The organism is Erwinia sp. E602 (genome assembly GCF_018141005.1).
Taxonomy (GTDB): Bacteria; Pseudomonadota; Gammaproteobacteria; order Enterobacterales; family Enterobacteriaceae; genus Erwinia.
Genome location: NZ_CP046581.1, coordinates 1 through 115,343, shown reverse-complemented (window position 1 = coordinate 115,343; position 115,343 = coordinate 1). Strand labels below are relative to the sequence as shown.

General features: G+C 57.8%; 95 protein-coding genes and 5 pseudogenes (1 of these 100 running past the window's edge). 46 read left to right on the top strand and 54 right to left on the bottom strand.

The window, feature by feature from the left end:
- The 7 genes from hpaX to GKQ23_RS00460 form a co-directional block, all read right to left on the bottom strand.
- Positions 1-1,102, bottom strand: partial view of a 4-hydroxyphenylacetate permease gene (hpaX, locus tag GKQ23_RS00490; RefSeq protein ID WP_212408322.1) — the 5' portion only. The gene continues 257 nt to the left of window position 1, outside the view; 1,102 of the gene's 1,359 nt are visible here — the first part of the coding sequence; it begins with the start codon at positions 1,100-1,102; its stop codon lies beyond the left edge, outside the window.
- A 17-nt stretch (positions 1,103-1,119) separates the two neighbouring features.
- Entirely contained in the window at positions 1,120-1,920 is an 801-nt protein-coding gene (gene hpaI / locus GKQ23_RS00485; RefSeq protein ID WP_212408321.1) for a 4-hydroxy-2-oxoheptanedioate aldolase, read from the bottom strand.
- Between the two features lie 9 nt (positions 1,921-1,929).
- Positions 1,930-2,733, bottom strand: coding sequence for a 2-oxo-hept-4-ene-1,7-dioate hydratase (gene hpaH, locus GKQ23_RS00480; RefSeq protein WP_212408320.1), 804 nt, complete (start codon positions 2,731-2,733; stop codon positions 1,930-1,932).
- 10 nt (positions 2,734-2,743) lie between these two features.
- Positions 2,744-3,130 (bottom strand): 5-carboxymethyl-2-hydroxymuconate delta-isomerase, encoded by a 387-nt coding sequence (locus GKQ23_RS00475; protein WP_101505131.1) that lies wholly within the window; start codon positions 3,128-3,130, stop codon positions 2,744-2,746.
- Positions 3,131-3,175: 45 nt separating this feature from the next.
- Positions 3,176-4,249: a 3,4-dihydroxyphenylacetate 2,3-dioxygenase gene (hpaD, locus tag GKQ23_RS00470; protein ID WP_212408319.1), complete on the bottom strand. Its 1,074-nt coding sequence runs from the start codon at positions 4,247-4,249 to the stop codon at positions 3,176-3,178.
- Positions 4,250-4,371: 122 nt separating this feature from the next.
- Positions 4,372-5,826 (bottom strand): 5-carboxymethyl-2-hydroxymuconate semialdehyde dehydrogenase, encoded by a 1,455-nt coding sequence (gene hpaE / locus GKQ23_RS00465; RefSeq protein ID WP_212408318.1) that lies wholly within the window; start codon positions 5,824-5,826, stop codon positions 4,372-4,374.
- Positions 5,823-7,103: a fumarylacetoacetate hydrolase family protein gene (locus GKQ23_RS00460; protein ID WP_212408317.1), complete on the bottom strand. Its 1,281-nt coding sequence runs from the start codon at positions 7,101-7,103 to the stop codon at positions 5,823-5,825. Before GKQ23_RS00460 ends, hpaE begins: the two co-directional genes overlap by 4 nt.
- A 344-nt stretch (positions 7,104-7,447) precedes the next feature.
- Here GKQ23_RS00460 and hpaR point away from each other — a divergent pair, with 344 nt between their 5' ends.
- Entirely contained in the window at positions 7,448-7,900 is a 453-nt protein-coding gene (hpaR, locus tag GKQ23_RS00455; protein WP_212408316.1) for a homoprotocatechuate degradation operon regulator HpaR, read from the top strand.
- Between the two features lie 28 nt (positions 7,901-7,928).
- A complete protein-coding gene (locus GKQ23_RS00450; protein ID WP_212408315.1) occupies positions 7,929-8,627 on the top strand; it encodes an alpha/beta fold hydrolase in 699 nt (232 codons plus the stop codon).
- Positions 8,628-8,786: 159 nt separating this feature from the next.
- Here the strand turns inward: GKQ23_RS00450 and GKQ23_RS00445 are convergent, their stop codons facing one another.
- Positions 8,787-9,686, bottom strand: a complete 900-nt coding sequence (locus tag GKQ23_RS00445; RefSeq protein WP_212408314.1) for a LysR family transcriptional regulator — start codon at positions 9,684-9,686, stop codon at positions 8,787-8,789.
- Between the two features lie 163 nt (positions 9,687-9,849).
- Here GKQ23_RS00445 and GKQ23_RS00440 point away from each other — a divergent pair, with 163 nt between their 5' ends.
- Together GKQ23_RS00440 and GKQ23_RS00435 are read left to right on the top strand one after the other, a co-directional pair.
- Positions 9,850-10,431, top strand: a complete 582-nt coding sequence (locus GKQ23_RS00440) for an isochorismatase family protein (protein WP_212408313.1) — start codon at positions 9,850-9,852, stop codon at positions 10,429-10,431.
- A gap of 83 nt (positions 10,432-10,514) precedes the next feature.
- Positions 10,515-11,267: a pirin family protein gene (locus GKQ23_RS00435; protein ID WP_212408312.1), complete on the top strand. Its 753-nt coding sequence runs from the start codon at positions 10,515-10,517 to the stop codon at positions 11,265-11,267.
- Positions 11,268-11,292: 25 nt separating this feature from the next.
- Here the strand turns inward: GKQ23_RS00435 and GKQ23_RS00430 are convergent.
- Positions 11,293-11,409, bottom strand: a pseudogene (locus tag GKQ23_RS00430) (SDR family NAD(P)-dependent oxidoreductase); the annotation flags it as partial.
- Between the two features lie 73 nt (positions 11,410-11,482).
- Complete coding sequence (locus GKQ23_RS00425; RefSeq protein ID WP_212408311.1) at positions 11,483-12,625, bottom strand: NADH-dependent flavin oxidoreductase; 1,143 nt, start codon at positions 12,623-12,625, stop codon at positions 11,483-11,485.
- A gap of 302 nt (positions 12,626-12,927) precedes the next feature.
- Between GKQ23_RS00425 and GKQ23_RS00420 the strand changes: the two genes are divergently transcribed.
- A complete protein-coding gene (locus GKQ23_RS00420) occupies positions 12,928-13,548 on the top strand; it encodes a TetR/AcrR family transcriptional regulator (protein ID WP_212408310.1) in 621 nt (206 codons plus the stop codon).
- A gap of 224 nt (positions 13,549-13,772) precedes the next feature.
- On the opposite strand, the gene GKQ23_RS00415 is transcribed toward GKQ23_RS00420, so the two are convergent.
- The 6 genes from GKQ23_RS00415 to GKQ23_RS00390 form a co-directional block, all read right to left on the bottom strand.
- Entirely contained in the window at positions 13,773-14,156 is a 384-nt protein-coding gene (locus GKQ23_RS00415; protein ID WP_212408309.1) for a nuclear transport factor 2 family protein, read from the bottom strand.
- Positions 14,157-14,561: 405 nt separating this feature from the next.
- Positions 14,562-15,065 carry a thioredoxin family protein gene (locus GKQ23_RS00410; RefSeq protein ID WP_212408308.1) on the bottom strand — a complete coding sequence of 168 codons (504 nt, stop codon included), beginning with the start codon at positions 15,063-15,065 and terminating at the stop codon, positions 14,562-14,564.
- A 222-nt stretch (positions 15,066-15,287) separates the two neighbouring features.
- Positions 15,288-16,454, bottom strand: a complete 1,167-nt coding sequence (locus GKQ23_RS00405) for a dihydrodipicolinate synthase family protein (RefSeq protein WP_212408307.1) — start codon at positions 16,452-16,454, stop codon at positions 15,288-15,290.
- A 16-nt stretch (positions 16,455-16,470) separates the two neighbouring features.
- Positions 16,471-17,712 (bottom strand): MFS transporter, encoded by a 1,242-nt coding sequence (locus GKQ23_RS00400; protein ID WP_056237771.1) that lies wholly within the window; start codon positions 17,710-17,712, stop codon positions 16,471-16,473.
- Positions 17,713-17,805: 93 nt separating this feature from the next.
- The gene (locus tag GKQ23_RS00395) at positions 17,806-18,639 is read right to left on the bottom strand and encodes a sugar phosphate isomerase/epimerase (RefSeq protein ID WP_212408306.1); all 834 of its coding nucleotides are present in this window, start codon (positions 18,637-18,639) and stop codon (positions 17,806-17,808) included.
- 10 nt (positions 18,640-18,649) lie between these two features.
- Positions 18,650-19,801 (bottom strand): Gfo/Idh/MocA family protein, encoded by a 1,152-nt coding sequence (locus GKQ23_RS00390; protein ID WP_056237779.1) that lies wholly within the window; start codon positions 19,799-19,801, stop codon positions 18,650-18,652.
- A 270-nt stretch (positions 19,802-20,071) separates the two neighbouring features.
- Between GKQ23_RS00390 and GKQ23_RS00385 the strand changes: the two genes are divergently transcribed.
- Complete coding sequence (locus GKQ23_RS00385; RefSeq protein ID WP_212408305.1) at positions 20,072-20,707, top strand: TetR/AcrR family transcriptional regulator; 636 nt, start codon at positions 20,072-20,074, stop codon at positions 20,705-20,707.
- 230 nt (positions 20,708-20,937) lie between these two features.
- Positions 20,938-22,206, top strand: coding sequence for a glycerate kinase (locus GKQ23_RS00380; RefSeq protein WP_212408304.1), 1,269 nt, complete (start codon positions 20,938-20,940; stop codon positions 22,204-22,206).
- A gap of 235 nt (positions 22,207-22,441) precedes the next feature.
- On the opposite strand, the gene GKQ23_RS00375 is transcribed toward GKQ23_RS00380, so the two are convergent.
- The 7 genes and pseudogenes from GKQ23_RS00375 to GKQ23_RS00350 form a co-directional block, all read right to left on the bottom strand.
- On the bottom strand, positions 22,442-23,293 hold the full coding sequence (locus GKQ23_RS00375; RefSeq protein WP_212408303.1) for an aldo/keto reductase: 852 nt from the start codon (positions 23,291-23,293) through the stop codon (positions 22,442-22,444).
- A gap of 245 nt (positions 23,294-23,538) precedes the next feature.
- Positions 23,539-24,603, bottom strand: a complete 1,065-nt coding sequence (locus GKQ23_RS00370) for an alpha/beta fold hydrolase (RefSeq protein ID WP_212408302.1) — start codon at positions 24,601-24,603, stop codon at positions 23,539-23,541.
- 107 nt (positions 24,604-24,710) lie between these two features.
- Positions 24,711-24,863 (bottom strand): annotated as a pseudogene (locus GKQ23_RS23780) (flavodoxin); the annotation flags it as partial.
- 3 nt (positions 24,864-24,866) lie between these two features.
- Positions 24,867-25,621, bottom strand: a pseudogene (locus tag GKQ23_RS00365) (carboxymuconolactone decarboxylase family protein); the annotation flags it as partial.
- The gene (locus tag GKQ23_RS00360; RefSeq protein ID WP_212408301.1) at positions 25,599-26,078 is read right to left on the bottom strand and encodes a cupin domain-containing protein; all 480 of its coding nucleotides are present in this window, start codon (positions 26,076-26,078) and stop codon (positions 25,599-25,601) included. The pseudogene GKQ23_RS00365 and the gene GKQ23_RS00360, both read right to left, overlap by 23 nt.
- Before the next feature lie 65 nt (positions 26,079-26,143).
- The gene (locus GKQ23_RS00355) at positions 26,144-27,601 is read right to left on the bottom strand and encodes a heavy metal sensor histidine kinase (protein ID WP_212408300.1); all 1,458 of its coding nucleotides are present in this window, start codon (positions 27,599-27,601) and stop codon (positions 26,144-26,146) included.
- A 15-nt stretch (positions 27,602-27,616) separates the two neighbouring features.
- Positions 27,617-28,297, bottom strand: a complete 681-nt coding sequence (locus tag GKQ23_RS00350) for a heavy metal response regulator transcription factor (RefSeq protein WP_056237798.1) — start codon at positions 28,295-28,297, stop codon at positions 27,617-27,619.
- Positions 28,298-28,649: 352 nt separating this feature from the next.
- Here GKQ23_RS00350 and GKQ23_RS00345 point away from each other — a divergent pair, with 352 nt between their 5' ends.
- The gene (locus GKQ23_RS00345) at positions 28,650-29,699 is read left to right on the top strand and encodes an alpha/beta hydrolase (protein WP_212408299.1); all 1,050 of its coding nucleotides are present in this window, start codon (positions 28,650-28,652) and stop codon (positions 29,697-29,699) included.
- Between the two features lie 122 nt (positions 29,700-29,821).
- Here GKQ23_RS00345 and GKQ23_RS00340 read toward each other — a convergent pair whose 3' ends face one another.
- Positions 29,822-31,042 carry a multidrug effflux MFS transporter gene (locus tag GKQ23_RS00340; protein WP_212408298.1) on the bottom strand — a complete coding sequence of 407 codons (1,221 nt, stop codon included), beginning with the start codon at positions 31,040-31,042 and terminating at the stop codon, positions 29,822-29,824.
- Positions 31,043-31,518: 476 nt separating this feature from the next.
- Between GKQ23_RS00340 and GKQ23_RS00335 the strand changes: the two genes are divergently transcribed.
- From GKQ23_RS00335 to GKQ23_RS00300, 9 genes and pseudogenes are all read left to right on the top strand, one after another.
- On the top strand, positions 31,519-32,697 hold the full coding sequence (locus tag GKQ23_RS00335) for an FAD-dependent oxidoreductase (protein WP_212408297.1): 1,179 nt from the start codon (positions 31,519-31,521) through the stop codon (positions 32,695-32,697).
- 14 nt (positions 32,698-32,711) lie between these two features.
- On the top strand, positions 32,712-33,518 hold the full coding sequence (locus GKQ23_RS00330) for a transporter substrate-binding domain-containing protein (protein ID WP_212408296.1): 807 nt from the start codon (positions 32,712-32,714) through the stop codon (positions 33,516-33,518).
- 84 nt (positions 33,519-33,602) lie between these two features.
- Positions 33,603-34,535 (top strand): amino acid ABC transporter permease, encoded by a 933-nt coding sequence (locus GKQ23_RS00325; RefSeq protein ID WP_212408295.1) that lies wholly within the window; start codon positions 33,603-33,605, stop codon positions 34,533-34,535.
- 15 nt (positions 34,536-34,550) lie between these two features.
- On the top strand, positions 34,551-35,372 hold the full coding sequence (locus tag GKQ23_RS00320; protein WP_305827321.1) for an amino acid ABC transporter ATP-binding protein: 822 nt from the start codon (positions 34,551-34,553) through the stop codon (positions 35,370-35,372).
- A gap of 44 nt (positions 35,373-35,416) precedes the next feature.
- Positions 35,417-35,683, top strand: a pseudogene (locus tag GKQ23_RS00315) (ABC transporter permease); the annotation flags it as partial.
- Positions 35,684-35,832: 149 nt separating this feature from the next.
- Positions 35,833-36,897: a linear amide C-N hydrolase gene (locus tag GKQ23_RS00310; protein WP_212408354.1), complete on the top strand. Its 1,065-nt coding sequence runs from the start codon at positions 35,833-35,835 to the stop codon at positions 36,895-36,897.
- 239 nt (positions 36,898-37,136) lie between these two features.
- A pseudogene (locus GKQ23_RS24125) lies at positions 37,137-37,226 on the top strand (DUF5431 family protein); the annotation flags it as partial.
- Entirely contained in the window at positions 37,195-37,353 is a 159-nt protein-coding gene (locus GKQ23_RS00305; RefSeq protein ID WP_212408294.1) for a type I toxin-antitoxin system Hok family toxin, read from the top strand. The pseudogene GKQ23_RS24125 and the gene GKQ23_RS00305, both read left to right, overlap by 32 nt.
- 494 nt (positions 37,354-37,847) lie before the next feature.
- Positions 37,848-38,210 carry a hypothetical protein gene (locus GKQ23_RS00300; protein WP_212408293.1) on the top strand — a complete coding sequence of 121 codons (363 nt, stop codon included), beginning with the start codon at positions 37,848-37,850 and terminating at the stop codon, positions 38,208-38,210.
- Positions 38,211-38,348: 138 nt separating this feature from the next.
- On the opposite strand, the gene GKQ23_RS00295 is transcribed toward GKQ23_RS00300, so the two are convergent.
- The gene (locus GKQ23_RS00295; protein ID WP_212408292.1) at positions 38,349-39,374 is read right to left on the bottom strand and encodes a tyrosine-type recombinase/integrase; all 1,026 of its coding nucleotides are present in this window, start codon (positions 39,372-39,374) and stop codon (positions 38,349-38,351) included.
- Between the two features lie 847 nt (positions 39,375-40,221).
- On the opposite strand from GKQ23_RS00295, the gene GKQ23_RS00290 reads away from it, so the two are divergent.
- The 5 genes from GKQ23_RS00290 to GKQ23_RS00270 are packed head-to-tail and all read left to right on the top strand — an operon-like array spanning position 40,222 to position 44,909.
- A complete protein-coding gene (locus GKQ23_RS00290; RefSeq protein ID WP_212408291.1) occupies positions 40,222-41,298 on the top strand; it encodes an ABC transporter ATP-binding protein in 1,077 nt (358 codons plus the stop codon).
- Positions 41,291-41,920, top strand: coding sequence for an ABC transporter permease (locus tag GKQ23_RS00285; RefSeq protein ID WP_056238444.1), 630 nt, complete (start codon positions 41,291-41,293; stop codon positions 41,918-41,920). The genes GKQ23_RS00290 and GKQ23_RS00285 overlap by 8 nt, the downstream gene beginning before the upstream one ends.
- Complete coding sequence (locus GKQ23_RS00280; protein ID WP_212408290.1) at positions 41,920-42,588, top strand: ABC transporter permease; 669 nt, start codon at positions 41,920-41,922, stop codon at positions 42,586-42,588. The genes GKQ23_RS00285 and GKQ23_RS00280 overlap by 1 nt, the downstream gene beginning before the upstream one ends.
- Positions 42,589-42,630: 42 nt before the next feature.
- Positions 42,631-43,530, top strand: coding sequence for an ABC transporter substrate-binding protein (locus tag GKQ23_RS00275; RefSeq protein WP_101505005.1), 900 nt, complete (start codon positions 42,631-42,633; stop codon positions 43,528-43,530).
- A 50-nt stretch (positions 43,531-43,580) separates the two neighbouring features.
- Positions 43,581-44,909, top strand: a complete 1,329-nt coding sequence (locus GKQ23_RS00270) for an NtaA/DmoA family FMN-dependent monooxygenase (protein WP_212408289.1) — start codon at positions 43,581-43,583, stop codon at positions 44,907-44,909.
- Here the strand turns inward: GKQ23_RS00270 and GKQ23_RS00265 are convergent.
- From GKQ23_RS00265 to GKQ23_RS00255, 3 genes are all read right to left on the bottom strand, one after another.
- Positions 44,815-45,651 (bottom strand): phosphate/phosphite/phosphonate ABC transporter substrate-binding protein, encoded by an 837-nt coding sequence (locus GKQ23_RS00265; RefSeq protein ID WP_212408288.1) that lies wholly within the window; start codon positions 45,649-45,651, stop codon positions 44,815-44,817. The genes GKQ23_RS00270 and GKQ23_RS00265 overlap by 95 nt on opposite strands.
- Positions 45,652-45,747: 96 nt before the next feature.
- Positions 45,748-46,806, bottom strand: coding sequence for a fatty acid desaturase (locus GKQ23_RS00260; protein WP_056237885.1), 1,059 nt, complete (start codon positions 46,804-46,806; stop codon positions 45,748-45,750).
- 254 nt (positions 46,807-47,060) lie between these two features.
- Entirely contained in the window at positions 47,061-48,014 is a 954-nt protein-coding gene (locus tag GKQ23_RS00255) for an MBL fold metallo-hydrolase (protein WP_212408353.1), read from the bottom strand.
- Between the two features lie 81 nt (positions 48,015-48,095).
- Between GKQ23_RS00255 and GKQ23_RS00250 the strand changes: the two genes are divergently transcribed.
- Complete coding sequence (locus GKQ23_RS00250) at positions 48,096-49,076, top strand: LysR family transcriptional regulator (protein ID WP_212408352.1); 981 nt, start codon at positions 48,096-48,098, stop codon at positions 49,074-49,076.
- Between the two features lie 15 nt (positions 49,077-49,091).
- On the opposite strand, the gene GKQ23_RS00245 is transcribed toward GKQ23_RS00250, so the two are convergent.
- The 3 genes from GKQ23_RS00245 to GKQ23_RS00235 all read right to left on the bottom strand — a co-directional run bounded on the left by GKQ23_RS00245 (position 49,092) and on the right by GKQ23_RS00235 (position 52,063).
- Entirely contained in the window at positions 49,092-50,354 is a 1,263-nt protein-coding gene (locus tag GKQ23_RS00245) for a type II toxin-antitoxin system HipA family toxin (RefSeq protein WP_212408287.1), read from the bottom strand.
- Positions 50,344-50,676, bottom strand: coding sequence for a helix-turn-helix domain-containing protein (locus GKQ23_RS00240; RefSeq protein ID WP_249168394.1), 333 nt, complete (start codon positions 50,674-50,676; stop codon positions 50,344-50,346). Before GKQ23_RS00240 ends, GKQ23_RS00245 begins: the two co-directional genes overlap by 11 nt.
- A gap of 145 nt (positions 50,677-50,821) precedes the next feature.
- Positions 50,822-52,063 carry an MFS transporter gene (locus tag GKQ23_RS00235; RefSeq protein ID WP_212408285.1) on the bottom strand — a complete coding sequence of 414 codons (1,242 nt, stop codon included), beginning with the start codon at positions 52,061-52,063 and terminating at the stop codon, positions 50,822-50,824.
- Positions 52,064-52,131: 68 nt separating this feature from the next.
- On the opposite strand from GKQ23_RS00235, the gene GKQ23_RS00230 reads away from it, so the two are divergent.
- Positions 52,132-52,572 carry a helix-turn-helix domain-containing protein gene (locus GKQ23_RS00230; protein WP_212408284.1) on the top strand — a complete coding sequence of 147 codons (441 nt, stop codon included), beginning with the start codon at positions 52,132-52,134 and terminating at the stop codon, positions 52,570-52,572.
- Between the two features lie 115 nt (positions 52,573-52,687).
- Here GKQ23_RS00230 and GKQ23_RS00225 read toward each other — a convergent pair whose 3' ends face one another.
- Together GKQ23_RS00225 and GKQ23_RS00220 are read right to left on the bottom strand one after the other, a co-directional pair.
- Entirely contained in the window at positions 52,688-53,044 is a 357-nt protein-coding gene (locus GKQ23_RS00225) for a cupin domain-containing protein (RefSeq protein ID WP_056238459.1), read from the bottom strand.
- Between the two features lie 355 nt (positions 53,045-53,399).
- Positions 53,400-54,236, bottom strand: coding sequence for an alpha/beta fold hydrolase (locus GKQ23_RS00220; protein ID WP_212408351.1), 837 nt, complete (start codon positions 54,234-54,236; stop codon positions 53,400-53,402).
- A gap of 258 nt (positions 54,237-54,494) precedes the next feature.
- On the opposite strand from GKQ23_RS00220, the gene GKQ23_RS00215 reads away from it, so the two are divergent.
- Complete coding sequence (locus tag GKQ23_RS00215) at positions 54,495-55,490, top strand: GlxA family transcriptional regulator (protein WP_101505011.1); 996 nt, start codon at positions 54,495-54,497, stop codon at positions 55,488-55,490.
- A 15-nt stretch (positions 55,491-55,505) separates the two neighbouring features.
- On the opposite strand, the gene GKQ23_RS00210 is transcribed toward GKQ23_RS00215, so the two are convergent.
- Entirely contained in the window at positions 55,506-56,843 is a 1,338-nt protein-coding gene (locus GKQ23_RS00210) for a glycoside hydrolase family 10 protein (protein WP_371819993.1), read from the bottom strand.
- A gap of 330 nt (positions 56,844-57,173) precedes the next feature.
- Here GKQ23_RS00210 and GKQ23_RS00205 point away from each other — a divergent pair, with 330 nt between their 5' ends.
- The 3 genes from GKQ23_RS00205 to GKQ23_RS00195 all read left to right on the top strand — a co-directional run bounded on the left by GKQ23_RS00205 (position 57,174) and on the right by GKQ23_RS00195 (position 68,227).
- Positions 57,174-58,757: a DNA translocase FtsK gene (locus GKQ23_RS00205; RefSeq protein ID WP_212408283.1), complete on the top strand. Its 1,584-nt coding sequence runs from the start codon at positions 57,174-57,176 to the stop codon at positions 58,755-58,757.
- 203 nt (positions 58,758-58,960) lie between these two features.
- Positions 58,961-59,209 (top strand): hypothetical protein, encoded by a 249-nt coding sequence (locus tag GKQ23_RS00200; RefSeq protein ID WP_212408282.1) that lies wholly within the window; start codon positions 58,961-58,963, stop codon positions 59,207-59,209.
- A 435-nt stretch (positions 59,210-59,644) separates the two neighbouring features.
- The gene (locus tag GKQ23_RS00195) at positions 59,645-68,227 is read left to right on the top strand and encodes a glycoside hydrolase family 94 protein (protein ID WP_212408281.1); all 8,583 of its coding nucleotides are present in this window, start codon (positions 59,645-59,647) and stop codon (positions 68,225-68,227) included.
- A 19-nt stretch (positions 68,228-68,246) separates the two neighbouring features.
- On the opposite strand, the gene GKQ23_RS00190 is transcribed toward GKQ23_RS00195, so the two are convergent.
- The 3 genes from GKQ23_RS00190 to GKQ23_RS00180 all read right to left on the bottom strand — a co-directional run bounded on the left by GKQ23_RS00190 (position 68,247) and on the right by GKQ23_RS00180 (position 69,208).
- Positions 68,247-68,480, bottom strand: a complete 234-nt coding sequence (locus tag GKQ23_RS00190) for a hypothetical protein (protein ID WP_056238460.1) — start codon at positions 68,478-68,480, stop codon at positions 68,247-68,249.
- 226 nt (positions 68,481-68,706) lie between these two features.
- Positions 68,707-68,982, bottom strand: coding sequence for a Txe/YoeB family addiction module toxin (locus tag GKQ23_RS00185; protein ID WP_212408280.1), 276 nt, complete (start codon positions 68,980-68,982; stop codon positions 68,707-68,709).
- Positions 68,963-69,208, bottom strand: a complete 246-nt coding sequence (locus tag GKQ23_RS00180) for a type II toxin-antitoxin system Phd/YefM family antitoxin (protein WP_212408279.1) — start codon at positions 69,206-69,208, stop codon at positions 68,963-68,965. The genes GKQ23_RS00185 and GKQ23_RS00180 overlap by 20 nt, the downstream gene beginning before the upstream one ends.
- 311 nt (positions 69,209-69,519) lie before the next feature.
- On the opposite strand from GKQ23_RS00180, the gene GKQ23_RS00175 reads away from it, so the two are divergent.
- The 4 genes from GKQ23_RS00175 (at position 69,520) to GKQ23_RS00160 (ending at position 72,652) form a co-directional block, all read left to right on the top strand.
- Complete coding sequence (locus tag GKQ23_RS00175) at positions 69,520-70,779, top strand: DUF1479 domain-containing protein (RefSeq protein ID WP_212408278.1); 1,260 nt, start codon at positions 69,520-69,522, stop codon at positions 70,777-70,779.
- 103 nt (positions 70,780-70,882) lie between these two features.
- A complete protein-coding gene (locus GKQ23_RS00170; protein ID WP_101505016.1) occupies positions 70,883-71,644 on the top strand; it encodes a DNA-binding transcriptional regulator YciT in 762 nt (253 codons plus the stop codon).
- Between the two features lie 433 nt (positions 71,645-72,077).
- Positions 72,078-72,329, top strand: coding sequence for a type II toxin-antitoxin system Phd/YefM family antitoxin (locus GKQ23_RS00165; protein ID WP_056237204.1), 252 nt, complete (start codon positions 72,078-72,080; stop codon positions 72,327-72,329).
- A complete protein-coding gene (locus tag GKQ23_RS00160) occupies positions 72,329-72,652 on the top strand; it encodes a type II toxin-antitoxin system RelE/ParE family toxin (RefSeq protein ID WP_056237207.1) in 324 nt (107 codons plus the stop codon). The genes GKQ23_RS00165 and GKQ23_RS00160 overlap by 1 nt, the downstream gene beginning before the upstream one ends.
- 178 nt (positions 72,653-72,830) lie before the next feature.
- Here GKQ23_RS00160 and malM read toward each other — a convergent pair whose 3' ends face one another.
- From malM to malK, 3 genes are all read right to left on the bottom strand, one after another.
- Positions 72,831-73,727 (bottom strand): maltose operon protein MalM, encoded by an 897-nt coding sequence (gene malM / locus GKQ23_RS00155; protein WP_212408277.1) that lies wholly within the window; start codon positions 73,725-73,727, stop codon positions 72,831-72,833.
- Positions 73,728-73,811: 84 nt separating this feature from the next.
- Positions 73,812-75,107, bottom strand: a complete 1,296-nt coding sequence (locus GKQ23_RS00150; RefSeq protein ID WP_212408276.1) for a maltoporin — start codon at positions 75,105-75,107, stop codon at positions 73,812-73,814.
- Positions 75,108-75,137: 30 nt separating this feature from the next.
- Positions 75,138-76,247, bottom strand: a complete 1,110-nt coding sequence (malK, locus tag GKQ23_RS00145; protein WP_212408275.1) for a maltose/maltodextrin ABC transporter ATP-binding protein MalK — start codon at positions 76,245-76,247, stop codon at positions 75,138-75,140.
- Between the two features lie 376 nt (positions 76,248-76,623).
- On the opposite strand from malK, the gene malE reads away from it, so the two are divergent.
- From malE to malG, 3 genes are all read left to right on the top strand, one after another.
- Positions 76,624-77,838 carry a maltose/maltodextrin ABC transporter substrate-binding protein MalE gene (gene malE, locus GKQ23_RS00140; RefSeq protein ID WP_212408274.1) on the top strand — a complete coding sequence of 405 codons (1,215 nt, stop codon included), beginning with the start codon at positions 76,624-76,626 and terminating at the stop codon, positions 77,836-77,838.
- Positions 77,839-77,925: 87 nt separating this feature from the next.
- On the top strand, positions 77,926-79,491 hold the full coding sequence (gene malF / locus GKQ23_RS00135) for a maltose ABC transporter permease MalF (RefSeq protein WP_212408273.1): 1,566 nt from the start codon (positions 77,926-77,928) through the stop codon (positions 79,489-79,491).
- A gap of 12 nt (positions 79,492-79,503) precedes the next feature.
- Positions 79,504-80,394 (top strand): maltose ABC transporter permease MalG, encoded by an 891-nt coding sequence (gene malG, locus GKQ23_RS00130; RefSeq protein WP_101505021.1) that lies wholly within the window; start codon positions 79,504-79,506, stop codon positions 80,392-80,394.
- Between the two features lie 168 nt (positions 80,395-80,562).
- Here the strand turns inward: malG and malQ are convergent, their stop codons facing one another.
- The gene (malQ, locus tag GKQ23_RS00125; protein ID WP_212408272.1) at positions 80,563-82,650 is read right to left on the bottom strand and encodes a 4-alpha-glucanotransferase; all 2,088 of its coding nucleotides are present in this window, start codon (positions 82,648-82,650) and stop codon (positions 80,563-80,565) included.
- A 9-nt stretch (positions 82,651-82,659) separates the two neighbouring features.
- Positions 82,660-85,062 carry a maltodextrin phosphorylase gene (gene malP, locus GKQ23_RS00120; RefSeq protein ID WP_212408271.1) on the bottom strand — a complete coding sequence of 801 codons (2,403 nt, stop codon included), beginning with the start codon at positions 85,060-85,062 and terminating at the stop codon, positions 82,660-82,662.
- A gap of 321 nt (positions 85,063-85,383) precedes the next feature.
- On the opposite strand from malP, the gene malT reads away from it, so the two are divergent.
- Positions 85,384-88,110: an HTH-type transcriptional regulator MalT gene (malT, locus tag GKQ23_RS00115; protein WP_212408270.1), complete on the top strand. Its 2,727-nt coding sequence runs from the start codon at positions 85,384-85,386 to the stop codon at positions 88,108-88,110.
- Here the strand turns inward: malT and GKQ23_RS00110 are convergent.
- Positions 88,107-88,370, bottom strand: a complete 264-nt coding sequence (locus tag GKQ23_RS00110) for a DUF2798 domain-containing protein (protein WP_056237230.1) — start codon at positions 88,368-88,370, stop codon at positions 88,107-88,109. The two genes, malT and GKQ23_RS00110, sit on opposite strands and share 4 nt — an antisense overlap.
- Positions 88,371-88,511: 141 nt before the next feature.
- Here GKQ23_RS00110 and GKQ23_RS00105 point away from each other — a divergent pair, with 141 nt between their 5' ends.
- Entirely contained in the window at positions 88,512-89,414 is a 903-nt protein-coding gene (locus tag GKQ23_RS00105; RefSeq protein ID WP_212408269.1) for a LysR family transcriptional regulator, read from the top strand.
- Positions 89,415-89,482: 68 nt separating this feature from the next.
- Here GKQ23_RS00105 and fliB read toward each other — a convergent pair whose 3' ends face one another.
- The gene (gene fliB / locus GKQ23_RS00100; RefSeq protein WP_212408268.1) at positions 89,483-90,691 is read right to left on the bottom strand and encodes a flagellin lysine-N-methylase; all 1,209 of its coding nucleotides are present in this window, start codon (positions 90,689-90,691) and stop codon (positions 89,483-89,485) included.
- A 165-nt stretch (positions 90,692-90,856) separates the two neighbouring features.
- The gene (locus GKQ23_RS00095; protein ID WP_056237239.1) at positions 90,857-91,318 is read right to left on the bottom strand and encodes a helix-turn-helix domain-containing protein; all 462 of its coding nucleotides are present in this window, start codon (positions 91,316-91,318) and stop codon (positions 90,857-90,859) included.
- A gap of 454 nt (positions 91,319-91,772) precedes the next feature.
- Between GKQ23_RS00095 and GKQ23_RS00090 the strand changes: the two genes are divergently transcribed.
- A complete protein-coding gene (locus tag GKQ23_RS00090) occupies positions 91,773-92,411 on the top strand; it encodes a response regulator transcription factor (protein ID WP_212408267.1) in 639 nt (212 codons plus the stop codon).
- Between the two features lie 52 nt (positions 92,412-92,463).
- Here the strand turns inward: GKQ23_RS00090 and GKQ23_RS00085 are convergent, their stop codons facing one another.
- Genes GKQ23_RS00085 through GKQ23_RS00065 form a run of 5 tightly spaced genes read right to left on the bottom strand, consistent with a single transcriptional unit; the run spans position 92,464 to position 99,717 of the window.
- Positions 92,464-98,028, bottom strand: coding sequence for an AAA family ATPase (locus GKQ23_RS00085; RefSeq protein WP_212408266.1), 5,565 nt, complete (start codon positions 98,026-98,028; stop codon positions 92,464-92,466).
- Positions 98,025-98,411 carry a response regulator transcription factor gene (locus GKQ23_RS00080; RefSeq protein ID WP_212408265.1) on the bottom strand — a complete coding sequence of 129 codons (387 nt, stop codon included), beginning with the start codon at positions 98,409-98,411 and terminating at the stop codon, positions 98,025-98,027. Before GKQ23_RS00080 ends, GKQ23_RS00085 begins: the two co-directional genes overlap by 4 nt.
- A gap of 14 nt (positions 98,412-98,425) precedes the next feature.
- On the bottom strand, positions 98,426-98,710 hold the full coding sequence (locus GKQ23_RS00075) for a DUF1427 family protein (protein WP_212408264.1): 285 nt from the start codon (positions 98,708-98,710) through the stop codon (positions 98,426-98,428).
- A 2-nt stretch (positions 98,711-98,712) separates the two neighbouring features.
- Positions 98,713-98,964 carry a DUF1427 family protein gene (locus tag GKQ23_RS00070; RefSeq protein WP_212408263.1) on the bottom strand — a complete coding sequence of 84 codons (252 nt, stop codon included), beginning with the start codon at positions 98,962-98,964 and terminating at the stop codon, positions 98,713-98,715.
- Positions 98,965-99,024: 60 nt separating this feature from the next.
- A complete protein-coding gene (locus GKQ23_RS00065; RefSeq protein WP_056237255.1) occupies positions 99,025-99,717 on the bottom strand; it encodes a hydrolase in 693 nt (230 codons plus the stop codon).
- Positions 99,718-100,050: 333 nt separating this feature from the next.
- Here GKQ23_RS00065 and GKQ23_RS00060 point away from each other — a divergent pair, with 333 nt between their 5' ends.
- From GKQ23_RS00060 to GKQ23_RS00050, 3 genes are read left to right on the top strand one after another with little or no spacing between them, the layout of a single operon-like run.
- The gene (locus tag GKQ23_RS00060; protein ID WP_212408262.1) at positions 100,051-101,928 is read left to right on the top strand and encodes an amidohydrolase; all 1,878 of its coding nucleotides are present in this window, start codon (positions 100,051-100,053) and stop codon (positions 101,926-101,928) included.
- The gene (locus GKQ23_RS00055; protein ID WP_212408261.1) at positions 101,918-102,061 is read left to right on the top strand and encodes a hypothetical protein; all 144 of its coding nucleotides are present in this window, start codon (positions 101,918-101,920) and stop codon (positions 102,059-102,061) included. The genes GKQ23_RS00060 and GKQ23_RS00055 overlap by 11 nt, the downstream gene beginning before the upstream one ends.
- Before the next feature lie 16 nt (positions 102,062-102,077).
- Entirely contained in the window at positions 102,078-103,703 is a 1,626-nt protein-coding gene (locus GKQ23_RS00050) for an MFS transporter (protein WP_056237263.1), read from the top strand.
- A gap of 82 nt (positions 103,704-103,785) precedes the next feature.
- On the opposite strand, the gene GKQ23_RS00045 is transcribed toward GKQ23_RS00050, so the two are convergent.
- Positions 103,786-104,274, bottom strand: a complete 489-nt coding sequence (locus GKQ23_RS00045) for a GNAT family N-acetyltransferase (RefSeq protein ID WP_212408260.1) — start codon at positions 104,272-104,274, stop codon at positions 103,786-103,788.
- A gap of 85 nt (positions 104,275-104,359) precedes the next feature.
- Between GKQ23_RS00045 and GKQ23_RS00040 the strand changes: the two genes are divergently transcribed.
- From GKQ23_RS00040 to GKQ23_RS00025, 4 genes are all read left to right on the top strand, one after another.
- Positions 104,360-105,307, top strand: coding sequence for a LysR family transcriptional regulator (locus tag GKQ23_RS00040; RefSeq protein WP_249168393.1), 948 nt, complete (start codon positions 104,360-104,362; stop codon positions 105,305-105,307).
- A 517-nt stretch (positions 105,308-105,824) separates the two neighbouring features.
- Positions 105,825-106,865, top strand: a complete 1,041-nt coding sequence (locus GKQ23_RS00035; protein WP_056237272.1) for a TIGR04086 family membrane protein — start codon at positions 105,825-105,827, stop codon at positions 106,863-106,865.
- 271 nt (positions 106,866-107,136) lie between these two features.
- Positions 107,137-108,735: a gamma-glutamyltransferase family protein gene (locus GKQ23_RS00030; protein ID WP_212408258.1), complete on the top strand. Its 1,599-nt coding sequence runs from the start codon at positions 107,137-107,139 to the stop codon at positions 108,733-108,735.
- Positions 108,736-109,634: 899 nt separating this feature from the next.
- A complete protein-coding gene (locus tag GKQ23_RS00025; protein WP_212408257.1) occupies positions 109,635-111,047 on the top strand; it encodes an FAD-binding oxidoreductase in 1,413 nt (470 codons plus the stop codon).
- A 51-nt stretch (positions 111,048-111,098) separates the two neighbouring features.
- On the opposite strand, the gene GKQ23_RS00020 is transcribed toward GKQ23_RS00025, so the two are convergent.
- Together GKQ23_RS00020 and vapB are read right to left on the bottom strand one after the other, a co-directional pair.
- Positions 111,099-111,515, bottom strand: coding sequence for a type II toxin-antitoxin system VapC family toxin (locus GKQ23_RS00020; RefSeq protein WP_056237281.1), 417 nt, complete (start codon positions 111,513-111,515; stop codon positions 111,099-111,101).
- Positions 111,512-111,742, bottom strand: a complete 231-nt coding sequence (gene vapB, locus GKQ23_RS00015; protein WP_056237284.1) for a type II toxin-antitoxin system VapB family antitoxin — start codon at positions 111,740-111,742, stop codon at positions 111,512-111,514. Before vapB ends, GKQ23_RS00020 begins: the two co-directional genes overlap by 4 nt.
- 528 nt (positions 111,743-112,270) lie before the next feature.
- Between vapB and GKQ23_RS00010 the strand changes: the two genes are divergently transcribed.
- The gene (locus tag GKQ23_RS00010; protein WP_249168392.1) at positions 112,271-113,845 is read left to right on the top strand and encodes a methyl-accepting chemotaxis protein; all 1,575 of its coding nucleotides are present in this window, start codon (positions 112,271-112,273) and stop codon (positions 113,843-113,845) included.
- A 1,087-nt stretch (positions 113,846-114,932) separates the two neighbouring features.
- On the opposite strand, the gene GKQ23_RS00005 is transcribed toward GKQ23_RS00010, so the two are convergent.
- Positions 114,933-115,343 (bottom strand): cupin domain-containing protein, encoded by a 411-nt coding sequence (locus tag GKQ23_RS00005; RefSeq protein WP_249168391.1) that lies wholly within the window; start codon positions 115,341-115,343, stop codon positions 114,933-114,935.

Genomic DNA, 115,343 nt, shown 5'->3' with positions numbered 1-115,343 from the left:
TCCAGAACATCACCATCGCGGTAAAGGAGCCGGAGGAGGCGATGATAATGCCCAGCAGCTGTACCAGCGGATGGGCGGTGGCGGAGGCCAGCAGCCAACCTGCGGCCGCAAACAGGTAAGGGATCAGCGTATGGCGCTTGCGCTCCTGGCGGCGGTCAGAGCGGCGGCTCCACAGGATCATCGCCACAATGGTTACCAGCTGCGGAATGGCGGCCAGCATGCCAATCACGATATTGCTGCTGCCGGCGTTAACACTTTTAAGGATCTGCGGCGTCCAGATATTGATCGCACTTAAGGTGTTGGCAAGGCAGAAGTAGGCCAGCGTGTAAAGCAGCACCAGCGGCGTCAGCACCTCGCGCCACGGCGGTCTGGCCTCGCCAGCGTCGGCGGGCGGCGCGGTGCGTTCGCGCTCAAGCAGTGCGATCAGCAGCCGTTTCTCGTCCGGCTGCAGCCAGCGCGCCTGCTGCGGCCGATCGTCAAGGAAGAACCAGGTAACAACGCCCAGCAGCACCGAGGGCGCGCCCTCCAGCAGAAACAGCCACTGCCAGCCTTTCAGGTTCCACAGGCCGTCCAGCGCCAGAATATAGCCGGACAGCAGCGAACCGAACATCATGGTCACCGGCATGGCGATCATAAACAGCGCGTTGGCGCGGGCGCGGTATTTTGCCGGGAACCACCAGGTAAGATAGACGAGGATCCCCGGCAGGAAGCCGGCTTCGGCGATGCCCACCAGCATGCGCAGCAGATACAGCGACGTGGCATCAGTGGCAAACAGGGTACAGGTGGAGGCGATGCCCCACAGCACCATAATTCCGGCGATCCAGCGCCGCGCGCCGACAATCCCCAGCATCAGATTACCGGGAATGCCGCACAGCACATAGGTGACGTAGAACAGCGCGGCGGCCAGGCCGAACAGGGTGGAGCTGAGCCCGAGATCCTTGCCCATGGTCAGACCGGCAAAGCCGATATTGATCCGGTCAAGGAAGGAGAAAACAAACAGCACAAACAGAAAGGCGATCAGGCGGCGGAACAGTTTTTTCATCAGCCGCCGTTCGGTGGCGGCCGGACCGTTCTGCTGAGAGTGGTCAGGGGTCACGGACATGTTTTCTCCTCAGGGGATCAGTAAACCGTCGGTTCTGCGGCGGCGCTGCCGCCCGTCGGGGAAATAAAGCGTGCTGCCAGCGCTTCGGCGCCGCGGGCCAGCAGGGTGGTATCGACGCCGACCGCCACAAACAGCGCCCCCAGGTCAAGATAGTGTTGCGCCAGCTTTTCATTGGCCATCAGGATGCCCGGGGCTTTGCCTGCCGCGCGGATCGCGGTAATGCAGCGCGCGATCGCCGCCTGCACCTCGGGATGGCCGGGATTACCGGCAAAGCCCATATCGGCGCTGAGATCGGCCGGGCCGATAAACACGCCGTCGACGCCTTCCACCGCCAGAATCGCCGCCAGGTTATCCACCGCCTCGCGCGTTTCGATCTGCACCAGCAGGCAGATCTGATCGTTGGCGCGGAGCAGATAGTCAGGCTCGCGGTTCCAGCGCGAGGCGCGGGCCAGCGCGCTGCCGACGCCGCGGATGCCCTGCGGCGGGTAGCGACAGGCGCGTACCGCCTGCTGCGCCTGGGCGGCGTTCTGTACCATCGGCACCAGCAGCGTCTGCGCCCCGGTATCCAGCAGTTGTTTAACGATCACCGGGTCATTCACCGGTGGCCGCACCACCGGATGACTGGGATAGGGGGCGATCGCCTGCAGCTGGCAAAGGATCGAGCGCACGTCGTTGGGCGCGTGCTCGCCGTCAATCAGCAGCCAGTGAAAACCGGCCCCGGCCAGCAGCTCGGCGCTGTAGCTGTTTGCCAGCCCCAGCCACAGCCCGATCTGCGGCTGTTTATCGGCCAGCGCCTGCTTAAATGCGTTATGTGGCATGGTGCCTCCTCAGACAAACCGGCAGCTGATGGCCCCCATCGGGCCGTAATCGACGTGGAAGGTGTCGCCCTGGCGCACCGCGACCGGACGGGTGAAGGAGCCGCCGAGGACCACCTGGCCGGCCTCCAGCTGTACGTCGTGCGCGGCCAGCTTATTGGCCAGCCAGGCGACGCCGTTGGCCGGGTGATTCAGCACCGCGGCGGCGACCCCGGACTCCTCAATCACCCCGTTGCGGTAGAGCAGCGCTGAGATCCAGCGCAGGTCCAGCGCGTCGGGTTTGATCGGCCGCCCGCCCATCACCACCCCGGCGCTGGCGGCGTTGTCGGCGATGGTGTCGAACACCCTGCGCGGCCGCTGGGTTTCCGGGTCGATGCCGTGGCAGCGCGCGTCGATAATCTCCAGCGCCGGAATGACGTAACCGGTGGCGTTATACACATCGAACAGCGTGCAGCCGGGGCCGCGCAGCGGTTTTGCCAGCACAAAGGCCAGTTCAACTTCGAGCCTGGGGACGATAAAGCGCTCGACAGGAATGTCGCTGCCGTCGGCGAAAAACATATCGTCGAGCAGCGCGCCGTAGTCCGGCTCGTCAATCTGCGAGCTGGTCTGCATAGCCCGTGAGGTCAGGCCGATTTTATGGCCCTTCAGCGTGCGGCCTTCGGCGATCTTTGCCGCCACCGATGCGCGCTGGATGGCGTAAGCATCTTCAATACTGATATCAGGATGGCGCAGTGACAGCTGTCGAACCTGTTCGCGGCTCTGCTCTGCCTGGCGCAGTTCGCGTGCCAGCTGCTGGCGGACTTGTGGGGTTAACATAACGGGCTCCTTAATCCTTGCGGAACAGTGCGTGAACGTTGTTCTGTTTAAAGTTGAGCACTTCGGGCAGTTCCTCCACCGCCAGCGACAGCGCCAGGTAACGTTCGGCCATCAGCGGGGCAAAATGCGTTTTAATCAGGGCAAACAGGTCGTTCATCACCGGCTGCAGCTGGTCCGGCGTGCGGCCATGGCCGATTTTCAGCGTCATATGCACAAAGGCGTAGTCGTGCCGGCCGTCCGCCATCTGCCAGGTGTCGATCCAGTGGGCGCGGCTGCGGATGCCGCCCAGCGGAAACAGGCCGCTGCCGGCCAGCAGCAGGCTGACCTGCGCAAACAGCGCCGGCAGCTGCGCCTGCTGGCGGATATTGTCGGTACATTCGGTAATAAAATGCGGCATAACAGGCTCCGGGTGAGGCGCTGGCCTGGCGTCAGCGCCTGCTGATTACAGGGTATTGCCGAGCTTAAAGCCCTGCTCGGTATCGCCCTTGCGGGTGTAAGAGAAACCGTCGGCACCAATGGTCACCGCCATCTCGCTGGGATCGCTGCGCTCCACCACCGGCTGCGGCGTGCCGTCCAGCCTCAGCACCCGCGAGCCTTCGCTGTACCAGCTCGGCACCACCGGGTTGCCCCACCAGTCGCGGCGCTGGTTGTCGTGCACGTCCCAGCTCACCAGCGGGTTATCCGGGTCGCCGGTGTAGTAGTCCTGGGTGTAGATCTCAATGCGGTGCCCGTCCGGGTCGCGGATGTAGAGGTAGAAGGCGTTGGAGACGCCGTGCCGGCCTGGGCCGCGTTCGATGGCGTCTGACCGGCGCAGCGCGCCGAGCTTGTCGCAGATCGCCAGGATGTTGTGCTTTTCGTGGGTGGCGAAGGCGATATGGTGCATGCGCGGTCCGGCACCCCCGGTCATCGCGGTGTCGTGCACCGTGGATTTACGCCGCACCCAGGCGGCGTAGACCACGCCGCTGGCATCGCGGATATCTTCGGTGACGCGAAAGCCCAGCCCCTGGATATACGCCACCGCCCGCGGCACGTCCGGGGTGATCTGGTTAAAGTGGTCAAGGCGCACCAGCGCACCGGGGGTATAGAGTTCGTAGCGCCAGGCCAGCCGCTCAACGTGCTCAACCTCACAGAAGAATTCGTACGGGAAGCCGAGCGGGTCCTCCACGCGCACCGCGTCGCCGATGCCCCTGACGAAGCCGCCGGCGCGGCGCTCGGTTTTACAGCCCAGCGCCTGGAAATACGCTTCGGCGCGGTCGACGTCCTGCGGGCTGCGCACCCGGTACGCAAAGGCGGCCACCGCCGCCACCGGCCCTTCGCGCAGCACCAGGTTGTGGTGAATAAACTCCTCCATTGTGCGCAGATAGAGGGTTTTGTCATCTTCGGCGGTAACGTGCAGGCCGAGAACATCGACGTAAAACTCGCGGGATTTTTTCAGGTCGGTGACCTGCATTTCCATATAGGCGCAGCGCAGAATATCCGGCGGCGGCAGGGTGGTGGTCAGGGTTGTTGTCGTCATAGTCGGTTCTCTTCAGGGTCAGATCGGGCCGCCCGGTCAGGGGCGGCAGTGATGCGTGACGTGCTCTGTTTCAGGGGACAGCGACTGCCCGGTGGGCACCGGCGCGTTGCCGCTGGCAAACGTCAGACGCCCCATTTCGGGATGGGGTGATTGCCCATCGAGATGCAGACGTTTTTCATCTCGGCGAACACCTCGAAGCTGTACTCACCGCCTTCGCGGCCGGTGCCGGAGGCTTTAACGCCGCCGAACGGCTGGCGCAGGTCGCGGACGTTCTGCGTGTTGACGAACACCATCCCGGCTTCAATATGGTGGGCGAGGCGCAGTACCTTACTGATGTCCCGGGTCCAGATGTAGGAGGCGAGGCCGTACTCCACGTCGTTGGCCAGCCGCAGGCCTTCGGCCTCGTCTTTAAACGGCAGCAGGCAGGCCACCGGACCGAAGATCTCCTCCTGCGCCACGCGCATGCGGTTATCCACGTCGGCCAGTACGGTAGGGCGCAGAAAGTTGCCATGGGATAACCCGGCCGGGCGGTCCGGGCCACCGGCCACCAGTTTTGCGCCTTCATCAATGCCGAGGCGGATATAGCCGGTGACCTTTTCCCAGTGCTGCTGCGTGATCATCGAACCCACCTGGGTTTGCGGATCGGTCGGGTCGCCGACGCGCAGGCGGTTGGCGCGCTCCGCAAAACGCTTAACAAACTCGGGGTAGATGCTCTGCTGGATAAAGATGCGCGAGCCGGCGGTGCAGCGCTCGCCGTTCAGCGAAAAGATGGTGAACAGCGCGGCGTCCAGCGCGCGCTCGATGTCGGCGTCCTCGAAGATCAGCACCGGCGATTTGCCGCCCAGCTCCATTGAATACTTCTTCAGCCCGGCGCTCTGCATAATCCTGCGCCCGGTGACGGTGCCGCCGGTGAAGGAGATGGCGCGCACGTCGTGGTGGCGCACCAGCGCATCACCGGCGGTGGCCCCGTAACCCTGCACCACGTTCAGCACCCCGGCGGGGATGCCGGCCTCCAGCGCCAGCTCGCCCAGCCGGTCGGCGGTGAGCGGCGACAGTTCGGACATCTTCAGCACCGCGGTGTTACCCAGCGCCAGGCAGGGGGCGGTTTTCCAGGTGGCGGTCATAAAGGGCACGTTCCACGGCGACACCAGCGCGCAGACGCCGACCGGCTGCACCAGCGTGTAGTTGAGCATCTGGTCGTCGACCGGGTAGCTGCGGCCGTTCATCTGCTGGCAGATCCCGGCAAAAAATTCGAAGTTGTGCGAGGCGCGCGGGATCAGCACGTTTTTTGTCTGGTGGATCGGCAGGCCGGTATCGGCGGTTTCCAGCGCGGCAATCTCCGGCACGTTTTCATCGATCAGCTCGCCAAGCCGGCGCATCAGACGCGCACGCTCCTTCATCGGCGTATTGGCCCATTTCGGGAAGGCCCGCTTCGCCGCGTCTACCGCCTGGTGGATCTCCCGCTCGCCGCCGGAGGCGACCTCGGCCAGCACCTCGCCGGTGGCCGGGTTGCTGGTGGTGAAGTACTCCGCGCTGGCCACGCGTTTGCCGTCGATCCAGTGGTCTATCCTGTTCATTGCAGGCTCTCCTCAAACTGTTGTTCGCTGACGATATGATTAACCAGGCGGCCGACGCCTTCGATCTCCACCACCACCTCATCGCCGGGCCGCACGTCGGCCAGCCCTTTCGGCGTGCCGGTGGCGATCATATCCCCCGGCTGCAGGGTCATAATTTCGCTGAGGTACGCCACCAGAAACGGCACGTCGAATACCATGTCGCGGGTGTTGCCCGACTGCCGCAGCTCGCCGTTAACCCAGGTCTTCAGCCACAGATTCTGCGCGTCGGGTACGTCGCGGCGCGGCACCAGGCCGGCGTGCAGCGGGGTCAGCGTGTCGCGGCTTTTCACCCGCAGGTTGGGGCGGTAGTAGTTTTCCAGGTAGTCGCGGATCGCGTAGTCGTTGCACAGCGTGTAGCCCTGTACGTACTCCAGCGCCCGCTCGCGGCTGACGCTGCGCGCGGTTTTGCCGATCACCACCACCAGTTCGGCCTCGTAGTGCATGTAGCCGACGTTGTCCGGGCGCACGCTGACGGCGTTATCACCGGTGATGCTGTTCGGCGCTTTGATAAACACCAGCGGCTCCGCGGGCGGCGTAAAATCCAGCTCGCTGGCGTGATCGGCGTAGTTGAGGCCGAGTGCGAAGAAGGTCGGGTGGCCGTCCGGCTGGGTCGTGGCGTCGGCCGTGCGGGTAAAGGTGTTACGCAGCGGCGGCAGGCCGGCGGCCTTAATCACCACCTCGTCCCCGTCGTTAACGGCCACGCGCTGCTGCGGGGTGCCGAGCAGGATCAGGTCGCCCGGCTGCAGCGTTACGAAATCGCTTAATGCGGCGATCAGCGCTGCGGCCCCGCGCTGCAGCTCAGAGGTGGACCAGCACTGCACTACCACGCCGTTGATCTCGGTAATGATGTCCAGCGCGCTGGCGTCGGCCAGCGGCACGGTTTCGCCCAGCGGACAGAAGCCGTCGCGGCACTTGGCCGCGATCGCCGGCCGGTAAAAACTCTCTTCCGCCAGGCTGACCTCGTTAGCCAGCGCATACCCGCTGATACAGCCTGCGGCCTGCGCCACCGTGACCTTACGCGCCGTTTTCCCGATCGCCACCGCCAGCGTACCGCCGCTGAAGGTGGGCAGCCCGGCAAGGCTTATGGCATCGCCGCTGCGGCGGTGGGTATTACGCGGCTTGATAAACCACACCGGTGACTGCGGCGGTTGCTGATAAGGCGGCTGGCGGAAGCGGTCGGCCCACGCGTCGATTTGTGAGTGATGGTTGAGGGCAACGGAAAAAACGGATCGTTTCATCATTATTCCTTGTTCTGGGGTAACGCCTTTGCCACTTCGTTAACATATTAATGATCGGTTATCAGATCGTTTGCGTTCAGCGGGTCAATATCGTGGAAACGGGGATCAACAACGTTGCCGGGGGTGCTGTAAAGCCGTGACAGGCCCTGTCAGGTGGAGTTACGGGTGGTATTGCGCACTGATTGTTAATTTTTTGTTATTTAAATTGTGATGAGCGTCACTTTGTTAATATGTTAACGATAGGGTTTTTTTGGGCGCGTTTGTTCACAAAAATCCGGGCGGTCAGCGCCGTCAGGCCGTATACTCCCGGTAGAGCCAATCCCCTACCGCAGAGCGCGACCGAGATGACCGATTCCCTGACAATTGCTTTACTTCAGGCACGCGAGACGGCGATGGGCTACTTTCGCCCGATCCTCAACCGTCATAACCTGACCGAGCAGCAGTGGCGGATTATTCGCATCCTCGCTGAACACCGGTCGCTTGACTTTCACGCGCTGGCGCAGCAGGCCTGCGTGCTGCGCCCGAGCCTGACCGGCATCCTCACCCGCCTGGAGCGGGATGGCCTGGTACTGCGACTGAAACCGCTGAACGATCAGCGTAAACTGTTCGCTTCGCTGACCCCGGCGGGGCAGACGCTCTATCAGCAGGCCTGTCATGAGGTTGACGCCGGTTACCGGCAGATTGAGCAGCAGTTTGGCCCGCAAAAAATGCAGCAGCTCAGACAACTGCTGCAGGAGTTTAATGCTCTGAACGGCGGGGAAGGGACGCAGGAGGACGATGCCACGTTGCAGTCTTGATTTTAATTCCAGCCTGAGGACCGCCCCAATGCAACAAGAGCAGCTACCTGTCGTACTTATCCCGGGATTTATGCTCGACGAGACGCTGTGGGATGAGTTTATCAGCGTCTATCCGGACAGCCGTCGTTTTATCAGGGCAAGCCTGAGCCAGGGTCAGACCATAGCGGAAATGGCTGGCCATATTGCCGGTGGACTTCCGGAGCGCTTTGTTCTTGCTGGCTTTTCGTTAGGTGGCTATGTAGCACGGGCAGTCGCCGAGGCATTTCCCCAGCGCACAGCAGGCATGATCCTGATTGCCACCTCCCTGCGCGAGGATTCACCTGAACAGCGCGCGCGGCTTGAAGCCGCTTCCCGTGTCGCACTTTCCGGAGACTTTAAGGGCATCAGCCCCGGCGCGGTCAAAAGGTCTCTCCACCCTTCCCGTCACGGTGATGCCGCGTTAATTCAGAAAGTTCGTGAGATGGGGAAACGACTCGGCGCGGAGGTGTTCAGAACACAGTCCGGACTGGAGCGTAACGGCATCACCCTCAGGCCGGTTTCCATCCCGGTGATGGTGGTCGCAGCAGGTCAGGATCAGCTCCGGTCCGATGAGGAGGCGGCGGAACTCGCGGACTGCTTCGGATGTGACGTTCATGTTATCGAAGGAAGTGGTCACCTGATCCCGCTGGAAACCCCCCGGGAGCTTGCACGGTCTGTTTATACCTGGCTGCAAACGTCAGGGCTGTAGCCGTAATGGTTTCAGAGCATTTTGCTGGCCCGGAAGATTTGTTCACGTAGCCAGAGAGGCGCCACATTACGGGTATTGCGTTTATGCCAGCAATGGCGGCAATGGTCTTGTCTGCCGGCGTATGCTCAATGATTAACTTCACGCCCGGCACCCGGGTCATCAGGTCGCGCAGTTGTCCACTGCGCCACTCAGTTTTTCACGCAGAAACGCGATGAACAGCTGCGTTTTTGCGGGCAACAGTCGCGTTTCGGTCAGGGCATAAATCGTTACTGGATCGGCTGCCCAACCGGGTAAGATCCTGATCAGTTTGTTGTTCTGTACGTCTTCTTCGACAATGCTGTCGGCCAGTACCGCAATACCCGCACCCATCGCGGCCAGGCGGCGCATCATGCCGATACTGTTCATCTGAAATCGCCCGCTGGCTCTGACGCTGATTCGCTCCTCATGGCGGTGCAGATGCCAGTGCGCGGGTTTGTCCTGGCGCATCACCAGGCACTGATGCTGGTCCAGCGCCTGCGGGTTACCGGGCGTGCCGTTCAGCTCTAAATAGTCTGGTGAGGCATAGAGGCTGCGGGAAAGCGCGCCGAGCTTGCGCGCGATCAGGCCTGAATCAGGCAGGCTGCCCATGCGGATCGCTAAATCATAGGGTTCAGATACCAGGTCAACGTTGCGCGGCGTTAAATCAAGGTCGAAGCCGATCCCCGGATAGTGCTCTGCAAACGCCTTGATCAGCGGCGTCAGCATCAGTACCGCGAAATCTGCCGGTAACGAGACCCGCAATATGCCCTGCGGTTGGGCAAGAATGGCTCCCAGCTGTTCATGTGCCAGTCGCGCTTCCTCAATAATCCGGCGGCTGCGCTGGTAGTAAACCTGTCCGGCTTCGGTCAGCTCAATCTTTCGCGTCGTCCGGTGTAACAGCCTCAGGCCAATATGCTGTTCAAGCTCATTGATCTTGCGCGACAGTGTGGAGTTTGGCATGCCGAGCGCCTCTGCCGCCCGGCGAAAACTGCGCGCTTTGACGACCTCGACAAAGTAAGACATGTGATTCAGCAGTTCCATTTTATTGTGCCATCAGTGGAATATTCAATTTCGATTTTAGCTATTTATTCCAAAAATTGGCAGCTTATACTTTGTTCATTCGCAGGAGATAGACGAAAACGCCTGCCAGCCGGTCTGATAACGCTTCAGGTCAACCATTGAACATACATTGAGGATAGAGACAATGCGCTCAGAACAATTCACCGCTGATAACGCCGCCATGCTGTTAATCGATCATCAGGTTGGCACTATGGGTTGGGCTAAATCCATGCCCTTCGACGAGCTGAAGCGCAATGCGCTGATGCTGGCAAAATCAGCCGCGATCCTGAATATGCCGGTAGTGTTGACGTCCAGCATGGAAGAACATGCGCAGGGGCCGCTGCTGGAGGAACTGCAAACTATCCTGCCCGCCGCGTTCGCTGCGCGCATTAAACGTCTGGGCATCGTCAATGCCATGGACGATGAGCACTTTGCCGCTGCGGTACAGGCCACGGGTCGGAAAAAACTGATTATTGCGGGGGTGACCAATGACGTCTGTACGGTCTACCCGGCGCTGACCCTCGCGGCGGCAGGTTTTGATGTGCAGGTTGTTGCCGATGGCGGTGCATCTCCGACCCGCATGGCGGATGATATTGCGCTGCGCCGCATGGACAAAAACGGCATCACGCTGACTACCACCAATCAGCTGATCGCGGAGCTGGCAGGCACCTGGGCGACACCACAGGGTGGTCAGCTGGTTCAGGTGTTGATGGAATCTTTCCAGTAAACAGCAGCTGAAACCGGTGGGAGCCTGCGCAGGTGGGTTACCGCCTGCGCCGCACCACCCGGAAAGATGAGAATGTGACGGTAATGATTAAAATTGAAAACAGCAGTAAGCACCTGCATGGCTCGGGCGGCTTTGGTATTGATATTCTCTGGCCGGGCAAGGTCCTGGCATCAGATGACAGTGGTATCGGGACGATTGGACGAATCGACCAGGCTAACGTTAAACCCGGTACGGTGATTGCCATGCATCCGCACCGGGATGATGAGATCCTCACTTATATTCGTGAAGGGCGCATGCTGCACCTTGATTCGGTCGGTAATGAAGAAGAGCTCTCCAGTACGCGGCTGATGCTGATGAACGCGGGCCACCGTTTTCAGCATGAAGAACACATTCCGGGTAACCCCGGCGAGACAATGCGCTGTTTGCAGATCTTCGTGCGCCCGGCCGAAAGCGGGCTGGTGCCGCAGGTGCAGTTTCACGACGTCGGCACGCCTTACAGTGAAAATAGCTGGAGAACCCTTGCCGGCCCCGATAACGCACCGTTAATTTTCCGCTCTCAGACCTGGCTGCAGGATACCCGGCTGGAAAAAGACCATACGCTGATGCTGCCACCGGTTCCGGTCAGCAGCGCCGTACGGCTGCTGTATCTGTTCGCGGGCAGCGCGGAGATCGGCGATATCACTCTCGGGGCGGGTGAAAGCGTGATTATTGAGGATCAGACCCGCCACCCGATCATCGCCCGGGAAAGCAGTGACCTGGTTCTTTTCACCACCGATCCGGCGGCAAACGTTTTTCGCGGTGGCATGTTCAGCGGCAATGTGCGTTCACATCTGTAAAAGGGTGCCGCCTGGTACGAAAAACTTACCCGTTTTGACGGGTTGGAGAGATGATCAGACCGTTAACAGTGACATTATCCGGCTGATTCAACGCATATATAGCGGCATTGGCAACATCTTCAGAACTGATGGCAATCATAGGTACTTCAGCTGACGCATCCGCCAGCTGTGTAAATCATTCGGTGAGCAGGACTTTTTGTCCGGTGACAGGTGGCTTAAATATCCGGTGAGTGCCAGTTCGCGTCGTCTTTTACCGGAGGCAGATAGGAAAGACGCTGCATATTCTGATTCCACAGATTGTCAGGGATGCGGTAGCGATCTTCCTTGTGCGGATCGATAGCCGTCACAATCTGATCTTCCTGACCAGCCCTGATAAGGCCAATAAGGTCCGGGTTCATGATGACTGTTTTGCCCAGAGCAATAAATTCAGCCCAGCCCGTCAGACAGGCTTCAAGGATCTGGTCGGCAGTAAAAAGATTACCCACGCCAATCAGCGGTAGTTTTCCGTTAATGCGCTCGTGCAAAAGCTGCATGCGGGTCATGGAGGTATCGGCCCCACGGCGTGCGTTCTTATAGAAGTCCCACAGCGAAACGTGCAGATACTGCAGTGGCTTCTGTACAAGAGCATCAATCAACGCAAAAGTATCCTTCATGGTCAGGCCATGCTCACCCGGCTCTTCCGGTGAGAAGCGGTAACCAACGATAAACTTCTCACTGGCGTATTTTTTCTTCACATCGGTCACGGCATCCACAATAGCCAGCGGGAAACGCAGTCGCTGTTCAATGGTTCCACCCCATTCATCGGTGCGGCGGTTGCTTTCTCCTGACACAAACTGCTGGATCAGATAATTGTTGGCTCCGTGGATCTCAACGCCATCAAACCCGGCCTGGATAGCCAGATGCGCTGCATTGGCAAAGGCTGCAATCAGATCGCGAATTTCCGCGTTGGTCAGAGCCCGGGCTCCCGATTTCTCATCTGCCGAGGGCGCCACCACATCCTGACCATTCAACAGTTCAGGAATGCTCAGATGACCACCGTGGTGGATCTGCAGAATGGCTGTTGCCCCCTGTTTTTTAGCAATCCGGACGACCTCACGCAGGCTGGGTAAGTCTTTCTCACCAATGGCTTCTGGCTGGCCGACAAATGCCTTACCTTCCGGCGACACCAGCGTTGCAGCTGCGATAAAAAGGCCAAAACCATCAAAGCGACTGGTCAGAAAGTTACGCTCTTCGTTACTGATGCTGCCGTCTTCATGGGAGGCAAAATGTGTCATGGGTGCAACGGTAAAACGGTTTTTAATGATGACGCCGTTATTCAGGATGTAGGGTTCAAATAAAGGGGCATACTTCGGGTTCATTCTCTTTTCCTCAGGTATTTATCGCTCCGTGACGCTTTCTTTTGTAAGCAGGCATACGGAGTAACTGCAGATTCCGAACACTGCAGTTGTGTAGCGTTCGCTAAATATGCGCATATTTATAGCGATCACTACATAAAAAGGCAAGGACATTTTTTCCTGCTCTCCGGCGAACCACGGGCTGTGTGCCTTCTCATCACTGAATTAGCTGGCGGAGTGGGGGGTAAACGTGGCCAGCTCAGACACATGACCTCAAAATCTTGTATAGTGAGCCATCAGTTTTACTTTTTTCATCAGGCAGAAATATGACATATACGACGCAAAGCACTCCCTCACGACGAGGACGACCCCGTAATTTTGACCGGGACAAGGCCCTGGTTCGCGCGCTGGGTGTTTTCTGGCGCTGCGGATACGAGCCCGCTTCCGTCGGTGAACTTTGCCGGGTGATGGATATTAATCCACCCAGCCTGTATGCGGCGTTTGGCAGTAAAGCTGAACTGTTTCTGGAAGCAGTGAATTATTACGAAAAAACATTCTGGGATGAACCGTGGGACAGGATGCGTCAGGAAGAAAACGTGTATGACGCTATCCATAACTTTTTTGAAGAAGCTGCTGTCATTCTTACGAGCCAGGAAGCCCCCTGTGGCTGCCTGGTCGTTCTGGCAGCCATTAACGTGTCACCGGATTCGAAAGATGTTTACGACGCGGTTAAGGCATTAAGAGAGGAAGGAAGGATTTACTTCAGGGAACGCCTGCAGGCGGGTAAGCAGGCAGGTCATTTGCCGTCTGATACGGATGTGGATGGGCTTGCCCTGACGTTGAATACCCTTCTGGAAGGCATGTCCATCCCCGCTCAGGATGGTATCTCACAGGCTGAACTAAAGCTTATCGCCACCCAGGCCGTTCGGCTTCTGCCGCGGTTATAACTCACACGACACGTTGATTCCCGCCCAGCCCGGTCTCCGCTTATTACTCCGGGTCTGAACCAGGTCAGAGAGGAAAAGCACAGCATGCCGGGTTCCTGTTCCGGATGGCGATAAGGTTAATGGGGTGGATCCCCCTGTTCAGCTAACCTCTGTGCCAGCCGGCGTCCTGCTTTTCCGGCACCGAACCGCAGGTATCAGGGGATCAGAATCAGTAGGTCAGTTAATCAGGGGGCAACGTGGGTGTGATAGATTTTGCTGACCACGGTCCATTTGCCATCGACTTTCAGAAGATTGAAAAAGTCGGTAAAGCAAAAACCAGAGATATCGTTTGTATCAATACGCGCGCTTGCAGCCGTACCCACAATATCGATGTTTACGATAACGCCCTGTGCCTCAGGAGAGGGGCGGAAAGCTGAGTCAATAATATCAAACAGCCCCTGGATAGGCCCGCCGGTCAGTTTGCCGTCACCATCAACGCCATAAATAGTGGCCTCCCTGCTGAACGCCGGTTTCATGATACTGCTGTCAGCCTGTTTGCCACCTTCATTGTAATGATTCAGGACCTTAACGATCTCATTGTATTCCTGTACATATACTGGTCTGGTCATGCTTAATTCCTCACATCTGAACAATGTATAAAACCGTGCCCGGCAACAGACCGAACCCGAAACCCGTCATCAGAGACCGCAGTGTTGATGGCCTGCGTCCTGGGGAAATGCGCTGACCATGCTTTCATCCGTTTTCCTGCCGACCCTTTTGCCTGTAGCCAGACCATCGGGTCACCCGTGACTATCTGGTCCATACGGTTCCTGTCCTGGCGATGAATTTATTGCGGCTCTGATGGTGATCTACTGTAAAGACACAATATGTAGCGATCACTATGTAATTATTAATTTATAGCGATCGCTAAGTAATAAGTCAACATGAAATTGAAGACATTCTGATGTTGCTGTCTTCGGGGGGAGGCGCACCGGCCACACCCCGCTGGGCGATTTAAAAGGAGGGATGCTGTATCAGGCGTTCTGCCGCATGATCCCGACAATCTCACCGACCGTCTCCGCCAGCCGTTCACCGCGCTTGTAACTCTGCAGCGCTTCGTCACCGCCCGTCACCACCGACCGTGGGCGTTCGATAAAGCTGCCCAGCGGCGCGAACTCTTCATCCAGCACCGCCACAAACGGGATCTTCACCCGCTCAACGCCAAAGGCGTCTTTAAACGGCGCATCGGCCTGCGCCCGGTTAAGAATGCCGAACTGTGCGTCGGGATAGCGCTGGGTTAAGGCCCGGATAGCGGGCAGGTTGCGCTGGCAGTCCGGGCACCACATTTCGGCGGCCACCAGCAGGGTGAAGCGGCCCTTCAGCGCGGCAATTTGTGCTTCAAGTTCCGGGCTGAGAAAATCCGCTTGCTCAGTTTTGTCCTGATCGCGGCGCAGCGCGGCGATCTCTTCCGCCGAGCCCTGGCTGACAAACTCAGCATAATCAACGCTGTATCCGAATAAGGTTTTAAAATCTGCCACGCGGTTGCTCCTGTTTTGATTGCGGATCGTCCGATCTGCCGTTCAGTGTATCATGCCCGGATAACCGCCCTTACTGCGCCAGGCTGACATTTTTTTCCTGAAGGGGATGGTGCAACGCGTCTGAGGGTAAGAGAAACCGTTGTCAGAGGAGAAGAATGTACCGCCTTATGCCCCGGCACGAACAGTCGTACCGGGGCATAAGGCGCGAGTCTGTCGACGCGGTCAGAGACCGTTTACCCGGCCAAACAGCGTCATCCTTTCCGCCGCCCGTTCCGGGTTATCCAGCAGCCCGGCGGCATCGGCCAGCCGGAACAGCTCGCAGTAGTGGCCGAGGCTGCGCGCGCTCTGCGAACCGGCCAGCATTGAGAAGTGGTCCTGATGGCCGTTCAGCCAGGCGAGAAACACGATGCCGGATTTATAGAACTGGGTCGGGCTGGTGAAGATATGACGCGCCAGCGGCACGGTCGGGGCGAAAATCCGTTCGTAAGTCTGGCGATCGCCCGCCGCCAGCGCGTGCAGCGCCGCCGCCGCCGCCGGGGCGATGGCGTCAAAAATGCCCAGCAGCGCGTGGGAGTAGCCCTGCTCATCGCCGGCGATCAGTTCGGGGTAGTTGAAGTCGTCGCCGGTGTACATTTTCACCGTCGGCGGCAGCTGGCGGCGCATCTCCACTTCACGATCCTTATCCAGCAGCGAAATCTTGATGCCGTCGACCTTCGCCGGGTTGGCGCGGATCGCCGCCAGGCACACCTCCATCGCGCTGTGGATGCTGTCGCTGCCCCAGTAGCCGCGCAGCGCCGGGTCAAACATATCCCCCAGCCAGTGCAGCACCACCGGTTCGCGTACCTGGCGCAGCAGGGTATCGTAGACCCGCAGATAGTCGTCCGGGCCGCGGGCGATCGCCGCCAGCGCCCGGCTGGCCATCAGGATAATGCGTCCGCCGCAGGCCTCAATCGCCGCGATCTGCTGCTCGTAGGCGGCGATCACGTCATCGACGGTCAGCCCGCTGAAGCGGGTCAGGTGATCGGTGCCGGCCCCGCTGGCCACCACCGCGCCGGGAAAGGCTTTCGCCTGTTCGACGCTGCGCTGAATTAACGCCAGGCTGGCCGGCCAGTCCAGGCCCATCCCGCGCTGGGCGGTGTCCATCGCTTCGGCAATGCCGAAGCCGTGGGCGAACAGATGGCGGCGATAGGCGAGGGTGGCGTCCCAGTCAATCGCCATATCGCGGCTGGGGTGCTGCATACGCCGCACGTCGGCCACCACGTGGGCGGCGGCAAACGCCTGGCGGTTAAAACGCGGCTGTGCGGGCGCGGACCAGCGCCGTTCGCCCTGAATCTGATAGTCGCTGACCCGGCCCTGCGCATCCAGTAAACGTAGGTGATTGCTCTTCATTATTGATTCCTTGTGATTAGTGTTTAGCCAGATGGCCGCGCGGTAGCGCGTCAGCGGCGGCGGTAGCGGACCCAACCGGCAGCTTGCGCACGCCGAACAGCACCACGCTGCTGCACAGGATCACTCCGGCGGCGGCCAGCCACACCGGCTGCAGCGTATAGGTCTGCGCGTAGTAGCCGGCGACGATCGGCGAGATCCCGCCGGCCGCCATGCCCATATTCATCACAAAGCCGATCGCCGACCCGCGCAGCGACGGCGGCACCAGCTCGGCGGTCACCGACAGTACGATTGGCGTGACAGGGTAACCGAGGAAGCCCAGCAGCATCACCAGCACCACCACCAGCGGTACCGACGGCGTCAGGGCCATGGCGGCCATCAGCACGCCGCTGGCGGCGGTGATCGCCATCAGGATATTGCGGCGGCGAACAAAGTCGCCTTTGTCGCAGTAGCGGCCAAGCAGGAAACCGCCCAGCGCGCCGGTCAGGCCGAGCAGGCTGGCGATGGTGCCCGCCATGCCGATCGACAGGTTTTTTACCTGCATCAGGTAGCTTGGCGCCCACAGCAGCACGATCCACCAGCCGGCCAGCAGCACAAAGTAGTAGGCGGCCATCAGCAGCACCGGCGCATGGCGGAACAGGGTGCGCAGCGGCACTTTTTCCGCCGCCTGACGGGCCAGCAGATCGGCCGGTTTACGGTCGTTTTTCACCAGCACCGCATACAGCAGCGCGACCAGTATTCCCAGACCACCGGCAACATAAAACACCACCCGCCAGCCAAACATTGGACCGAGCACTGCCCCCATCCAGGTGCCGAGAAAACCGCCGATCGGGTAGCCCATCCAGTAGAGCGACATCACCGTGGTGCGCTGCTTCTCGCTGGTGACGTTGGCCACCTCCAGCGAGGCGGCGGGCCAGAAGATGCCTTCACCGATGCCGGTCATCACCCGGTAGAAGATCAGGCTGGTCAGGCTGCCCGCCACGCCGGTAAACACCGTGGCCAGCGAGAACATCATCAGACCGAGGATCAGCACCGGCTTACCGCTGAGCTTGTCGGCGATGACCCCGGAGATAAACAGAAAGACGATAAAACCAAAGAAGAACGACGACAGCAGAATGCCGCTCTCCGCTTTGCCAAGGCCAAATTCACCGGCGATCAGGCCGATGGCCGACGACACCGTCATGCGGTCGACCGAGTACATCATGTAGCCCAGCCCGCACAGCACGGTAACCAGGATCATCTTGCGGGTATCTGTATTCATATCTTCCTCGACAAGTCTGCGGACCGACGAAAACAGCTGAGTTCAGCTCTGTCAGATACGAAAAAGGGACTGCACGCCTGCGCAAGCGGGCGCTCAGCCGTGTTCGAGATGACGGGCCTTGCAGGTACGCAACACCTCGTCCGGATCCTGCTGCCACCAGTTCAGCCGGGAAAAAATCTCCACCTCATGGAAACCCTGATAGCCTTCGGCTTCCACCTGCTGGCGCAGGCCGCGAATATCAATCACGCCGTCGCCCATCATGCCGCGATCGGACAGCATATCCTGCGTGGGGTTGAGCCAGTCGCAGATATGGAAGGCCAGCAGGCGTTTCTGCCCGGCGCGTCTGATCTCGCGGGCAAAGCCGGCATCCCACCAGGTGTGATAGACGTCGACGGCGATGCCGAGCCCGTCGTCACCCAGCCGGTCGCACAGGTCGTTGGCCTGCTGCAGGCTGTTGACGCAGGCGCGGTCGGCGGCGTACATCGGGTGCAGCGGCTCAATCGCCAGCGGCATGCCGCGCGGCCGCGCATAGTCGAGCAGCGCGGCCAGCCCGTCCTCCACCTGCTGATGCGCGCCGTTGAGATCCTTCGATCCCTCCGGCAGCCCGCCGACCACCAGCACCAGGCAGGCGGCGTTCAGCGCCAGCGCTTCATCCACCGCGCGATGGTTATCGTCCATTTTTTGCTGGCGCTGCTCGCGGCTGCTGGCAGGAAACATCCCGCCACGGCAGTAGCCGGTGACGGTCAGATCGTGTTCGCGCAGCAGCCGCGCGGTGGGCTGTAATCCCAGCTGGCTGACCTGATCGCGCCACGGTGAGATGCCGCGGATCTCATGGCGGGCGCAGCCTTCAATAATCTGCTGCAGGTTCCACTGCTGGCGCACGGTGGCGGTATTCAGCGACAGCTGTTCGGGTTTTGGCGTTTGCATATTCCTCTCCTCAGCGCTCCAGCGACGGCACGTCAACCCAGCGGCGCTCTTTCCAGCTCTGCAGCGCCAGGTCAACCAGCTGCAGCCCCTTAGCCCCTTCCAGCAGGCCCCAGCGGTAGTCGCCTTCGCCCCAGACGTGGCGCAGGAACAGCTCCCACTGCACCTTGAAGGCGTTGTCGTAGTGCTGCGTGTCAGGCACTTCGGCCCAGTCGTCAAAGAAGTTGTGCGTCTGGCGCTGGTCCGGGTTCCACACCGGTTTGGGGGTGTTGACGCGGCTCTGGGTGACGCAGTCGGTCAGCCCGGCCACCGCAGAGCCGTTGACCCCGTCCACCTGGAAGGTCACCAGGTCATCGCGGCGCACGCGCACGCACCACGAACTGTTAATCTGCACGATCGCGCCGTTATGCAGTTCGAAGGTGGCGTAAACCGCGTCGTCGGCGGTGGCCGGGTAAGGCTGCTGCTGCTCGTCCCAGCGCTGTGGGATATGGGTGGCGCCGAGGCAGCTCAGGCTTTTGATCTCGCCAAACAGGTTGTCGATCACGTAGCGCCAGTGGCAAATCATATCGAGGATAATGCCGCCGCCGTCTTCGCTGCGGTAGTTCCACGACGGCCGCTGGGTCGGCTGCAGGTCGCCTTCGAACACCCAGTAGCCAAACTCGCCGCGCACCGACAGCACCTTACCGAAGAAGCCTGATTCGTTAAGCAGTTTCAGCTTCTGCAGCCCAGGCAGCCACAGCTTGTCCTGCACCACGCCGTGACAGACGCCTTTTTCGCGGGCGAAGTGATACAGGCTCAGCGCCTCATCCAGCCCCATCGCCACCGGCTTTTCGCTGTAGACGTGCTTGCCTTTGCTGATGGCCTTCTTCAGCAGCCCCGGACGCGCCTGGGTGGTGGCGGCATCAAAGAAAATAGTGTCCGATGGATTATCCAGCGCCTCGTCAATGCTGGTGCCCCAGCGACTGATGCCGTACTCCTGCGCCAGCGCGGCGATCTTCTCCGCGTTGCGGCCGATCAGGATCGGGTCCGGCATCAGGCGATCGCCGTTGGCCAGCAGCACGCCGCCCTGTGCACGTATCGCCACAATCGAACGGATCAGATGCTGGTTCTTACCCATACGTCCGGTAACGCCGTGCATAATGATGCCAACGGGAATCTGAGCCATTACTTTCACCTCGCGATATGTTTAGTGTGCCGGGGCCGCTGTGACCGGCCGCGGAATTTCAGAGAATCAACAGGGACAACCGGGCTGAAAGGGCAGATACTGATTTCAACTAACCGGTTGATGAAATCACTATAGGTCGATAATTCACCGCCTGGGGTGATCGGATTCACATAACCAACTAGTTAGTTGAAAATTATTTTTATCCGTTTTCATCGTCAGTTCTGACGCTATACTTGCGAAAAAGTACGCGAACCCGGAGGGGGAACAGCTGTGGCTAACAGGATGGTTAAGGATAAGAACGATGTGGCAGACAAGCAGAGCCGCATCCTGCAGGCGGCGCGTGCTGAATTCGCCGAGAAGGGCTTTGACGGTGCCCGCGTGGACAGTATTGCCGAACGGGCGCAGGCCAATAAGCAGCTGATCTACTACTACTTCGTTAACAAAGACCAGCTCTTTACCCGGGTACTGGAAGAAGCCTACCGCGATAAACGCCAGCAGGAAGCGGCGCTGGATCTCGACCGTTTTCCGGCGAATGAGGCGATTCTGCAGCTGGTGGATTTCACCTGGCACTACTATCTGAAGAACCCCGAGTTTATCCGCCTGCTCAACAGCGAAAACCAGCTGAAGGCCCGCCACCTGCAGGGGCTGGACAGCCCGGTGGAGCTGAACAGAAGCTGGATCGACATCACTCAGGGGCTGCTGGAGCGCGGCTGGCGCGAAAACAACGTGCGCAGCAATATCGCTGCCATGCAGCTGAATATCACGATTTCTGCGCTGGGTTTCTTTTATCTGATTAACCAGTCCACGCTGTCGATTATCTACCAGACCGATCTGGGTGAGCAGTCCGCGCTGGATGAACATCTGCGGGTGATGAAAGAGTGTGTTGCAGCGTGGATCAGGCCGTGATGTGCGTTTGCCACAGCTGATGCTGTGGCGGCCTGGCCCCATTTCCGGGCTGTCCGCCGGTGTGGACACCCGCTGCGAAATACCCGACCCGAATACGATGCAATGCACATGCTGGCCCGGGCGTTGTGACAGTGTCACTGACTCAGGCGGTGCAGACCGCTGAGCCTCGCTGTGGGCCGTAGACTGACCAGACCGTCTCCGGCGGTCTTCTGACGATTAACAGGTGAAGCATGAATAACTCGTTTTCCCCACGCGCGCTGCTACAGCAGATGTTCCTGGCAGCGATTGAATCCGCTCAGCCGCAGCATACCATCCCGCAGTTTCTTCCCGCCGATCGCACTGGCCGCCTGGTGGTTCTGGGTGCGGGCAAAGCCTCTGCGGCGATGGCGCGGGCGGTAGAGGATCACTGGCAGGGCGAACTCAGCGGGCTGGTGGTCACGCGTTACGGCTACAGCGTGCCCTGCCGCGCGGTAGAGATAGTGGAGGCGGCGCATCCGGTGCCGGATGAAGCGGGTTTGCAGGCAGCTGAGCGTATGCTGGCACTGGCGCAGGGGCTGGGCGAGCAGGACACCGTGCTGTGCCTGATCTCCGGCGGAGGCTCGTCGCTGCTGCCGCTGCCGCTGGAGGGCATAGCCCTGGCGGACAAACAGCAGATCAACCGCGACCTGCTGCGCTCCGGTGCCACCATCAGCGAGATGAACCTGGTGCGCCGCCATCTCTCCGCCATCAAGGGCGGGCGGCTGGCCGCGGCCTGTTACCCGGCGAAGGTGATTACCCTGCTGATCTCCGACGTGCCGGGCGACGATCCGGCCGATATCGCCTCCGGTCCGACGGTGGGCGATGCCAGCAGCTGCGCCGATGTGCTCGCCATCCTTGAACGCTACCAAATCAGCGTACCGGCTGCCGCCCGCCGCCGGCTGGAGAGTGGGGAAGCTGAAAGCATCAAACCGGGCGATGCGCGGCTGGCGAGGAATGAGGTGCATCTGATTTCCACGCCGCAAATGGCGCTGGAGGCAGCGGCGAAAATCGCAGCGGAGCAGGGTATCACGGCACATATCCTCAGCGACCGAATTGAGGGCGAGGCGCGCGACGTGGGTAAGGTAATGGCGGCTGTCGCCCTGCAGGTGGCGAGCCACGGTCAGCCGTTCAGCAAGCCCTGCCTGCTGCTCTCCGGCGGCGAAACCACCGTCACCGTGCGCGGCAGCGGTCGCGGCGGGCGCAACGTCGAGTTTCTGCTGTCGCTGGGGCTGGCGCTGGACGGCGCAGAGCGGGTCTGGGCGCTGGCCGGCGATACCGACGGGGTGGACGGGCAGGAGGAGATTGCCGGCGCTTTTCTGGCACCGGACACGCTGCAGCGTGCCCGTGACCAGGGCATCGCACCGCGCGCGGCGCTGGACAACAACGACGGCCACGGCTTTTTCGGCGCGCTGGGGGATGCGGTGATCACCGGGCCGACGCTGACCAACGTTAATGATTTTCGCTGCGTGCTGATCCTTTAAGCCCTGTATTTTTTGAACCGCTGAAGCATAATCTGCCCGACCGTATGTGCCGGCTGCCGTGAAATTCGCGGCGGCGGCCTGTTCTCAGTGGCTTATGGCGCGTTGTTGGGGGGCCGCCTGGAAAACGGAAACAGAATAACGGGTCCTTTGCAACCGAGTCCCAGAGCGGACACCTCTAGCCCTGATTTACCTGAAAAACGTTTTTGTATTGAATGAACGCCTCTTTTATCGCAGCTTAAACATCAAGTTTGCGGCCTGTCAGCCATTCCACCATCGCCGGGTCACGGTGTGAGAAAAAGGCGCTGGTTGCGGTGTCGAGGGCAGCAATCTGCAGCATATCCTCAGAACTGAGTCTAAAATCGAGAATGTCAATGTTCTCTTCCATGCGCTCTTTCCGCACCGTTTTCGCGAGTGAAACGATGCCCCGCTGGAAGATCCAGCGCAGTACCACCTGGCCCACACTTTTGCCGTACTTCTGACCAATTGCCGCTAATACGGGATGCTGTAAGAGACCATTTTTACCTTCAGAAAACGGTGCCCAGGCTTCCGGCTGAATGCCACGGCTTTGATTCCATGGAACCGCATGCAACTGCTGGTTGAAGGGGTTAACTTCAATCTGGTTTACCGCAGGAGCCACTTTGTTGAAGGCGATAAGGTCCGCCAGTCGGTCAGGATGGAAGTTGCTGACGCCAATGGCGCGAATTTTGCCTGCCTGCTGCAGCTCTTCCATAGCACGCCAGGCCCCATGGACATCGCCGTAAGGCTGGTGAATCAGATACAGATCAACGTAATCAAGTTGCAGCCGATTCAGGGAGCGTTCGAATTGTGCTTTAGCGCCCTCATAATTTGTATCCTGCAGCCATAGCTTGGTCGTTACAAAGAGTTCGCTACGTGCGATACCGGTCTGTTTCAGTGCGTTCCCGACCTGAGTTTCATTCTGGTATGACGCTGCGGTATCGATCAGGCGGTATCCTGTATCGATAGCATCAGTCACGGCTCTTTCGCATTCGGCGGCATCCGTCATCTGGAAGACACCAAAGCCCAGAAGGGGCATTTCTATACCGTTGTTCAGTTTTACAGTTTGCATGACGTTATCCTTCAGCTGTTGTGTAGGAAGAGCATAACGCAAAGTGATTTATTCTATCAGAGGGGATAGTTCACTAGGGTTTATTAGGTGTATTCATTAATCTTTGCAGGGCTGACGGTCTGCTTTGTGCGCAAAGTAAACCGCCATATTCAACACCTTTTTCCGGCAGGATTAGGCCACTTTATTTTCATAAAGATGATGTTTGTATTGAACCTTCAATAATGAAGGCTCAATACTGGCTCTTCCTATTGCAGGTCTTTTTCCTTCATGAATTTACTCACCAAATCGGCAATCTGCACATTATTGAGGTCAGAGAACGGAAAGTGGGTGTTCCCTCTGATTCCCACTTCAGGCAGATGAGTCACAGTGACGTCTCCGCCATGCTTGTTCACCACGTCACGCCACTCCCGTGCCATTGCCAGACGTACGCGCCAGCTGTCCTGTGCAGGCATGGCGACAGGTTTATCCGGGATGTTATCGCCGTAAATGATCAGAATCGGGATTTTGGTCAGTGCCATAAACTGCTCCATTGGCACAGGCTCGCCCTTCAGCGTATCGAACGCGCTTGGCATAGGGGCAGGAAGTTCTTTTTCCGGGAAGACAAAGCTGCTGCCAGGCTCAAAGGCGACAATGGCTTTGACCTTGTCGTTTTTCATCGCCGTGTACCAGCCTGGTCCGCCACCCTGAGAGTGGGTGAAGAGGATCGCCGGGCCGGATTTATCCACTACGGCGGACATTGCATCAGAGATAACATTGATATCAAACGGCCCGGTATTCGGGGTCATCTGACGGAAATACTGGTTCAGCGCTTCTTTGTCGTGAGAGAACTGAACACCTTTAAAATACTCTGGCCACACGCCAACGCGGAACTGGTTGAACCACATCTGTTCATCCGGTTTAGGCGTAACCGTACCTTCTACAGTAGTGCGCCCGGCGCTGCCCCGGCGTGGCTGATCGACAAGATAGGTTGAGAACCCGCGACGCAGGAATATGTTCTGGAAACCTTCGCGACCATCCGGGGTGCTTTCCCAGGTACGGGAGAACTGACCTGCGCCGTGCAGCATGACGATAGGGTATTTATGCGGATTCTCCGGGATTTGGTAGAACACAGACGCATGATCGCCATGGTAGGTTTGGCCAGCAGAGTCCAGCGGCTTTTTCGCGTCAAATGTTCCTGGTGCGGTGATGATAGTGCCACCCGCAGAAAAGCTTCCCTGTTCCTGAATGACCAGCGGCTCGGCATATACCGACTGAGCCATCAGGCCACCCGCCATTACGCAGATGGCCAGCGTTTTTAAGATTGTCTTCAAGATTACATCCTCTGTTATGTTTGCTGTTCAATCATATCTGAGCTGTCAGCGTTAATTCTTGAGCACCCCTGATTGCCCTTATCTGGCAGACTCATGAATGCGGATGATTAACTACGTATCGTTTCTAACCAACTGTTTACCTTTTCTGTAGTTCTTCGCTCCTGGTCGCATTCAAGGACCAGCAGTTTTTCCCGGCGCGCAGTTGGGGCGAGTCCGGCAAGGATGTCGTCGCTGTCTCCTTTACCTTAGCCACCGTGAGTATTGTTTGCGAGCGCCTGTTGCAGTGCCTTTTCAGCTCGCGTTGCTGCATCACTTTCGCCATGTTCACGCAGAACCTGTGCCAGCTGGCGCAGCTGCGCTGCCGTCAGGCCGACACGCATGCTGGCTCGCGTATGCGATAACAGCTGGGCTTCAACCCCAGGTGTTGCCGCTAATGCGCCAACCGTTGCCAGCTCGCGGCTTTGCCAGTCGAGGTTATCGCGAGCGAAAATGTCGCCGAACAGATGCGTTTGCAGGAACTGATTAATGACCGGGGCAAAATCAAACAGAGGTCCCTGGACGGGAGCGCCTGAGATTTTCGTCTGGTTTGCGGTGCCGACACGACGAAGCTCATCCCGACAGGGATTGGGGCGATCGGTTCTTTTCCCTCAACATCCTTGATGCCACGTTGTTTACGTGCACTGGCCACCTTCATGAGTTCATTAAGTGCGTTCAGGCTACGAGGGAAGCCCGTATAGGCATAGAGCTGGACGAGAATCTCTTTGGTTTCATTTATGGTGAGCCCTGCATCAAGCCCCTGATTCAGTGCTGCATTCAGCTTATCCATCTGACTGCTGGCCATCGATGCCGCAATCAACGGGATGGCCTGCTGGCGAACCGACAGCGTATCGGAAACGGTTTGTTCGCGGTTCATTTCTGAGGTTCCTTTATTGGCGGGCGCAGCATTTGCCGAGAGACTAAAACCAAACGTCAGCAGTACCGCTGCCGTTAATGCCTTAATGAGCGTGATATTGTTCATCTGTCACTAACTCCTTCCAGTTAACGCTTTTACCATCCACAATCCCGGTTATCGCCAGATGCGTCATCGCGCTGCCGGGTGCTGCTCCGTGCCAGTGTTTGACGCCCGCCGGGCAAGAGACAACGTCACCCGCGCGGATGACCTGCACCGGCTGGCCTTCCTGTTGGGTGAGTCCAACACCAGAGGTCACAATCAGCCGCTGACCTGCCGGATGTGTATGCCAGGCGGAACGAGCGCCGGGTTCAAAGGTGACATAAGCGCCGGAAACGCTAATTTCGTTATCAGGCTTGAAGAGAGGATCAACCCTGACGCGACCGGTAAAATTCTCCGCTGACCCATACACCGCGTTCTGACTTCCGGCGAGGGCAATATGGACAACGGGATTTTGCTCCGCAGCCCAGGATGAAAAGGTGAAGAAGGGCAGTAACAGCCCGAGGTAACGTAAATGTCCGATCATGCAAAGCGTCCTTATCATTGAAGAGGCGGATTGCCTGCGATGATTTTATCGAGAGGGTAATGACGTCAGGCTGACGCCCCCCTGACAATTCTGTCAGTTATCCCGGGTCCCGGCTCAGCGCCGGATTGAGCATTACCCGCCACTTTATTCGCATGTATCGCAAAGGTGAGGCCAAATGTATTGATGCCACCTTCACTACGCGCAAAGACGTCCCCCCTGTGCATAATGGCGACGGCACGCACGATCGACAGGCCCAGCCCATGATGGGTATCACTCCTGGCTCGGGATGTGTCAACGCGATAGAACCGCTCGAAAAGCCGGTGTAAGTGCTCTGGTGCTATCGGATCGCCAGGGTTTGAAACTTCAACACAAGCCTGATGACCTTTTTCGCTTAACTGCACCGTAACCGTACTTTTGGTCGGTGAATGTCTTGCGCTATTTTCCAGTAAATTAGCCAGTGAGCGGTGGAACAGTCGTCGGTCGATGTGCGCGGTGACGTCGCCCTCCACTTCCAGAGAAAGCTGTTTTTCAGCAAAAGAGGGTTCAACGTACTCCGCTGTTTTCAGGGTTTCTTCCCGCAGGGACACCTGCGTTAGCTGGGAAGCATGTTCACCCGCGTGAGCATGAGACAGGAACAGCATGTCGTTAACGATCGATGTCATACGTTCAAGCTCCTCAAGATTTGAACCCAGTAACTCTTCCAGTTCATCCTGCGAGCGTCGGCGTGATAGCCCTAACTGTGTCTGGCCAATCAGGTTAGTCAGTGGGGTTCGAAGTTCATGCGCAACATCGGCGTTAAAGCTTTCGAGCTGTCGCCAGGCGATTTCCTGACGCGCTAACACGCCGTTAAAGGATGACGCCAGTTGCTGCAGTTCTTCGGGCAAAGCGCGAGTATTCAGGCGCTGGCCATGGTCACCCGGTGCGAGTTGCCGGGCCTGTTTACTGAGAGCCCCAACGGGACGAAGACCGATCCTTGAGACGATGTATCCCAGTAAGGCGACAATCACGATGCCCAGTGCGACAATAATCAACAGTGTACGAGTGAACGCATCGAGTGTGCCCATGTACGGCGTGGAGTCGATGGCAACCACATAGCGAAGCTCAGGCCTTTCTCCGTTCGCGGGGATGGTTTTCACTAACAGGAACAGTGAGCATGTGCCTTCCGATGCGCCGGGCACTTTATTAAAACCCTCCTGTAAAGAAGACCACTGAACACCAACCGGTGGTGTTCCCCCCATGCTGAAGCGCGGGTTATCGCTCACTATCCAGTAGCGAACGCGCTCACCTTCAGAATTGGTTAACACAGTGAATTTATTGGCCAGCAAAGACCAGCCGTCAGCCGAGGTTCGTGCGGTGATCCACGGACTCATTAATGATTCCCGGAACAACAGTTCGTTATGCATCTGCTTTTGCAAAGAGTCATGCAAGGAGCTTCTGAGCAGGATACCGATAACGGATACAATCAGCAGCGCGGATAAGGCAAACATCAGCGCCAGGTGAACGGAGATGGAACGCTCAGGCATGCTTATCCCCTTCATTTATTCGGACCGTACTTCGAGGACATAGCCCATGCCACGAACGGTATGTAGCAGTTTGATATCGAACGGGGCATCCACTTTGGCTCGAAGTCGTTTAATGGCGACTTCAACCACGTTGGCATCGCTGTCAAAATTCATGTCCCATATCTGCTCAGCAATCATCATCTTTGACAGGATCTCCCCCTGATGTCGGGCCAGAAGGCTCAGCAGGGAAAACTCTTTCGCGGTCAGCTCCAGTCGCGTTCCGGTGCGAAATACCCGGCGAGCCAGTAAATCGAGATGCAGATCGTGAATTTGCAGCTGGGTGATATCTGCGCCATCCGTAGCGCGGCGACGCACCAGTGCCTGAATACGTGCCACCAGTTCAATAAGCGAAAAGGGCTTGGGCAGATAATCATCTGCGCCAAGACGAAGACCTTTAACGCGCTCATCGACCGAACCCCGTGCCGAGAGCATCAGCACCGGCGTCTGTTTGGCTGCTCGCACACCCTCAAGTACCCGGTAGCCATCCATCCCCGGCAACATCACATCAAGGATTATCGCGTCGTAGTCGAACTCCAGCGCGTAATGAAGACCTTCAGCGCCATCTGCTGAGACGTCTACCGTAAACCCGGATTCACTCAACGCTCGGTTGAGATAGGTTGACGTTTTTTCTTCATCTTCAACTAATAACAGGCGCATAACGGGACTTCCTTACGTGGGGGATCAGCGAGGCGGCGGCAATACCCGCCCCGGCGGCTAGCAGCTTGCGTCGCTCTGGCATTGTTGGGTCATTCTGGCTTTTCATTGATCGCTCATTCTCAGAAAATTGAACATGGATCCTGTTAAACGAGACCATTCTGCCTCCTGATTGCCAACATAAAGCTGACAGTTACCTGACAGCGTTGTCAGAAACACTAACCGTCCCGGCCCCTTTCCTGACAAAAATGTTATTTCCCTGTCACGATGCTGACAGCCCTCTCTCCCTAATCTGAGCCTGCAAATTTGATTCCGCGAGCCTGCATAACCAGTCTGACACTCATCGGGAGAGACCATGAAATTCACGCTTATCAGTGCAATGCTACTCACGGCAATGGCCGGAGTGACCTCAGTCAATGCGGCTGATTATAAAAAAAATCCATTCACACTGGCCTATGACGATGCCATCACCAGGAACGTCAACGGCAAGGTCAACATTCATCCGGTGAAATACGATCTGCATGGCATCCAGATCGCCGCGAATGTCTATACCCCTGCTAACTACGATCCAGCTAAAAAATACCCTGCCGTGGTGGTCGCACATCCTAATGGTGGCGTAAAAGAACAGGTCGCCGGGTTGTATGCGCAGCGACTTGCCGAACATGGGTACATCACGATTACCGCCGATGCAGCTTATCAGGGGGCTAGCGGTGGTATGCCTCGCAGCGTGGATAAACCGGCTAACCGTATTGAGGATGTTCACGGCATGGCTGACTATATCAGCCAGTATCCTGGTGTAGATACCGCCCGCCTCGGCCTGCTGGGTATTTGCGGAGGTGGCGGGTATTCACTTGTTGCCGCCGGGACGGACAAACGGTTCAAATCGATTGCAACCATCAGTATGTTTAATTCAGGCCTTGTACGCCGCAATGGTATGCAGAATTCACAGCTGGATACTGTCCAGCAGCGTCTTCAGCAGGCTTCTGACGCACGTGCTCAGGAAGCCGCCGGAGGAGAAGTGCTTTACTCCGGCGATGCCAACATGACTGATGAACAGATTGCTAAATTACCTTTTGCCTTGTATCGGCAGGGCTACGAGTACTACTGGAAAACCCACGCCCATCCGAACTCTACGTTCAAATACACCACCAGCAGTCTGCTGGATTTGATGAGTTTTGACGTAACGGACCATATCAATCTCATCAATAAACCGCTGCTGATGATTGCCGGTACAAAAGCCGATACGCTCTATATGACTGAAGATGCGTTCGCGAAAGCCACCGGTACGAAGGACAAAGAACTCTTCCTGATTGATGGTGCTACCCATATCGAGACGTATTGGGTGCCTGAGTACGTTGACAAGGCTTTGCAAAAATTAGACGTCTTCTTTGATAAGAATATTTAATCCGCATCTGTCGATACCCCGATGGGTATCGACTTATCCAGAATTTATCGTTCAGATTAACGGAGTCGGGATGAAAGATAATTACGCCTGATTAATAGCCGCTATGAATGGAATTCATAAAATCATTCGGGCAGGGGATAGTTGTTTTTTACCCGAACAGTCAATGCCATCAAGGCGCTGGCTGCCGTAAACACCGCAATTATCCAGGCCATCGTCCATGGTGTGCCATCACTGAACAGGGCGAGAAGAAGTGAGGAGATGATGCCACTACCATATTGTAACGCGCCCATTAGCGCTGACGCTGAGCCTGCAACTTCAGGAACGGCGTCAAGTGCGCAAGCCGTGGATGTCGCAGCGATGATGCCATTCATAGAGAAGAACACCAACACGGCACCGACAATCACGGTAATTCCACCGACTCCCAGGCCGGTCGTGACCGCCAGCACTATTGCCGCAACAGTGGCGATGAATGCGGCATTCCTGAGCAACGCTTCCAGTGGATAGCGGTGAACCAGGCGTCTGTTGACCATGCTCACTGCCATTAATCCCACAATGTTTACTGCAAACAGCCAACCGTAGTGCTGCGGATCTACGCCGAAGTACGTGATGTACACAAACGGAGAGCCCGTGATAAAGGCGTAGGCTGCAACGTAATAGAACGTCAGGCATAGCGTAAAACGCATGTATCTGGCGTTGGTTAGCAAGGCATAGTAGTTGTGAAAGGCTCTGGTTACGGAGGTTTGCGAGCGTTTTTCAGGAGGTAATGTCTCCGGTAACCAGAATAAAGACATCAGCATTAATGTTCCGATAATCGCCAGCAGCCAGAAAATGGCATGCCACGAGGTGACTTTAATCATCTGCCCGCCGATCAGAGGCCCGGCAATCGGCGCGATGGCCATGATTATCATCAGTGTCGAAAGCATTTGTGCTGCACGAGTGCGGCTAAACAGGTCACGGATAATTGCTCGTGCCAGCATCGGCCCGGTACAGGCACCTAACGCCTGAAAAACACGCCAGAAGATAATTTGCACGATATCTGTTGATAATGCGCAGCCCACCGAGCCAATGATGAACAGACCTGAACCGATAAACAGTGGCAGTCGACGCCCGTAACGATCGCTAACCGGTCCCCAAATCAGTTGCGCAATGCAAAAGCCGATAAGGAACCCAGCGATCGTCAGCTCAGCATCACCCTGTAAATCTTTCGCCATGACGGGCATAGCCGGAAGATAAATGTCGGTTGATAAAGAGGTAACAGCCATCAGGGCGCTGAGAATGAGTAGAAACGAGAGACCGGTTTTTTTAGCTGTAGCTGACGGTGTTTGTGCCTGTTGATTAAGCATGGGGATCCGTTGGACATAAAGAGATAAGGGACATGTTAACGGGTTTGTTCATGCGGATAATCACAGGCGGGAGGATAGGGACTATGAATGACATTCATTAATATTGTGAATGGCGATGGTAGTGAAAGAAGGTTTTGAACAGGCACCAGGCCGGCGTGAACTTTCCCCGCCTGCATTACAAAAGGTGAGCTTACCGGTTTTCTCCACCGTCCAGGTTGAATTCGCGCTTTAGCCTCATTCCCCGCCGTGAGCCCAACTGGTTACCGTTGGGGATTAGAAATTATTTTTAATCTGTCCCTCGCTATTCTCCTGTTTCGCATAAAGATTGCCGGCTTTGTTATTTTACCTGCCCCTCATTCCCTTACAGACTGGCCGCATTCAACGAACGTCCCCGCCGTTACGGCAAAAGCGCCCGCCACTTACCGGTGGCGCGTTTATGCCTGCGCAACGGTGAATCAACGAAGGGTTGGCTTGTGATGGAAAGCGGTCATAGTAAAAAACGCATTGCCGTGATCGGCCTTGGCGCGATGGGGTGCGCCGCACTGCTGGCGCTGGCCCGTCAGGGTCACCAGGCTGAAGGCTTCGAACAGTTTCGGGTGGGCAACGATGTCGGGGCGTCCGGCGGCCGCACGCGTCAGCATCGCCTGATTTACGGCGAAGGCAGCGCTTATACGTCGCTGCTGCTGCGGGCGCAGGCGCTGTGGCAGCAGCTGGAACGTGAGCAGCAGACGCAGCTGTTCTGGCCGGGCGGTTTTCTGACCGTCGGTACGCCGGACAGCCCGTGGTTTCAGGCGGTGGAGCGTTCCGCCCTGCAGCAGCAGTTACCCGTTGAACGGCTGAGCCGCGAGCAGCTGCGACAGCGCTATCCGCGGCTGAATATCGACGCCGACGAGCAGGGGCTATTTGACCCGGCCGGCGGCATCCTGCTCACGCACGAGCTGCTGCTGGCCAGCGTGGCGCAGGCCATTACGCTGGGCGCACGCGTCCATGAAGCGGCCAGCGTCACGGCGATTCACGCCGCGCCGCAGGGCCCGCTGTTAACCATCAACGGCGAGGAGCGCCAGTTTGATGAGGTGGTGGTGGCGGCCGGTGCATGGAGTAAAACCCTGCTGCCCGGCCTGCCCGTGGCGTCGCGCCGGCTGGGCAAAAGTTTTCACCTCGGCCGTGAAAGCGGCTTCGATACCACCCGCTTTCCGCCAACCATGCGCGTCACCGCCGGAAGGCCGATGTGGAACACCCAGCCGATGCCGGACGGCAAAACCTTTAAGTTCTTTGTCGGCGACGCGGAGATTGATGAGCAAAAGGATCCGCAGATCGTTGCCACCGAGGCCAGCAGCGCGCTGACCGGCACGCTGTACCAGCGTCTGGACCGGCAGATGGGCGAGGCGGTTAACGGCGCGCACCCGGCGATTATCGGCGGCGGCACCTGGCCGGAAGCCTACACCTTCGACCAGGCCCCGCTGCTGGGAGAGCTGCGCGCCCACCCGCACGTCTGGGTTGCCGCCGGGCTCTCCGGCCACGGCTTCAAGCTGGCCCCGGCGCTGGGCGAACTGCTGGCGCAGGCGATCGACCACCGCGTCGATCTCGACCGGCAGTGGGCCATTTTTTCTCCCGCACGACGTTTTGCCGAACCTACGGCCTCTTACTCACGTTAACACCAGGATCGTCCATGAACAAAACGCTTACCGGCCTGTTACTGGCCTCTTTCAGCACCCTGGCCGCCGCGGCCGACGCGCCTTCACCGCTGGCGGGTAAGACCCTGCACGGCATTATGCAGAACGACTATGAACCGATCGCCTTTGTTGACGAGCAGGGGCATAACAGCGGCTATTTTTATGAGCTGGTGGCCGCGGCCGCCAGAAAACTCAACGCCACGCTGGAGGTGAAAAACGGCACCTTTGACACCTTTATCCCCGGCTTACAGAGCCAGCGTTTTGACGTCGCGCTGGGCACCGACGCCACGGTGCCGCGTCAGCAGGTGGTGGATGTTGTGCCGCTGATAGCCGCCGGCTACTCGTTTATCACCCGCGCCAGCGGGCCGGTGACGCTGGCAGACAGCCTGGATGCGCTGTGCGGCCACTCGGTGGCGGCGCTGGCCGGGCAGTCCACCATTGACGCGCTGAACGCCCAGGCCAGCCGCTGCCAGCAGCAGGGAAAACCGGCGCTGCGCGTGGCGATTTTCCCTTCACGCTCCGCCGCATGGCTGGCGGTGAAGAGCGGTCAGGCCGAGCTGACGCCGGTGTATACCGGCGAAGCGGGCTGGATCACTAAAAAAGATCCGGACTGGCGCGTCACCGGGCCGGTGTTTGACAGCGGTCAGTCCGGCTTTGCGGTCAGCAAAACCAGCGGCCACGCGCAGGCGTGGGCCGGCGCGATTAACGCGCTGATCGCCGACGGCACCTATCTGCAGATCCTCAGCAGGTACGGCGTGCAGTCCGTGGCGCTGAAAGAAGCGCAGGTAAATCCGGCACGCTGATCCGCAGGGAGACGACGTCAGCGCGCGCCGTCTCCCTTTTTTATTCTCTTCGCGTGCGGATAACGCCGTAATACCGGGTGACTGATGAGTGAAACAGAGCTGAGCGGGCCGACGGACGGGGCGGGGCGGGTCAGCGGGCAGCAGCGCAGCGTGCCGTTGTCCGTGACCGACGCGATCGGTGACATTGAACGGCGGCAGGGCATACGTCCGCAGAGCCAGCGTAAGCGGATCCTTTCTGCGCTGCTACTGCTGCTGTTTATGCTGTGGTTTGTGCGCGCGTCGGCCGCCAATCCGGCGTTTGACTGGCCGCTGGTCGGGCAGTATCTCTTCAACCCGCGGATCCTGCAGGGGCTGTGGACCACGCTGTGGCTGACGCTGCTGGTGACGCTGCTCAGCGTGGTACTGGGCCTGGGGATTGCGGTGATGCGGCTGTCCGAAAACCCGGTGCTCTCCTCACTCGCCTGGGGCTACATCTGGCTGTTTCGCGCCACGCCGATGCTGGTGCAGCTGCTTTTCTGGTTCAATATTGGTTATCTGGTGCCGACGCTGACGCTGGGCTGGCCGGGGCTGACGCCGTCAGTGACGCTGCCCACCAACGAATTAATTAACGCGCTGGGTGCCGCGATCCTCGGTCTGACGCTGCACGGTATGGCCTACGCCGCTGAATTTATCCGCGGCGGCCTGCTGGCGGTGCCGCAGGGGCAGCGCGAGGCGGCCACCATGCTCGGGCTGCGCCGGCGGCAAATCTTCCTGAAAATTACCCTGCCGCAGTCGCTGCGCAGCATTATTCCGGCGCTGGGTAACTTCCTGATCGACAACCTGAAAGGCACCTCGATGATCAGCGTGGTGGCGGTTACCGAACTGCTCTACTCGGCGCAGTTAATCTACAACAGCAACTACAAGGTTATTCCCCTGCTGCTGGTCGCCACCTTCTGGTACGTGGTGGTGACCTCGCTGCTGTCAGTTTTACAGTCGTGGAGCGAAAGCTACTACGGCCGCAGTTATCACCGTCGCTGAGATTAAGGGTAAATCATGTCCGGAGACTTTAACGATCCTGAGCCGCTGGCGAAACCGCCGGTGGTCAGCGCCCGCCGCCTGCACAAGCGCTACGGCGAGAACGTGGTGCTGGAACATATTGACCTCGACGTGGCTCAGGGGGAAGTGCTGTGCCTGATCGGCCCCTCCGGGTCGGGGAAAAGTACCCTGTTACGCCTGATGGCGACGCTGGAGCAGGCGGACGGCGGGCTGGTATTTTTTGGTCACCAGCCGCTGGGGGTGCAGCAGAAAGGTGACCGGTTGTTTCGTGCCGGAGAGAATATTACCCGGCAGCAGCGCGATCGTATCGGTTTTGTCTTTCAGCAGTTTAACCTGTTCCCCCATTTAACGGTGGTGGACAACATCAGTCTGGCGCCGCGCCTGCAGGGGCGACGTCCTCGCGAAGCAAAAGAGCAGGCGCTGGCGCTGCTGGCGCGCGTCGGCCTGGAACACAAGGCCGATGCCTGGCCCGGCAGCCTCTCCGGCGGCCAGCAGCAGCGCGTCGCCATAGCCCGCGCGCTGGCGCGGGAGCCGGAGTTGATCCTGTTCGACGAACCGACCAGCGCCCTCGATCCTGAGCTGGTCAACGAGGTGCTGGCGGTAATGACCGATCTGGCGGCGAGCGGCATCACCATGGTGATTGCCACCCATGAGATGCAGTTCGCCCGCCAGGTGGCCAGCCACGTTGCCTTCCTCGACAAAGGCCATATCGTCGAGTACGGCCCGCCTGAGCAGGTGCTGGATCGTCCGACCCAGCCGCGCACCCGCGCGTTCTTACAGCAGATTACCGCGCTGACGCCGGAGGGTGTGCATGGCTGAAGCGCAAGAAATGTGGATGCTGCCGTTCGCCGTGCTGCTGCTGGTACAGCTTCCGCCACGTGACTCTGCCGCTGATTAAACCGGGAATGCTGGCCGGCGCGGTGTTTGCCGGGGTCACGTCGTTTGGCGAGGTCTCGGTAAGCCTGTTCCTGAGCGCGCCGGAGACTATCACCATCCCGATCCGGGTATTCAACTACGTGGACCAGACCTTTGATCCGACGGTGAACGCTATCTCGGTGATCTTTATTCTGCTGGCGGTGCTGATCCTGCTGGTCATCGAGCGGACCCTGGGGCTGGTTAAACTCCTCTGACGGTTTCAAACCGCCAACGTTAACGACCGCCGTCGCGAATAAGGGTTAATCAGGCTAATGATTCGCTGATGAGAAAGGGTGCTGTTTCTGTAACCATCTTCTACTCTCTAAGCTGATACGGAACCTGAATCACAGAGGGACACAGAATGATGAACAGAGGAAAACGTTCGTTTTTTTCCACCATTACGGCGGTGATGCTCTCCGCCGGCATCACCGTTTCCACCGCCGAAGCCTGCACCCGACTGGTCTATCTGGGTGCCAGTCAGCAGGTGATCACCGCCCGATCGATGGACTGGAAGGTGGATGTGAATACCAGTCTGTGGGTGTTCCCGCGCGGGATGCAGCGCAGCGGCGAAGCGGGTGCCAACTCAATCAAATGGACCTCGAAATACGGCAGCGTCATCGCCTCCGGCTATGATATTTCCACCACGGACGGCATGAATGAAGCGGGGCTGGTGGCCAACGTGCTGTGGCTGGTGGAGTCCTCTTATCCGACTTATGATGACAAAAAACCGGGCCTGACCATTGCGGCCTGGGCGCAGTACGCGCTGGATAATTACGCCACCGTGCAGGAAGCGGTCGACGCGCTGGCAAAAGAGCCGTTCAGCATCGTGACGGATAAGGTTCCGGGGGAAGACCGGCTGGCGACCCTGCATCTCTCACTGTCCGATGCCAGCGGCGACAGCGCGATAATTGAGTATATCGACGGCAAACAGGTGATCCACCACGGCCGCGACTATCAGGTGATGACCAACTCGCCGGTTTTTGAAAAGCAGCTGGCGATGGAGGAGTACTGGAAGCCGATCGGCGGCACCGTGTTCCTGCCCGGCACCAACAGCGCCGCTGATCGCTTTGCCCGCGCCACCTTCTACGTGAACGCCATTCCGAAATCGGAAGATCCGACAGAGGCGATAGCCAGCACCTTCAGCGTGATCCGCAACGTCTCGGTGCCCTACGGCATCTCAACGCCCGGTCAGCCGAATATCTCATCGACCCGCTGGCGGACGGTGGCCGACCACAAGCGTAAGCTCTACTTCTTTGAATCGGCCTTAACGCCCAACGTATTCTGGACCGATCTGAACCGACTCGACTTCTCCGCGGAGAGCGGCAAGGTGCTGAAGCTCGACCTGGGGCCGAATCAGACTAACATCTTCTCGGGCGAGGCTAATGGCCAGTATCGGGAAGCGCAGGCGTTTAAATTTCTTGGGTTGTAATGCGATGGTGTAAAGGGAATTTATTATGACCGACGGAATTCGGCTCTCGAAGGGCGATATCCGGAGTTTTTTGGATATTTTACGATGACGAATCCGGATGCGGGTAAATAAAGCGGCGGTATAATAGACGCGGCGCTTGAGGCTTCTGCCTCATGCTGTCGGCAGCAGTGCTGAACGTTGGTGAGGCAGAAAGCAGAAAAGCCCCGAAAGTTAATTTTCATTAACCCCCGAGGCCCTGCATGCAAGAGAACATTCAGGATAGCCTCTTACCCGCCGCAAGGCAAGGAGAAGAAGGCCATGAAACTGCCGCGAAGTCCCGTGATCTGGTGCATATCCGTCGTGTGTTTAACGCTGCTGATATTCACTTTTCTGACGCGAAAATCGCTGTGTGAAATTCGCTACAGAGACGAGTATCGGGAGGTGGCGGCACATCTGGCCTGCGACGCCGGTAAGTAGCAATCTGAAGGCGGGGTAACCCGCCTTTTCAGATAACTGATGGACTCGGGCACCACGAGCGCTTTTACAAAGAGCCTTTCGGGAAACCGAAGGGCTCTTTTTCTTATTAGTATGGCCAACATATTTTTCGCAGGACTTTCTCCTGGAAGAGCTATTTACAGATTTCGTTGGTAGCCGGATAGATAATTTGACTTATGGAGCAAAAAACTACAGTTACTCTTCTAAATTATTTCAGAAGGTAATAATGAGCTCGTAAGGGTCCTGTTGGGTCTAAATTGACTCATGGATGGATCCTGTGCGTAGTTTATAGGAATATTCTTATTTAAAATTAATTTAACTGAAGGTTTTCGACTTCCGTGATTTCATTTTTTTGCCCCAAATGACCGAACTTTCGTGTGACAGGGATGGTAGTCATTTAAATCGTGAAAAGGCCTGTTACTTGCGTTAATATCATTTCGAAATTTTAATATGGGATTTACTTTCGGGACGTTATCATGAATAAGAAAATTATTATCGCTCTTGTCTTCTCTGCATCGATGCTAAGTGGCTGTTCAGCCCTTGATTATAAGTCTGGAACTCAGGTTTCTGCGCAACAGATGGCACAGTTCCAAAAGGGAAAAACGACGCAGGATCAAGTAGTACAGGCGATTGGCAACCCACCTAAAAAAGCGGAAGTGAACGGCAAAGAGATCTGGACTTATAACTACACTAAAATTGCCGGCCTGCCGCTGATGCCTAACGTTAATGAAAGCGCAATTTTTGAATGGTCGAAAAAAGGCGTGCTGTTAAATGCTTATAAAAGCGGTGGTTCACAGGGTGAATCAGATAACCCGTTATTGAGTGCTGCAGGCTTGTAATAGCTGAACAGCCCGTCAGCAACGGCAGAAAAGCCCGCTCTGTGTAAAGCGGGCTGATATAGTTAACCTGTTGGCATATTTGCTTTAAGCTGAGCTGACAAGTACGAGTCCTGTAGCGATCACAATAATATATCGGTATTACTGCATCTCCATAAAGTCCACCATCGCCCCTTTGTGCGCATCAACGTTACGAATATAGCGCATTAACGTTTCCGGTTTTTTCCAGGTTCCTTCCTGCATAATCTGCGCTACCGAATAGCCTTTACCGGCCAGATCCTGGGCGGCACCGACGCGGGCGCTGTGCCCGCTCCAGCCCTGGTAACGGCCTTTGTTCGCCGGTGCCGGGGTGGCAGGGCCGGCTTCCCGCCACGCCTGGCTGAAGATGGCTTCCAGCGCGGGCAGGCTCAGCGGGCGCTCGGTAGCGATCGTCACCTTATTCGAGCGATGTACCGGGCAGAAGATAAAGGCATCCGGCTCGCCGGCCAGCCCGGATCGCGTTAGCCATTCGCTTAAGCGACGGGATGAGGCGCTGCTGAGCGCTTTAATCAGTCCGCCGGTTTGTACGATGGTTTTGGTCCAGGCCACGTCGAGAATGATTCTTCCGTCCGCCGTTCGGCTGATATCGCGCACCCGCAGGCGGGCCAGTTCGCTGACGCGCAGCAGGGTATTGTAGGCAAGATGCAGAAAGGCCAGGTTCCTGACCTGCTGCAACTGCGTCGACCCGGCCCAGCACCTGTCGATAATGTGCAGATCGGTCATCTTAAACGGCACAGCCTGGCCGGTACGCTCGCCGGATACGACGGCGCTGCGGTTAATCTTCTTTATCGTACGAAAGACCAGCGGTGACGTAGTCGGCGGCACCAGACCAGCGTTACGGTGTAACGTCGCCAGCAGCGCAGCGTGGGTGGCGACGGTGGAGGACGCACGTCCGCCGGCCTGTAGCCAGTTAAGATAGTCACGCAGGTCGGTGGAAGACATCGGGAAAAATTGCCGGCCGTTCTGCTCCGCCCAGCGCAGGCTGATGCGCATCACGCTCATCAGCTGCCGCCAGGTATTCGGCGAGAAGGCGTCCTTATCTTCAACAAAGGCTTCCAGCCGGGCACGCAGATCGTCGCCGGGCAGGGTGGTCAGAAAATGACTCTCTTTCGCTACAATATTGCTCATATTGGGCGTTATAACCTCAATGTAAAACGAGATCGCGCTACGTGAATTCTGCGAAATTAACAGGGTGGTTACCCTGCAGATTTCACGTAGCGTTGTCAGAGTGTGCGGGCCAGTTAAGCCCGCTTTCTACTGTCCGGCCGGAAAAGGCTGCTGGTAAACGCTAGCGTTACCAGGCGGCTATTGCGAAGTCAATCGGTGATCCCAGCCAGATCGTTACCGGATCCTATAGTACCTGGAATTCTGACCGCTGTCCTGACTTTATATAATGCCAATTATATAAAGTCAGAGGCTTTCAGAGCCGATCGTTATCGCCGCTGATGGGTAAGACCGTTTTACCGCTCTGTGAGTAACTGCTTCACGGGCAGCCGGCTGTCAGCGTGGAAAAATTTTTCTTTGAGCGGGTTAATTATGCGTCGAATGAGCTACGCGATCGGATCTGCGTTCAATAAGCGATCGTTACCAATTGTGATAAAGCCACAGGGGAGGTAAAACCCGCGGAACCGCTCCTGAACGAAGCCAGGGCAGGCTTTTCAAAACTGAAACTGGTTGTAAACTGTACCGACGTTGCCAGCGTAAGGGCAGGAAAAATATAGCCCTCTTCCCGTTCATAGTCAGTAGTAAAATCAGTGTGATAGCTGTTTTTTCCGTCGATTAATAACCAAACCCACCAGGTTATATTATAATTAATTCCGCTAATCTTAGTGTTATTTATGAATTCTATTCCCGGAAGTTGAATTTGTGATGAATATCGTCCATGCCATACTGCTGGCAGGGAAATTTTAAAAAATAAGTGTGAGCCTGCCGAAAAGCATGTGACCGCGCGGTATCGCTGAAATGCTGAGGCATTATGATTCGACTGGAAAATATCACCAAGACCTATCCCGGCAATGCCCGACACGCCATCAACTCACTGAATATCACCATCAATCAGGGCGAAATCTGCACCTTTGTCGGCCCCAGCGGCTGCGGCAAAACCACTACGCTGCGGATGATCAACCGCCTCGACGTTCCTGACGGTGGCGAAGTCTATATTCAGGGGGAGCCGCTTTCAACGGCGGATATTATTCAGGTACGACTTAAAATCGGCTTTGTGATGCAAAGCCCGGCGCTGTTTCCCCACCGCACGGTGGCGGAAAATATCGCCACCGTGCCGCGGCTGCTGAAATGGGACAAGCGCGCCATCAGCCGCCGTATTGACGAGCTGGTGACGCTGATGTCGCTGGATCCGCTGCTGCTGAAACGTTATCCCCATCAGCTCTCCGGCGGCCAGCAGAGCCGCGTCTCCATTGCCCGCGCGCTGGCCGCCGATCCGCCGATTCTGCTGATGGATGAACCCTTTGCGGCGATCGACCCGGTGGTGCGGGTAAAACTGCAGGAAGAGCTGCTGGCGCTGCAGGCCCGCCTGCACAAAACCATTATCCTGGTCACCCACGATATCAACGAAGCCATTCGTCTGGGCGACCGCATCGCCATCTTTCAGGAAGGCGGCATCCTCGCGCAGTTTGCTACCCCGGACCAGATCCTGTCGCACCCGGCCAGCGATTTCGTGCGCAACTTTATCGGGCCGGAGCCGGCGCTCAAGCGGCTGGGCAGGCTGCGGGTCGGCGATCTGCCGCGCCATGATGTTACGCTGATCGACGCTGACGGACGGCCGCTCCCCGCCGAGTTTCCGCTGCTGACCGCGCAGCAGGTGCTGGTGCTCGACGGCGATCGCCGTCCGCTGCGCTGGCAGGGCAGCGATGAGCCGGCGTCGCTGCGGCTGGTGCGCGATGAGCAGTCGCTGCTGCACGCCTATAACGATCTGCTCAGCGCGCCGCAGGGGGTGCTGGTGCGGGTCACCGAAGAGGGGCGCTACGCCGGGGTGCTCGACAGCGGCCTGCTGAGCGCCGCGCTGCAGCAACATCCGGGTGGCAGGCATGATTGAGTGGCAATGGATCGCCGACAACGCCGCGATGATCGGTCAGCTGTTTCTCGAACATCTGCAGATGGTGGCGCTGTCGCTGACGCTGGGCACGCTGTTGACGGCGCTGATGCTGCTGGTCTGCATTCACTGGCCGTCGCTCGCCGCGCCGCTGATATCGGTCAGCGGCGTGCTGTTTACCATTCCCTCGCTGGCGATGTTTATCCTGCTGCTGCCGTGGACCGGGCTTTCCGTCACCACGGCGGTGATCGGGCTGACGCTCTACTCCCTGTTGATCCTGATGCGTAACGTGCTGGCGGGGATGCAAAAACTGCCGGAGGATATTCTTGAGTCGGCGCGCGCGCTGGGCTACACCCGCTTTGGCCGCTTTATTGAAATCGAAATTTTTCTGATCCTGCCGTCGCTGTTTGCCGGGCTGCGGATTGCCGCAGTGACGCTGGTCGGGCTGGTGATAGTCACCGCGCTGATCGGCCAGGGCGGGCTGGGGCAGCTGATGATCGTCGGTTTTAACCAAAACTTCCTGACGCCAATTCTGCTCAGCCTGTGCCTGAGCCTGCTGCTGTCGCTGGCGCTTGACCTGCTGATCACCCGCATCGGCTATCATTTAACCGGATGGACGCGCTGATGACGGTGATTATTGATACCTGGCACTGGTTCCTGCAGGGAGCGCACTGGAGCGGCGACCTCGGCATCTTGCCACGGCTGGGGCAACACCTCTACTACGTGCTGGTCAGCCTGGCGATCGCCGCCCTGATCGCCCAGCCGCTGGGCATCCTGTTTGGCTATCTGCAGCGCGGCGCGTTTCTGGCGATCAACCTGTTCAATATCGGCCAGGCCTTCCCGTCGCTGGGCATTATTTTACTGTGCATCATGCTGTTTGGCTTTAACGACGTGCCGGTGTTTATCGCCCTCGTCGCGCTGGCCATACCACCGATGCTGACCAACACCTTTGTTGGCATCAGCCAGGCCGACCGAACCCTGCACGACGCTGCGAAAGCAATGGGCATGACCCCGCTGCAGGCACTGCTGAAGGTACGCATACCGCTGGCGATGCCGCTGATTTTTGCCGGCGTCCGTACCTCGCTGTTACAGCTGATCGCCACCGCCGTCGTCGCCGCCTATACCGGACTGGACGGCTTAGGCCGCTTTTTGATTGATGGCCTCGGCCAGCGTGATTTTCCGCAGGTGATTGCCGGTTCGCTGGTGGTCTCGCTGCTGGCCGTTGGCTGTGAGCTGCTGATGTCGTTGATAGCCCGGCGCTGGTTTGCCCTTACGCTGCCCGCCGCCCGTTAACTCCCCCGCGTAGTCGCTACGCATTATTCATAAGAGAGCATGATGATGATGAAACATTGGTGGTTCGCTAAACGTAAATTAACCCAGGCGACGCTGCTGGCGATGGGGCTGAGCGGGATGGCACTGGCTGCCCACGCTGAAACCGTCACCATCGGTGGGGCCAACTTCTCTGAGCAGACCGTTCTGGCCAATATCTATGCTGCCGCCCTGCAGCAGCAGGGGATTGAGGTCAAAACCCGGCTTAACCTCGGTAACCGCGAAATTATCATTCCGGCGCTGAAAACCGGCGAGCTGGACGTGGTGCCTGAATATGTGGGGGCATTGTTGAATTATTATCATGGCGACAGCAAGGCCACTACGCAGGAGGACGTTACGCGCGAGCTGAACGCCACCTTGCCGGCGGATCTTGCCTTACTGAACGCGGCGGAGGCAAGTTCGATTACCGCCTGGGCGGTGAGCGAAGAGACGGCGAAAAAGTATCAGCTGAAAACCCTTTCCGATCTGGCAAAAGTGGCACCGCAGCTGGTGGTCGGCGGTCCGCCAGAAGTGGCGACCCGTGCGCTGGGGCTGCCGGGACTGGAGCGGGTCTATGGCATCAAGTTTAAAGCCTTCAAATCGCTGGATATGGGCGGCCCGCTCAGCCGGCTGGCGCTCAACTCCGGAAAAATTGACGTGGCGACGGTGGTGTCGACCCAGGGCGATCTGTCGAAAGAGAAATGGGTGGTGCTGGAGGACGATAAGCATGAGCAGCCCGCGCAGAACGTGGTGCCGCTGGTGCATAAAGGCGCGGTATCGGCGAAAACGGAGCAGGTGCTGAATCAGGTGTCGGCGCGCCTGAGCACCGCCGATCTGATTGAGCTGAACAAGCAGGTCGACGTTGAGCATAAAGATCCGGCTAAGGTCGCCGGGCAGTGGGTGAAAACCAACCTGAAGGCCAATTAATTCATTCTGCGGCCGGCAGCGGCCGCCACCACTCTTAGCGAGCGATCGGTATGACGCAACCCACGGCGATTTTTAACCTGTTCTTCTTCAATCCCCAGGGGGATTACCGCTTCTCCTGGCGCCACCCGCAGGCACCCGGCCGGGAAATTTTCTCGCTTAAGTACTATGCTGGCCTGGCGCGCCGGGCCGAAGAGGCGGTGCTGGATGCTATTTTCATCGCCGATCACGTGGCGGTGTGGGATACGGTGCCCAGCGGCATTCCGCATTACGCCAACCTGCGGCTGGAGCCGATCACCCTGTTAGCGGCGCTGGCGGCGGTGACCAGCAACATCGGCCTGATGGCCACCGCCTCCACCTCCTATAACGAGCCGTACAACCTGGCGCGCTATTTCGCGTCGCTGGATTTTCTCAGCGAGGGGCGGGCCAGCTGGAACGTGGTCACCTCCTGGCTGCCGGAAGAGGCCGCCAACTACGGCCGCGAGACGCTGCCGGCGCACGGTGAGCGTTATCAGCGCGCGGCTGAGTTTATCGACGTGGTGCGCAGGCTGTGGGACTCCTGGGAAGAAGAGGCGGTACTGATCGACAAACAGAGCGGTCACTTCGCCGATCCGCAGCGGGTGCATCCGCTGGATCATCAGGGCAAATTCTTTAAGGTGCGCGGACCGCTGAACCTGCCGCGACCGCCGCAGGGGCACCCGGTAATCGTGCAGGCCGGCTCATCGGAAGCCGGCAGGCAGCTGGCCGCCAGCCAGGCGGATATTCATTTCGTATTTATGAGCGACATCGCCAAAGGGCTGGCCTACCGCGCGGACATGGACAGGCGGTTGCGGGCGCTGGGGCGGGATCCGGCACATTTCAAAATCCTCGGCGGGGTGCTGCCGGTGGTGGTGAATGGCGCGGAAGAGCTGGCGGAACGGCAGGCGCTGGTGAGATCGCTGATGAACGACCAGATGGCGCTGGATCTGCTCGGCACCTATCTGCAGATGGACCTCAGCAACACCGATCCCCACGCGCCGCTGCCGCCGCTGCCCGAGGAGGAGAATTTTGACGGTATCCGCACCGCGTTGCAGATCATCCGCGGCTATGACGCCGGATTAACGGTGCTGGAACTGGGCCGGCTGCTGTTACAGAGCTCGGACAGCTGGCTGGTGATCGGCACGGCAGAAGAGGTGGCCGATACGCTGAGCGCCGCTTTTAGCGCGGGGGCCGTGGACGGCTATAACCTGATGTTCCCGTTCCTGCCGGTGGATTTTGACAACTTTGTCACACAGGTGGCCCCGCTGCTTAAGGCGCGTGGGGTGATGAAGACGGCCTATCAGCCGGGTACGCTGCGGCAGAAGCTGGGGCTGCCGGCGGCAGTTGCGCGATCAGCGCGCTGACCGGCTGATAATCTTCACGGCCGGTGGCCGTGAAGCCGCCGACCAGCAACTCTGCGCAAACCTCGCGCCATTGTGGTTCGCTGACCAGTCGGGTCAGCGCCCGCCTTAGCTGTTGCAGCGTGGCGGCGGGGGTTGCGGAAGCGGTAATCAGCGGCAGGCCGGGCAGGGCGGCGGTGTAGCCGATGGTGGTCAGCCCCTGCAGCAGCGCCGGATGATGGCGGCTGAACAGCGCCCAGCTGACCGCGTCGATCGCCGCCAGGTCGGCCGCGTTATCCTGCAGTGCCTGCAGCGACTGATGATGGCCGCCGCTGAACAGCAGCGAGGAGAAGAAGCGGCCGTTTTGCAGCAGCGGGGCAATCTCTGCGCGAAGGGTGTGGAAGCCGGACAGCGAATCCCCGCTGTTGCACACCGCGCGCCTGCCGCGAAAATCGGCCAGCCGTTTACCGGCATCGGTTTCCCGCACCACCAGCCGGCTGCGGTAGCGGAACCCGCTACAGCCCTCAGCGTCGTAATGAAAGGTGCCGACCACCTGCACGTCAGGCAGCAACGCGCACAGCGGATAGCCGCAGGTCTGGCTGAGCAGCAGCGCCGGGTCCTGCCAGTGCGCCAGCCGATCGTCGGGCTCAGCGTAGTGCCAGGCGTCAACGCCTTCCTGCGCCAGCAGCTGACGCAGCGCCGCCACCAGCAGGCGCGTATCCGCGGGCTGTACGTCGTACATAGGTAGTGACAGCAGCTGGGTCATGGTGTTGCTCCGGTTTTGGCCACATCGCCAGTATCAGGCATTCTCATCATCCTATTGCTCGAACTTTGGATGCTTCGGCAGCGTCAGGCGCTCTCATCATCCGGTTGCTCCGGCTTCGGGCGCTTCGGCAGTGACGGGCGTTAAGTCAGGGTGCTGTTGTGGTTGTGGTTGTGGTTGCGCGCGCGTGGCGTCCGGTCGACCGTCCGGGAACCAGGGGTTGATTTCAACCTGCACCGGCCTGATCAGATGCTGGCGCATCAGCTCACCATACCCTTTAACGAAAAACCCCTGATTGCGCCGCAGCCAGGCCGCTTTACCGGCACGATACACCACCGGCAGCCCGTACCACGGAACACGCGGCAGATCGTGATGCACCAAATGGTAGTTCAGGTTGAGAAACAGCAGACGCCAGAACAGCCCGGCCTCGTTGATCACCGATCGCGCTTCCGGGGCCTCTTCCGCCCGGTGTTCGAGGAACGAACGCACCGAGGTCACCGCCAGCATCGGCCCGGTCACGCCGAACAGATACCAGACCAGTGGGAAGTCATGAGCGTGCAGCCAGCCGATCACCGGCACCAGCAGGATAAAATGCACCAGCCACATGACCATGGCGGGGCGATCCCGCTGTACCAGCGAATGCCAGATACTGGCCAGCGCCCAGAACATCGTCAGCAGCGGGGCCAGCAGGAAGCGGCCGGGAAAGGTGTTGCGCAGACGCACCAGCTGGCGCTGCACGCCGTTAAAGCGTGCCCAGCGGCGGCGGGTAAAGTAATAGCTTTCCGGATCGGTCTCCGGCACGGTGAGATCTTCATCGATATGATGGGTCAGATGCAGGTCGCGATAGGCGCCGTACGGGTACCAGATCGAGAACGGCAGCATGCCGAACAGCTGATTCAGGCGTGGAAAACGGGTGGGATGGCCGTGGATCAGCTCGTGCTGCAACGACATATACCAGGTGGTTAACCAGATTAACAGCAGCGTTGACGGCAGCAGCCCGAGGGTTTGCCACCAGGCGACCGTGGCGACCCAGCCGCCGTAAATAGTGACGATCAGCAGCCAGGTCGGCAGCTCGCTGCGCCACAGCCAGGTAGCCGACAGCCGGGCGATCAGCTCCCGCTGTTCCCGATCCAGATAGACCGACGTTCTTCCACTCATAGAGCCAACCTGCTGACGATGTGATGATGCCAATCGGCAGAAGATTACCCGCTGAAGCGCCCGGCACAAATGCCATTAACCGCTATGGTCAGAACAGGAGTGGTATTGGCGTTCACGGCCGCAGGTCGGCTAAGGTAACAGACACATTGCCAGGGCTTGCCGGACAACAGGCAGATTAACGGCTTAAGCGCCGATCGAACTGAAACTGGTTAATTTATTATAGCCATAGGGAGGTTGCTGAAACGTTTATCCGGTTACAAAGCAAGGTGAGTGGTATAGTTCGCCGCCACCCAGCGATAGCCGCTACCGTCGCGCCGCACGTGGCCCAGGCCGGGGAAGGCGATGTGTGCCGCCGCGACCCGGTAGCCCTGGGCGGCTGCCTGCTTCAGCACGCGCTCACGGGTGGCGATCGCCTGCTGCTGGCTGACGTCGAAGTGGATCGCCACGTGCGGATCGGGCATCTGTGCCGCTTTGGCATGGATAATATCGCCCCACAGCACCAGCGTCTGGCCTTCACTCTCTACCCGGTACAGCACGCTGCCGGGGGTGTGCCCAGCGGTTGATTCAGCGCGGATGCCGGCAACCACCGTCGCCGGGGCGCGGAAGGTATGCAACTGGCCGGCGGCAATCACCGGGCGCAGCGTCCGTTCGGACTCGGCAAAGGTGTGTGCCTGGCTGGCCTCAACGCGGCTGACGTTGGCCGGGTTAAGCCAGAAATCGACATCGCGCTGCTCAACAAAAATCTGTGCGTTAGGGAAGGCCGGTCTGCCACCGCGCGAGACGCCGCCGGAGTGGTCGGCGTGAATATGGGTCAGCAGCACCGCGCTGATGCTCTCTGCCGGGTAGCCCGCCGCCGCGAGGTTCTCCAGCAGGTGTCCGCCGTTATGCCCTAACAGGTCACCGGCCCCGGCATCCACCAGAATCCGCTGCTTACCGTTGTCGATAACAAACGCGTTGATCGAGGTTTCCGCCTGCGGCGTCATCGCGTCCGCCGCCATCGCCTTACGCAGCGTCTGCGGGGAGATATGCGTCAGCAGTTTGTCGAGCGGGATGGTGACCGTGCCGTCAGAGACGGCGGTAATGCGCAGTTTGCCCAGCGTCATGCGATAGTAGCCCGGTGCCTGCTGGTCCGGCGCGCTGGCCGGTTGCACGGCAAGCAGCGGTGTGGAGAAGGTCAGTGCGGCAACCAGCATCAGTCGTGTTTTCATCATAGCCTCGTTAAACAGTGTTATTACCCGATAAGCGGCAGTATCCTGAACGGCATAACATCATTCAAATTGATTAAAATAATTATGACTATCAGAGAAAATGATTTTAGCCGTATCGATATGAATCTGCTGACCGTGCTGCTGGTGCTGCACCGCGAAGGCAGCGTGTCGCGCGCGGCGGAGAAGCTGCATCTCGGCCAGCCGGCGGTGAGCGGGGCGCTGGCCCGGCTGCGGGAGATGTTTCAGGATCCGCTGTTTGTGCGCGGTGCCAGCGGCATGCTACCGACGCCGCGTGCCGAATCGCTGGTGGCCGAACTGGCTCCGCTGATGGAGCACCTGCAGCAGGTGCTGTTTCAGCAGCCCTCATTTACCCCGTCCACCGCCCGCCACGCCTTCCGGCTGGGCATGAGCGACTGGGTCGAACGCTGGCTGATGCCCGATCTGCTGGCGGTCGTCGCCCGCGACGCGCCGGGCGTGACCCTGCAGATTACGGCCAGCGATCCGTTTCAGGATGGTGCGCTGGTGCAGCAGGATCGGGTTGACGTGGCGATCACCGTCGCGGGGGAGACCGACGCCGGATTAATCCGTGAGCAGGTGCACAGCATGGACTTCTGCACGCTCTGGCATCCGGCGCAGCTGGCGCTGTCCGCGCCGTTAACGCTGCAGGCCTATGTGGATAACGATCATCTGCTGGTCTCCTACCGTGGAGCGAGCCACAGCGCCATTGACCAGCGGCTGGCAGAGCAGGGCGCACAGCGGCGGGTGCGCTACGTGACGCCGCACTTCTCCTCACTGCCGCCGCTGCTGGCACGTATTCCGGCGCTGGCCACGGTACCGTCAGGGCTGGCCGCCGAATGGAGCGTCCGTTACGGGCTGAGCTGCAGCACCGTGCCGCTGACCACCCCGGCGATCGACCTGTCGCTGCTGTGGCACAAGCGGCGCGATAACGATCCGGCGCTGGGCTGGCTGTTATCGTTGCTGCGCGGGGTCATGCAGGCGGGCGGAGAGCATTCAGAGCACAATAGTAAGAGCAAAAAAGACGCGGTGAGTCAGGCAGAATAATGGCAACTGACCGTTTCATTCAAAAATAAACGGGTTTAAAAACTGTCTGTTCCAGAAAAAACGGCGATCGATTTCTGACAGTGCCGCTTCATCGCACACTGTATTCCAGTGATGTGCAATCTCCGTTGCCTGTTGGTCGAAAATGGCGGCAGCTTCGACGGTGGACAGCAGAAAATGATGCGCGCTGGCAAGGCAGACTCTGCGCTGACTGTAACGGTTGTTACCGTTAATCAGCATCGCCTGCGTGGCTTCATTTCCCGCCCGCCCCTGCGGGCAGATATCATAGGCTGGCGTCAGCGAGAGATTTTCGCCATCCCAGAAGGCCGCGTGGTTTCTGGCATGATCGTCAGTATTGCCACAGAGAATGTTGAAGCAGATACGTGAATAGAGCTCCCTCAATGTCTCTTTAGGCCGTACAAAACGTTGCCGAACGATCTCAGCAAAGTCCTCATAGCTGGCATAGCGCGCCATCATATCGTCCAGGCCAAATAACGTCAGCGCTGAGACCATGGCCCGACGAGACCAGCCATCTGTCGTTGCTACCCGGTCAAAACGCTCAATCAGCAACACATCCTTCCCAGCAGCCTGCGACATCTTCACCGGCGCGACATTCAGTCCGCAGAGAGCAGCCAGACGCATGGCAATAAATTCGGCTTTGACCACGCTGTAAAGGTCGTTGCTGGCTGAAAATTTTGCAATGTACTTTTTGCCCTGTTCTTCAACTAACGCTTTCGGACGCGCGCCACCAATTGAACTGCCATGAAACAGCGCCTGATCAAGTTCCTGCGTGAGTGGTATCCCGCGTTCGACACGTTCAGCCGAATGCAGCAACTCCTCCATCTGAACATTTTTGACATATCGGGGTTGGTAATCGGTTGCAGAGTGCTGGAAATCTAATGCACCGATGCGGTCAGAACCGGATTCGAGCAGATAAGTGAGTTCATCCAGTAATGCCGTATCGGTATCGGCTCCACGGACGCCCAGCCTGCGATTGATGATCACCCGGCGTCCCCATGCATCCGGCGAGCTGTCACGGATGCATGACGGCATCGTTAAGCCGGGCAGCAAAGGCAGGCTTCCCGGTTGTAACGGCAGCTCGGGCGGCCAGAGGGAGATCGAACCGGCCAGATCGTTCACGCGTTCAAGATAGCGGCGGCCATAGTTAAATACCAGATTGCGGTTACCGTCACTACTCAAACGCCCGGCAACGACCGGTTGCGTGGATCCCGGCAGCCAGACCCAGACAAAAGCCTGTTGGGGTATTTGCTCAGAAGTCATCAAACGTTTCCCTGTTCGGTTTACGTACCCTTAGCGGCAGCAGGCTCAGGCGCTCTTCGGCCTGTCGGCGATGAATGCTCAGTGTATGCCCATCCGTGCTGCTGTTAAACAGCGGGATCCCCAATAAAGCCGCAATTTCAAACACCACCCCGAGTTCACACTTTGGATCGGCTTTCTCGATACGCTGTAGCATGCTGCGTGAAATGCCGGCACGCTCTGCCAGTTCAGCCCCGGTCATTTTTCGGTTTTTTCGCTCCAGCTGAATCATGGCAGCCAGCAGACCAATCGCCTCCAGGGTGTAACGTGAATAGGTTCTTTTCATTGAGCGTGGCATTTTGACTTTCCTGTGGGTCATTAAGTTAATTAATGACGGCTTTATAGGCCATATTATTAGCACGATTGACTCTGCCTGCAATAAAATTGATTCACCTATGGGTCATTAACCCACTTAATGACCGCTATATGACTCATTCTGGTATGGTCTGCCGGCCGGCTGCTTTGCGCAGGGTGGACAGCAGTGTCAGGGTCAGCATCACGCCGACCGTCAGAAAGGTCAGCCGCATTCCGACGACGACAGGTTCCGCACCGGCCGTCGCCGGCACGGCCGGGTCGGTGGCCCAGGCAAACAGCGCGCCGAGCAGCGATGCGCCGGCGATCAGCCCGAGGTTGCGCGACAGGTTAATCAGCCCGGAGGCCGTGCCGCGCTGGTTGTCGGGTACTTTCGCCAGCACCGCGCTGTTGTTAGCCACCTGGCACAGCTGATAGCCCGGCGTCAGGATCATGATCGCCAGCAGATAGCTGGTCACGCCACCGGCCGCGCCGGTGAAGGCCAGCAGCAGGGTGCCGCCCGCCATCAGCGCCAGCCCGAGCCGTTGCGTGTAGCGGTGACCGAACCGATCGACCAGTCGCCCGGCGGGCACGCCGCAGCACATGCCGATCAGCGGCCCGGATGCCATGATTAGCCCGGCCTGGCCGTCCGTCAGCCGCAGCCCCTGGCTCAGATAAAACGGCCCGACCACCAGGGTGGTCATCATCACCGCCGCTACCAGCAGATTCAGCGCCAGGGTGTTGAACATCGCGCGGTTGAGAACCTGACGCAGGCCGGGCGGTACGCCTGATGTCGCCGGTGGTTGACCCGGCAGGGCGACCAGCAGCAGCAGCAGGGCGACGATCGCCAGCGGCAGCGGCATCCAGAACAGTCCGCGCCAGCCGGTCAGCGGCAGCAGCAGCCCGCCGAGCGCCGGGCCGAGCGCCGTTCCCAGCGCGGAGACGCTGCCCATCAGCCCCATGCTGCGGCCAGGCCGCCCGGCCGTGCTGATCTGACGCATCAGTGCCATCGACAGCGTCATCATAAAGGCGGCCCCGATGCCCTGCAGCAGCCGCGCCAGCACCAGCAGCGGCAGCTGGCTGGCAAGGCTACAGAGCAGCGATGCCGCCGCAAACAGCAGCAGCCCGGCGGCCAGCATTGGCCGCAGTCCGAAGCGATCGCCGAGCCGCCCGGCATACACCGCGGCGACGGTTAATCCCGCCAGGTAGGCTACCACCACCCTCTGTACCCCAGAGAACGGGGCGGCAAACGCCGTCCCCAGCACCGGCAGGGCGATATTGGCGATGCTGGTGCCGAGCGACGCCAGCAGCATCGCCAGCACCAGCGCGGCGGTCAGTCGCGCAGACGACAGCGGTGGGGCGGAAGGAGTGATCTGAGTCATAGTGCATTCTCTTGTTAAAGGCAGGGTGTCAGGCTAGTCTACGAATTGAAGTCGACTTGAGGTCAAGTATGAAATTACTCGATATTGCCGAGGTGGCGGCGCAGTCCGGGGTGAGCCCCTCCGCGCTGCGTTACTATGAGAAAAGCGGTCTTATTCACGCGGTGGCGCGCCACGGCCTGCGGCGGCAGTACGCGCCCGAGGTGCTGTTACAACTGCGGCTGATTGCGATGGGGCAAACGGCGGGATTTTCGCTGCAGGAGATCGGCGGCCTGTTTGGCCGCGGTGGGGTGAGCGAACTGCCGCGGGATAAGCTGCACGCCCGCGCCGACCAGCTGGACGCGCAGATCCTTGAGCTGACGGCGCTGCGCGACACCCTGCGCCACGTGGCGGACTGCGGGGCGCCCAGTCATTTTGAATGCCCAAATTTCCGACGGCTGATGGATATCTCAGCGGGCCAGGCCAGAAGTGCCCGGGCGTTTAAGCCAGGAAAACCCGGCAGAAAAACCTGACGGAAGGGCGTGGCACGCTGCGTGTCCTGACGATCAAACGGACCGCTAAGGGGCATAATCGCCGTACAGAGACTTACCAGGCAACCGGCCTGTGAGTGACGCAGTGACGACGCGCTTATTTCACGTCAAATATCACGTACAGCTTGCGCATCTGCGTTTCCATCACCCAGGTGCCTTCGGTGTTGGCCTCAAAGAAAAAGGTGTCACCGGCTTTATAAGTCAGCGTCTCTTCCCCGTCCGGGGTGAACGATCCGCTGCCGAACAGAAAGTGCATCACTTCCGCCTGCTTAACCCCACGGCGATAGCTGCCCGGCCCGCACTCGAAAATACCGGTATCAATGCCGCTGGTGCCGGGAATGGTTTTCTCCAGCCCGAACAGCTTAATTTCCGGTGAGCCGGGCAGTCCGGCGATGCTGCCCTGCGGATCCAGCGCGGGGATAGCGGCGGGTTGTTCGATTTTTTGCACTTTCATGATGGCGTGATCCTTTTTGATGGCGGCATAACGGCAGAAATGGGCGCGCGGCAAGCCCTTCAGGGGGGCTGCCCGTTAACAACCAGCTTAGCGGAGTGGCTGAATACTTTATGAAATATCCGCAGCCATGAATAACATAACTGCGGGTAAATGAGGGCGGGTTTGGCAGAAACGGTTGCGGGTGGCCTGACAAACGGGTTCACCCGTTGAGCATGCTGCACAACAATACCTGACCGCATAGCAAGTCTGAAGTTATTCAACGCGATGGCATCATTGACCCCGAAGCAGGATGCCAGTTTAAACAGGCGGCTAATAGAATCAGGTGATTGCCGCTAATCCTCCGGGGTTGCAATGTTTAACGCCTGGCGAAAGCCAGCAAGTCAGGGTTAATTATTTCAGGGTTGGTCGAGCACATACCATGCGGCAGACCGGGATAGGTTTTCAGGGTGCCCTGTTTCAACAGTTTGACTGACTTATGTGCGGAGTCATCAATCGGCACTATCTGGTCATCTTCACCATGCATAACTAATACCGGAACGGTGATGGCTTTCAGGTCCTCAGTAAAATCAGTTTCTGAGAACGCGGCAATACAGTCATACTGCGCTTTAGCGCCGCCAGCCATTCCCTGTCGCCACCAGTTGTTTATCAATCCCTGGCTGACTTTCGCGCCAGGGCGGTTAAAGCCATAAAATGGGCCTGCCGGCACGTCGATATAGAACTGCGCACGGTTTGCTACCAGAGCAGAACGGAAACCGTCAAATACCGTTAAGGGTAAACCCTGCGGGTTGGCGGCTGTTTTCAGCATGACAGGGGGGACAGCACCGATCAAAACCGCTTTTGCCACCCGGCCTTTTTCAGCATGTGCGACATAACGCGCCACTTCGCCGCCGCCGGTAGAGTGGCCGATATGAATGGCGTTCTTCAGATTCAGCGTCCTGGCAAGTTCGGCCACGTCTGCTGCGTAGGTGGTCATATCATTACCTGCATCGGTTTGGTCGGAACGTCCGTGACCACGGCGGTCGTGGGCGATTACGCGAAAACCTTCAGATAAGAAGAACAACATCTGGTTATCCCAGTCATCAGCGCTTAACGGCCAGCCATGGTGGAAGACGACAGGTTGTGCACTCTTCGGGCCCCAGTCTTTGTAGAAAATTCGGGTGCCGTCTTTGGTAGTAATGATGCCGTTGCTCATAGGGATATCTCCTGAAGGTGATGATAAAAATGTTATGCCCTGGGCGAGGGATGAGTGTGAGAGCCCAATACCTGCCGACAGCGTGCTGCCGAGGATCAAAAGGTTACGCCTTGAAATTTTTAACTTTTCAATTTCTGCGCCTGACATATGCGCTCCTTTACAGTTTTCAGGCCATCGCGGTGATGACTTGTTGAACATGATTGTCAGGCATTACGTAAGGCGTTACACTTGTCATATATGACATTATAAGCGTTGAAAATGACAAATCTCAGTTCTGTTAAAAGCACGGTTATAGCTGAAATTGGTGTGTTGATTTACCGGGACTGCCAACTCGCCGCAGTGTACGGCCTGACCGATATGTTCAGGATCGCCGCTGACTGGGCTATGAGCATTTCCGGAGAGGAGCGTAAACGGGCGATACGGGTTTCGCACTGGCAGGTTACTGAAGGCGCTAATACCGTGGAATGTGTCTGGGACAGCCATCCGGATGAACCCCATCGTATGAGCTATCTGATTGCGCCGCCAAGCCTGGTGATGCCAGCACTGATGACTTCAATGAAGGTGCCCGCTGACTGGATGAATACACTCTATAACAAGGGTGTCACGCTGTGTTCGGTTTGTGCCGGTGCATTTGTTCTGGCCGAAACCGGGTTGATTAACCACCGTCGCGCAACAACGCACTGGGCTTTTGCGCAGGCGTTATCCGATCGTTTCCCAGCGATTGACGTGGTAGCGGAAAAAATGGTCATCGACGATGGCGATATAATTACCGCAGGCGGGATCCTGGCCTGGATAGATTTGGGGCTGACGTTGATCGAGAAAATATCAGGAACGGGCACAATGCTTGCCACCGCCCGATTTTTGCTGGTCGATCCCCCAAGGCGTGAACAAAGTCCCTACAGCGTTTTTATCCCTGATTTCGAACATGGTGACAGCAAGATTTTACTTATCCAGCATCATCTGCATGCCCACTATTCCGAGCAGCACAGTATTGAAAAGATGGCAGAACGGGTGTCACTGTCACCACGCACCTTTCTCCGCCATTTCCAGAAAGCTACGGGATTAAGGCCGACGGATTACCTGCAACAGGTGCGGATAATGAAAGCGCGAGACGCGCTGGAGCTTACAGGGCAGGCTGTCGATGTGATTGCCTGGGAAGTGGGATATACCGACGCTTCTGCCTTCCGCAAGGTCTTCCGCAAAATCATGGGTGTGACGCCCAGCCAGCATCGACAACGCTTTAACCATGAATAACGTGAAGACGCACTGTTATTTTCCACTTCCCCAGCGGTCTCTGAGGTAGTTAACCGCGCTCTGCGTCTGCGGCTGGTTCAGGTAGTTCTCGCGGAACAGGATGGTGCCGTCGATCTGCGGCAGTGATTCGTTCATATCCAGCTGTTTTTTCAGCTCTGGTACGCCGTTGCCGATCGTCCAGTCCGGCTCGATCTTCGAGGCTTCGCCGACCTTGTACAGCGCTACGCCGATATAGAGGCGGGTACGGGTCGGTTTCACCACCTCAGCCCACCAGCTGGCCAGCACGCCGTAGCTGGCGGCCTTGCGGGAGAACGGCCAGTAAATCTGCGGGGCGATATAGTCGAGCAGCCCGCTCTGCACCCAGCGGCGGGTGTCGGCGAAGGATTCATCATAGGCGGCCGCGCCGCGCGTATCGGAGCCGGCGGCATCATGAGACAGGTTGCGCCACACCCCGGCCGGGCTGACGCCAAACTCGACACCCGGCTTCAGCTGCTTAATGGTACGCGACACCTGTTCGATCAGCTGCTGGGTATTGTGCCGACGCCAGTCCGCCTTGCTGGCAAACCCCTGACCGTAGCGGCTGAAGGTCTGACCGTCGTTGAGCATCGAACCCGGAGAGTCGGCGTAGAAGTAGTCGTCAAACTGCACGCCGTCGACGTTATAACGCGATACCACTTCCGCCACGATGCTGGTGATCCAGTCACGCGCCTCCGGAATGCCCGGGTCCAGCACGTAGCGCTCGCCGGAGATGCGGATCCAGTCGCGGTGCAGGACAAACACGCTGGCCGGCTGCTGCGACAGGGTGCGGTTAAGTTCCGCGGTCGTCGACGCTTTGGTATTCACCGATACCCGGTAGGGGTTGAACCAGGCATGTACCTTCATGCCACGCTTGTGCGCTTCATCGAGGATAAACTGCAGCGGATCGTAACCCGGATCCTCGCCGATCTGCCCGGTCAGCATATCTGACCACGGCAGGATCTCAGATGGCCACAGCGCGGTGCCGTCGGGTTTTACCTGAAAAAATACCGCGTTAATCCCCAGCCCCTTCAGCTTATCCAGCTTAGCGATGAGCGCCTGCTGCTGCAGGCGAATGCGCTGCTCAGGGCGGGCATTAACCGAGGCGATCGGCGGCCAGTCCAGCCGCGAGACGGTCGCCAGCCATACGCCGCGCAGCGGACCCTGCATCGGCGCGGGGTTGACCGGCAGCGGAGGCTTAACCATCACCGTCGGCGGCGGCGTCACCAGCGAACGCGGCGGGGTGGAGGAGCAGCTGGTTAACAGCAGCGCGGCGGCGGTCAGTGCCGCGAGCCGTTTGACTGTGATTAGCGAAGTGAGGCGGTCAGCGCTGGCGATGGTAAGCTCCGAAACTAAGCGATATCCTAAGTGAATCCCTCTTTTTACGGCAATCGGCGAGGCGAATAAAGGATTTCATTCGGGAGGATCCGTTGAATGAACAGGTTAGTACAGCAGAGCAAGAGAGTTACCGATGCCCGGAGTGGTTAGTCAAAAGAACAGGCCTTAAGAACTGCTCAAGCCTGTTTTAAGCCGAATGGTACCTTGTAAGTGAAGTTAAGTTCAGAAGGTGAGTGGATTGCTGAGCGGGCCGAAGGCCCGGGTTAGTTTAATTAAGCCATTGTGTGTTGTAACTAAAATACCCTTTAACAGATGAACTGGTATTACATAATGAATAACAACGTTAATTTTGATCCACTTCTGGCTACAGCAACGACCTGTGCCGAACGTGAAGCGGCAAGGAACGTAGCCAACTCTCTGGAAGAGTTCGGGGTACAAGCTGAGATAATGGCCGTCAAAACCGGCCCTGTGTTCACATTACTTGAGGTACTCCCCGGCCCCGGCGTCACGGCCAGACGATTTTCCGCACTAAAAAACGACCTGGCACGCAGGCTTTGCGTAGCCTCAGTTGAGGTCATCGAGCACCTCTCCGGAACGCCATATGTCGGCATCCTGATCCAAAATACTCATCGTCAGACCGTGGCGTTAAGCACCGTGTTAAACTATCTGGCTGCGGCGGATCCGGTATCGCCATTGGCCATCGTCCCTGGGGTCAGCCTCTCCGGGGAGCCGGTGGTGATTGATTTACAGGCAGTGTCTCATCTGCTGATTGGAGGCATGACCGGCTCGGGAAAATCGATTCTGTTGAATGCATTCCTGTTATGCCTTTTATCCCGTGCCGCACCGGAAACAGTTCGCTTTATTCTTATCGCTCCGCGGCCAGTGACATTTGTCGGATATGCGAAGTTACCGCATTTGCTGACTGATGTGATTGAGGACAAACAGCAAGCCTTAAATGCTTTGCGCTGGACGGGCGTTGAAATGGAACGTCGCTTCAGGCTGATGTCTGCTCTGGGCGTAAACAGCCTTTCTACATATAACGACAGGGTGGAACGCGCTGAGCGCATGGGCACGCCTTTAGCGGACCCTTTCCTGACAGGAGAGGGCACCTCAGCATCTTGTCTGCCCACTCTGACCACGCTTCCGTTTATCGTGGTGGTAGTCGACGATGTGGCCGACCTGATGCTATCGGCTGGCAATCCGCTGGAGGAAACGGTGCTTCGCCTGGCACAGCAGGCGCATGCTGCTGGTATACATCTGATTCTTTCCACCCAGCGCCCCTCAATTGATGTGCTGTCCAGCCGCATTAAAGCGGCAATTCCTTCCCGTATCGCTCTCACCACGGCTGGTAAAGCGGATTCAAGAACGATCATCCACCGCGATGGGGCTGAGATGTTAACAGGAGAGGGAGATATGCTCTTTCTTTGCCCCAACACATCTGAGGCGCTGCGGTTACAGTGTGTCAGCCCTTCTGCGCAGGACATCCATACTTTGGTGCAGTTCTGGAAAGATCGTTACCCGTTCCAGTATCTTGGTGGGATCACCTCCGACCCTGAGAGACTACCTGCCCAGGATGACGTTAATGATTTCGGGCCCGTGTACGACGAGGCCATTCGCGTGGTGAGCGTGACCCGGAAAGCGTCGATTTCTCAACTACAGCGCGCGCTACGAACTAGTTACCACCAGGCATCGCGGCTAATAGAACGGTTGGAGAGCGCTGGACTGGTGAGCGGTCCGGATCATAGCGGTATTCGCAGAGTGCTAATGCCTGAACCCCAGGAGCAGGTGATGCCTGTACCCCGGGAGCAGGAATACTGTGGACAGGATGCGAAAGCATCCGTGAGCGATTCCCCTGATGCTGTATCTGAGAAACGCGGGGCACTAAGATGGTTTACATCCTGGCTGCGTCGTTAAGCAGGATCTTTTAGCTTCATTCAGGGAGAGAATGTGGGGTGGTACAAAATGTTGCGGCCGGAGTCGAGAAGTGCTCAAAAATGCCTCTAAATAGACAAGGTGCCACCATTTTTCCTGAAACACAGGATATTAATACTGTAGATACGAAATAGGGGGTTGGTTGAAATGAACATATCTCCTTTAAATATGACATTGTACCAAAGTTGGGAAGCTATATTTTAACTTACAGCTCATACCCTAATGGAGACTTTGGTTCTTTAGAGCGCGATGAATTCTCAGGAAATAATCTTATAGGGGCTTTGGATTTCTGGTCACAAGGATGGCTGGATATCAATGTTTATGATTGCCAGCAGGACAAGGGACTTATCAACAGATACTATAAACCAGAAAATATAGTTGAACAGGAAGAAGCTCTTCGCTCTCTTTGTAAAATATTAGTCGATAATAAGTAGGGTAAATATTTTTTATGGCGATGCTAAAAAAATCCTGTGCAAGCAATTATTTTCCCTTTGTTCAGTACCGGCTTAAACAGGCATCAAGAACTGCTTAAGCTTGTTTTAAGCTGAACGGTACGTTGTAAGTGAAGGTTAACTTCAGAGGGTGAGAGTTTCGCATGGGTTTAATCACGAGATTAGAATGTTGTAACTAGTAGCGCGTCAGTATTACGCGGGGCCGATCGTCTGCACGCGGCTGGTAATTTGTGACGAAACGGTCTCCGCGCTGGACGTCTCGGTACATCGCCGTACTGGCTTCTTAACCAATGTTCTATACTGAACATAATTCCAGCAGCTGTTCAGTCCCTGATGCCTTACGCCCATCCTGAGAGAACATTTCTGAACTGATTTCGCAACTGCTCCTGCACGTTAACGTCGAATCAGAGCAACCCTATGAAAACGAGACTTATGGCGTGGTTTAAGCGCGCCCGTATTCTGCCCGAAGACAGCGAACGCGTTCCTTTCCCGGCAAACGATACGGGCGGTGAGAACGACTTACGATCGGAGCTGTTTTCGACGCCACAGCTGGAGCGTTTCGGGCAAAAGTTGGCCCGCACGCATAAGTTGTCCCCGGATAAACTACCCTATTACCTGCTTAAACGACTCAGTGACAATGAGGCGGTGATTACACAAAGCTGCTACGCACTCAACGCCGGTAAAAAAACCAGTATCATGCCCGCAGGCGAGTGGTTGCTGGACAACTACTACCTGATCGAAGAGCAGATCCGCATGGTTCGCCAGCACCTGCCGAAAAGCTTCGGTAAAGGGCTTCCTGCACTGGCCTCCCCGCATCAATGCCCCCGGATTTATGATATCGCCTCAGAGGCCATCGCTCATGGCGACGGGCGCTGGGATACCGTCAGTCTGACCAGCTATCTCACCGCCTATCAACAGCTGACGCCGCTGACGTTGGGGGAAGTCTGGGCGTTGCCGGGGATGCTGCGTCTGGCGCTGATTGAAAACCTGCGGCGGGTGAGTTGCGAAGTGGCTGAGGCACAGCAGGAACGCAACCTTGCGGATACATGGGTAACGCAAATTTTTGAATGTGCTGAGCATGCTCCCGCCGACGTAATCATGGTTATCGCCGATATGGCACGTTCTCACCCTCCGCTGAGTAGCGCTTTTGTCGCAGAGCTGTTTCGCCGCCTGCAGGGACATGGCAACGCGCTGGCGCTTCCTCTCAGCTGGGTTGAACAGCGTCTTGCAGAGCAGGGAGTGACGACTGAGGCGCTCATTCACCGTTTCAATCAGCAGCTTGCTGCCAGCCAGCTCTCCGTCAGCAACAGCATTGCCGGTTTGCGCTTGCTGAGTGAAACAAACTGGGCGGAGTTCGCCGAGAGCATCAGCGTAGTGGAGCAGACGTTGCGACGTGATCCTGCGGCTATCTACCCGCGCATGCACTTCGATACCCGGGACCATTATCGCCACGTGATCGAGACGCTGGCCAGAGAGAGTCGCTTCAGTGAACCGGAAGTCGCAAACCGCGTGCTGTCACTGTCTGGTGAAATGGCCGCAGACACTGCGCACCGACATATTGGTTATTTTCTGCTGGGAGAGGGGCGCGCGCAGCTCGAAGAATTACTGTCGGCTGAGAGGTCGGGTATCAAACGGCTGCGACAGAGTTTTAATAAATTTCCCCTACTGTCATGGCTCGGCAGCATAAGCCTTTTAACCACCGCCGTTACGGCCGCCGTATTGTATGAGACGGCGCAGCATGCGATCTCCTGGCTGCTGATACCGCTGGCGTTTCCTCTTATTGTTGCTGTCAGCCAGCTGGTGAGCGATATGCTGAGCGAAGCAACCACGCGTTTTCGCATCCCCAGCCCTCTGCCGCGGATGGACTTTTCAGACGGCATTCCTGTTGAGTATGCCACCATGGTGGCGATCCCCTGCATGCTGACAAGCCATGAAGGCCTCAGCAAGCTTCTCACTCGTCTCGAAGTGTGCTGCCTCGGTAATCAGGATGATCATCTCTGCTTCGCGCTTCTCACCGATTTTGCTGATTCATTAACCGAAAATAGCCGGGAAACCAGTGCCCTGTTAAGCCAGGCATTAGCAGAGACGCAAAAGCTTAACCGGCGCTATCCCGGCAGCCGGCCTCGCTTTTATTTACTGCACCGCCAGCCCGAATGGAACGATACACAGGGGATATGGATGGGGTATGAACGCAAGCGGGGCAAGCTGGCGCTGCTGAACAGCTGGTTACGCCAGCCGGGAGCACAGTTTTCAAGCGCTGCAGGCTTGCCCCCGCACATGTTACCCGGACAGATTAAATACGTGATCACGCTGGACAGCGATACGCTCCTGCCACGCGATACCGCGCATAAACTGGTGGCCACGATGGCGCACCCGCTGAACAAGCCAGAATACGATCCGACGCGCCAGAGAGTCATTAAAGGGTACGGGATTTTACAGCCCGGCCTGGCGGAGGAGATGCCCCGCAACGGGCAAGGACGCTACGCCGCCCTGCGCAGCAGTGTGCCGGGTAATAATCCCTACTCGATGATGTCTTCCGATATCTATCAGGACCTCTTCGGCGAGGGATCGTTCGTTGGCAAAGGTATTTATGATGTGGATATTTTTGTCCAGTCCACCGCCAACGCCTGCCCGGAAAATCTCGTTCTCAGCCACGATCTGCTGGAGGGTTGCTACGCTCGCTCCGGCCTGTTGAGCGAAGTCTTACTCTACGAACAGTATCCGAATGATTATCTCTCCGACGTCGCGCGCCGTACGCGCTGGATCCGCGGGGACTGGCAATTACTCAACTGGCTCAGGCTCCGGGTGAGAAAAGCAGACGGAACCCGGGATAAAAATCCGCTCTCCGCGCTTTCCCGCTGGAAATTATTTGATAATCTGCGACGCAGCCTGGTGGCGCCTTCCTTCCTGCTGTTGCTGTTTAGCACGCTGCTGTGGATCCCCAATCCGCAGTACTGGCTTGGCGTGCTGATGGTGATACTGCTGCTGCCTGCGGCGTTAAGCATCGTCTGGGATCTCTTGCATAAACCGCTTCGCCGTCCCTTCAGGCAGCATCTGATGCTGGTCGCAGCCGGAGCACTGAAGCGCGTTTCCCGTATCGGGCTGACCGTGGTGATAACGCCGCACGAAGCCGGTTACTCGTTATATGCGATCGGCGTTACGCTCTGGCGTCTTGGCGTAAGCCAGCGCAATCTCACCCAGTGGGTAAGCCATAGCCCGGATAACGGCCAGAACAACGTCTCTGCATTGGGCTTCTGTCGGGCTATGTGGTTGAACGTCGCCTGCGGTCTGGCGCTTACGGCTCTGACGTCTGTTTTTGCACCGCTGCTGCTGACCATCGCGATAGCCATCAGCGTCACGTGGTGCCTGACACCCCTTCTGATGAGCTGGCTGAGCCAGCCGGCTGTGCGTAAGGCCTGTTTGCCGAATCAGCAACAGAAACAGCTGCTGCGGCAGACAAGTCGGGAAATATGGGCCTTCTTTGAAACGTTTGCCACGGCGAAAGAGAACTGGCTCCCCCCTGACAATTATCAGGAAATCCCCCAGCCTGCGGTCGCGCATCGTACGTCACCCACCAACATTGGCCTCTCTCTGCTGGCTAACCTGACGGCCTGGGACTTTGGCTATCTGCACGGCGGCGGCGTGCTGCAGCGCATCATGCTGACCCTGGACACGCTGGATAAGATGGAACACTTCCGCGGTCATTTATATAACTGGTATGACACCCGTACGCTTGCGCCGCTCAGCCCGCGCTACGTCTCAAGCGTTGACAGCGGCAACATGGCCGGACATCTGCTGACGCTGCGTGAAGGGGTGTCAGGCATGCGTAATCAGCCGGTTTTGAACGGCGAAAGGATATTAGCCGGCCTGGACGATACGCTTTCCCTTCTGGAAAAACACTGGGGGCCGGGTGCGCCGGGTGCGCTGAAACTGCTGCGCAGTCAGTGCGCCAGTGCGGCGGCGCTGCCTCTGGGGCGACTGTATGACGCGCTTAAAAATATGCGCGCACAGTGCAACCATCTCACCGGCGCGTGTCGGCAGGAGGGTCACCTTGTGGTGCGCTGGACGGAGCGTCTGGAGCAACAGCTGGTCGAACTTTGCCATGAATGGTCGCATCTGCTCGGCTGGTTACCCCCGGCATACTGCGGCGAGACGCTGCCGACGCTGAGCTGGCTGGCGGGCGCGACCTGCGCAGGTGAAGGGACGCCTCCGGCATCGGTTATTACCTACGCCCGCCTGCGGCTGGATATGATCGGCGAGCTTGAACAGCGGCTGAGCGACCATGCGCGTATGGATTTTGCGTTTCTTTACAGCGAAGCGACCAGCCTGCTCAGCGTCGGATTTAACCGTGACACGAATACGGCCGACAAAAGCCACTATGACCTTCTGCCCTCTGAAATCCGTCTGACCAGCTTTGTCGCCATCGCAACGAATCAGCTACCGATGAAAAGCTGGTACGCGCTCGGAAGGCTGTTCACCACCATCGATAATGAAACCGCCCTGATGTCCTGGAGCGGCTCGATGTTCGAATATCTGATGCCGAATCTGGTGATGCCGACCTGGCACGGCAGTCTGCTTGATAAGATGAGCAAATCCGCGGTGATGCGCCAGATCCACTGGGGCAAGGAGCGCGGCGTGCCGTGGGGCGTATCTGAGTCCGGCTATCATGCCTTTGATGTTCAACACAATTATCAGTATCAGGCATTTGGCGTACCCGGCCTGGGTCTGCGTCGGGGGCTTGCCGACGATATGGTCGTCGCGCCGTACGCTACGCTGCTGGCGCTGCTGGTTTCTCCGCAGAAGGCCTGCGAAAACTTGCTCAGGCTGGAGCAGAGCGGTGCGCGCGGCGAATATGGGTTTTATGAAGCGCTGGACTATACGCCATCACGGCTTGCTACCGGGCAACTGTACGCCGTGGTGCAATCGTGGATGGCACATCATCAGGGCATGGGATTTCAGGCGCTGGCGCATCTTCTGCTGGACGCTCCGATGACCGCTCGATTTATGGCGAGCCCTGCCTTTATGTCGGCAAACCTGCTGCTCCAGGAGCGCGTACCGGATGTGGTCGATCTCTACAGTCCCCGCCGTCATTTTGAATCCCACGAGGGGAGGGTGAAACCGGTGCGCTATGAGCCGCGAGTCTTCACCCGTGCGGACAGCCCGACGCCTGAGGTACAGCTGCTATCCAACGGACACTACCACCTGATGATGACGCCGGGCGGCGGCGGATACAGCCGCTGGAACTCGATTTCCCTTACCCGCTGGCGCAGCGACACGACCCGTGATTGCTGGGGATCGTTCTGCTATATCCGCGACCCGCTTACGGATGAGGTCTGGAGCAACACCTGGCACCCCGTGGGCGGACACGCTGACGGCAACGATGAGATGATATTCACCGACGCGTGCGCGGAATTCAGGCGCACCTTCGGCACTCTGAGCATCAGAACGCAGGTTGTGGTCTCTCCGGAAGATGATATAGAGCTGCGACGGGTCACCCTTGTACACCGCGGGCGTCTGCCGCGAACGCTTGAACTGACGACGTACGCCGAAGTGGTGATGGCCCCAGAGGCCAGCGATCTGGCACACCCGGCGTTCAGCAATTTATTCATTGAAACTGAGATTGACCCGGGACGGGACGCTATTCTGTGCCACCGACGTCCGCGTTCGCCGGATGAACCGAGTCCGTACCTGTTTCACATGATGGTCGTGCATGGCGATGACGGCGCAGGCGCCTCGTTTGAAACCGATCGGGCTAAGTTTATCGGCAGGGGCAGAAGTCCTGCTGATGCCGCGGCTGCCCATGAAAACGGGCCGCTCAGCAATACGTCGGGCGCGGTGCTGGATCCCATCCTGGCAATACGCCACGCCGTGACGCTCCTGCCGGGAGTGCCGGTAACGATTGATATCATTTATGGCATCAGCGAGAGTCGTCAGCACAGCCTGGCGTTGCTGGAAAAATACCGCGATTACCCGATTGCCGAGCGCGTCTTTGAGCTGGCCTGGTCGCACAGTCTGGTGGTGTTACGGCAGATGAACGCCAGCGAAGATGACGCCACGCTGTTTAACCGTCTCGCCAGCGCGGTGCTCTATCCCGGCCCGGAATTACGCGCCGGCGGCGAGGTCATCAGCCGGAACAGGCGCGGTCAGTCCGCGCTGTGGGGCTGGGCTATTTCAGGCGATCTGCCGATTGTGCTGCTCAGCGCCGCCAGCGAGGAGAGTATGGCCTCCGTCACCACGTTAATTCAGGCGCATCGCTACTGGCGGCTGAAAGGGCTGGAGGTGGACCTTGTTATCCTCAATAACAGCCCCGGCGGCTACCAGCAGGTGTTGCAGACGCAGATTATGGATCTAATCTATGCCGGTTCAGAAGCCAGCATGCTGGATAAATCGGGCGGGATTTTTGTACGTAACGGCGAGCACCTGTCTGCCGATGATAAGCAATTGTTAATGAGTGTGGCCTGTCTGTATCTCGACGATCGTGCCGGTGGTCTTAACGAACAGCTTAACCAGCGGATCCACTTGTCGAAAAAAACGCTCAGGCCTTTTGTGCCGGGCAGCGCGGCAGGGAGTAATCAGCACACGGACTGGACGCCAGATACCGACAGGCTGCGACATTTCAACGGTCATGGCGGGTTTTCTGAAGATGGTCGGGAGTATCAGATTCTCCTGAAGGAAAACCAGCCGACGCCTGCTCCCTGGTCCAATGTGCTGGCAAACGACTGTTTTGGAAGCGTGATATCTGAAGCAGGACAGGCCTACAGCTGGTGCGAGAACGCTCATGAATACCGCCTGACGCCCTGGGAAAACGATCCGGTAAGCGACCGCAGCGGTGAAGCTTTTTATATTCGTGATGAAGAAAGCGGCGAGTGCTGGTCGCCCACTGCGTTACCCGTGCGCGGGCGCGGCGATTATCTGACCCGCCATGGCTTTGGCTACAGCGTATTCGCCCACCGCGAGAGCGGGATAGACAGTGAGCTGACGGTACTGGTCGCCGAACATGCCCCGCTTAAGCTGGCGATCCTGACGCTCAGTAATAATTCGGGCCGTGCGCGGCAGCTATCGGTCACAGGATACGTGGAGTGGACGCTTGGTGAATCGCGCACGCGTTCAGCCCCCCACATTGTGACGCATGCGGTAAGCGTGCCGGGTGGTAGCAGCGTGATGGCCAGTAATTTTTACGGCGCTAGCGGCGAAGGGCGCACCGCATTTTTTGCCGTCAACGACCCAAATGGTTCCTTTACGGCCGACCGCCGCGAGTTTATTGGCCGCAACGGCTCTCTGCAAAACCCAGCCGCCATGAAGCTACGCAGGCTGTCAGGTAACGTGGGTGCCGGTCTCGATCCGTGCGGCGCAATCCAGTCTGTCACTACCCTGATTGATGGCGATCAGAAGACCTTTATTTTTATACTTGGCAGCGGGGAAAATCCTGCCCAGGCGCAGACGGTGCTCGCCCGCTATCTGGATGAGGACAACGCTCGCCAGGAGCTTAACGCCGTTCACCGATACTGGCACCGCATGCTGGATACCATCGTGGTCAACACCCCGGACAGCACCGTTAACTTACTGGTTAACGGCTGGCTGCTGTATCAGACGATGGCCTGTCGTCTGATGGCACGCAGTGGTTATTACCAGTCCGGCGGCGCGTTTGGTTTTCGCGATCAGCTTCAGGATACGCTGGCGCTGAGCCACTGCGCACCGGAACGACTGCGCGACCAGATTGTGCTGTGCGCCTCCAGGCAGTTTATTGAGGGCGATGTGCAGCACTGGTGGCATCCTCCGCACGGCAACGGCGTACGTACGCGTTGTTCTGATGATTATCTCTGGCTGCCGCTCGCGGTCTGTCACTACGTCGAAACGTCCGGGAATACCGGGATACTGGAGCAATGCATCCCCTGGCTGGAAGGGCGCCAGCTCCAGCCCGGCGAAGAGTCCGTTTACGATACGCCACTCATCAGCCACACCAGAGAGACGCTCTGGCTGCACTGCGTTAAGGCGATTAAGCACGGGCTACGGTTTGGCCAGCATGGTTTGCCGCTTATGGGTGCGGGCGACTGGAATGACGGGATGAACCGGGTCGGCATCGACGGTAAAGGGGAGAGTGTCTGGCTCGGATTCTTCCTGTACGACATTTTACAGCGTTTCGCGGTGCTCGCTGAGCGGCGCCAGGATGAACATGTTGCGTCGCTGTGCCGTCTGGAGGCGGTGCGCCTGCAGAAAAATCTCAATGCCGCCGCCTGGGATGGCGAGTGGTTCCGGCGTGGCTATTTTGACGATGGCACGCCTCTGGGATCCAAAGACTCGCAGGACTGCCGGATTGATGCCATCGCGCAAAGCTGGTCCGTTCTCTCCGGGGCGGCCGATCCTGAACGCGCCGTTAAGGCGATGCAGGCGCTGGACAAGCACCTGGTCGATACCGATGTCGGGCTAATTAAGCTGCTTTCCCCTCCATTTGACGGTCATGGACCGAATCCCGGTTACATACAGGGTTATCTGCCGGGCGTGCGGGAAAACGGCGGGCAGTATACCCATGGAGCCATCTGGGCCGTGATGGCCTTTGCCCGAATGGGGAATGCAGAGCGCGCGTGGCAACTCTGGTCTGCGATCAACCCGATACACCACACGCTGGATGCCAAGGGCGTGGAAAGATATAAAGCGGAGCCCTATGTCATGAGTGCTGATGTATACAGCGTCGCGCCGCATACCGGTCGGGCAGGGTGGAGCTGGTATACCGGGTCCGCAGGCTGGGCGTACCGTCTGCTGACAGAAGAGCTGTTGGGGATAAGACGTTACGGTAATTCCCTTACCGTTCACTCTCTGTTGCCGGACAGCTGGCCGTCATTTAGCATGACTTATCAGCATGGCAGCAGTCAGTATCACATTACTGTTTCACGTGGCGAGGTAACCTATCAGGTTACTCTGGATGGCATCCCCCTGGCGGATGACAGAATCCCGCTGATGGACGATGGAAAAACTCATACGATTGAAATCATTCAGAACTGACGCAGGCGTGTAATGCGCATTAACATCTGCCGTTAATGCGCTGATTGTCCCTGAGAACATCAATTGCGGTTTTCATCGCGACTTTATCATCCCTTCTTTTTTGTTTGCCTTGCATCACCTGCAAGTACTCAAGCAACGTTCGGGTATTGATAGGCCTTCCCTGTTTTCCTACGGCGAGTACGGCTTCACCAAGGATTATTTTAACCGGAGGCAACTGTGCCGGATACCAGTCAAGGGTGTCTTCTGATTTCATCATAAATTTCTCACGGAAGGGTATCATATCATAAATCATGCACCTGCATTGAAATCATATGGAAGCGAAATTGATTATAAATCAACATAATATGTCAGATCATTATGCTTTAATTTAACATAATTAGTATTATGTGCACCGATTAATTTATTGATTATGTTAAATTACTGGACCAAAAAAGAATCATCTAGCAAGCGACAGACAAAACATCAGCCCTTGCTTCTTACTATTTGTCACCATAGTGATAACGGGCTGCATAGATGATGACTTCCCCGTTCTGGATTGAGTAGACCAGTCGGTGGCTCTGATCGATACGACGAGAATAGAGCGCCGGATCTTTGTGATGCCGTAACCGTTCAGGTTTTCCGATACCTGCTAACGGATCAGCCTCGATGCTGTGAAGTAGCTGGCGGATACGCTCAAATTTCTTTTTGTCGGTATCACGCCAGTAGTTGATATCATCAGCGCCATTCTTCGTGAACTTAATATTCCACTTCGACAAATTCGCCACGCTCCGCCTGTTTCATGGACTCGTTGATATGCGCTGCGTTCGTCGGGTTGCTGAACAGATAAACCGTTTCTATCAGCGCCTCATACTCTTCCGCATCCATTATCACAACATCGGGTGCATCACGGCGTATGACGCGCACGGGCTCTGCGTCATCGGTGACACGCTGCATTGTATCGGCGAAATTTTTGCGGGCATCAGTAAAATTGATTGCATGCATGTTGTTAGCTCCCATCAGTTAATGACCCCAGCATAGTACATGTACGTAAACAAGTACAACTAATGCATGCATAACCTCTCGACCACGCATCAGATGCGCAGCCAAAGCTCTCCCCCATCACAAATACTCTCACGCAATCGGTTGCCGCGAGCGATAACCGGCTTCTGATACGTAGGTTCGCAACAAAAATGTGACGGGAATCACCGCCTTCATGTTGCATCCTTGTTAGCATTCGAAGCAACAAAACTTACGAACGAAGGTTTTTTGATGTTCGTTCGGAAAATTATGCAGCTTAATCCGGAGGAGTTACCATGAACGTTTTTACATCGACCACACTGCCAGAAGACCACAAGGCCAGTATCCGCCTGATGAAACAACAGCTTCGTCAGCAAATCGGAGACGTTGAAGGGGTGTTCCAGAAAGTAAAAACCAGGATTATTCAGGAGATTGCAGCGGCAAAAGCCGATGAAGCAATATATGGCACGGCATGGCCGGAGGTCAGCTGGGCTGATATCGCTGAAAAGAGAGTGAGCCCGGAAGCCGTTGAGCATATCAGACGCCGTGGCTGCCTTGTGGTTCGCCAGAACTTTGAACGGAGTAAGGCCCTGGCCTGGGATCGCTCCATGCTTGAGTATCTTGAGCGCAATGATTTCGATGCGCAGTACAAAGGCCCTGGCGACGCATTCTTTGGCAGTCTTGAGGCTTCCCGCCCGGAGATATACCCCATTTACTGGTCACATGCGCAAATGGAGGCGCGTCAAAGCAGCGCGATGGCGCTGACGCAGTCTTTTCTGAATCGTCTCTGGAAATTTGAATCTGCGGGCATCAGCTGGTTCGATCCGGATGTGAACATCATTTATCCGGACCGTATCCGTCGCCGCCTGCCGGGGACCACATCGAAGGGGCTTGGCGCGCATACCGACTCAGGCGCGCTGGAGCGCTGGTTACTCCCGGCTTATCAGAAGGTCTTCCGTAAAATCTTCACCGGTCAGTTCGACGATTACGATCCATGGGATGCGGCATACCGTTCAGAAGTGAATGAGTATGACGTTGATAATACGACTAAATGCTCAGCATTCAGGACCTTCCAGGGGTGGACGGCGCTGTCGGATATGGCGACCGGCCAGGGCCTGTTGCACGTCGTCCCTGTGCCGGTGGCGATGGCGTATGTTCTTCTGCGCCCCTTACTGAAGGATGTTCCGGAAGATGAACTCTGCGGCGTTGGGCCGGGTAAAGTTCTGCCCATTTCAGCGCAGTGGCATCCTGACCTGGTCGAAGGGCTGTGTTCAATTCCTGCATTACAGGCCGGGGACTCGGTCTGGTGGCATTGCGATATCATTCATTCCGTTGCGCCGGTCGAGGATCAGCAGGGCTGGGGCAATGTGATGTATATTCCTGCAGCACCGCTGTGTGAGAAAAACCTGGCTTATGCACGAAGCGTTGCCGATGCTCTGGACAAAGGAGCGTCGCCGGCAGACTTCCCCCGCGAGAATTACGAACAGGACTGGCAGTCGCGTTTCACCACGGCTGATTTAAACGCCATCGGCAAAAGAAGCCTGGGGCTTAGCTGATCGCGATCGCAGAGTTGCCCTGTTCAATAACCATCAGGGCAACTGCTTGTTATCTATGAATCTGCTAGACTCGACGTACTTATCCCTGCAAGCCTGAAATGAAATGAACAACAGACACGAACAGATAATACGGTTAGTCAATGAAAGAGGCAGCGTCAGCGTCAGCGAACTGTCTCAGCTAACCGGCGTTTCTGAAGTCACCATTCGTCAGGACCTGAACACGCTTGAAAAAAGTAACTTCCTGAAACGTATTCATGGTTCGGCGGTTACGCCAGACAGTGATGACGTCAGTTCGCGCCTGCGGACAAGATACAGCGTGAAACAGTCAATCGCTGAGTTTGCCGCTTCTCAAATTGTTGATGGCGAATCCGTGTTCATTGAGGGAGGCAGCACCAATGCCCTGCTGGCCAGAACGCTGGCAACCCGATCAAACTTAACCATCATTACGGTAAGCCATTACATTGCTCACCTGTTAAGGGATTCCCAGTGTGAAGTGATCATTATCGGTGGCCAGTTACAGAAGAGCAGTGAATCCGTTGTCGGTCCGTTAGCACGCTATTGCATCCAGCAGTTACACTTCCACAAGGCCTTTATCGGCGTCGACGGCTGGCATCCGCAAACAGGGTTTACCGGACGAAATATGTTACGGTGCGATGTTGTTAATGCGGTGATGGGAAAAGTCACCCACACGGTGGCATTAACTGACTCCTCCAAGTTTGGCCTGGTGCATCCCTACCCTGTTTCAATTGAGCATACTTTCAACCAGGTGATCACTGATGATGCCATCCCTGATGATGCCAGGAAGCTGTTAATTAAACAAAATATCCGGTTAGATCTGGTTGCTGAGAGCCACCAGCCCGGGTGATATCCATCGCCAGCCCGGCCGGACAGGTCCGGGCCGACGGCTCACACCATCGCTGTTTTACGGCGCCACTGTATGAGTGCGGCCGCGATTGATTCAACCTCTTTGAAGTCTTTTGAGGCGCTGGCTCTTAGCGCCATTTCAGGAAGAGCCGGCTGCCCACCGGTTTCTTGCGGCCCCCCTACCACGGATGACGTTTCTACGCGATCTGAGTGCTATTGCGCTGCACAATCTTGCCGCAGCCTGTAACATCGACCTGCCCCAGTGTGCTAAGGGCTCCCGAGGGAGCAAGCGTGTCGCTGTTCACATTATTCTTTACTGGATAACGTTATTTATAGTGCTATTAAAGGCGCTTTTAAAAGCACCTTTTAAAGACCTAAAAAAAGCACTATCATCAGTACTGCTATTTACGTCTGATACGCTGCCCGGAGGATGCATGATCACCGAAAACATTCTGAGTAGAAAAACCGCGTCCATCACCGAGTTCAAAAAGAACCCGACGGCCGCTATGAACGAGTCGCACGGCGAACCCGTTGCCGTGCTCAACCACAACAAACCCGCGTTTTACTGCGTGCCGCCGGCGATGTTTGAGCTGATGTTCGAGCACGTGAGCGATGCGCTGCTGCTGCAAAAAGCGCTGGACAGAGCCGGAGACGACGAGCTCGACGTAAGCTGGGACGACCTCTGATGTCCGATACCTTCAAGGCCACACTGAAGTTTAAGGCGCTGGCCAAAAAAGAGTGGGACTCTCTGAACCCGTCTATCCGGGAGAAGTTTGCCAAAGTGCTGAAGAAGCGCGCGGCGTCATATGAAGCGCTGACGATGCCGGCCAACCGGCTTTCTCTCCAGCATAACTGCTACAAAATCAAACTGAGAAACGACGGCTTCCGGCTGGCGTATACCGTCACCTCTGATGACGCGGGAAATGTCAGGGTTACGGTTACCGTGGTTGCCGTCGACAGACGCGACGAAATTTACGAAGACCTGAACAGGCGGCTGGCCGGAAAATAACCGTTCAAAGCAGATCGGCCAGCATACACGCCGCCGTTCTGCCACAGGTCACCGCTTCCCCGGCCACTCGATATCTGAGCCAGATCCCCGGGGTCACCAGCGGCAAACCCGGCACGCCCCATGTGACTAACGCACTACGCCTCCCTGATACTCACCCACCAACGTAAAAGCCCGCAGTTCACGACTTCACGCTGGCAATAAACGTTTTACGTGCGGTTTTCGACCCAAGCCGTTCCGCTTCATCCAGCAGCTTCAGCGCCTTATCGACATCGCCCGCCTTCAGCGCTTTTCTGATCGCTTCGTTAAAGTAGCTTTCGGAATCGTCGAGCATCGGCGCATCCGGTTTGACCGGGGCTGGTGCTGGTGCCGCCGCAGGCACGCTGCTGCCCACCACCACCGGTGCTGCTGTCGGGGCCGGGGCCGGGAAGAACTGACCAATCATCACGTTGCCGGTTTTCTGTTCGGCGGTCACCTTCAGGCTCAGCGTGCCGGTCGGCGTATGGCGCGCCACCGGATCGGGAATATCCGGCACGGCGTTACCCACGCCCGCCGCATAAGCTTTCGCCGGGTTAACCATCTGCGTGCTGCCGGCCAGATCCTGACGCGTGGTGTAGACCAGCAGGAAAATCTGCTTCTGTCCCAGCGCCGGCGTCAGCTTGAGGGTGCCTTCCAGCCGGTCGCTGGAGACGATCCCCGGCTGCTGATACGGGAAATAGCCTGAAGGGTAAAAGGCCGCCGGGCGCATCTGTTCATCCAGCACTAACACATTCGGCGCATACAGCGTTTTGCCGGCGGCAATGCTGGTCAGGGTGATCTCCAGCGATCCCCGGTCGGCAGGCAGGGCAAAGGCCGCCACCGCGCCCTGGATATCCCCCTGATTAATTTCAGCGCTGGCGGTTCCCAGCGTGACGTCCTGCGTCACCGGCGGTACCAGCGGCGTCCATGACAGGTTGCGCAGGGTCTGACTGGCGATCGCCGGTGCGGTATTCACATCATTCTGCGCGGCAGCCACCAGGGCAGGCGACGCCGCCATCAGGCTCAGCGACAGACACAGCGACAGCAGATTTTTTCTCATCGTGGTTTCCTTTTGCTCACAATAAAGGCTGGCGGATATCCACCGATAATCCACCAGCCAGCACGTCTCAGCTCATGTAAAACGTTACCACCACACTTCCATCTGCGCGCCGAAGGTGACTTCATCGTCATTGCCGCGGCTGAAGGTACGGGCGCTGGTGTCGTTCATCGCTAACCCGTTGCCGGCACCGCTATCGGTGTTGTAGCCCCACTTCTCGTCCCAGTTGGCATAGGTGGCAAACACGCGGATAGCCGGGCGTGACCAGATGCTGCTGCCCGCCTGCCACTGCTGGGCGAGGGTTACTTTGTACTGACCGTTGCGGTCACCGGTGCGCTGGGACTTGACGTTGTCGTAGCCCACCTCCAGCAGGGTGCTCATGATCGGCGTCCATTTGTACATCGGGCGCATACCCACGGTGTACCAGGTGGTGCCGTTGTTGTTGTCACGGTCAACGTCCTGGTACATCCCGACGTACATCAGGCTCCAGGTGTCGTTGAAGTCCATCGCACCGTGGTCCAGCACGCGCACCATGCTGCCGTTGTTGTTGATCGCCGCGCCGTTAGAGTGGCCGTTCGCCGCGCCCTGCCCCGGATCGGTCATCGCGTCGGCGGCATACTGCACCACAAACTTGTTAAAGCCGTTCCAGATGCTCTGCGTGTGCTCCGCCGTCAGCAACCAGCCGTCTTTGGTGGCATCGTCAGCCAGCGAGTAGCCGTCGCGCGCGTTGGCCCGGCCGTAATCGACGCCCAGCTCCAGCACGCCGCCCGGGTTGGTGTTCAGCCCGGCCAGGCGCACGTCGAACACGTCGTTAGAGGTGGCAACTTCATTACGCTGGTCGGCGATATAGCCGAACGAACCGCCGCTCTCGGTGTTGCGCGTCGCGGCCAGCGACAGCTTACCAAAGCCGAGGTCGATATCTTCCAGACCGGCGCCCGGGCCCGAGATATCCCAGTAGTAGAAGTCGATCATATGCACGTCATGGCGCTGATAGAAGCGCTTACCGGCCCAGATGGTGGAGCCCGGCAGCCAGTCGATCAGGTTTTTCCCCTTTACGTTGGCTTCGCGGAAGGCCGGGTCGGTTGACTCCCAGTCGTTCTGCTGTGAGACGGAGTAGGCCACGTTGGTATCGAAGTAGAAGCTCTTATCCCCCTCTTTCCACACTTCCTGGCCCAGCTTTAACTCGGCATAGGTCTCACACTCGTTGCCCAGACGGTATTTGCTGTCGGCGCCGGTGGCCTTGAAGCACTGCTGCTCGCCGCCGCTGCCGGACCAGCCAATCCCGGAACGGGCATAGCCGGTGAAATCAACCGCCAGGGCGGGCGTCGAGAGGATACCCGCAGCCACTGCCAGCGACAGGGAAGCTTTACGCATTGTTGTCATCTTTTTCTCCTGTAGGGGGATCGCGTGCTTTCAGACGCCGGGTTCGGGATGCAGCCGGCGACATGCCGTTCCGTCTTCGCGGAACAGATGGCAGCGGTGTGGCGGCAAACCGATGGCGAATGTTGCACCTTCTTCTACCAGCACCACGTCATTCTGGCGGTAGACCAGGTTCTGACGGATGGCCGGAATTTGGATATGAATCTGGGTTTCGTTGCCCAGCTGCTCAACCACCTGGACCTCACCGGACAGCGTCACCTCAGCGACGTCGCCAGGCAGCAGATGTTCAGGGCGCACGCCCAGCGACAGGTTGCTGCCGACGATGACGCCGCTGCCTTCGACCGGCAGCCAGACCCGCTGGCCGCTGGGCAGCTCAACCTGCACGCGCTGCGGTTCCGCACCGGTGACTTTGACCGGCAGGAAATTCATCTTTGGCGAGCCGATAAACCCGGCCACAAAGCGGTTTGCCGGGTAGTGGTACAGCTCAAGCGGTTTGCCGACCTGGGCGATATGCCCGGCGTCCAGCACCACGATTTTGTCGGCCAGCGTCATCGCTTCGATCTGGTCGTGGGTCACGTAGATCATGGTGCGCTTCAGGCGCTTATGCAGACGCGAGATCTCGATGCGCATCTGCACGCGCAGCGCGGCATCCAGATTGGAGAGCGGTTCATCCAGCAGGAAAACCGTCGGTTCCGCCACCAGCGTGCGGCCAATCGCCACGCGCTGGCGCTGCCCACCCGACAGGGCTTTCGGGCGGCGTTCCAGCAGGTGCGCCAGCTGCAGCACCTCAGAGACCTGATTCACCCGCCGGTCGATATCGGCCTTCTTCGTCCCGGCCAGCTTCAGGCCGAACGACATGTTCTCGGCCACCGACAGGTGGGGATACAACGCATAGGACTGGAAGACCATGCCGATACCGCGCCCGGCGGGCGGTACCTCGTTCATACGCCGGTCGCCAATTTTCAACTCACCGGAGGTAATGTCCTCCAGGCCGGCAATCATGCGCAGCAGCGTGGACTTACCGCAGCCGGAGGGGCCGACAAACACCACGAACTCGCCTTCTTTAATCTCCAGGTTGATGTCGCTGGAGATCACCGTTTTATCAAAGGCCTTGTACACGCCGTTAAGGGAAACGCTCGCCATGCTGAACTCCTGTACCTGACGCCTGCGGGAAAACTCGATGCAACGAAGAGTGAGGGATTAGCGGATAAGCGTAATCATCCGTAACAAAGTTTTTCACGGCGGAGGCGCAGGGAGGAACGGCGAGACAGGCAGCCGGAAAAAAGTTCCGGCCGGGCGGCAAATTCGTGATCGGGGTTGCAAAAAATGAAAGGGATTGCTGCGCGGTAAGCCACATAACGCCAGAGAGTGTCGGTGGGATCACACTCTGCGCGGTGGGGGCGTAGAGGGGGGGATGATGAAGCCGCGCCGGGTTGAATCCACACTGGCGCGGTACCCTGTCATTGCGTCTGTGACATCAGCATTACCGACTCCTAACAGAGAATAAAAGGACTGGATTATGACTCTCAGCATTAAGGCCCCTTACATTAAACAAATCGTTAAACATGCCCTGGCCGTGTCCGCGCTGGCATCGATGGTGTTGTCCTCTTCCGCCTTTGCCAGAATTGAAGAAGGCAAGCTGGTTGTCTGGATCAACGGTGACAAAGGCTATAACGGCCTGGCGGAAGTCGGTAAGCGGTTTGAAAAAGAGACCGGCATCAAAGTCACGGTTGAACACCCGGACAAGCTGGAAGAGAAGTATCCGCAGGTGGCGGCCACCGGCGGCGGCCCTGACATTATTTTCTGGGCGCATGACCGTTTCGGCGGTTACGCCGAGTCCGGCCTGCTGGCGGAAATCAGCCCGGATCAGGCGTTTAAAGACAAACTGTTCCCGTTCACCTGGGACGCCGTCACCTTTAACGGCAAGCTGATCGGCTACCCGGTGGCGGTGGAAGCGCTGTCGCTGATTTACAACAAAGACCTGATCAAAGAGGCGCCGAAAACCTGGGAAGAGATCCCGGCGCTGGACACCTCACTGCGCGCCCGAGGCAAAAGCGCCATCATGTGGAACCTGCAGGAACCCTACTTCACCTGGCCCCTCATCGCCGCCGACGGCGGATATGCCTGGAGGTATGAAAACGGCAAATACAACATCAAAGACACCGGGGTGAATAACGACGGCTCCCGCGCCGGCCTGCAGTTCATTATCGATCTGGTGAAGAACAAACACATTAACGCCGACACCGACTACTCGATCGCCGAAGCGGCCTTTAACAAGGGCCAGACCGCGATGACCATCGACGGGCCGTGGGCGTGGTCAAACCTCGATAAGAGCAAAATCAACTACGGCGTGGCGCTGCTGCCCTCCTTCCACGGCAAACCCTCTAAGCCGTTCGTTGGCGTGCTGACCGCCGGCATTAACGCCGCCAGCCCGAACAAGGAGCTGGCCAAAGAGTTCCTGGAAAACTACCTGATCACCGACGAGGGCCTGGGCTCGGTCAACAAAGACAAACCGCTGGGGGCGGTGGCGCTGAAATCGTACCAGCAAACGCTGGAGAAGGATCCGCGCATCGCCGCCACCATGGCCAACTCGAAAAACGGTGAAATCATGCCGAACATCCCGCAGATGAGCGCGTTCTGGTATGCCGAACGCAGCGCCATCATCAACGCGGTCAACGGCCGTCAGACCGTATCGCAGGCGCTGCAGGACGCTGAGTCACGCATTACCAGATAAATCACCTCACCAGCTGATGCCGTTGAAGTCATGAAACAGAGGGTGCGGAGCCTGCGGGCTCCCCACCCTGCCTACAAGGAAGCCCCTATGCCAGTAGCCCAAACCGGTCTGACCGCTGAAAAAAAACGGCCGTTGAGTCATGCGCTGAAATGGCCGGCCATCGGCCTGCTCGCCTGCTTAACCGGTTATCTAATCGTGCTGATGTATGCGCAGGGTGAATACCTGTTTGCCGTCCTGGCCCTGATCCTCTCCGGCAGCGGCCTCTGTATTTACGCCAACCGCCGCGCCTGTGCGTGGCGCTATGTCTATCCCGGCCTGGCCGGAATGGCGCTGTTTGTGCTGTTCCCGCTGGTCTGCACCATCGCCATCGCCTTTACCAACTACAGCAGCACCAATCAGCTGACGTTTGAGCGGGCGCAGTCGGTGCTGATGGGCCGTGAATTTCAGGGCGGCAAAGCGCTGAACTTTGCCCTCTATCCCGCCGGCGATCGCTGGCAGCTGGCGCTGAGCTCATCGGACGGCGCTGAGGTGCTGGTCTCACCGCCCTTTGCCTTTGATGCCGCCGCCGTGCAGGCGCTGACGCTGACGCCGCAGGCGCTTCCCGCCGGCGAGAAGGCCGGGCTGCGGGTGGTGACCCGGAACCGTCAGGCGCTCGGCAGGCTGATGGCCCGGCTGCCGGATGGCGCCACGCTGCGGATGAGTTCGCTGCGCCAGTTCTCCGGCACGCAGCCGTTGTACCACCTGAATAAAGAGAACCAGCAGCTGACCGACGCGCGGTCCGGCGTGGTCTACCGGCCGAATATGCACAGCGGCTTTTATCAGGCGGTAGACGCCGGCGGGGAGTGGCAGGCGGAGAAACTCAGCCCCGGCTTTACCGTCGGCATCGGCTGGGGCAACTTCCTGCGCGTGCTGCACGATGAGGGCATTCAGAAGCCGTTCCTGTCGATCTTTGTCTGGACGGTGGTGTTCGCGTTGCTGACCGTGGTGCTGACCGTCGCCGTCGGCATGGTGCTGGCCTGCGTGGTGCAGTGGGAAGCGCTGAGAGGCAAAGCGGCGTACCGCATCCTGCTGATCCTGCCCTACGCCGTACCGGCGTTTATCTCCATCCTGATTTTCAAGGGGCTGTTTAACCAGAGCTTCGGCGAGATCAACCTGATGCTTAACGCGCTGTTTGGCATCAAACCGGCGTGGTTCAGCGATCCCTGGACCGCCAGATGCATGATTATCATCGTCAATACCTGGCTGGGGTATCCCTACATGATGATCCTGTGTATGGGCCTGCTGAAGGCGATCCCGGATGACCTCTACGAAGCCTCGGCGATGGACGGCGCTACCCCGATGCAGAACTTCTTCCGCATCACGCTGCCGCTGCTGATTAAACCGCTGACGCCGCTGATGATCGCCAGCTTTGCGTTTAACTTTAACAACTTCGTGCTGATCCAGCTGCTGACCAACGGCGGGCCGGACATGATCGGCACCACCACGCCGGCCGGGCATACCGACCTGCTGGTCAGCTACACCTACCGTATCGCCTTTGAGGGCGGCGGCGGGCAGGACTTCGGTCTGGCCGCGGCGATCGCCACGCTGATCTTCCTGCTGGTCGGCGCGCTGGCTGTCATCAATCTGAAAGCCTCACGTATGAAATTCGATTAAGGAGCAACACCCATGCCGATGGTCAAACCAAGGTCGCAAAAAGCCAGGCTGCTGGTAACGCATCTGTTACTGCTGTGCTTTCTGGCGCTGATCCTGTTCCCGCTGCTGATGGTGTTCACCATCTCACTGCGGCCGGGCAACTTTGCCACCGGGAGCCTGATCCCGGATCAGGTCTCGTGGGATCACTGGAAGCTGGCGCTGGGCATCAGCGTGACCAGCGCCGACGGCAGCCTGACCCCGCCGCCGTTCCCGGTGCTGCTGTGGCTGTGGAACTCGATCAAAATCGCCGGCATCACGGCGGTGGGCATCGTGGCGCTCTCCACCACCTGCGCCTATGCCTTTGCCCGTATGAAATTCCGTGGCAAAAGTTCACTGCTGAAGGGCATGCTGATCTTCCAGATGTTTCCGGCGGTGCTGTCGCTGGTGGCGCTCTACGCCCTGTTTGACCGGCTTGGCATTTACGTGCCGTTCCTCGGGCTGAACACCCACGGCGGGGTGATTTTCGCCTATATGGGCGGCATTGCGCTGCACGTGTGGACCATCAAGGGCTATTTCGAAACCATCGACGGTTCGCTGGAGGAGGCCGCGGCGCTGGACGGCGCCTCGCCGTGGCAGGCGTTCCGCCTGGTGCTGCTGCCGCTGTCGGTGCCGATCCTGGCGGTGGTGTTTATCCTGTCATTTATCGCCGCGATCACCGAGGTGCCGGTGGCCTCCCTGCTGCTGCGCGACGTCAACAGCTACACGCTGGCGGTGGGGATGCAGCAGTACCTTAACCCGCAGAACTACCTGTGGGGGGACTTCGCCGCCGCCGCGATCCTCTCCGCCATACCGATCACCGCGGTGTTCCTGATTGCCCAGCGCTGGCTGGTCGGTGGCCTGACGGCCGGCGGGGTAAAAGGCTAGTTTACCGCACGCTTTTTTGCGCGTTATCCCGGCAACGGGTGTAGTACTTTTCCTGTGTCCTCTGGGCGGCTGAATAAGCCGCCCTTTTTTTTGCTGATACTCCCTGAATTCACTCAACAAAAAAGGGTTTCCACCGGCGGGAGAAACCCTGTTCTTACTGCGTTAGCCTCAGCTGAGCGACCCGCTGCGCCGCCGCTTATCGAGGTCCTTAATCAGCTTATTGATCCGATCGTCGGCGAACATCTGCTCCAGCGTGTGGCTGAGCTTACGTCGCCAGTTGGGATACTCATCGCTGGTGCCCGGAACGTTCACCGGCGCGGCCATATCCAGCCAGTCTTCCGGCTGCAGGCCCAGCAGCGCGCAGGCGCTGTCGGCAACATAGCGCTGCAGTCCGCGGTTAATCACCGGGGTCATCGCCATCAGTTCAGCGTGGCTGCCGGTTCGTTTCGGGATACAGCCGTAGTGATGCAGCCCGTCAAGCAGCCCCTGACGCGCGCGCGCACGGTCCAGGTACAGCCCCTGCAGCACGCTGTCATCGCGGTACAGCCCGAGCGTTTTCCCCAGCGCCAGGTCGTCCGCCTGCCAGTAGCCGCGCAGCGTCGGCAGATCGTGGGTGGTGACGGTCGCCATCGCCTGCACCGGATAGGACTGCGGCGCGCGGAAGTGATGCTCCTCGTCGCGCTCGAAGTAGAGCACCTTGTAGGAGTAGACGCCGCCTTCCCGCAGCCTGCTGACGATCTCCACCGGCACCGTCCCGAGGTCTTCGCCAATCACCATGCAGCGATGGCGCTGGCTCTCCAGCGCGAGGATCGCCAGCAGGTCGTCCACCGGATAGTGTACGTACGCGCCCTTATCCGCCGTCTCGCCCGCCGGGATCCACCACAGGCGCAGCAGCGCCATCACGTGATCGATGCGCAGCGCACCGCAGCGGGTCATACTGGCGCGCAGCAGGTCGATAAACGGCTGATAGCCGCGCTGTACCAGCACCTGCGGATCCAGCGGCGGCAGATCCCAGTTCTGCCCCTGCGGACCGAGGATATCGGGCGGTGCGCCCACCGAGGCTTTCAGGCAGTAGAGTTCGCCGTCGCTCCAGGTCTCCGCGCCGTCGCGGACCACGCCCACCGCCAGATCGCGGTACAGCCCCAGCGACATCGCCAGCTGCTGGCTGGTGTGATAACAGTTCGCCAGCTGCGTCTCCGCCAGCCACTGTAACCAGAGATAAAACTCCACCTCCTGCCTGTGCTGCTCGCAGAAGGCCCTCACCGCCGGGCCGCGCGCGTCCTGCCATTCTTCGGGCCAGCCGGCCCAGCCGCCGGTCGCGCCGCTGCGCTGCGCCAGGTGCGCGTGCAGCGCGTCAAAGGTGGCCTGCAACCGGAGGCTCTCGCCCCCCTGGCGGGTAAAGTTCGCCAGCGCCTTGACCTGCGCATCCTGCGGCTTACGCATGAGGAAATGCGCCCAGGCCAGCCGCAGCCCCTCCAGTTTCAGCGGCATTACGCTGGCGTAATCCACCTCATCGCTGGCCCGTACGGCCTGCAGACGCTGCCGGGTCTCGGGCAGCTGCCACCAGCGCTGTGCCGCCTCACTCTGGCGGAAATCCTCCAGCGCGCCGACGTCGATATAAATCACGTTCAGCCAGCGGCGTGACGACGGGCTGTAGGGGCTGGCCGCCGCCGGGTTGGCCGGGTAGAGCGCATGGATCGGGTTCAGCCCGACAAAATCCCCGCCGCGTGCGGCAATCTGCCGCAGCAGCAGGGTCAGATCGCCAAAATCACCGATGCCCCAGTTGCTCTCCGAGCGCAGCGTATAGAGCTGCACGCAGGCGCCCCACAGCTTTTTGCCGGCCAGCAGCGCGTCCGGTTCATAGCAGCGTTTCGGGGCGATAATCACCCGGCACGTCCATGATTCCGCCGCCTGAGTCAGCGTCAGCTGGTGGTAACCGGGCGGGATTTTCCCCGCCAGCACCAGCGTCATCCTGCCGCTGATGCGGCCACGCTGCGTGGCGCCGCTCTCCGGCTGCAGCGTCCACAGGTACTCCCCGTCTCCCTCGACCGGCAGCGCCAGGCGTTGCCCGGCGACAAAGACTTTGACCGCCGGCACCGGCGTGGCCAGCGGGCGACGATCCGCCCGCCAGCCCATCGCCGTCAGCAGCTCGCGTTGGGTTTCCGGCGCGGTGGCCTGCTGCTGGCCGTGGGCGTTAATAAACCCGGGGGCAATCCCCGCGGCCCTCGCCGCCTGCTCCAGCGTAATATTCTCCATGCGGACTCCTTAGCGTTTCGCCTGCCAGATGCGCTGCTGATAATCGCGGATCGACCGATCCGAACTGAACATGCCGACGCGGGCGGTGTTAAGAATGGTTTTGCGCGTCCACGCATCGCGATCGCGGTACAGCGCATCGACCTGCTGCTGCGCGGCGCAGTAGCTGGCAAAGTCAGCCAGCACCAGATAGGGGTCGCCGCCGCCGAGCAGGCTGTCGAGCATCAGGCTGAACGCCTGTTTATCGCCGTTGCTGAAGAAGCCGTTTTCCAGCTCCTGCAGGATGCGGTCCAGATGCTTATCTTTTTCACGGACCTGTAACGGGTCGTACCCGCCCGCCTGCAGCGCTTTCACCTCATCGACGGTGTTGCCGAAAATAAAGATGTTCTCTTCACCCACCTGTCCGGCGATCTCCACGTTGGCCCCGTCAAGGGTGCCGACGGTCAGCGCGCCGTTCAGCGCCAGCTTCATATTGCCGGTGCCGGAGGCCTCTTTACCGGCGGTGGAGATCTGCTCGGAGACGTCTGCCGCCGGGATCATCAGCTCGGCCACCGACACGCGGTAGTCCGGGATAAACACCACTTTCAGGCGGTCGCGCACCAGCGGGTCGTTATTCACCTTCTCCGCCACCTGGTTGATGGCGAAGATGATGTTTTTCGCCAGGTAATAGCCCGGCGCCGCCTTAGCCGCAAACAGGAACACGCGCGGCACCATGTCCATCTCCGGGTTATCGCGCAGCTGACGGTAGAGCGACAGAATGTGCAGCAGGTTGAGGTGCTGACGCTTGTACTCGTGCAGGCGTTTGATCTGCACGTCGAAGATCGCCTCCGGGTTCAGCGTCAGTCCGGTGACCTGCTTAACGTAAGCGGCCAGCGCGACTTTGTTGTCACGCTTGATCTGCTGATAGCGCTGGCAGAACGCCGCGTCGTCCAGCGATTGCTCCAGCCCCTGCAGCGCGTCGAGGTCGGTCACCCATTCGGTTTTCAGCTGCCGATCGATCAGCGCGGAGAGCGCCGGGTTGCACTGCTTTAACCAGCGGCGCGGGGTGACGCCGTTGGTGACGTTGTGGAATTTCGTCGGCCACAGCTGGTGATACTCCGGGAACAGGTCGTTGACCACCAGCTCGGAGTGCAGCGCCGCCACGCCGTTAACGGCATAGCCGCTGACCACGCACAGGTTGGCCATGCGCAACTGGCGATGCTGATGCACCGACAGTTTCTCCCACACCGCTTTGTCGCCCGGCCAGCGCTGTTCCACCACTTTTTTAAAGCGGGCGTTGATGGCTTTAATCAGCGAGAAGTGGCGCGGCAGCAGGCTGCGCAACAGCTTCTCATCCCAGCACTCCAGCGCTTCCGGCATCAGCGTATGGTTGGTGTAGGCAAAGGTTCTCTGCACGATATCCCAGGCCGCGTCCCACGCCAGCCGGTGCTCGTCAAGCAGGATGCGCAGCAGCTCCGGGATGGCAATGGTCGGGTGGGTATCGTTCAGCTGGATCACCTCATACTCGGGCAGATCCTCAATGCTGCGCCCGAGCAGGTGATGGCGGCGCAGAATATCGGCGACCGAACAGGCGCACTGGAAATACTGCTGCATCAGGCGCAGGCGTTTACCGGCGTCGTGGTGGTCGTTCGGATAAAGCACTTTCGTCAGCTTCGCGGCGTCGATGCCCTGCTGTTCCGCCCTGAGGAACGCGCCGTCGTTAAACAGCGTCAGGTCGAACGGCTGCACGTCGCTGGCCTGCCACAGGCGCAGCGGCTGGGTGACGCCGTTCTGATAGCCGACCACCGGCAGATCCCAGGCCTCGCCGCGCAGCGTATAAGCCGGCTGCCAGCGCTCGGTGCCCTGCGCATCTTTCACCAGCCTGCCGCCGAAGGCGACATCCACCGACAGCGCGCTGTTGTGGCTGAACCACGGATAGCTTTCGCGTTGCCAGTTGTCCGGGGCTTCCTGCTGCTGCCCCTGCTGAAACGACTGGCGGAACAGGCCGTACTGATAATTTAAGCCGTAGCCGGTGGCGGGCTGGCCGACGGTGGCCATCGAATCGAGGAAACAGGCCGCCAGACGCCCCAGCCCGCCGTTGCCCAGCGCCGGATCGGTCTCCTGCTCCAGCACGTCGGCCAGCACCACGCCCTGCTCCTGCAGCGCCTGGCTGACCTCATCATACCAGCCGAGGTTAATCAGGTTGTTGGCGGTCAGCCGGCCGATCAGAAACTCCATCGAAATATAGTTCACATGGCGCTGCGGCTGCTGCGTTGCCGCGGGTTCAGGCTGCGCGTTCAGCTGCTCTGACAGCGCCGCGCTGGTCGCCTGCCACCACTGGTGCGGCGTCATCTGCTCTGCCCGGCGTAAACCAAAGCCCTGCCACCGGCGTTTTAGCGCGGCGGTAAACTGCGTTTTATCAAAAGTCACCTGCATCACATGCCTCTTTATTCGCGGATCTGTAGGAAAATGGAGTGTTATTACGCGCTATGCTGCCGCCTTCAGCGCGGGGCGGCATCCTCCCGCCGGCAATCAGGCAGGGAGGAGAAACGGGGCGTAGCCGGAGGAGGCGGCCGGTGAGGAGGATGGGGGGTAAAATCAGCCTTAAAAAATGTGATGCAGAGCAAGTTAACGACATGTAACTCCTCAACATTGTTGCATTCAGGGTTTCAAAGGAGGACTTTAGAAAAAGTGATTAATTACGCGCTGCGAAATAAAGATTACGCCTCCTGATCACCTTCAACAGAATCGAAAAAAATGCTGATCCCATCAAAACTGAGCCGCCCGGTGCGGCAGCAAAATACCGTGGTTCGTGACCGACTGTTGGCCAGGCTCTCGGCGGCACCGAACTATCGCCTGACCCTGGTCGCCGGCCCGGCGGGCTATGGAAAGACCACCCTGGTGGCCCACTGGGCCGCGGGTAAGAGCGATCTTGGCTGGTATTCTCTTGATGAAAGCGACAACCTGCCCGAGCGTTTCGCCAGTTATCTGATCGCCGCCATTCAGCAGGCCTGCGGCGGCCACTGCGGCAAAAGTGAGGCGCTCAGCCAGAAACATCAGTATGCCAGCCTGCCGGCGCTGTTCGCCCAGCTGTTTGTCGAGCTGTCGGACTGGCACCGCCCGCTGCTGCTGGTGATTGATGATTATCATCTGATTACCAGTGAGGCGATCCACGCCGGGATGCGCTTCTTCCTGCGGCATCAGCCGGAGAACCTGTCGCTGGTAGTGCTGTCCCGCACCCTGCCGCCGCTGGGCATCGCCAACCTGCGCGTGCGCGAGCAGCTGCTGGAGCTGAACGCCGCGCAGCTGGCGTTCACCCACCCGGAAACGCAGCAGTTTTTCGACAACCGCCTGAACGACCCGATCGATCCGGCCGACAGCAGCCGCCTGTGCGATGAGGTTGCCGGCTGGGCTACCGCCCTGCAGCTGATTGCCCTGTCTGCCCGCCAGTCCAGTACGCCGTCACGCCAGTCCACCCGGCAGTCGGCGCGTAAGCTGGCGGGGCTGAACGCCAGCCACCTGTCCGACTATCTGGTGGAGGAGGTGCTGGACCGCGTTGATGCGCCGACGCGGGATTTTCTGCTGCGCTGCTCGCTGCTGCGCTCGATGAATGATGCCCTGATCGTGCGCCTGACCGGCGACAGCAACGGCCAGCAGCGGCTGGAGGAGCTGGAGCGCCAGGGCCTGTTTATTCACCGTATGGATGACACCGGCGAGTGGTTTAACTTCCATCCGCTGTTTGCCACCTTCCTGCGCCAGCGCTGCCAGTGGGAGCTGACGGCGGAGCTGCCCGCCATCCACCGCGCCGCCGCAGAAGGCTGGCTGGCGCAGGGATTCCCGGCGGAGGCGATCCACCACGCCCTCGCCGCGGATGATATCGCGATGCTGCGCGATATTATGCTGCAGCACGCCTGGTCGCTGTTCAATCATAGCGAGCTGGCGCTGCTGGAAGAGTGCCTGGCCGCGCTGCCGTACGACTGCCTGATCCGCAACCCGAAGCTGGTGCTGCTGCAGGCGTGGCTGGCCCAGAGCCAGCACCGCTACGCCGAGGTCAACACGCTGCTGGCCCAGGCGGAATGCGAGATGCAAAAACAGGACCGGGTAATGGATCAGGACCTGAACGCCGAGTTCAACGCGCTGCGCGCCCAGGTCGCCATCAACGACGGGCGCCAGGACGAAGCGGAGCAGCTGGCCGCCGAGGCGCTGCGTTTTCTCTCCTTTGAGAGTTTTTACAGCCGCATTGTCGCCACCTCGGTGACCGGCGAAATCCAGCACTGCAAAGGGGACCTCGCCCGCGCGCTGCCGCTGATGCAGCAGACCGAGCAGATCGCCCGCCGCCACGAGGCCTACCACTACGCGCTGTGGGCGCTGATCCAGCAGAGCGAGATCCTGATCGCCCAGGGCTTTTTGCAGGCCGCCTTTGAGATGCAGGAGCGCGCCTTCGAACTGGTGCGCGAGCAGCACCTGGAGCAGCTGCCGATGCACGAATTTTTACTGCGCCTGCGCTCGCAGCTGCTGTGGTCATGGTCGCGGCTGGACGACGCCGAAGACGCCGCGCGCCAGGGGCTGGAGGTGCTGACCAACTTTCAGCCGCAGCAGCAGCTGCAGTGCCTGGCGATGCTGGCGAAATGTTCGCTGGCGCGCGGCCAGCTGGACAATGCCCACCATCATTTACAGCGCTGTGAGGCGCTGCTGAAAACCGGCCAGTATCATATCGACTGGCTGACCAACACCGACAAGCCGCGGGTGATCTACTGGCAGATGACCGGCGATAAGGCGGCCGCCGGGCAGTGGCTGCAGCAGGCGCGTAAGCCCGATATGGCCGATAACCACTTCCAGCAGGGGCAGTGGCGCAATATCGCCCGCGTGCAGATTTTGCTGGAGAAGTTTGCCGAAGCCGAAGCGGTGCTGGATGAGCTTAACCACAACGCCCGCCAGCTGCGCCTGACCAGTGACCTGAACCGTAACCTGCTGCTGAGCAACCTGCTTTACTGGCACACCGGCCGTAAAGCGCAGGCGCAGCAGGCGCTGATCGAAGCGCTGGGGCTGGCGAACCGCACCGGGTTTATCAGCCACTTTGTGATTGAGGGGGAGATGATGGCCCTGCAGCTGCGTCAGCTGCTCCAGCTTAACCTGCTGCCCGACCTTGAGCAGCGGCGGGCGCAGCAGATCCTGCGCGAAATTAACCAGCATCATCGCCATAAGTTCGCGCACTTCGACGAAGGGTTCGTCAATAAGCTGTTAACCCACCCGCAGGTGCCGGAGCTGATCCGCACCAGCCCGCTCACCCAGCGCGAATGGCAGGTGCTGGGGCTGATCTACTCCGGCTACAGCAACGACCAGATCGCCGGGGAACTGGACGTGGCCTCGACCACCATCAAGACGCATATCCGCAACCTGTATCAGAAGCTGGGGGTGGCCCATCGCCAGGACGCGGTGCAGCAGGCGCAGCATCTGCTGCAGGTGATGGGCTACGGGGCTTAATGGCCGTGCACGGTCAGCCCCACCAGCCGGATCACCACCGGGCGCACCACCAGGATGCAAACGAAGGCCGCAGGCATGGCAATCTGATAGGCATTCATCACATTTGTCATGTAATCCGTGCCCAGACCGAACTCAGCCCAGGTGATCACCAGGCTCATCAGAAACGCCATGATCGTTGCCATATACAGCGCAAAGATATAGGGTGAGGCGTGCTTTGGCAGGCGGATGCGGGCGGGATTTTTAGCGACGGCGTCGGTCATGGTGTCATCCTGTTAACGATTGATAATAAACGGCGGTGAATAAAACAGCCGCTAAATTATCAGGCCGTTCAGGGCGGCGGTAGCCGGGCGAAGCTTTAATCATTATTAAGCAAAACTATCGAATATGACGTTGAGGCGGCGATGGATCTGTTAGGGCTGATTGGCACCTTTATTCGCGTGGTGGAGAACGGCAGCATCGCCGCGGCGGCGCGTGCGAAGGGGATGAGCCCGGCGGCGGTCAGCCAGAGCCTCTCCCGCCTTGAGGCACATCTGGGCGTGCGCCTGCTGTCACGCACCACCCGCAGCATGATCTTAACCGAAAGTGGTCAGCGTTATTTCGAGAAAGTCCGCCACATTCCCCATGATATCGATCTCGCCTCTGAGGCTGCTGCGCGGGAAAGCAAACCGCAGGGCCCGCTGTGCATCGCCACCACCGCCGCGTTCGGCCGTCACGTTCTCGCGCCGCTGATGCCGGCCTTTAAAGCGGCTTACCCAGGTATTGTTACCGAACTGATTAGCACCGATCGCAACGTCGACCACCGGCTGGAGGGCGTCGACGTCAGCATTCGTATTGAGGCACAGCTCAGCGACCAGCTGATTGCGCGAAAAATTGTCTCATTACCCTTTATCTTCTGCGCGGCCCCGGCGTATCTGGCGCGCGCGGGCATCCCACAACATCCCGATGAGCTGAGCCGCCACGCCTGCCTGGTATTCCGCTATCCGACCGACGGCCGTTTTCTGCCCTGGACCTTTATGGTCAACGGCCAGCCGGTCAGCGCCAGGCTCAACCCGGCATTTATCAGCGATGATATTGATATCATCGCCAGAATAGCCGTGAACGGCGGCGGCGTTGCGCGACTGGCGAGCTTTGTTGCCCGGCCGCTGATTGAGCAGGGTCTGCTGGTCCCGTTGCTGCAATCGGACCCAACCGACGGGATTGATATGGCGTCGTTACCGATGGATATTTATGCCTGCGTTAACGAGCGGTCGGCGCTGAATTCAAAGGTCAGAGCCTTTATTCAGTTTCTGGAGGAGTCGATCTGACGGGCCGTATCACGGTACAGACCCGCTTCGTCGGCGCTGCTGAACCAGAAAACCTGGCCGACTTTTGCTTATCCGTCAGTCAGCAGATAGATCAGTGAAAATTTATCGGTGAAGTCGATCTGTTCGATCTCTGCCAGCAGTTTATCATCAGCGTATTTGTCATGCTTAGTGATGCTGTGATAGCTGTAAACGATAGTAATCACCTCCTCTTCGCTGAATTCGGGGTTAAGTTCAACGGAAGCGGCAATCAGCCATTTTAACAGGAGCCATTCCGACACCAGCAGCAGAAGATGGGTTAAGGGTTCCCTGCCCTTTTTCGACGGGAAGCGATCCTCATAGAGTCGATACTGAATATAATTACTGAGCAGATGGGGGCGAGCCTGTAGCCACGGCAGCGCCTTCTCCCGCCAGATAGTATTCAGCTGCCGTGCTGGCGTCATCACCTCGGTGGATTGCGTAACACCCTGGGTTAAATCAGTCAGGTTCTGATAATAGCGCTGTAAACGTTGTCCGCCGCGCCCTTCATTTTTGGTGCTCAGATAGCTTTGCAAACGTAACAGCAGCGCGGACTGCAGCTGATGATCGGGGTGCAGCTCGGCCATTTCTTTTTTTACCGTGCCGTTTTGCAGCGCCGTCTGGATATCCTCGAAAAAACGCAGCATTTTTTCCTGCAGGTCAGCGTCCCCGGCTAGCTTATCGCGATAAAGCAGCAGCATGGTGATGCCGTAAAACCCCTCTTCGATGTCTGACCCGCAACCGACCATAATATGCGTACACATCAGACCGATCAGCCGGTCCTCCTGGCTGATATCCGGTGCATCCAGCGGCTCGGGGCTTTGCCTGACCCTTTCGCCGAAGAGCATCGCCCCCGGTGTGGTTAACAGCAGCCTGGCGGCTTCCGGACAGGACAGGGTCAGGTTACTGCGGATCTCATATTTAAAGCTGCCATACAGCCGCGGATAGATCGCGCAGGTGCCGCTCAGCGCTTTTTCGCCCAGAGACTTATGGACTTTACACAGGCGGTCTTCATCGAGGAAAGAGCAGTTTCCGTTGCTTTGTAATTTAATCTTCCCCCAGCTGCCCTCATTTATTTCCGTCGTGATGACATTTTCCTGCGCTATGTGACGTATTTCAATCTCATCACTCTGCAGGTAGCGGTTCACCGTCGGCTTATCAAGCTCGATATCCCAGCCTTTACAGCAATGATCGGGACAGGCGCTGCCCACACAGTGAAACTGGGTGAAAAATGCCGGCTCAACAATGACGATATCATGCATAAATTAAGGACTCTTCAGGGAAAGAAAAATGGCTCATGCTAAGATAACAAGCCATTGAGTCATCAATTGTCTTAAAAGGCAGCCAAATCAGCGCCTGTTTTGCTGATGACGCTGAAGAAGATGTCCCCCGGCTGCTCATCTTCAGATGACGGCATTAACGCCCTTTTACTGCTGTCGCGGCGTAAACGTCAAGTTTACGGCCGAGCTCAGTTTTACAGAGGAGGCGAGCTCGTGATGATTGTAAAGTTCTTCGGTTAATATCCTGAATGCTTCTGCGCGATTTGCATATTTCCTGCGGAACTGAGTCGGCGTGATGGCAAAATAGGACTTGAAGGTGCGGGTGAAATTTTGCTGACATGAGAAGCCATTCTCAACGGCGATTTCAAGCATCCCTTTATTCGTAAAAGCAATCAGATGTGCAGCTCTTGCAATACGTCTGAGCCGGATATAAGCAGCAAGATTAATACCGGTTCCCTGACGAAACAACCGCTGAAAGTGCCAGTGGCCGTAACCGCTGCGTTCTGTTACCGTTCTGACTCTTATCGACTCATCAGAAAGATTTTTATCAATCCAGGGAAGAATACCCTCAATCACAGCATCAGTGATTTTATTTCGTGCTGATTTCATCTTCTCTTCCGGCTAAATGCGTTTTCATTTCAATCTCAACAGGACTACGCTGGTCAGCAGGCGTGCGCATCAACAGGTTCGGGTGAGGCTGACAGGTTTCTCTTATACGGCCATTATGGCTCAGTTTAATCGACGTGTATGTTATACAAAGGGATAGTATACAAAGAGATCATTGCATATTTTCCTGTGCCTGATGCAGCTCGCCGAGGCGTGATAACGAACAGGCCGGCTAAACATCAACCGTAATAATTACAGACTTTTAAAGGTTAAAACTGACTGATGAAAATCTATGCTGAACCATCGCAAAGCGGCTGTAAATAAATGACGCACGGCACATCAGGAATAATCCCGTCGTTGCAATCCCGGTGCCCTGTGAAGTTTATATTTTAAAACCCATCGCATCAGGTTATATTGACGTTCATGAAGAAAGCGTTGAGAGTCAGAAAGCGTCTCTATGGATAAAAAAATTTATATCGTTGACGACGATCAGTCTGTCATCAACTCACTGGATAACCTCCTCAGTTCCGCAGGTTATGCCGTTTCAAGCTTCACCTCGCCAGCCGAATTCCTTAGCCAGACGGATTACAGTACACCCTGCTGCCTGATTGTAGACCTCAACATGCCGGGGTCAGACGGTTTTGACGTCAGCCATCACCTGACCGAACGCGGTTACTCCATACCCACCATTTTTCTGACCGGCTTTGGCACCATCCCGATCACGGTCAGGGCGATGAAGGCGGGGGCATTTGAATTCTTAACCAAACCCGTGATGCCCGATGATTTACTGAATGTCGTCGCGGATGCGCTAAAACTTTCTGAAAAAAGCGTCGCCCTTTCTGAGGAAAAACGTCGGGTGAAAACGCGCTACGGTTCACTCACGCCGCGCGAGAAGGAACTTATGCTGCTGGTTATCCGGGGATTGCTCAATAAGCAGATAGCCGCCGAAATGGGGATCAGTGAAATCACCGCGAAAGTGCATAAGCGCAGGGTAATGGAAAAAATGGGTGTCCGCTCAGCGCCCGAGCTGGTCAGAATAGCGGAAAAGCTAGGGCTGCCTGATGATGATGCGGCCGCCTGTAGTGGAATTTACTGAGCCCCCTTCCACCGTCAGTGAATGCTCCCGCCACCCCGTGCGGGAGCTCCTCTCACTCCATTTTTCCCTCAACCGGGAGGGTGAACCAGAACAAACTTCCTCCCTCAGGGCGATTTTCGGCGTGCAAAACGCCACCATGACGTTTGATGATCTCTTTGCTGATGGTCAGCCCCATGCCCATACCTTCCGCTTTGGTGGTGTAAAACGACTCGAAAATCTTTTCCGGCATCTCTCCGGGCAGCCCGCTACCGTTATCAGCCACGTCGATACGAATCACATCCCGGACCGGATGCGATGAAGCGATACGTAAATGTCGTACGCCGGCGTTTTCCGCCATCGCTTCAATGGCATTAATGACCAGGTTAAGCAAAACCTGCTGTATCTGGACGTTTTCACAAAAAATAGCGTCATTTTCCGCCGACAGGTCCAGCTCCAGCGAGATGAGTTTGCGTTCCAGCTCCAGGCGGGACAGGCTTAATATATCCCGCGTAATCAGGTGCATTCTTGCCGAAGCAAACTCAACGACCTGTTTACGGGTAAGCGCCTCAAGCCCGCGGATGATATTGCCGGCGCGTCGGCCTTCACTGATGATCTCATCAAGGCTGTTGCAGGCATTCTCCAGATTAGCGGGATCGCGTTTCAGCCAGCGCTGGCTGGCACCGGCATTAGCCACGATAGACATCAGCGGCTGGTTAATTTCATGGGCGATTGAAGAGGTAAGCTGGCCAACGGTCGATGCACGCGCCACGCGAGCCAGCTCCACCTGAGCGATCCTGACAGCGTTCTCTGATTCACGCTGTGCCGTGATATCCGTCAGCGTGCCAAAGTATTCAGCCACCTCTGGCCAGTTATCATTTGGCTCACCAATGCCTTTAATATAACGACATTCGCCATTATCGCGGATAATACGGAACTCAGCCTGCATGACGGTCCCCTTCATCACGCTGGTTTCAATTAACTCCCGCAGGCAAAGAATATCATCCGGGTGAACACGACGCTGGAATTCAGCCATCGAGGTGGTGGTCTGTTCATCCGGAAGGCCCATAATCCGTTTATATTCATCAGAGATGTATTGCACGTCGGGTTCCACATGCCAGTGCCAGGAGCCGGTATGACTGATTTTTTCCCCCAGCATCAGCGACGTCTGGCTGGACAGCAGTTTCTTTTCGATTTTACGGCGCTGATTGTTCTCCTCGACCAGTTCGGCATACAGTCGGGCCGTCTCCAGTGAGACCGCCGCCTGTGCGCCCAGCATGGAAACAATCCGCGAGTGTTCGGCGGTAAACATATCGGGCATCAGCCGATTTTCCAGGTAAAGTACCCCAACCATCTGAGCCTGCCGGTACATCGGCACGCACATCACCGCTGCCCCCGAGGCGACCAGATAATTATCCTGACTGAACGGGCTGAACACCTCAGGTTTGCCGGTGCGGATCTCCTGCCCGGTGCGGATCACCGCAGAGAGGACCGACAACGGCAGATCGGTCGCGACCGGTAATTCGCGGACAATTCTGACCTTTATGCCGTCAACGGTGGTGGTGGCTCTTGCCTGGATTTCAGGAATATTATCGTCGGTCAGCCTGATTAACATGCAGTGCTGGGCACCGGCGCGTTCCACCAGCATGATCATCAGGATGTGTATCAGCCGATCCAGGTTGATCTCTTCGGTCAGGGCGCGCATCACGGTTACCATGCTCTGCAGGTCGCCGATCGCGGCGCTGGGTTCAAAGGACAGGGTGCTGAGCGCAGTCTGAGAGGCGTGGCAGGCGAGTGCCGGATACCGTGTTTCCAGCTGCTTAACTTTGGCCCCTGCCCCCCAACGGTCCCATGCGGCTATTGCCCCCCTGATGTAAGCATCACCGGCGAACGACATGCCCCTGGCGTAGGCCAGACCTGCGGCCAGCTCGCAGGCCAGTCCGTTGATATGATGAAACTGCCCTTCACGTGACAACGCAATGGCTTTTTCAAACTGCTCTGATGCCCCGGTCGTTTCCCCTTCAAGACGCAGCAGCTCCGCGCGAAGCAGGGCTTCCTTATCTGAAAACGTTTTCGTGTTCTCATTTGACCAGGTCACAATCCTGTCGAAATGGTGCCCGAGCCGCTGCCGCAAATCCTCGGTCATGGCCCCGGTTTCTAAGGGAATGGTCAGGGACAACGCGCTGTAGAGGTGATAATCGAGCATATGTACATGCCCGGGGATGTGTTCGACAAAGGGTAACGCGTCTTTAAACAACTGCTCTGCCACTTCATATTCATGTGCAAAGAAGTGGGCCATCGCTTTGTACAGTCGCGACCAGAACCGCATCAGGAGTATCGGCTCAACGGCGTTTTCGGGTTTCACCACCTCCAGCACCGGCGTCAGGAAATTATCGCCGCTGAACGTATGGCCCCGTGGCTTACGCAGGAACAGGACGAAGTCCAGCTGCATGCCGAGAATAACTTCAACGTCGCGATACTGCGCCTTTTGCACAAACAGCAATGCCCGCGAGACTGACGTGTGTACCCCGTCAAGATGGTCTCCCCGGGCCAGCATATTCATAATGATATGCCGCAGCGCCAGGCAGGCAGAGGTCCGGTCGCCGGTTTCAACCCCAACGTCAAAGGCAGCCCTGGCCCGCTCAATCGCGTAGGTTAGCGGCATTGTCCACACGCTGACCTGGTCAAGCGGTAGCAGCGTACGCGCTTTAAAGCTCACAAAGTCATGCTTGTAAACCAGTTCACGCGCCAGCAGGGTGCTGGCAAAACCACGGCTGTACTCATCATACCGATCGCCACAGACCACCCCGTACCATGAGAGCGCGAGCGTGGATGCGCCACTCAGTCCACGGGCCATGGTCAGGTGCAGCAGCCTGCACAGCAGCATGAATTGCAGTCGTGGATTGGTAAAGGCGGCGAACGTGCTGGCGCTGGCCATCAGATTCATGATGGCTACGGTATTTTTACATTCCACCAGCGGAAGTGAACGGAACCGGGTATACGGATTTTTACCCACATCCTCCTTCAAAACCAGCCTTGCTGCATCGCACTCTTCCGGGCCAGGATGACGGTTCAGTTGCACACCAAACACCGCAAGCCACTCCAGCGCGGTTTCCAGCGCACGTTCACTGTCCGACTGCCGCATGTGGATTTCAGCGATCAGACAGGCAGCCTCCGCTTTCGTTGTCATCTCGCCGGATGAAAAGTGAAGCCGGGTACTTAACGTCAGTGCGGCAGCAAGATTGCCGTTAAGAAATTCGCACTCGGCCTCTTCAAGAAGGAACTCCCCGGTATCGCTCTTTCCCACGTCGTGGAGAAGAGAACGGGCCATTTTCAGGTAGCGCAGCGCTGAAACGTAGTCACCGGTGGTTTTTGCACGCCGGGTCGCTTTCAGTATCAGCTGGCAGCATCCCTCAATATCCTGAGCCAGCAATGAACGATCTTTAATGGCAACCAGATGATGCGCGGCGCTGAAAAGCAGCACATTGGTCACATCGAGGCTGGATTTACGCCTGTAAATAAGCGCGGCGGCGTAATGAAAAGCATCTTTCTCTTTATCTGTTAACAGGTCGAGTGCCGCCTCATGCATGCTCTCATGCATAAAAGCGTAACCCTGATCGCTTAACGCGATCAGTCTTGCCTTCACGGCGGGTAACAGCATCCGCTCAATGTCAGCCACGGGCAGGGTGGTAATGGTGCTAATCACCTCGAGCTGGCCCGCGTTTCCCGCTAACGCCAGCTTGCCCAGTAGCTGACGCGTCGGCACCGGTATTAATGAGAGATGCAGTAAAACACTGGCGGCAACGTTGGCCGTAAAATGGCTGTTTTTAAGCGCCTGCAGATCGCAGGCCCAGCGGCGCGGCGCGGTGTGGCTAATCAGCCCATCACGCAGGGCCTGACGGAAAAATTCATGGGTTGCCAGCGGATTGCCGGCGGTTTTCTCGTGAATAACCTGCGCAAGTTCCAGGGTGGCCGACGCAGTGGTGTGAAATATTCCGGCCAGCCAGCCGGCAATATGCGTCTCAGAAAGCGGGGCCGGCGTGATATCGGTAATGCGCATGGCACAGGCGCGAATACGCTGCAGATTGCCGATGATGGTAGGGCAAGGCAATGAGAGGCTATCGCGATGTGCCATAACCAGCAGCAGCGGGATATCTTCACTGGAACTGAGCAGATTCTGCAGCAGGTGAAGCGTGGCCTGATCGGTCCAGTGCATATCATCGATAAAAATAACCAGAGGCCGCCCGGGCGCGGTGAACGCCTTAACCAGGTTACCGGCAACCAGCATCAGCCGTTTCTTTGCATCAAGCGTGTGCGCATGGGACTGAACCGTCACCTTTTTGTTAAGCAGTATGCCCAACTCCGGTACCAGATTGACCGCCAGCCCGGCGTGTTCGCCAAGCAGGCGGGTAATGTGCGCCTTCCACTGCGTCATTTCTGCATGGGGAAGGCCCAGCACGTGGAGTACCAGCACTTTGAAGGCGGCGGTAAACACCGTATACGGCATCACCGGCGAATGCTTATCGGCCTTCACCACGGTGAGCAGCGCTTTGTTATTACGCAGTCGTCTGAGGGACGATGCGATAAGTGATGACTTGCCCGATCCCTGAGCGCCACTGACAACCACCAGGCTGTGCTTGCCGCTGCGGCTTACCTCATCAAAAGCCGCCAGTATCTCCGCTGCCTGTGGATGGTCGGTACAGAGCGTATTCAGTGAAAAATGGCTGTTCGGCGGGTCCTGCAGCCCCGGCGTAAAGGGCTCAATAAGCCCGTCCGGCATTAACGTGGACGCGCATTGCCTCAGATCGGCCAGCACCGCCTCGGCCGTCTGATAGCGGTTTTCCGGAGATTTTGCCAGCAGTTTCAGAATGATGGCCGAGAGAACCACCGGAATCTCTTTGCGCAACGCATGCGGCGGCAGGGCCTCTGAGGCAATGTGGTGATGCACCCACTCCGCGTGCCCGCCGTCAATATTGCCGTAGGGCAACCTGCCGGTCAGTAACTCGTACAGCACAATGCCCAGACTGTAGAGATCGCTGACGCGGCTGACCGGATGTGCTGAACGGGAGGTATGCTCCGGAGACATGTAGGCCAGCGTACCGCCGGCGACCTGCAACGGTGGCTTCTGCAGTAAATCGTCATTAACAGATGACAGCCCGAAGCCGCCCAGCAGCACCGTGCGATCGTCCGTATAAAAAAAGTTGGCAGGCTTGATATCACCGTGTACCAGCCCCTGCTGATGCATCATGCTCAGCGTGCCGCAAAGCGTTGCGGCACGGGTGAGAAAATCAGTGATATCTCCGGGGGGCATGCACAAAATATCTGCCAGAGTGCGATAGTTAAACGGCGGGTAGATCAGCGCATATCGCCCTTGATAATGGGTGTGTTGCCGCGGTTTTAGCGCCCAGCTCTCCGATAATCTGCCGCGAAGCGCATATTCGTTTTTCAGCCGCTGGGTGATCTGGGAGAGCAGTTCATCATTGCCTGCGGTGGCAAGAATAAAGGATTCACCGCTAATGGCATGACGACACAGAAACCAGTCAATCGTGTCATCCTGCACCAGCCGGCTAAAGGTAGTGTCCTCTGATAACAGGATTTCATCATGTTCTGTTTCGACAGACGGCCGCACAGGGAGGCTCACTGACGTGCAGCCTGGCAGGAAAACGCATGGAGGATATGTTCAAACAAGGTGTCAATCTCTATGGGCTTAGGCAAAAACGCAATCGCGCCAAGCGCGATCGCATACCTGTGCATACTCTCATCTCCATTGCCGGAAATGATAATACCCGGCGGGTTTTTCAGCCGCCGGGTAAGATTGATGAAAAGCTCAAAACCATTCATGCCTTTCAACTGCACATCAATGATAAAAAGCGCGGCATTCGCCATCGCTGCTTCATCAGAAAGAAGAGATTCTGCCGAATCAAACGCCTCTGACAGAAAACCTTCTGACTGAAGCAGGTTGGTCAGACCACTGCGGACAGAACGTTCATCATCGACGACGATAATGCGCTGCGACAGCTGCATGCTGTTTTCCTTAGTTAAAACTCAGGCCCGGATCGGGCGCTTCCCTGGGAGGATTTGTCCTCTGAGGACGAAGAATTATCCCCGATTTTATGGTGATACTCATGGCGAAACCAGTGAAGACTGACCGGCTGGCGTTGAATCAGTCGTCTGGCTAACGGGATAATGTGCTCGCCAGTCTGCATGCCCAGCAGCCCCACCAGTGCAACGATCGGAGGGGCCGGGGAATTTACGTCAAGGATGGCATAGATCAGGCCCGCCAGTACGCCAACGATCAGTGAAACAGAATAGGTTTTCAACATGTTTATCCCGCCTGCTTAGCCAGTAAGGGTAACGATGCCGGCCGGTGATCGGCGGTGATCGGGTGTTGCTCGCTGGTGGTCACCCTGGCTGATGGGGAAGTGTGAAGCAGTTTCCCTCCCAGGGTGCTGCCGATAACCATTCCCAGCAGTCCGATCAGTGCCACCGCTGGCGGAGCCGGAGACTGAACCCTGAGCAGCGCATAGATGATGCCGATCAGCGTGCCTGCGCCCAGAGAGAGTAATAAAGGACTCACAGGCCCTCCTTTATCTGAAAAAGCGGGCCGGCTCCGCAAAGAGCCAGCCCGTTGAACGGTTTAACGCACCGGTGCCGGAACCGGAGCCAGGGTACGGTGTTCGCTCTTCTGACGTGAAGGCGCCTTGTGTACCATGGTGTAGGCGTAATCCACGCCGATACCGTAAGCACCTGAGTGCTCTTTCGCAATGTCCATCACCGCGTTGTACGTCTCTTTGTGGGCCCAGTCACGCTGCCACTCCAGCATCACCTGCTGCCAGGTGACAGGAATAACGCCAGCCTGAATCATGCGCTGCATCGCATAGTCGTGCGCTTCTTTGGTGGTGCCGCCTGAAGCATCAGCCACCATGTAAATTTCGTAATCACCTTCCAGCATTGCGCACAGTGCGAACGTGTTGTTGCACACTTCAGTCCACAGACCAGAAACAACAATTTTCTTCTTGCCGTTCGCCGCCAGTGCGTCACGTACCTTCTGGTCATCCCATGAGTTCATTGAGGTGCGCTCAAGGATGTCCTGCCCCGGGAACACGTCCAGCAGCTCCGGGAAGGTATTACCGGAAAAACTTTCGGTCTCAACGGTAGTCAGTACGGTCGGAATATTGAAGACTTTGGCCGCTTTAGCCAGCGCCACCACGTTATTTTTCAGCACCTGGCGATCGATTGACTGCACACCAAACGCCATCTGTGGCTGCTGATCGATAAAGATAATCTGGCAGTTCTGCGGCGTCAGTACTTCAAGCTTGCGATTGGTCATTGCATTACCCATTGAGGTTAGAGTGGCTAAGTTGATTAAAAAAAGTGAATGGCATCAATTTGCAGCAGCCGCCGTTAGCGGGTAGCGCATTCCTGCTCGCTGCTATCCGTAGGGGTGGGTCACTGTTGCTGCGCAGTGTAGGAGCCTTTTATTTTTCAAACTATTATCTATAGGTATAACTATACGAAGGTATACCTATCCTTTTGTATAACTAGACCTGCTACCGGCCTCCTGATCATAATCCCGTCATCCCACTATCCTGCTTTTACAGCAGAGCATTTCACTGGCTGCGGTCGTAATGAGCGCATCAGACCATTCAATTCTGGAGATCATATGGTTACCCTTGGTAAAGCCGACGTCATACTCACTAATGGACGATTTCACACTGTCGATCGCGAAAACCCGGTGGCCGATGCCGTGGCCATTCGCGACGGTAAATTTCAGGCCGTGGGCAGCCTGGCGGAAGTTATGCAGTACCATTGTGAGGGAACCAACGTCCTCGATCTTAAGGGCCATACCGTCGTACCGGGCCTGAATGACTCACACCTGCACTTAATCCGTGGCGGTCTGAACTACAACCTGGAGCTGCGCTGGGAAGGCGTTCCCTCCGTCGCGGATGCGCTACGCATGCTGAAAAATCAGGCGCTGCGCACCCCTTCGCCACAGTGGGTGCGCGTGGTGGGCGGCTGGAACGAATTCCAGTTTGCCGAGCGGCGTATGCCCACGCTGGATGAGATCAACGAAGCGGCGCCGGACACGCCGGTGTTCGTACTGCACCTGTATGACCGCGCGCTGCTTAACCGTGCCGCACTGAAAGTGGTGGGCTATACCAGAGATACGCCTAACCCGCCGGGCGGTGAGATCCAGCGCGACGGCAACGGCAACCCGACCGGCATGCTGATCGCCCGTCCCAACGCCATGATCCTGTACGCCACGCTGGCGAAAGGACCGAAACTGCCGCTGGAGCAACAGGTGAACTCTACCCGCCAGTTCATGCGCGAGTTAAACCGTCTGGGCATCACCAGCGCCATTGATGCCGGCGGCGGCTTCCAGAACTACCCGGAAGATTATCAGGTGATTGCCGAGCTGCATGAGAAGAAGCAGTTGACGATCCGTATCGCCTACAACCTGTTTACCCAGCGTCCGGGGCACGAGCTGGAAGATTTTGAAAAATGGACCGACCTGCTCACTCCGGGCCAGGGCACCGACTACTTCCGCCACAACGGCGCGGGGGAAATGCTGGTCTTCTCGGCGGCCGATTTCGAAGACTTCCTGGAACCGCGTCCCGACCTGGCACCGGGCATGGAAGATGAACTTGAGCGCGTCGTCCGCCACCTGGTTGAACACCGTTGGCCTTTCCGCCTGCACGCCACCTACGACGAATCAATCAGCCGTATGCTCGACGTGTTTGAAAAGGTTAACCGCGACATTCCGTTTAACGGCCTGCACTGGTTCTTCGATCACGCTGAAACCGTTACCCAGCGCAATATCGATCGCATCAAGGAGTTAGGCGGCGGCATCGCGGTCCAGCACCGTATGGCCTTCCAGGGCGAATACTTCGCCGAGCGCTACGGCATCGAAGCAACCCGCCACACGCCGCCGGTGGCCCGCATGCTGGAGACCGGCGTGCCGGTCGGGCTGGGGACTGACGCCACCCGCGTGGCCAGCTACAACCCGTGGACCGCGCTCTACTGGCTGGTGTCCGGCCGCACCGTAGGCGGGATGCAGATGTATGACGTCAACGCCCGTCTGGATCGCGATACGGCGCTGATGCTGTGGACGCAAGGCAGCGCCTGGTTCTCCAGCGAACAGGGTAAGAAAGGACAGATTAAAGCCGGTCAGCTGGCGGACGTCGTGGTACTGAGCAAGGATTACTTCAGCGTGCCGGAAGAAGAAATTAAGGGTATTGAATCGGTGCTGACCCTGGTGGACGGGAACATCGTCTACGCTGCGGGTTCTTTCACCTCTGAAGCGCCGCCGTCAATTCCTGTGCTGCCAGAATGGTCGCCGGTGGTGAAGGTGCCGGGCCACTACCGCAGCGCCCCCCCTTCTGCGAACACCCGCGTTGGTCTGCAGCAGATGCCTCACCAGTGCAGCGGTCCGTGCGGCGTGCACAGCCACTCACATGACGTGGCTCGCGGCGCCAACCTGCCGGTATCCGAAGATAACGCCTTCTGGGGCGCGCTCGGCTGCAGCTGTTTTGCATTCTGACGTTAAAACGCGTCTGTTCTCTCAGCAGCCCCGCAGTAATGCCGGGCTGTTCTGTCTGCGCCTGCCCGGCGAACAGACCCAGTCGGCCTGCCTGCCGGTCCTCGACGGGCCGGTGGCGCATCCGCTTTGGTAAACCCAGGAAAGTAGTTATGGCGCAAGCTAACGATATCAACAACATTACGCAGAATGAGACCCTGCCGTCCCCGGCGGCGGCATCATCTCTGGATCCTTTGCGTCAGCCGGTGTTTCGCATGCTGTGGATTGCCACGGTGGTGTCCAATATTGGCTCGTGGATGAACGACGTAGGGATCAACTGGACCATGCTGACGCTCAGCGCCGATCCCCTCAGCGTGGCGCTGGTGCAGGCAGCCAGCAGCCTGCCGATGTTCCTGTTCGCCCTGCCCTCTGGCGTGCTGGCCGATATTATCGACCGGCGTAAGTATCTGCTGTTTTCACAGCTGTGGGTGTTCATCGCCGCCGCCGGGCTGACCCTGTTGTCCTTTACCGGGCACGTCACGCCGCTGGTACTGCTGATTGCGGCCTTCCTGATGAGCGCCGGTGCGGCAATGAGTTCACCGCCGTTTCAGGCCATTGTGTCGGACCTGGTGAAAAAGGAGGAGTTAGGACCCGCGATTGCGCTTAACTCGCTGGGTATCAATATCAGCCGCGCCATCGGTCCGGCACTCGGCGGGCTGATCCTGTCGTTCGCCGGGCCATGGATGGTGTTTCTGCTTAACGCCCTCTCTGTCGTTGGCGTCGCCTGGGTGCTGTACCGCTGGAAAGAGTCGCCCGGTATTCAGCGCCTGCCGCCGGAGCACTTTTTTCCCGCCGTGCGCGCCGGTCTGCGCTACGTACACGCCGCACCGGTGCTGCGCAACGTACTGGTTCGTACCGTGGCATTCTTCGTGTTCGGCAGCGCCGGCTGGGCGCTTCTACCGCTGGTTGCACGCCGCGAACTGGGGATGGGGCCAGGCGGCTACGGCATTCTGCTGGCGTTTATCGGCGTCGGGGCGATTTGTGGCGCGGTGCTCCTGCCCCGGCTGCGCAAACGCTTTAACGCCGACCAGCTGATGGTGCTGGCCAGCCTGATGTTTGCCGCGACCCTGCTGGCGCTGGCGTTTATACGCAATGTCTGGCTGCTCAACGTGTTTGAGTTCTTCACCGGCTTCGCATGGATTGCCGTGCTCTCAACCCTGAATCTGGGCGCGCAGCGTAGCGCCGCAAAGTGGGTCAAGGCGCGGGCGCTGGCGGTTTACCTCACCGTGTTCTTTGGCTCAATGACCGTGGGTAGCGCCATCTGGGGGCAGCTCGCGTCCAGTTACGGCATTCCGCTATCGCTGTGTGTGGCAACGCTGGGGATGGTGCTGGGCTGCTTTACCGTATTGCGCTGGCGTCTGGATAAAGATCCTGACCTCAATCTGGACCTCAGTGATAGCAACGAGCCGGTTCCGGTACTGGATGTGCACCACGATCGCGGGCCGGTGCGGGTAAGCTACGAGTACCTGCTGCAACAGCAGGATGCGCCGGCATTTATGGTCTGTATGCAGGACTTAAGGCGCGTACGACGTCGCGGCGGCGCCATCAACTGGGCGGTGTACGAGGATATTCTGCAACCCGGCATTTTCGTTGAAACATTTGAGGTGGGCTCGTGGATGGAGCATCTGCGCCAGCTTGAACGCTACACGATGAACGATCAACGGATACAGAACCGGGTAACCGCATTTCATCAGGCAGAACAGATGCCCGTGGCACGCTATCTGATTGCACCTGAGTAAGGCATGATTTTTGGGTAAATTACCCAGGCCTGATACTCTGCAGGACCGGCTCACCGGCCGGTCCTTTTTCTTGCTGACCCCGTCAGAGCGTGGTGCAGCTGGCGAATCTTTCCAGCGCGGGGCCGTCAAGCCGGTAGCGAACCCACTCGTTAAGGGGCAGCGCATCAATACTCTGATAAAACTCGTTGGCCGGTTTATCCCACTCCAGTACGTTCCATTCAATGCGGCTGCACTGCCGGCTTACCGCCAGTTGGGCGATATACTGCAGCAGCGTTTTTCCAGCCCCCCTCCCCCGGTAGTCGGGCGTAAAGTAGAGCTCTTCCACGCTCAGGCGATGGCGGCCTGACCAGCTGGCCTGACTCATTGAGATTATCGCGTATCCATTGACAGTCCCGTCTATTTCACAGATATAGGCTTCAGCAGGCGATCCCGGAGAGAATAAAAACGTCCTGATTTCTTCAATGGCGGGTATGGCCTCCAGCGGTGCCTCTCTGTAGACGGATAAGCCATTGATCATGTTATAGATGGCATCCGTATCTGCCTCGCTGGCCTGCCTGATCATCACGTCCATACACTGTCTCTTATCATCACCATTTGAAGGCTGAAAGGATAATGGGTATCTTTCAATGAATTAAGTGCATTAATATCAAGTAAGGATGAATTCTATGCATCATGTGCTGAGGCGTATCGATCTTAACCTGTTGCCTGTTTTTGATGCGGTGTTCCGGCACCGATCGGTCCGGCTTGCGGCGGTTGAACTCTCAATGAGCACTTCAGCACTCAGCCATGCCTTAGCGCGCCTGCGTGACTTTCTGAAGGACCCTCTGTTCTATCGTGAGGGGCACCGAATGTGCCCCAGCGTTTACGCTCAACAGCTTGCTCCCCACATCGCCAGGTCACTGTCTGCCCTTAATCAGCATCTCAGCCCGGTGCAGCCGTTCGATCCCCTGAACAGCAGTGAAACGTTTCGTGTTGCGGTAACGGACTACACCGCCTTCTGTATTTTTCCGCAGCTGATGCGTACGATTGAAAACACTGCGCCCGGCATTAATTTTGAACTGTTTCATTTACCTCACAACCCGGCCCTGAATCAGTTACTGGCAGGAGAAGTGGACCTGGCGCTGAGTTTTAGCGAGCCGGACGACGTTAAACATCAGGATTTGGACGAGGTTCAACTCTTCAGTGATGAATTTGTGGTGATCGGTAACGTTAATCGTCAAAGCATGACGCTGGAAGATTATCTGTCTGCAGGACATCTGGTGGTGACGCCGTGGAATGAAAGACAGGGATTGCTGGATACGCACCTCGCAAAGCTGGGTCTGCAACGTCGGATTACGCTTAAAACCCCTTCAATGCTGAGTTCACCCTATATTATCGCCGAAAGTGAACTGCTTATGGCAATCCCGTCATTCGTTGCGGGAAAGCTGGAAAAACTGGCTAATTTTAAGACGTTTAAATTGCCGTTCTTTGCACCTCATTTCACCGTAAAAATATTCTCACATGAACGCAGTGGTAAAAAAAAATCTACCGACTGGTTAAAAAAATTAATTTTAAACCAGTCGGGCATCGGCAGCGATCCGGCTATGACGCCATACAAGCTGTAAAAATCCCCACCCGGTCAGAGTCAGACAAACCTCTGACGACAGCGGCAGCGAACTGTTCGTCAGCGGCGGTGCCGCAAGAATTTAAGCGTCCGGCATCCGGAACTGCGATGCCCGACGACAGAGACTTTAATTATTTTCAGTCATATTACCTCATGGCCTTATTGAGTCAGGCATTTCACAACGCGTGCAACGCAGGAGCATCCTCAGCAAGGTCACAACGGCAGATGCAGCCGTAGCGCTGATTTATCGATCGGTCAACTTTTCCTTAGCAATTTATTTTTTTACCTGAAAAACCCTGACAGGATCGCCAATTAGCTGGCTACGGTTAGCACCGATCTCTTTGATGTTTTTATAGTAAATCACGCCTTATTAAACAATGACACCGGCATCTCTCCCTGACAGGATTCATCTCACACCAGAAATAAAAGCAGGAAAAACAGAAGCGCGCAGAATATTCTTATTTATGAACTACGCTTAATTTGAATTAACACGTAACCATGTAAATTAAGGATAGTTTATGGACATTCAGAGAGATTCAGTTGTGGTCAGACGTATATCATGGGGCAGCGTGATCGCCGGCGTGGTCACCGCTATTGCGCTGTCCCTGCTCTTCACCACCCTCGGCACCAGCCTCGGTCTGTCAATGCTGCAGCCTAAAGCCGACGATGTGGTGAACGGTGCGGATAAAGCCGTGCTGGCGTGGTCGGTGATTTCGGTGGTGATCAGCCTTGCCTGCGGCGGGTTTATCGCCGGCCGTCTTGCCGGCACTGACGGCACCGTTCACGGATTCCTCAGCTGGGCAACCTCGCTGATCGTCGCTTCGGTACTGGGCTTTATGGCGGTCGGCGGGGCGCTGAATATGGCAGGCTCCGCGGTAGGCTCTGTCGCTTCAGCCACCGGCAGCGCGGTCAGCGGCATTGGCAGCGTGGCGGCCAAAGCCGCAGGCGGCACCGCAGATATGGCGAAAAACCTGTCGGATCGCCTTGGCTTCGACACTAAGCTGACCGCGGCAAACGCGGATGACAATATCACCGAGGCGTTACGCAAGTCCGGCGTCCCCGAGCTGCAGCCGGACTATCTCCAGTCCCAGCTGCAGGCGGCGGGCAATGACGTGGCTTCAGCCGTTAAGGATCTGGCGGTCAGCCCGGACAGCAGCGATGCCATTTTTGATAAACTGGGTCAGAAGCTGAAAGCACGGGTCGATACGGTCAGCCAGTCCGTCAGCCGTGATGATGTTAAAAATGCGCTGGCGCAGAACACCAGCATGACCCCTGAAGAGGCGGATAAAGCGGTTGATAACTTTATCAAAACCCGCGATACCACCGTCACTCAGGCGAAACAGCGTCTGGACGAACTGCAGGGCCGCCTGAACGAGGCGAAAGTGCAGTACGCCGAACTCAAAAAAGAAGCGATTGAGAAAGCGGATCAGGCGGCCAGCGCCGGTGCCAGACTGGCGCTGTGGTCGTTCATTGCGCTGCTGATCGGTGCGGTCGTCAGCGCCTTTGCCGGCCTGTGGGGGGTGAACACCCATCCTGAGTATCGTCGCATCAGGGCATAAATATCACCCGCCTGAAATGACCCACGATGCTTACCCGCCCTGAGATCCCTCTCAGGGCGTTTTTTCTCTCACCGCACTTACCGTCACTCTCCGTTCATCAGCTTACGGCCTTGCGCCTGACGCCGTTGCGCCCGTAACAGTATGGAAAGCCTGCCGTTAAAGATGACACCGTCCCTGGCCTCAGCCATTATGAGTGAGGCCAGCGGATCTTTTACCGGCTGGATCGGACGTCGCCGTTATCGGGCGCAGTGACCCACAGTAAGGGAGGTTTATGAGCAATCTTGATTACCACGTCAGCTACGCTTCGCACCGCGTGCCGGTGATGGGACGTAACGCCGTTGCCACTTCGCAGCCGCTGGCGGCGCAGGCGGGCATCCGTATGCTGCAACAGGGTGGCAACGCGGTGGATGCGGCCATCGCCAGCGCCATGGCGCTGACGGTGCTGGAGCCGACCGGTAACGGCATCGGCAGCGACGCCTTCGCCATCGTCTGGGACGGTAAGCAGCTGCATGGCCTGAATGCCTCCGGGCGTGCCCCCGCTGAGTGGAACCTTGCACGTTTTGCCGGTCTGAAAACGATGCCGCAAACCGGATGGGAAGCGGTGACCGTACCGGGTGCGGTGTCGGCGTGGGTGGCGCTGGCGGAGCGTTTCGCCAGCCTGCCGCTGACCACGCTGGCGCAACCGGCCATCGACTACGCGCGTAACGGCTTTCCGGTGTCGCCGCTGATCGCCCGGCTGTGGCAGGCCGGTTACAACAAACTGCAGCAGCAGCCGGGCTTTGCCGAGTGCTTCGCGCCCGGGGGCCGCCCGCCGCGTGCCGGTGAGCTGTACCGCAACCCGGCCCAGGCCGCCACGCTGCAGAAAATTGCCGAAACGCGCGGCGAGGCGTTTTACCGCGGTGAGCTGGCGCAGAAGATGGTGGCCAGCGCGCAACGGCACGGCGCGGCGCTGAGCCTTGATGACCTGAGCAACCACCGTGCGGACTGGGTGCGGCTGCTGTCGCGGCCGTTCGCCGGCGGAAAGGTACACGAGCTGCCGCCGAACGGTCAGGGCATCGCCACGCTGATTGCCATCGGCATTCTAGAGCAGTGGGATATTGGCCGCTATCCGCCTGATTCCGCACCCTGCCTGCACCTCTGCTTTGAGGCGATGAAGCTGGCGCTGCTCGATCTGGAACGCTACGTCGCTGACGACGATCGTCTGGAGTTCCCGGCGGAGCACCTGTTAAGCGACGAGTATCTGCAGCAGCGGGCGGCGCTGATCGATCCCGATCGTGCCGGGGATTTTACCTATGGCTCGCCGCAGCAGAGCGGCACCGTCTATCTCACCGCCGCCGACGCCAGCGGCATGATGGTCTCGTTTATCCAGTCCAACTATATGGGCTTCGGTTCCGGGGTGGTGGTGCCCGGCACCGGCATCAGCCTGCAGAATCGCGGCAACGGCTTCTCGCTCGACCCGCAGCACCCGAACGTGGTGGCGGGCGGTAAACGGCCGTTCACCACCATTATTCCTGGGTTTGCGCTGGACGCGGCCGGGCAGCCGCTGATGTCGTTTGGCGTAATGGGCGGCACCATGCAGGCGCAGGGCCATCTGCAGCTGGCGCTGCGCGTGATGCTGCATAAGCAGAACCCGCAGGCGGCGATCGATGCCCCGCGCTGGCGCGTGGTGCAGGGGCGCGAGGTGATGGTCGAATCCGGCATTGACCGCAACGTGCTGGCAACGCTGCGTGAGATGGGGCATCTGATTAGCGTAGAAGATCCGCTGTCGGGTCATAACTTTGGCGGCGCGCAGGCGATAGTTCGCGATCCGCAGGGCTTCTATGTTGCAGGTTCCGAAAGCCGGAAAGATGGTCAGGCGCTGGTCTGCTGATAACCTGAGCACCGATGCCGCAGGCGGCTAAGAGAACGGGTTTACCGTTACTCTCAGGTCGCCGGCGGGATATTCTGGCGGCGCAAAGGGTCTCAATGACCCTTTAACCATCTGGCTTTATATACAGACAGAATGACAGCGCACCCTCTTAAATATCCCCCACCAATTTTGTCATTTTAAGTTTTTTTTCAAATTTTTTTGCATGAATAATTACCTGCCAGCAGGGGGCGATTTAATGCATTTATATGCAATTTATATTCATTTTAATGAATAATATTGTTAAAACCCTGAATTTTTCAGGGAGTTATCGGTTAGCACGCTGTGCATAAGACGTTTTGTTTTGTCGCTAACTTTGTTAATGTGCGGCACCATTATGGGGCATGGCAGTAAGAAAAACGCTATTCTGGCGAATTTTCCACCCGCTCCCGGTTCGTAACAGAGAAACACGCTTCGCAGAGAAAACACAGTACGGCTATTTAATGTGACTCACTGGCAATGCCAATAAACGCTGCTTTTTAATCCATGCTTCCGGGCAGGTCTTATCACACCTGTCACTTAAAAGACGGAAAAAGGTAAAAAGTCGGATGGCATTAAGAGATTCATTGCCATTAAAAAAGACAATCGCGTCATGGCGAAATAGTTAATTCCCTGCCGGGGATCGCTTTGCCCGTTGGTTAATAACGCAAGCCTATGTTTCGGTACCAACAGGCTATTCCCACGTCCTTATCGCGGGATTAATTGCCATTAAGCATACGGATAACGGAAATATCATTTTCGAACCATTAAAACCATTAGCTGCACAGGGATAACGCCTGTTTTTACCCAGGTATATTGATTTGACAGGTGCCGGCACAGGATGTCACCCGGCCGCCTGTCGTCTACCAGAGAGACGTTCTGCAATGAAACTGACAAGAAGAAAATTTTTACTCGGTGGCGCGGCGCTGGCCGTGGCCGGTGGCGCTATTCTTACGCCGATGCTGACCCGCGAAGGCCGCCTGCTGCCGGGCATGCCGCGTTCCGGCTTTGTGCCGGGCCTGAGCGAACCGCTGCCGAAACAGTCTGACGTGGTGGTGATCGGCGGCGGCATCCTCGGCATCATGACCGCCATCAACCTGGTTGAGCGTGGCCTGTCCGTGGTGGTGCTGGAGAAAGGCAACATCGCCGGCGAACAGTCGAGCCGCTTCTACGGCCAGGTAATGACCTACAAAATGCCGGATGAAACCTTCCAGCTGCACCACCTTGCCAAACAGCGCTGGCGCGAGATGAATGCCCGAATCGGCACGGATACCACCTACCGTACCCAGGGCCGCGTTGAGGTCCCGCTGGATGACGAAGATCTCGAGCATGTAAAAGCCTGGATCGAGCGTAAACGTCAGGAAGCCGGCAGCGATATTCCGTTCAGAACCCGCATTATCCAGGGCGATGAACTGAGCCAGCGCCTGCGCGGCGCGAAGTCCGAATGGAAGATTGCCGGTTTTGAAGAGGACTCCGGTAGCCTGGACGCCGAAGTGGCGGCGTTTGTGATGGCCGAGCATGCTAAAAAGATCGGCGTTAAGATCTTCACCAACTGTGCGGCGCGCGGCATTGAAACCCAGGGCGGCGCGATTTCCGACGTGGTGACCGAGAAAGGCGCGATCCGTACCTCGCAGGTGGTGGTGGCAGGCGGGGCATGGTCACGCCTGTTTATGCAGAACCTGAACGTAAGCGTCCCTACCCTGCCGGCCTACCAGTCACAGCAGCTGATCAGCGGCGCGCCGGGTGCGCCGGGCGGCAACGTGGCGCTGCCGGGTAACATCTACTTCCGCGAACAGGCCGACGGCACCTATGCCACCTCGCCGCGCGTGATCGTGGCACCGGTGGTGCAGGAATCCCTGATGTACGGCTATAAGTATCTGCCGCTGCTGGCGCTGCCGGACTTCCCGGTGCATATCGCGCTGAACAAACAGCTGGTCGACACGCTGATGCAGCCAAAGCACTGGAAGAACAGTGAAGAATCGCCGTTCGAGAAAAACCGCGATATGGTCGCCGCACCGGACCTGCCTGAGCTGAACAGCTCGCTGGAAAAACTGCGCGCCGAGTTCCCGGCGTTTAAAGCGTCGAAACTGATCGACCAGTGGAGCGGCGCGATGTCCATCGCACCGGATGAAAACCCGATTATCTCCGAGGTGAAGGAGTATCCGGGGATGGTGATCAACACCGCCACCGGCTGGGGCATGACCGAAAGCCCGGTCTCAGCAGAAATCGCCGCCGACCTGCTGCTGGGCAAAAAGCCGGTTCTCGATCCAAAGGCGTTCAGCCTGTATCGTTTCTGACGCCGTCCGGACCTGCCAGCGCGCCAGTACCCAGGGGTACTGGCGCTACGCTTACTTTGCCCAGTCTTCCAGTGCCAGACCCGTTACCCGTTCAAACTCTCGCACGTTGTTGGTCACCAGAACGGCCCCTGCGGAGATGGCATGGCCTGCAATGCCGGTGTCATTTGGCCCGATCGGCGTGCCCGCGGCAAAGAGCGCAGTCTTAACCTCTGTGGTGGCGTCTACCGCAGCCCGGTCCCACGGCAGAATGGCATCAAGACGGCTGCAGAATGCCTCAACCAGCTTTGCATGGCGCGGTGAAGCCTTTTTACCGATTGCACCGAAACGCATCTCCGCATACGTAATCGCAGAGACAACGATGCGATGGTTGCGCAGTACAGCCTGTTCAAGACGGCGAATCACCGTTTCCGGCTGCTCACGCATGATAAAGGAGCAGATATTGGTATCCAGCATGAAGGTTTTAGTCATAGTTCAAAACGCCCCTCATCACTGACAACATCATCGCGATCGGCCATAAAGTCCTTATCAGCTTTCTCCTCTTGCAGATACGATCCCCACGTCGGTCGTACGGGACGCAGGATAAGGGTATCGCCATCCCGTAGGATCTCAAGTTCGCTGACGCCGTCAAAGTCCAGGTCACGTGGCAGGCGGATAGCACGGTTGTTACCGTTTTTAAACACGGATACGGTTCGCATAGTTGTCCCTCACAGGTTGAACAGATCCGGGGAAAGTTCCCGGTCAGATCATTATAGGCGTACGGGCAGAACATGTATATGCCTGGCATATGCATACTATACTCTTGCATTCACCCCAGGACCTTCCCGTTATTCTCCCTGACGACCACCTGCCCCTACTGTCATTACACTCCATGGCCGATGGTCAGGACCGGGTTTAAGGTCTTTTACGCGCTGAGCCAGGTGAAGTACACCACGGCGCTGCCGAACCGGCACCTGCGCGGATAGCCTGAGCAACGCCGCGCAGGTTGTTAAAGAATCTCATATTTATGGATGTACAAGGTTAAATATTCTGGGTTGACAAGATCATTTAAAAAAAACCCAGTAATATAACTCTAATTTTTGAATAGCAAAGAGTTTAATAATCGAACCGGCCGTTAAAAACCGGTCGCACCGGTAAAGTTAATCCTATTGATGCCGATAATAGTGGTGTCCGTCTTTTTTTAAAAAATCACGCTAACACGGCAGCTGAAAGGATGAATTTTTATTATGAAAAACACAATGAGCGTGAAAAAAATGCTGACGCTGGCCTTCGCCACCGTCATCCTGTGCGGCGTCTGCGTTTCACTTTTCGCCGGCTATAAACTTTACAACGCTTCGGAGCAGCAGAAGCTGACTACGGCGCGATTCAATGACTTAGAGGTATTAAGAGGCCTGCGGGACACTTTCTCGCAACAGCTTAACGAAGTACAGGGGCTGCTGGCGCGTAATGATGATAGCGCGGCCCGTACATCAGAGACTTTTATTACTTTGCAGCAGAAGAATGACGCGGTAACGGATATGTTTCGCGGCCTGGTCAACGGGGCGAAGTCGATTCCCGGCATTAACCTGCAGGAGGTCGAAGAAGCCTCTTTGCGGTTAGCCGTTATAGAACAGACGCGCGCCGCCTGGCGCGAGAAGGCCGCAGCGCTGTTTACTTATCCGCTGGCCGACGACGCAGCGCGACGCGCGTGGTTTATTAACCAGCTGCTGCCTGCCGCGGATAGCTATGGCAAGGCGATCGGTGAAATGGTTGATTACCAGCAGAGGGTCACCAACGCGACGCTGGATTCATCCTCACGCCTGCTGGCCGGCGTATTCACCACGCTGTATATCCTGACCGGGTTTTCAATCCTGCTGGGTATCCTGATGACCTGGCTGATCACCCGTCGTCTGCAGAGCCAGCTGGGTGGTGAACCGGCTGAGGCGGTGCGTCTGGCCACGGCCATCGCAGAGGGCGATCTGACCACCGAAACGGCGATCGGGCCGGGGGACAGCAGCAGCCTGATGGCGTCGCTGGCCGGTATGCAGGAGCGTCTGCGTGCCCTGGTGGCGGGCGTGAAGGATACCGCCTTTAACGTGGCCGAAGTGGCAAACGGCATCAGCAACGGCAACCACGAACTCGCTTCCCGTACGGAACAGCAGGCGTCGGCGCTGCAGCAGACCGCGGCCAGCATGGAGCAGCTCAGCGCCACGGTGCGGAACAACGCCAGCGGCGCCGAACGCGCGGCGCAGGACGCGCGTGAAGCGGCGAAAAGCGCGCGTAACGGCGGTGAGAGCGCCGGCCAGATGTCTGACGCCATGAGCGGCATTGCCAGAAGCGTGGACAAGGTCAGCGAGATTACCGGCGTGATTGAAGGCATCGCCTTCCAGACCAATATCCTGGCGCTGAACGCCGCGGTGGAAGCGGCGCGAGCGGGCGAAAGCGGGCGCGGCTTTGCCGTGGTCGCCGGTGAGGTGAGAACTCTGGCACAGCGCAGCGCGGTGGCCGCACGGGAAATCAAGGACGTGATGCGTGAGGCAACGTCGCTGGTAGCGGAAGGGTCGAAAGTCACCGACGCCACCGCCAGCAACATCCGCGGTATCGCTACCACGGTGGTTGACCTCGCCGAATCTATCGGCGAAATATCACTGGCGTCCGGTGAGCAGATGCTGGGCATCAGCCAGATACACCAGGCCGTAAACGAAATGGACAGCGTAACCCAGAAGAACGCCACGCTGGTTCACACTTCTGCGGCGGCGACTGAGAAGCTGGACGAACACGTGTCGGTGCTGACGGCGGCGGTCAGCCGCTTCAGAACCTGATAACGGCACGGAGCGTGATTTTTTATTTAACCGCAGAGGGGCCATTTGTAAATAATCGTACAGGTCCCTTGCGCTTTCAGCATACGGCTACTATTACTTAGCCCGCTGATTGTTAAATATTTAAGATGTGCCTGAATGCATATTGACCGCCCCCCTGTGGGGCGGTTTTTTTTGCGCAAAATAAAAGCCATCAGGCACTAAAATTAATTTTAAGCATGGGTGATTTAAATCATAAAAATAATGGAATTCTCCATCCTTAAAATCTTATCATTCGAGCATGCGTTATTATACACTCCCCTGCTCTGACTAATGATTATGGCCCCCCCCCTTCTTTCACCTTGACCTTATCAAAACTGAAACACCAACCACGCTTTACTTTGCATATTAAAAACAACAGGTTAATAATACGGAAAGGTGCGAACCTATCAACATATTCAGTCGATAACCGGTGCAACAGGCAGGGGTTCTGATCAGAAACCCTGAACTTAAGCCGCGTCAGAAACGCATCTCTGGTTACTCTCTGTACAATAGCCGTATTAAACGTATCGCCGCTGTTAATGAAAATAATTAAAACGCAGAGGTGTTTAACTCAATGACGCATGATTAAACACCTCGATTCTGATAACGAACCGTATCGATCGAGACACGTGGCGAGCGGAACGGGGTGACAGGGAACATCAGGCTTAACAGGCAGGCAGAACGAATCATCGGGTTATCTCCCTTAAGCAGATACAGCGTTAACGCCCGATGCGCCGACTTTATTCAGCCCTGCACAAAATTTGTATCCTGCGCTTATTTCCCCCCGTTGAGCCGCCACACCAGCGCCTGCAGCAAACCACCTCCGGTGCGCTGTTGATAAACGACGTTATGACCCATGCTTCTCTCGACAGTCTGCCTTCAGGTGATGGTATTGCCACCGTTACAAGGCCACGTCTTCAGTGACCTTTTTTACAACCCCGCGCAGCGTGATGAGCACCTGTCAGCGTTGATCCCGATAATCTGTCGGTTTACCTTACCGGGCGGCATCAGGCACCCTGTACGGACGCATGACAGCACCGAATTACTGTTTTTTTCCACTCACCTGCCTTCAGGATTTCACCGGTGACGCATACTGTTCATCGCTGACCTGCTCCATCCAGTCGACCACTTTCCCGTCCTGCGCTTCGGCAATGGCGATATGCGTCATGCTGGTTTCCGGCGCGGCCCCGTGCCAGTGCTTAACGCCTGCCGGGATCCACACCTGGTCGCCGGGGCGGATCTCGCGCAGCGGGCCGCCCCACTCCTGAACCAGGCCAGAGCCGGCGGTGACGATCAGCGTCTGGCCCAGCGGATGGGTGTGCCAGGCGGTGCGCGCCGCCGGTTCGAAGGTGACAGTCGCCCCGCCGATGCGGGCAGGTTCGGTGCCCTGGAACGGCGCGTCGATGCGCACCGTACCGGTGAAGTAGTCGGATGGGCCTTTAACAGAGGGTTTAGCACCCGCGGCGGTGATAGTAATCAT

What these genes read in the sequence shown, in the direction of transcription:
- hpaI (WP_212408321.1), bottom strand. Translation starts at nt 1,920, where the DNA reads ATGCCACATAACGCATTTAAGCAGGCGCTGGCCGATAAACAGCCGCAG.
- hpaH (WP_212408320.1), bottom strand. Translation starts at nt 2,733, where the DNA reads ATGTTAACCCCACAAGTCCGCCAGCAGCTGGCACGCGAACTGCGCCAG.
- GKQ23_RS00475 (WP_101505131.1), bottom strand. Translation starts at nt 3,130, where the DNA reads ATGCCGCATTTTATTACCGAATGTACCGACAATATCCGCCAGCAGGCG.
- hpaD (WP_212408319.1), bottom strand. Translation starts at nt 4,249, where the DNA reads ATGACGACAACAACCCTGACCACCACCCTGCCGCCGCCGGATATTCTG.
- hpaE (WP_212408318.1), bottom strand. Translation starts at nt 5,826, where the DNA reads ATGAACAGGATAGACCACTGGATCGACGGCAAACGCGTGGCCAGCGCG.
- GKQ23_RS00460 (WP_212408317.1), bottom strand. Translation starts at nt 7,103, where the DNA reads ATGAAACGATCCGTTTTTTCCGTTGCCCTCAACCATCACTCACAAATC.
- hpaR (WP_212408316.1), top strand. Translation starts at nt 7,448, where the DNA reads ATGACCGATTCCCTGACAATTGCTTTACTTCAGGCACGCGAGACGGCG.
- GKQ23_RS00450 (WP_212408315.1), top strand. Translation starts at nt 7,929, where the DNA reads ATGCAACAAGAGCAGCTACCTGTCGTACTTATCCCGGGATTTATGCTC.
- GKQ23_RS00445 (WP_212408314.1), bottom strand. Translation starts at nt 9,686, where the DNA reads ATGGAACTGCTGAATCACATGTCTTACTTTGTCGAGGTCGTCAAAGCG.
- GKQ23_RS00440 (WP_212408313.1), top strand. Translation starts at nt 9,850, where the DNA reads ATGCGCTCAGAACAATTCACCGCTGATAACGCCGCCATGCTGTTAATC.
- GKQ23_RS00435 (WP_212408312.1), top strand. Translation starts at nt 10,515, where the DNA reads ATGATTAAAATTGAAAACAGCAGTAAGCACCTGCATGGCTCGGGCGGC.
- GKQ23_RS00425 (WP_212408311.1), bottom strand. Translation starts at nt 12,625, where the DNA reads ATGAACCCGAAGTATGCCCCTTTATTTGAACCCTACATCCTGAATAAC.
- GKQ23_RS00420 (WP_212408310.1), top strand. Translation starts at nt 12,928, where the DNA reads ATGACATATACGACGCAAAGCACTCCCTCACGACGAGGACGACCCCGT.
- GKQ23_RS00415 (WP_212408309.1), bottom strand. Translation starts at nt 14,156, where the DNA reads ATGACCAGACCAGTATATGTACAGGAATACAATGAGATCGTTAAGGTC.
- GKQ23_RS00405 (WP_212408307.1), bottom strand. Translation starts at nt 16,454, where the DNA reads ATGAAGAGCAATCACCTACGTTTACTGGATGCGCAGGGCCGGGTCAGC.
- GKQ23_RS00400 (WP_056237771.1), bottom strand. Translation starts at nt 17,712, where the DNA reads ATGAATACAGATACCCGCAAGATGATCCTGGTTACCGTGCTGTGCGGG.
- GKQ23_RS00395 (WP_212408306.1), bottom strand. Translation starts at nt 18,639, where the DNA reads ATGCAAACGCCAAAACCCGAACAGCTGTCGCTGAATACCGCCACCGTG.
- GKQ23_RS00390 (WP_056237779.1), bottom strand. Translation starts at nt 19,801, where the DNA reads ATGGCTCAGATTCCCGTTGGCATCATTATGCACGGCGTTACCGGACGT.
- GKQ23_RS00380 (WP_212408304.1), top strand. Translation starts at nt 20,938, where the DNA reads ATGAATAACTCGTTTTCCCCACGCGCGCTGCTACAGCAGATGTTCCTG.
- GKQ23_RS00375 (WP_212408303.1), bottom strand. Translation starts at nt 23,293, where the DNA reads ATGCAAACTGTAAAACTGAACAACGGTATAGAAATGCCCCTTCTGGGC.
- GKQ23_RS00360 (WP_212408301.1), bottom strand. Translation starts at nt 26,078, where the DNA reads ATGATCGGACATTTACGTTACCTCGGGCTGTTACTGCCCTTCTTCACC.
- GKQ23_RS00355 (WP_212408300.1), bottom strand. Translation starts at nt 27,601, where the DNA reads ATGCCTGAGCGTTCCATCTCCGTTCACCTGGCGCTGATGTTTGCCTTA.
- GKQ23_RS00350 (WP_056237798.1), bottom strand. Translation starts at nt 28,297, where the DNA reads ATGCGCCTGTTATTAGTTGAAGATGAAGAAAAAACGTCAACCTATCTC.
- GKQ23_RS00345 (WP_212408299.1), top strand. Translation starts at nt 28,650, where the DNA reads ATGAAATTCACGCTTATCAGTGCAATGCTACTCACGGCAATGGCCGGA.
- GKQ23_RS00340 (WP_212408298.1), bottom strand. Translation starts at nt 31,042, where the DNA reads ATGCTTAATCAACAGGCACAAACACCGTCAGCTACAGCTAAAAAAACC.
- GKQ23_RS00335 (WP_212408297.1), top strand. Translation starts at nt 31,519, where the DNA reads ATGGAAAGCGGTCATAGTAAAAAACGCATTGCCGTGATCGGCCTTGGC.
- GKQ23_RS00330 (WP_212408296.1), top strand. Translation starts at nt 32,712, where the DNA reads ATGAACAAAACGCTTACCGGCCTGTTACTGGCCTCTTTCAGCACCCTG.
- GKQ23_RS00325 (WP_212408295.1), top strand. Translation starts at nt 33,603, where the DNA reads ATGAGTGAAACAGAGCTGAGCGGGCCGACGGACGGGGCGGGGCGGGTC.
- GKQ23_RS00320 (WP_305827321.1), top strand. Translation starts at nt 34,551, where the DNA reads ATGTCCGGAGACTTTAACGATCCTGAGCCGCTGGCGAAACCGCCGGTG.
- GKQ23_RS00310 (WP_212408354.1), top strand. Translation starts at nt 35,833, where the DNA reads ATGAACAGAGGAAAACGTTCGTTTTTTTCCACCATTACGGCGGTGATG.
- GKQ23_RS00305 (WP_212408294.1), top strand. Translation starts at nt 37,195, where the DNA reads ATGAAACTGCCGCGAAGTCCCGTGATCTGGTGCATATCCGTCGTGTGT.
- GKQ23_RS00300 (WP_212408293.1), top strand. Translation starts at nt 37,848, where the DNA reads ATGAATAAGAAAATTATTATCGCTCTTGTCTTCTCTGCATCGATGCTA.
- GKQ23_RS00295 (WP_212408292.1), bottom strand. Translation starts at nt 39,374, where the DNA reads ATGAGCAATATTGTAGCGAAAGAGAGTCATTTTCTGACCACCCTGCCC.
- GKQ23_RS00290 (WP_212408291.1), top strand. Translation starts at nt 40,222, where the DNA reads ATGATTCGACTGGAAAATATCACCAAGACCTATCCCGGCAATGCCCGA.
- GKQ23_RS00285 (WP_056238444.1), top strand. Translation starts at nt 41,291, where the DNA reads ATGATTGAGTGGCAATGGATCGCCGACAACGCCGCGATGATCGGTCAG.
- GKQ23_RS00280 (WP_212408290.1), top strand. Translation starts at nt 41,920, where the DNA reads ATGACGGTGATTATTGATACCTGGCACTGGTTCCTGCAGGGAGCGCAC.
- GKQ23_RS00275 (WP_101505005.1), top strand. Translation starts at nt 42,631, where the DNA reads ATGATGATGAAACATTGGTGGTTCGCTAAACGTAAATTAACCCAGGCG.
- GKQ23_RS00270 (WP_212408289.1), top strand. Translation starts at nt 43,581, where the DNA reads ATGACGCAACCCACGGCGATTTTTAACCTGTTCTTCTTCAATCCCCAG.
- GKQ23_RS00265 (WP_212408288.1), bottom strand. Translation starts at nt 45,651, where the DNA reads ATGACCCAGCTGCTGTCACTACCTATGTACGACGTACAGCCCGCGGAT.
- GKQ23_RS00260 (WP_056237885.1), bottom strand. Translation starts at nt 46,806, where the DNA reads ATGAGTGGAAGAACGTCGGTCTATCTGGATCGGGAACAGCGGGAGCTG.
- GKQ23_RS00255 (WP_212408353.1), bottom strand. Translation starts at nt 48,014, where the DNA reads ATGAAAACACGACTGATGCTGGTTGCCGCACTGACCTTCTCCACACCG.
- GKQ23_RS00245 (WP_212408287.1), bottom strand. Translation starts at nt 50,354, where the DNA reads ATGACTTCTGAGCAAATACCCCAACAGGCTTTTGTCTGGGTCTGGCTG.
- GKQ23_RS00240 (WP_249168394.1), bottom strand. Translation starts at nt 50,676, where the DNA reads ATGAAAAGAACCTATTCACGTTACACCCTGGAGGCGATTGGTCTGCTG.
- GKQ23_RS00235 (WP_212408285.1), bottom strand. Translation starts at nt 52,063, where the DNA reads ATGACTCAGATCACTCCTTCCGCCCCACCGCTGTCGTCTGCGCGACTG.
- GKQ23_RS00230 (WP_212408284.1), top strand. Translation starts at nt 52,132, where the DNA reads ATGAAATTACTCGATATTGCCGAGGTGGCGGCGCAGTCCGGGGTGAGC.
- GKQ23_RS00225 (WP_056238459.1), bottom strand. Translation starts at nt 53,044, where the DNA reads ATGAAAGTGCAAAAAATCGAACAACCCGCCGCTATCCCCGCGCTGGAT.
- GKQ23_RS00220 (WP_212408351.1), bottom strand. Translation starts at nt 54,236, where the DNA reads ATGAGCAACGGCATCATTACTACCAAAGACGGCACCCGAATTTTCTAC.
- GKQ23_RS00215 (WP_101505011.1), top strand. Translation starts at nt 54,495, where the DNA reads ATGACAAATCTCAGTTCTGTTAAAAGCACGGTTATAGCTGAAATTGGT.
- GKQ23_RS00205 (WP_212408283.1), top strand. Translation starts at nt 57,174, where the DNA reads ATGAATAACAACGTTAATTTTGATCCACTTCTGGCTACAGCAACGACC.
- GKQ23_RS00195 (WP_212408281.1), top strand. Translation starts at nt 59,645, where the DNA reads ATGAAAACGAGACTTATGGCGTGGTTTAAGCGCGCCCGTATTCTGCCC.
- GKQ23_RS00190 (WP_056238460.1), bottom strand. Translation starts at nt 68,480, where the DNA reads ATGAAATCAGAAGACACCCTTGACTGGTATCCGGCACAGTTGCCTCCG.
- GKQ23_RS00180 (WP_212408279.1), bottom strand. Translation starts at nt 69,208, where the DNA reads ATGCATGCAATCAATTTTACTGATGCCCGCAAAAATTTCGCCGATACA.
- GKQ23_RS00175 (WP_212408278.1), top strand. Translation starts at nt 69,520, where the DNA reads ATGAACGTTTTTACATCGACCACACTGCCAGAAGACCACAAGGCCAGT.
- GKQ23_RS00170 (WP_101505016.1), top strand. Translation starts at nt 70,883, where the DNA reads ATGAACAACAGACACGAACAGATAATACGGTTAGTCAATGAAAGAGGC.
- GKQ23_RS00165 (WP_056237204.1), top strand. Translation starts at nt 72,078, where the DNA reads ATGATCACCGAAAACATTCTGAGTAGAAAAACCGCGTCCATCACCGAG.
- GKQ23_RS00160 (WP_056237207.1), top strand. Translation starts at nt 72,329, where the DNA reads ATGTCCGATACCTTCAAGGCCACACTGAAGTTTAAGGCGCTGGCCAAA.
- malM (WP_212408277.1), bottom strand. Translation starts at nt 73,727, where the DNA reads ATGAGAAAAAATCTGCTGTCGCTGTGTCTGTCGCTGAGCCTGATGGCG.
- GKQ23_RS00150 (WP_212408276.1), bottom strand. Translation starts at nt 75,107, where the DNA reads ATGACAACAATGCGTAAAGCTTCCCTGTCGCTGGCAGTGGCTGCGGGT.
- malK (WP_212408275.1), bottom strand. Translation starts at nt 76,247, where the DNA reads ATGGCGAGCGTTTCCCTTAACGGCGTGTACAAGGCCTTTGATAAAACG.
- malE (WP_212408274.1), top strand. Translation starts at nt 76,624, where the DNA reads ATGACTCTCAGCATTAAGGCCCCTTACATTAAACAAATCGTTAAACAT.
- malF (WP_212408273.1), top strand. Translation starts at nt 77,926, where the DNA reads ATGCCAGTAGCCCAAACCGGTCTGACCGCTGAAAAAAAACGGCCGTTG.
- malG (WP_101505021.1), top strand. Translation starts at nt 79,504, where the DNA reads ATGCCGATGGTCAAACCAAGGTCGCAAAAAGCCAGGCTGCTGGTAACG.
- malQ (WP_212408272.1), bottom strand. Translation starts at nt 82,650, where the DNA reads ATGGAGAATATTACGCTGGAGCAGGCGGCGAGGGCCGCGGGGATTGCC.
- malP (WP_212408271.1), bottom strand. Translation starts at nt 85,062, where the DNA reads ATGCAGGTGACTTTTGATAAAACGCAGTTTACCGCCGCGCTAAAACGC.
- malT (WP_212408270.1), top strand. Translation starts at nt 85,384, where the DNA reads ATGCTGATCCCATCAAAACTGAGCCGCCCGGTGCGGCAGCAAAATACC.
- GKQ23_RS00110 (WP_056237230.1), bottom strand. Translation starts at nt 88,370, where the DNA reads ATGACCGACGCCGTCGCTAAAAATCCCGCCCGCATCCGCCTGCCAAAG.
- GKQ23_RS00105 (WP_212408269.1), top strand. Translation starts at nt 88,512, where the DNA reads ATGGATCTGTTAGGGCTGATTGGCACCTTTATTCGCGTGGTGGAGAAC.
- fliB (WP_212408268.1), bottom strand. Translation starts at nt 90,691, where the DNA reads ATGCATGATATCGTCATTGTTGAGCCGGCATTTTTCACCCAGTTTCAC.
- GKQ23_RS00095 (WP_056237239.1), bottom strand. Translation starts at nt 91,318, where the DNA reads ATGAAATCAGCACGAAATAAAATCACTGATGCTGTGATTGAGGGTATT.
- GKQ23_RS00090 (WP_212408267.1), top strand. Translation starts at nt 91,773, where the DNA reads ATGGATAAAAAAATTTATATCGTTGACGACGATCAGTCTGTCATCAAC.
- GKQ23_RS00080 (WP_212408265.1), bottom strand. Translation starts at nt 98,411, where the DNA reads ATGCAGCTGTCGCAGCGCATTATCGTCGTCGATGATGAACGTTCTGTC.
- GKQ23_RS00075 (WP_212408264.1), bottom strand. Translation starts at nt 98,710, where the DNA reads ATGTTGAAAACCTATTCTGTTTCACTGATCGTTGGCGTACTGGCGGGC.
- GKQ23_RS00065 (WP_056237255.1), bottom strand. Translation starts at nt 99,717, where the DNA reads ATGACCAATCGCAAGCTTGAAGTACTGACGCCGCAGAACTGCCAGATT.
- GKQ23_RS00060 (WP_212408262.1), top strand. Translation starts at nt 100,051, where the DNA reads ATGGTTACCCTTGGTAAAGCCGACGTCATACTCACTAATGGACGATTT.
- GKQ23_RS00050 (WP_056237263.1), top strand. Translation starts at nt 102,078, where the DNA reads ATGGCGCAAGCTAACGATATCAACAACATTACGCAGAATGAGACCCTG.
- GKQ23_RS00045 (WP_212408260.1), bottom strand. Translation starts at nt 104,274, where the DNA reads ATGGACGTGATGATCAGGCAGGCCAGCGAGGCAGATACGGATGCCATC.
- GKQ23_RS00040 (WP_249168393.1), top strand. Translation starts at nt 104,360, where the DNA reads ATGAATTCTATGCATCATGTGCTGAGGCGTATCGATCTTAACCTGTTG.
- GKQ23_RS00035 (WP_056237272.1), top strand. Translation starts at nt 105,825, where the DNA reads ATGGACATTCAGAGAGATTCAGTTGTGGTCAGACGTATATCATGGGGC.
- GKQ23_RS00030 (WP_212408258.1), top strand. Translation starts at nt 107,137, where the DNA reads ATGAGCAATCTTGATTACCACGTCAGCTACGCTTCGCACCGCGTGCCG.
- GKQ23_RS00025 (WP_212408257.1), top strand. Translation starts at nt 109,635, where the DNA reads ATGAAACTGACAAGAAGAAAATTTTTACTCGGTGGCGCGGCGCTGGCC.
- GKQ23_RS00020 (WP_056237281.1), bottom strand. Translation starts at nt 111,515, where the DNA reads ATGACTAAAACCTTCATGCTGGATACCAATATCTGCTCCTTTATCATG.
- vapB (WP_056237284.1), bottom strand. Translation starts at nt 111,742, where the DNA reads ATGCGAACCGTATCCGTGTTTAAAAACGGTAACAACCGTGCTATCCGC.
- GKQ23_RS00010 (WP_249168392.1), top strand. Translation starts at nt 112,271, where the DNA reads ATGAAAAACACAATGAGCGTGAAAAAAATGCTGACGCTGGCCTTCGCC.
- GKQ23_RS00005 (WP_249168391.1), bottom strand. Translation starts at nt 115,343, where the DNA reads ATGATTACTATCACCGCCGCGGGTGCTAAACCCTCTGTTAAAGGCCCA.